This is a genomic window from Limnobaculum zhutongyuii (assembly GCF_004295645.1).
Classification (GTDB): domain Bacteria; phylum Pseudomonadota; class Gammaproteobacteria; order Enterobacterales; family Enterobacteriaceae; genus Limnobaculum; species Limnobaculum zhutongyuii.
Genome location: NZ_CP034752.1, coordinates 3,857,804 through 3,973,146, shown reverse-complemented (window position 1 = coordinate 3,973,146; position 115,343 = coordinate 3,857,804). Strand labels below are relative to the sequence as shown.

The window sequence follows — 115,343 nt, the reverse complement described above, 5'->3', positions numbered from 1 at the left end:
GGATGAACTGATTTTTGACGGCTGTTCCAAGGTTTTTGATGCAACAGGCAATATGACGCACAAGCTGGCGGCATTTAAAGAGCAGACTCAGTTAGTTAAGTTTAACAACTATCATATTGAATCCATGGTGTTGCCAGAGCAGCCATCAGAACTTTCACTCATTTATGATGCGTTGGTACTGGCAGTACGCGATTACGCCAACAAGAACGGTTTTAAAGGGGCTATTCTTGGTTTATCCGGCGGTATTGATTCAGCCTTAACGTTGGCGATTGCCGTTGATGCCTTGGGCAAAGAGAAAGTTCAGGCAGTGATGATGCCATTCCGCTATACCGCAGAAATCAGTATTGAAGATGCGCGGGAAGAGGCAGAAACGCTGGGCGTTGAGTTTGATGTTATCTCCATTGAGCCGATTTTTGATGCCTTTATGACTCAACTGGCACCAATGTTTGTTAACACCCGCCGTGATACTACCGAAGAAAACCTACAGGCCCGCTGCCGTGGAGTAATCTTAATGGGGCTATCAAATAAACGCGGTAGTCTGGTGTTAACCACCGGAAATAAAAGTGAGATCGCCGTAGGGTATTCGACGCTTTATGGTGATATGGCGGGTGGTTTTGATGTATTAAAAGATGTACCAAAAACACTGGTGTTTAAACTATCGGAATATCGTAATACTCGTTCACCGGTCATTCCTCAGCGAGTGATTGACCGTCCACCTTCTGCGGAGCTGGCTCCGGATCAGAAAGATGAAGATAGCCTGCCGCCTTATCCGGTACTGGATAAGATCCTTGATGGCTATGTGGAACGGGATATGTCGGTAGAGCAACTGGTAGGGGAAGGCTTCGATGAGGCGATTGTGCGTAAGGTTATCCGCCTGGTTGATATTAATGAGTATAAGCGCCGGCAGTCACCGGTAGGCCCAAGGATTACTGCACGTAACTTTGGCAAAGATCGGCGTTATCCGATCACTTCCGGCTTTGGCCGTAAAAATTGGTAAGGGTTTGACTTTTATGAAGAAGATTGACGCAATCATTAAGCCGTTTAAGTTAGACGATGTTCGAGAAGCGCTGGCGGAAGTGGGCATTACCGGCATGACGGTAACGGAAGTAAAAGGTTTTGGCCGCCAGAAAGGGCATACGGAACTGTATCGCGGCGCTGAGTATATGGTGGATTTTCTGCCAAAGGTGAAAATTGAAATTGTTGTGGCTGACGATATTGTTGATACCTGCGTCGAAACCATCATGAATACCGCGCAGACGGGTAAGATTGGTGACGGTAAGATTTTTGTCTTTGATGTGGCTCGCGTGGTGCGTATTCGTACCGGCGAACAAGACGAAGACGCAATCTGATTTCTCTTCCTCTGTAAGCCGTTACCTTGACTGGTAACGGCTTATTCATTCTTTTATAAGCAGTTGGCTTATAACACCTTATGTGGACCAAAACATTCGTAATGAAGCTGTTGTGGATTAACTCCCCAACTGATTAGCTGTTGAGCAACGAATTGCATAAATGGCACCGGTCCACAGAAGTAATAGTGCATATCAGCCTGATTAAGAGTGGACTTCAGTTTTGCGAGATCCATTAAACCTTGATAATGGTTGGATTCATTCAGGTCACTATTTTGAGGATGCTGATACCAAATATGCGCTTCCGTATTTGGCATGGTCTCAAGCAGTTGGCTTACTTCCTGACGGAAAGCATGAACACCAGAACGTTCAGTGGCGTGCAGCCAGTAAACCGGACCTTGGTGTGATTGTGCTTTTAACGTATTTAGCATACCCAACATTGGCGTCAGACCTACACCACCAGAGATTAATGCAACTGGGGTATTCGATTTAACATCCAGATGGAAATCACCATAAGGTGGTGCCAGCTTAAGAATATCTCCCTGTTGAGCAACATCATGAAGATAGTTTGAGGCTTTACCCTGCGGTTCGCGCTTAACGGCAATACGGTAATATTTACCGTTTGGTGCGTGAGTTAATGAGTACTGACGAATTTCCTGGTATTCCAGACTGTCACTTTGCAAATAGAGAGCGATATATTGGCCCGGTATAAAATCAGCTACGGGTTTGCCGTCGACCGGTTCCAGCTCAAAGCTGGTGATAATTTCACTTTCCTGCTGTTTTTTAACAATACGGAATGGACGTAAGCCTTCCCAGCCGCCCTGTTTTTCAGCGACCTGCTGATAAATTTCACGTTCCCGTTTGATAAACACATCAGCCAGTACCTGATAGGCTTTACCCCAGGCGTTAAGCACTTCTTCGCCGGGGCTCAGCATCTCATCCAATGTAGCAAGTAAGTGTTCGCCAACAATGGCATATTGCTCTGGCTTAATGTTAAAACTGGAGTGTTTCTGGGCAATACGTTCAACTGCCGGAAGGATCGCCGGTAAATTTTCAATATTGACCGCATAAGCGCATATGGCATTAAACAATGCTTCACGCTGGGCACCACTGAACTGATGGCTCAGGTTAAAAATATCTTTCAGTTCAGGATGATGTTGAAACATACGATCGTAAAAATGCGCGGTTAACGATGGACCAGTAGCGGTTAATACGGGTATGGTGGCTTTAATGGTAGCAATAGTTTGACTGTCGAGCATTCTCATATCCTTTTGATAGGGATTAATTAACATATATTTAAAATACATGTTTTAATTGATCTATGTCAATAGATATACCCATACAAAAATAGCAGTTAAATTGACAGTCAAATCAGTAAGATGATTCCATTAATAAGTGAAAAGCCGAGTATGTAGGCACTTTATGGTTACTTTTGTTCTTTATTGGACGAAAAGCAAACGTTTGCGTAAAAACCTTAATTTGGGTCTATTTAACAAGATGAAAACATATTACACTGGTTCGATGTTGTACTTAGTTGCACCTTTTACCAGTTAATTAGCTTACTCAGGAGATGCGGATGTTAAAGCGAGACATGAACATTGCCGATTATGATGCCGAATTATGGCAGGCCATACAAAAAGAGAATGTTCGCCAGGAAGAGCATATCGAGTTGATTGCTTCTGAAAACTATACCAGCCCACGCGTAATGCAGGCTCAGGGAACTCAATTAACCAATAAATATGCCGAAGGGTACCCGGGTAAGCGTTATTACGGTGGCTGTGAGTATGTTGATATTGTTGAACAATTGGCTATCGATCGTGCTAAAGAGCTGTTTGGTGCTGACTATGCTAACGTGCAACCGCATTCCGGTTCACAAGCTAACTCTGCGGTTTATATGGCGTTACTGAATCCGGGAGATACCGTACTGGGGATGAACCTGGCGCACGGTGGTCACCTGACCCACGGTTCACCGGTTAACTTCTCCGGTAAGTTATATAACATCGTACCTTATGGTATTGATGAAAGCGGTCAAATTGACTATGACGATCTGGCTCGTCAGGCTGAAATTCACAAACCAAAAATGATCATCGGTGGTTTCTCTGCCTATTCCGGTATCGTTGACTGGGCAAAAATGCGTGAAATTGCAGACAAAATTGGTGCTTACCTGTTTGTTGATATGGCCCACGTTGCTGGCCTGATTGCCGCTGATGTTTATCCAAACCCGGTTCCTCATGCGCACGTGGTTACCACCACCACGCATAAAACTCTGGCGGGCCCTCGCGGTGGTCTGATTTTAGCCAAGGGTGGTGATGAAGAGCTGTATAAAAAACTGAACTCAGCGGTATTCCCTGGTGGTCAGGGCGGTCCGTTAATGCACGTGATTGCAGCAAAAGCGGTAGCGTTAAAAGAGGCAATGGAGCCTGAGTTTAAAACTTACCAGCAGCAGGTTGCTAAAAACGCGAAAGCGATGGTGGAAGTATTTAAATCTCGCGGATATAAGATTGTTTCCGGTGGAACTCAAAACCATCTGATGCTGCTGGATCTGGTGGATAAAGATATCACCGGTAAAGATGCGGATGCTGCTTTAGGCAGAGCCAACATTACGGTTAACAAAAACAGCGTACCAAACGATCCAAGAAGCCCGTTTGTGACTTCAGGTGTACGTATTGGTACTCCTGCGGTAACCCGTCGTGGCTTTAAAGAAGCAGAAGTTCGTGAACTGGCCGGTTGGATCTGTGACGTGCTGGATAACATCAATGATGAAGCTGTTATTGCGGCCGTGAAAGCTAAGGTTCTGGATATTTGTAAACGTTATCCGGTTTACGCATAGTCGTTCCAACAGCAATCACGCTGATTTTCATATACAGTGATTATCAGTGCCCGAAACAGCTTTGCTAATAACAGGCGCTATATCGATAATATAGCGCCTGTTTTTTTACTGGAAATCGTCACTCTGGACACTGATAATCTAGAGTGTCTTTATGATAACCAAGGAGAAGTGTGTGAAAAAGCATAACCCAGGTTTTGAGCAGCTGTGTGAAGCCGCACGTAAAAATGTACATGAAGTCAGTATTCAGCAAGTAAAAGAGATGATGGACAAGGGAACCATTCCACTGGTTCTGGACGTTCGTGAAGAGAGTGAATTTCAGAAAGACCATATCCCCGGCGCAAAACATCTGGGACGTGGTGTTTTAGAACGTGATATTGAGACCATTGTTCCTGATAAAGCAACACCAATGGTGCTGTACTGTGGCGGCGGTTATCGTTCTGCATTGGCAGCAGAAAGCATCCAAAAGATGGGGTATACCAATGTGCTCTCTATGGATGGCGGATATCGCGGTTGGAATGAGGCTAGCTATCCGTTGGTCAAAGAGTAAATCATTAAGCAAATTCCCATGATGCTGATAACTCGAACCATAGTGTTTGCCATGATGTGCCTGCTGAGTCCATTAGCAGGCGCTCACCCCCATAGTTTTATTGATATTGATTCCAGCCTGGTTATTCAAAAACAGCAGCTGGTTGGTGTTCGTATGGTATGGGAGATGGATGAACTGACATCGGCCGCTTTACTGTTGGATGCCGCGATGGCAAAAGATTCACCATTGGTCTGGCAGAGCATGGCGGATGAGTTAATGGAAAATACCCGCAATCAGCTCTACTTTAGCTATATGAAACTCAACGATAAGCCGGTTCAACTTGCCGAGAAAGCGGATAATTATTCGTTATCTCGTCATGGCAATAAAGCGGTATTTACCTTTGTTTTGCCGCTAGTTAATCCAATTCCGTTGAAAAATAACACCATCACGCTGTCGACGTATGAACAGAGTTATTATGTGGATATGCGTTATCCTTCAGAAAAGTCGATTCATCTAACCGATGATATTGCTGCAATATGTAGCGTAAAGTTAACGACGCCAAAACCGGATGCGTCTCTGATGGCTTATGCCCGCTCATTAGATAAAAATGATTCTCCGGGAGAAGATATGATGTTGGGCAGCAAGTTTGCCCAAACCGTGACGTTGAAATGCCATTGATTGATAATAAACCCAACTATTCTTCTGGTCGTTTTTGGCCACTGTATCTTTGTCTGGCCGCCCTTGTCATGCTGGCGGTGCTGGTATGGTTAAAATGGCCGGACTTTCTATTACAAAGTTCCCTTTGGCAAAAACAGCTACATCAACAGCTGGTTTCGCTATTACAGCAAGTTAAGCAATATCCGCTGGAAACCGGTGGAATGCTGATGTTATTCAGCTTTATTTATGGTGTGCTCCATTCCGCCGGGCCGGGACATGGTAAGGTAATTATCACTGCTTATCTGGCGACCCATCCTTTAAAACTACGCGCCAGCCTGCTGCTAACCTTAGCCGCTTCGCTGGTGCAGGGCGTGGTGGCTATTTTGCTGGTTACCATAGTGCTTTCCGTTCTTCAACTCTCAACCCGAACCATCCACCAAAGTAATTTCTGGATGGAGAAGGGCAGCTATTTGTTGATTGCGCTGGTGGGAGGAATGCTCTGTTATCGTGCTCTCCGACAATTACGTCGTATGATGAAGCAAAAGCAGGTGCCACAAACCATTAAGATAAACTCTCTGACGCCGCTGGAGCCCGGGCATGTACACAGTGCTAACTGTGGATGTGGTCATCGTCATTTACCGACGGCTGATGAGTTGGACGTTTCTGGCGGCTGGAAAACCAATCTGGCGATTATTCTTTCTATCGGTATTCGGCCCTGCTCCGGCGCCATACTGGTCTTACTGTTTTCTAAAGTAATTGATGCCTATTCGTGGGGAATAGCCGCAGCGATGGTGATGGCGTTAGGAACGGCCACCACTATTTCACTGTTAGCGCTGTTGGTTCATTACGCACGTCGGTTAGCAGAAAAGATGACGGCAACCCGCCAGCGTTCAGAATGGGGTAAGGTCGCATTGATTTCCTTTTCACTATTTGGCGGTGTATTGCTGATATTGTTTGGTCTGGTTCTGTATCATGGTGTGTCACCAGCCGCTTCCGGCGGATTACGCTATTTTGGTTAATGATATTCGAGCTTATTCACGGGAGAAGTCATGAGAACTATTTTTGCTCATCGCGGCGTGTCGTCACTGGCACCAGAAAATACCCTATCGGCCATTAAGTTATGTACTGATTATCAGGTACGTTGGTTTGAGTGTGATATCGATATCCTTCAGGATGACACCATTGTACTGTCTCATGACTCAACGCTCGATCGCTGTACCAATCGCTCAGGTCCTCTGTTTGAATTAAATCGACAAGATCTGGATCAGATTGATGCCGGAAGCTGGTTTAGTGATGAATATTGCGGTGAACGTATTCCGACTCTGGACCAACTGATAGCACAGATGAATCAGTATCAGCTAAACGCCAATATTGAGATTAAATCCGGCGATGTCAGTGCCGAAGCCTGCCGTCGTTTACTGGCTGGGTTAGATCGGGCGTTAAATCAACTGAATGATGGGCGGGAATATATTATCTCCAGTTTTAATCCTATGCTGCTGGCAGAGTTTAAACGATTACGCCCTCAGGCGCCGGTGGCCTGCCTGTTTGAAAACCATACGTTAAACGATGACTGGCATGTGATTATGGAGTGGACTGGCGCTGAATATATTCATCCTCAAAATGAAGGGCTGACTCAACAGCAGGTACAGCTATTTAAAAGTAAGGGCTATCAGGTCAATGTCTGGACGGTTAACGCCAAAGATCGTGCCAATCAGCTGTTTAACTGGGGTGTGGATGGCATCTTCACCGATTTTCCTCAGAATTTCTCGTCAAAATACCGGGAAGATTAAGGTGTCGCATTATTTTTGACAGCTGAAGTTAAATAAACGTTTGGGATCTATTTGTTATCCCAACTGGTATTTAAGGCGGCTTTTGCGGAAATCTTTTAGCGCGAAGCTGCCGGTGCACAGGGCGTTATTGTCGTATTGCTCTGCGACCTGTTCGCTGACATAGCTAATCTGATGGTGCAAACCATAGTTTTTCACCCACATAACCAGATTTAGATTAGGTTGTGACATCTCCATACCATTAAATTCATATTGCTCTCTGCGGCAGAGAAAACAGGCGGTTTGCCCGGGAAGAATGCTTAATTCAACATCAGAACGGGGAAACTGAGTCCAGATTGTTCCATCATTAGTCACGCTGGAAATAGGGAACTGGTATGGGGCAAGAGAACGAATATTGTGGTACATCAGTTCAGTCGGTTCCCCGACATATTTATTCGACTTAATCCGGTTTTCGCTACGTACCCACTGGTTTTCAAAAAAATACTCGCCGGACAGGCTTAAAACGGCATTAGTATTGGGGGTAAACAGCGATTCCACCAACGAATGTTGTTTCGCGGCGACAGACAACATGGGTACATCATTGATGAATGGCAGATAGTTTGGGCTTGTATATTGACGAACTCCCTGCATAGGTCGGCTATCAACTAACTCAAAGAATCGATATTCCGTTGCTTTGGAAGGGCCGGTATAAAAGAATGCGTCTTCCGGCAAAGTGGTTCTGGTGATTCCTTTGCCATAGAAAGAGAACTCCCGAACAAAAAACGCTAAGAATAGGGTAGGGCGAGGGAGCTGAATAATATCCATAATCAACAACGAACCAATAATGGCCGGGCAATCTTGTACGGACTGCCCGGTATCCGATGATTAACGCTTTAATGCATCGCTTAATTCATCACGCACGGTTGACAGCAGTGCTTTAACCACACGTGGGTTACCCGCCACAACGTTGCCTGAAACATAAGAGTTATGTCCGCCAACGAAGTCAGTCACGATACCGCCTGATTCGCGAACCAGCAGTTCACCGGCAGCAAAATCCCACGGCTTCAGACCAATTTCAAAGAAACCATCAACGCGGGAAGAGGCAACATAAGCCAGGTCTAATGCGGCTGAACCGGTACGGCGGAAATCTGCGCACTGAGTGAACAGTTTGCCAACCATATTGATATAGGTAGCAGAGTGCTGTTTTGCTTTAAATGGAAAACCGGTAGCCAGAATGGTACCAGAAAGATCTTTTGCGTTTGAACCGCGTAAACGGTAACCGTTTAGCTGTGCACCCTGACCGCGAGCGGCGGTAAACAGTTCATTACGCATAGGATCGTAAACGACAGCGACTTCGGTGCGGCCTTTAACGCGCACAGCAATAGAGACGCTGAAGTGAGGGAGTCGTTTGATAAAGTTGGTGGTGCCATCCAGTGGATCAATAACCCATTGTACATCCTGGTCTTCTCCGGCCAGTTCACCGCGTTCTTCACTGATAATGGTATGTTGAGGATAAGCTTTACGAATAACATCGATAATCAGATGTTCTGCTTCGCGGTCAACGTTGGTTACAAAATCATTGTTACCTTTTTGGCTTGCTTCAACGGCGTCAGGTGTTTCATAAAACTTGGCGATCAGGTTACCAGCCTTACGTGCAGCACGTACGGCGATGTTCAGCATAGGATGCATGGGTATCTTCCACTAAATGTTAAAGAACAGAGAAATATAAAGCGGGCGAAGTATACCAGAGGATCGGCAAAATATACAGGCTGTGTTACTATTCATTCTCATAACTTTTAGCCCACAGAATTTTGTTTTTTATGTCAGAGCTTATCTCCGAGAAAATTGGACTGGATAATATTCGTATTGTGCTGGTCGAAACCTCCCATACCGGCAACATGGGTTCTACCGCCAGAGCCATGAAAACCATGGGTTTGACCAACTTATATCTGGTTAATCCACTGGTTAAACCTGACTCACAGGCCATCGCTTTAGCTGCCGGCGCCAGCGATATTATCGGCAATGCCACTATTGTGGATACGCTGGATCAGGCATTAGAAGGATGCCGTCTGGTGGTTGGAACCAGCGCTCGTTCCCGAACCCTACAGTGGCCAATGCTGGAACCACGGGAATGTGGAATAAAAATGTGTCAGGAGTCTGCTCAGGCACCGGTAGCGTTAGTGTTTGGTCGTGAGCGTGTTGGACTCACCAATGATGAACTGCAAAAATGCCACTACCATGTAGCAATTCCTGCTAATCCGGATTACAGCTCATTAAATCTGGCAATGGCAGTACAGATTCTGGCTTATGAAATTCGCGTTGCCTGGTTGGATCAGCAAGAAAGCGGCAAACCACAACCGGTGGTAGTGGAAGATGAGGTTTATCCACTGGCGGAAGATCTGGAGCGTTTCTATCAGCATCTGGAATCGACGCTGTTGAATATCGGTTTTATTCGTGCCGCTCACCCAGGGCAGGTCATGAATAAACTGCGTCGCTTAATTAATCGCGCTCGCCCTGAGAGTCAGGAATTAAACATTCTGCGCGGGATTTTAAGCGCTATAGAAAACCCCGATACAAGAAATAGGCAGAAATAATCCTGAATTAACACCTTTTCAATTGTTACAATACGGGCGACAATAGCGGACATATCTCGATTTGGTGACATTTTTCTGGCTCAATAATACTTGACTAAATTACTCAACTAAATAGTTGACTGAAATAGTTGGGAATGCCAAACTATCTGCATCTTCACAAACAGATGGGCATTAACAATGAGACTGACATCAAAAGGTCGCTATGCAGTAACAGCCATGTTGGACGTGGCTTTGCACTCACAAGAAGGACCGGTCCCTTTAGCTGATATTTCCGAACGTCAGGGGATTTCTTTGTCTTATCTTGAGCAATTGTTCTCCCGTTTGCGCAAGAATGGTTTAGTGACCAGCGTTCGTGGTCCTGGTGGCGGCTATTTACTGGGCAAAGATGCCGGTGATATCGCCGTTGGTTCAGTTATCAGTGCCGTTGATGAATCTGTCGATGCGACCCGTTGTATGGGAAGCGGTGGATGCCAGAGTGGTACACGTTGCCTGACCCATACACTGTGGCACGATCTCAGTGAACGCATCAGCAGCTTTCTTAATGAGATTACGCTGTCTGAATTGGTAAAGAATCAAGAAATTCTGGATGTAGCCGACCGTCAAAATAACGAAACTCAAGGTACGGTTACCAGCACTCATCGTGCATTTGATGAGGCAAAAAAGATCAATCTGCGCGCTTAATTGGCAGTGATGATTGCATTATTTAGAAGTCGTGTACGGAGCAAAGAATGAAATTACCTATCTATCTGGACTACTCAGCAACCACACCGGTCGATCCGCGCGTTGCCGAGAAGATGATGCAGTATTTGACCCTCGATGGCATTTTCGGTAACCCGGCCTCGCGTTCTCACCGTTTTGGCTGGCAGGCAGAAGAGGCGGTCGATATTGCCCGTAACCAGATTGCAGAACTGGTGGGTGCCGATCCTCGCGAGATTGTTTTTACCTCTGGTGCTACAGAAGCCGACAACCTGGCGATTAAAGGTGCAGCTAACTTTTACCAAAAGAAAGGTAAGCACATCATTACCAGTAAGACGGAGCATAAAGCCGTACTGGATACCTGCCGCCAACTGGAGCGCGAAGGTTACGAAGTGACTTATTTAGCGCCACAGGCTAACGGCATTATTGATTTAAGCGAGCTGGAAGCAGCCATGCGTGATGACACCTGTGTGGTTTCTATCATGCACGTAAACAACGAAATTGGCGTGGTTCAGGATATCGCCACCATTGGTGAAATGTGCCGTAGCCGCGGGATTATTTTCCATGTGGATGCCACCCAGAGCGTGGGTAAACTGCCGATTGACCTGTCCCAGCTTAAAGTTGACCTGATGTCTTTCACTGGCCATAAACTTTATGGGCCAAAAGGTATCGGTGCTTTATATGTTCGTCGTAAACCTCGGGTAAGAATTGAAGCTCAAATGCACGGTGGTGGTCATGAGCGCGGTATGCGTTCTGGTACTTTACCGGTGCACCAAATCGTTGGCATGGGTGAAGCTTACCGCATTGCTAAAGAAGAGATGAATACCGAAATTCCTCGCCTTCGTGCACTGCGCGATCGCCTGTGGAATGGTCTGAAAGATATCGAAGAAGTTCACCTGAACGGCTGTCTGGAACAGGGCGTAGCCAATATTCTTAACGTGAGTTTTAACTACGTTGAGGGTGAATCTCTGATGATGGCCCTGAAAGATTTAGCCGTTTCTTCCGGTTCAGCCTGTACTTCTGCAAGCCTGGAGCCGTCATATGTGTTGCGTGCTTTAGGTATGAGTGATGAATTGGCGCATAGCTCAATTCGCTTCTCTCTGGGACGTTTTACTACTGAAGAAGAGATCGATTACACCATTGATTTAGTCAAGAAGTCGATTGGCCGCCTGCGTGACCTGTCTCCACTGTGGGATATGTTCAAACAAGGCGTGGATATCAGTACCATTGAGTGGTCTCATCATTAATTGATTTGATATCGCGCTGCAGTAACGGGCGCGATAAGCAGCAGGAGTAATAAACATGGCTTACAGCGAAAAAGTTATTGAACACTACGAGAATCCTCGTAACGTTGGTTCATTTGATAATGAAGACCCTACCGTTGGTAGCGGTATGGTGGGTGCGCCAGCCTGTGGCGACGTAATGAAATTGCAGATTAAAGTTAACGATCAGGGTATTATTGAAGACGCCCGTTTTAAAACTTATGGCTGTGGTTCAGCGATTGCTTCCAGCTCTCTGATTACCGAGTGGGTTAAAGGTAAATCTTTAGATCAGGCTGAAGCAATTAAAAATACTGAAATTGCTGAAGAACTGGCGTTACCGCCGGTAAAAATCCACTGCTCGATTTTGGCAGAAGATGCTATCAAAGCAGCCATTGCGGATTATAAAAACAAACATAGTAGTAAATAAGCAATAAACGATTGAGGTTTGGTTATGGCGATTACCATGAGCGACAGCGCTGCACAACGTGTTCAGACATTTTTATCTAATCGTGGCAAAGGCGTCGGCCTGCGTCTGGGGGTAAGAACGTCGGGCTGTTCTGGAATGGCGTATGTTCTCGAATTTGTTGACGAATTACACGATGAAGATACGGTATTTGAAGACAAGGGCGTGAAGGTAATTGTAGATGCAAAAAGTCTGGTCTATCTGGACGGCACCGAGCTGGATTTTGTTAAAGAAGGCCTGAATGAAGGGTTTAAGTTTAATAACCCGAACATTTCAAGTGAATGTGGTTGTGGCGAAAGTTTTAACGTCTAGTCTGCTATCGTAACGTTTGTAGATTAAATACAGCATTCGAAAATGTCGACTTTGAAAAGTGCTCCCTTGCTGATCGCCGGTAAGGGAGTTTTCGCTTAACCTATATCATTAGATATCATCAGAGCACGTCATGGACTATTTCACACTATTTAACCTGCCGGTCCACTACGTAGTGGATACTTCATCGCTCTCATCCCGCTATCAGGAATTACAACGCCAATACCATCCCGATCGTTATGCGACGGCCTCTGAGAGTGAACGTCTCCAGTCAGTTCAGCAAGCGGCAACGATAAATGATGCTTATCAAACGTTGAAAGATCCGCTGCGTCGTGCAGAATACCTGCTGTCTCTTAACGGGATAGATGTAAGAAATGAACAGCAAACCATGCATGATACCGCGTTCCTGATGGAACAACTGGAGCTGCGTGAAGAGCTGGACGGTATTGAACACCGTAATACCAGTCAGAAAGAGATCGAATCAGCACTGTCTGCCTTTAGCCAACGAGTAGAAAAAATGACCCGGCAGCGCAGTGAACAACTAAAACAAGAATTGGATAGCCAGAACTGGAAGAGTGCGGCAGATACCGTGCGTAAACTGAGTTTTCTGGATAAGCTTCAACAGCAGGTCGAACAACTGGAAGAGAAGTTATTCGACGCCTGACGGAAACTGAACATGGCTTTATTACAAATTAGCGAACCGGGGATGACGGCAGCACCTCACCAGCGTCGGCTCGCAGCGGGTATCGACTTAGGTACCACTAACTCTCTGGTTGCCACTGTCCGCAGTGGGCAAGCCGAAACGTTACCCGACGATCAAGGTCGCCATTTACTGCCTTCCGTAGTGCATTATCAACATGAAGGAACGGATGTTGGCTGGAGCGCACGTGCTCAGGCTGCTGCCGATCCTTCCAATACCCTGAGTTCGGTGAAACGAATGATGGGGCGTTCACTGAACGATATCGTTCAACGCTACCCAAACCTGCCTTACCAACTGCAAGCCAGTGAGAATGGCTTACCGGTTATTGTTACCGCCGGTGGAATGGTTAATCCGGTTCAGGTTTCTGCGGAGATTCTGACTACGCTGGCGAAACGCGCTCAGGAGACATTAGGCGGCGATCTTGACGGTGTGGTGATTACCGTTCCTGCCTATTTTGATGACGCTCAGCGTCAGGGTACCAAAGATGCCGCTCGCCTGGCAGGATTGCATGTGCTGCGTCTGTTAAATGAACCAACTGCGGCAGCCATTGCTTATGGTCTGGATTCAGGACAGGAAGGCATTATCGCCGTTTACGATCTGGGTGGTGGTACCTTTGATATTTCTATTCTTCGCCTGAGTCGTGGGGTGTTTGAAGTGCTGGCAACCGGCGGTGATTCTGCGCTGGGTGGTGATGACTTTGACCATCTGCTGGCAGACTGGTTGCGTGAACAAGCTGGATTTGGTGCCCACAGCGACCATCAGCTTCAGCGTCAGCTACTGGATGCTGCGATAGCGGCCAAAATAGCCCTTAGCGATAGTCATAGTGCGGAAGTTAAAGTCGGTAGCTGGCAGGGTACGGTTACCCGTGAACAGTTTGACGATCTGATTGCTTCGCTGGTGAAAAAGACATTATTAGCCTGCCGTCGTGCACTGAAAGATGCCGGCGTCAGCGCAGATGAAGTACTGGAAGTCGTCATGGTTGGCGGTTCCACCCGTGTACCATTGGTACGTACTTTAGTGGGTGAGTTTTTTGGTCGAACCCCGTTAACCAGTATTGACCCTGACCGGGTTGTAGCGATTGGTGCTGCTATTCAGGCTGATGTGCTGGTTGGCAATAAGCCAGATTCCGATATTTTATTGTTAGATGTGATTCCGCTTTCTCTGGGTATTGAAACCATGGGCGGATTGGTAGAAAAGATTATTCCACGCAATACCACCATTCCGGTAGCCAGAGCGCAAGAGTTCACCACCTTTAAAGATGGTCAGACTGCGATGATGGTTCACGTACTGCAGGGCGAGCGTGAATTGGTTGATGACTGTCGTTCTCTGGCTCGCTTTACGTTACGTGGCCTACCGCCAATGCCTGCCGGTGGCGCGCATATTCGCGTAACCTATCAGGTGGATGCGGATGGTTTACTGAGCGTTACGGCGATGGAAAAATCCACCAACGTGCAGGCATCGATTCAAGTGAAACCCTCTTATGGCCTGAGCGATGATGAAATCGCCACCATGATTAAAGACTCGATGACCAACGCACAACAAGACGTTAGTGCACGTATGCTGGCAGAACAAAAGGTAGAGGCCGCCCGGGTGCTGGAAAGCCTGAATGCCGCTTTGAATAGCGACAGCGATCTGCTCACTGAAACTGAACGCGCTGCAATAGATAGCGCTATCAGCCAGCTACAAACTGCTATGCAGGGCAATGAGACTGCGATAATAGAAGCATCCATCAAGACACTGGATTCTGTAACTCAAGATTTTGCCGCCCGCCGTATGGATTCATCAATACGCCGCGCTTTGGCGGGTCATTCCGTAGATGAGGTTTAAGCATGCCTAAAATAGTATTCCTGCCCCATCAGGACTTATGTCCGGAAGGTGCGGTTGTTGAAGCAAAAGAGGGTGAAACCATATTAGATGCCGCATTACGTAACGGTATTGAAGTGGAACATGCCTGTGAAATGTCCTGTGCCTGTACCACCTGTCACTGTATTGTGCGTGAAGGATTTGATTCTCTGGCAGAAAGCAGCGAATTGGAAGACGATATGCTGGATAAAGCCTGGGGACTGGAGCCGGAGAGCCGTTTAAGCTGTCAGGCAAAAGTGACCGATGAAGATCTGGTGGTTGAGCTTCCTCGCTATACGGTTAACCATGCCCGCGAGCATTAATTAACAACGGGATATAAAAGATGAGTTTAACCTGGAAAGACAGTCGGGAAATTGGTGAAGCGCTGTACGATCAGTTTCCGGATACCGACCCGAAAACGGTACGCTTCACGGATTTACATCGTTGGGTGTGCGAGTTAGAAGATTTTGAAGATGATCCCAACGCCTCAAACGAAAAGATCCTTGAGGCGATTCTGTTAGTCTGGCTGGACGAAGCAGAATAGCAATCATTAACGGGGCCGCCTTTGGGGGCCCTTATTTTATTGGTTTAAGTAAATATAAAAATAGCGGGAGCCATAACAATGACAAATCAATTTATGCCTGTTTATCTTTCCCATGAACCTGCTGATGCGGTCTGGGGTGACAAAGCACTATTGAGCACCAACAGTGAAGGAATGACTATTCACCTCCATGGAAATGGCAAACTGGGCGCTATTCAGCGTGCGGCTCGTAAAATCGACGGCCAGGGCATCAAAAAAATCAAACTGGCGGGAGAAGGCTGGGATTTAGAACGTAGCTGGAGTTTCTGGCAGGGTTTCCGTGGTCCAAAAGGCGAAAGAAAAGTTGAGTGGGCGGCGCTGGAACAACAAGAACAGCAAGAGCTGGACCGCCGTTTACAGATTATTGACTGGGTTCGTGACACCATCAATATGCCAGCCGAAGAGCTGGGGCCTGAAGAATTGGTTAAACGTACGGTTGATCTGTTTTGCGATATTTCCTGTGATGCGGTGAGTTACCGTATTGTTAAAGGCGAATCACTGCGCGAGCAGAACTATATAGGGCTTTATACTGTAGGCCGTGGCTCCGAGCGTGAACCTGCTCTGCTGGCTCTGGACTACAACCCAACCGGTAATCCGGATGCGCCGGTATTTGCCAGTCTGGTAGGTAAAGGTATCACCTTTGACTCCGGTGGTTACAGCATGAAGCAAAGCGCCTTTATGGACTCTATGAAGTCCGATATGGGCGGCGCGGCAACTATCGCCGGTGCGCTGGCATTAGCGATTAGCCGTGGTTTGAAACAGCGTGTAAAACTGTTCCTGTGCTGTGCCGATAATCTGGTGAGCGGCAATGCTTTCAAACTGGGAGATATTATCCGTTATCGCAATGGTAAAACCGTTGAAGTGATGAATACCGATGCAGAAGGACGTCTGGTGTTAGCGGATGGCCTGATTGATGCGGAAGCACAAAATCCGCAGATGATTATTGATTGCGCCACCCTGACCGGTGCAGCAAAAATGGCGTTAGGAAATGACTATCATGCATTGTTTAGTTTCGATGATGCGCTGGCAAACGAGATGTTGAACAGTGCTAATAGCGAAAATGAACCGTTCTGGCGTTTACCGCTGGCCGAGTTCCACCGTAGCCAATTACCGTCAAACTTTGCGGAATTAAACAATATGGCAGGTGCGGCCTATACCGCTGGTGCCAGCACCGCAGCCGCTTTCCTGTCCCACTTTGTGAAAAATTATCAGCAGGGTTGGATTCATATCGACTGTTCGGCAACTTATCGTAAAGGTGCAGTGGATCAATGGTCGGCAGGAGCAACGGGGCTAGGTGTTCGGACAATTGCCAACTTGCTATTAAGCCAAAAGTCATAATGAAATAGGTTGATAACGCGGGTTGGGTACCCGCGTTATTGATGACTGATTGAATAATGGGCTGACTCTTCTATCAGAGACAGCCTATTTTTTTACATCGCGGTTATCTATTTGCCATCAGTATTTTTCTATAACTATCTTTTAATGTTATGAAAGTCACTGTGGATTATTAATGTGTGATGTAAATATTATTTAAGTGTATTTTTAATCAATGAAACTCTCTATCATCCTATATAATGCTTCACCAATCTTGAGTTTGTAAGGCTTAACAAGGAGGTTTCGGTTATGGACTACCCTATTCTTCATTCGTTACGTCAACTGAGAAATTCTGCTGACAATAGCAATTCTGAACAAAAATACCTGCAGTTTGCTCGTGAATTTCATGATCAACGGATATGGATATTGAATGAGAGTAGCCCAGCTCAGAAAGATCAAGGCCTGCTGAATGTTGGGCTTAATTATGTGGATGATGCGGAATTACCCTTCCTGTTTGCTTATCTGGGGAGTGAACCCGGCGTTCCACCTGAATCGTTACCCGAGATTCACGATCCTGAAACTGGGAGCTATATCGAAGTACGTGGTGTGACGCTGATGGGATTTTCACAGCAGCAGCGCATTGATGTTATTTTGATTAGTGATGCGGATAATTTTGAGCAGATTGATTATAAGCTTCTTGATTTTTTAACAATGAGTCTTCAACTGGAAGAGCAGGGTAATGAGCCATTACCAGCGGATTCCAGTCAGGGTATTCATATTAATGATATGCCGACCATATTTTCTAAAGCGTTATACCAATATTGTGCAGAACACCGTGACATCCAATATTGCCGATTGGGTTTTGCCTCATTAGGTTTTGGCCAACGTTGGTCGCTCTTGATGCTATTAGACAGTGGTAATGGCAAAGCCAGCGATGAACATTTGCATGATATTCAGGTATTGGCTACTCAATTGTTACCTGTTGGCATTGAGCTTACGCATTTATCTGCCAGTGATACTTCGACTCACAATATCGTGACAGGCATGGTTAACCAGCCGCCATTTTATAGTCATACTGATTCTCAAACGTGGTTTGCCAGATTAAAGCGACGATTTAATCCGCCATTACCATTAGCGATGAGATTTAGTGATTAATGAGTTTTAGGGTTATGCTTTACTAGTATAATATTTCTTCAGAATCATATTTATTTACGGCTAACTTACTTATCTACATTATCTCAGAGAGAATCGCTTATGCGTCAGGGAAATTCTGATTTTTGGAGGCTGAAGGGGCTACTTCTTGCCTCATGTCTTGGCTTCGCTTCTTTACCGCTTCATGCAGCACCGGAAACTCCACAAGCTACGCCAGCTGCAGAGCAGCAAGCGTCTCGCTATGCCGGTAAGTCGTTTACTATCCTTGATGCCTCTGAAGTCCAGCTGGACGGTGCCAGTGCGATGGTGGTGACTTTTTCAATCCCGCTTGCGGCGAATCAGAATTTTGCTTCTTTACTGAATCTGGTGGATGAGGCTAGCGGTAAAGTCGATGGCGCATGGGAAGTGTCGGACAATATGATGGAGTTACGCCTTCGTCATTTGGAACCTTCCCGTAAGTTGATTCTGACCGTTAATAAAAATCTGAGTGGCGTTAACGGAATGAAGCTGGACAAAGAGTTCCAGCAAAAGTTAACCACCCGTGATATTGAGCCTTCCATTGGCTTTGCCAGTCGCGGTTCCCTGTTACCAAGCAAAGTGATCACCGGGCTTCCGGTCATTGCCCTGAACGTGAATAAAGTTGACGTTAACTTTTTCCGCATTAAGCCGGAAATGCTTTCAGGCTTCCTGGCTGACTGGGAAGGAACCGGAGCAAAAAGTTACTGGGAATCTCAGGAATTTCTGAAAAAAGTCGATCTGGCTTATACCGGTCGTTTTGATTTAAGCCCGCAGCGCAATACGCGTGAGCAAGTGTTGCTGCCGCTAAACAGCATTAAAGAACTGCAACAGCCGGGTGTCTATCTGGCAATGATGCAGGAAGCGGGTGCTTATCAATACAGTAATCCGGTGACTATTTTCACCCTGAGCGATATTGGTATCTCTTTACACCGTTATCACGATCGTCTGGATGTGTTTACCCAGGCGCTGGAGGGCGGTGAAGGCGTATCCGGGGTTAAAGTTGAGCTGTTTGACGAAAAAGGCAACTCACTGGCACAGGCGAAAACCTCGTCTGATGGTCACGCTCAACTGATTAAAGATGATAAAGCAAAAATTATGCTGGCCACTAAAGATGGGCAAACCAGCTTAATCGATCTGAGTAAAGCGGCTCTGGATCTGTCGGAATTTGATATTGCCGGACCAGAAGGCTTCGCAACCCAATTTTTCGCCTTTGGTCCACGAGATTTATATCGCCCGGGCGAAACGCTGATTGTTAACGGTTTACTGCGCGATTCTGATGGTGCAGAGCTGCCTGACCAACCGGTAAAAGTGGATGTGCTTAAGCCAGATAATCAGGTTACACGCAGCTTTGTCTGGCAGCCGAAAAAGAACGGCTTCTATCAGTTTATGTATGACATTCCTAATAATGCTGCAACGGGCGAATGGTCATTACGCATCAACTTAGGGGACAAACAGCCCCGTTTCTATAAGTTTAAAGTAGAAGACTTCCTGCCTGAGCGCATGGCGCTGGAGCTGAAATCGGTTGAAGATGTCCCGGTTGCTCCTTCTCAGGAAATTACTTTTGATGTTACTGGCCGCTATTTATACGGTGCACCAGCTGCAGGCAACCGCCTGCAGGGGAAAATGTTCCTGCGTCCGGCCCGTGATGCGGTAGCGAAATTACCAGGCTATGAGTTTGGTTCGGTTCTGGACACCAATCTGAGTCGTTCACTCAATGAATTTGACCTGAAGTTAGATTCTGAAGGGCTAACCAGCGTAACAGTACCAAGCGACTGGGCTGAAAGTAAGTCGCCGATGAAGGTGATTATTCAGGCCAGCCTGATGGAATCCAGTGGTCGCCCTGTGACTCGTCGCGCCGAGCAGGCTATCTGGCCAGCCACTAACATGCCGGGTATCCGCCCGCTGTTTAACAAAAAAGAAGTTTACGATTACAAAACCAATAACTATAAACCTCAGTTTATGGTGGACTCTGACAGCTTAGCGGGTTTCGATATTGTTTATGCCAATGCGAAAGGTAACAAACTGTCGGCAGATGGTCTGAATGTGCGTTTGGTTCGTGAGCGTCGGGATTATTACTGGGAATGGTCCTCCAGCGATGGTTGGAGCTCCCGTTACGATCAAAAAGATTTAATTATTAATCAGGAAACGGTATCCATCGGTGCCGATCAGGTAGCTAAAGTGAGCTACCCGGTGGAGTGGGGTTCTTACCGACTGGAAGTTGAAGATCCTCATAGTGGAATGGTGACCAGCCTGCGTTTCTGGGCAGGCTATAGCTGGCAGGATAATACCGATGGTACCGGTGCGTTACGTCCGGATCAGGTCAAATTGAAACTGGATAAGCCTGCTTACCGTCCGGGTGAGAAGGTTAATCTGCACGTTGAAGCACCAACTGCCGGTAAAGGCTATCTGATGCTGGAATCCAGCGACGGGCCTTTATGGTGGCAAGAGATTGAAGTGCCGGTTGGCGGAGCTAACTTTAACGTACCAATTAATGAAGAGTGGAATCGCCACGATCTCTACCTGAGCGCGTTAGTGGTTCGTCCTGGTGATAAGAATATACAGGCTACGCCAAAGCGTGCTGTAGGGCTGTTACATCTGCCGTTGGTGGATGAAAACCGTAAGATTACTCTGGCGCTGGATGCACCAGAGCGTATGCGCCCTAACCAAACGCTGACGGTAAAAGTAAAAGCGTCTGTCAAAAATGGCGAGTTACCTAAATCAATCAACGTTCTGATGTCCGCAGTAGACAGCGGAGTATTGAACATTACCAATTACGTTACACCAGATCCTTACGAAGCTTTCTTTGGTCGTAAACGCTATAGCGTTGACCAGATGGATATTTACGGTCAGTTAATTGAAGGGAAAGGTAAAACTGCTAAGTTGAGCTTCGGTGGTGACGGTGAGGATGATGCTCTGGCTCGCGGTGGTAAAAAACCAGTTACGGTAGTGAAAATCGTCGCTCAACAGGCTATGCCAGTAGTGTTGAACGATAAGGGTGAAGGTGAAATTCAGATGCCTATCCCTGACTTTAACGGCGAGCTCAGACTAATGGCTCAGGCCTGGAGTGATGAAGAATTTGGCAGTGCAGAACGTAAAATGATCGTTGCTGCACCGCTAATTGCTGAACTGTCTATGCCTCGTTTCATTGCCGGTGGCGACCGCAGCATTCTGGCACTGGATCTCAGTAATCTGACCGATGGTGAACAGTCTCTTAATGTGACCGTTGAAACCAAAGGTCTGGTGAAACAAACCGGTGCTGCACAGCAAACGGTTAAACTGACTAAAGGTCAGCGTAAGACGTTGAGCATTCCGGTTGAAGCATTAAATGGCTTTGGTCAGGGTGATGTTACCGTTCGGGTAAATGGTCTGGTATTGCCGGGCGAGCCTTCAACGGCGTTTGAACGTCACTGGACGCTGGGCGTTCGTCCTGCAACCCCGGCGAAGACTAACAGCTATGCGATGACACTGCGTGCCGGTGAAAGCTGGGCATTGCCACAGGATGCACTGTTGGGGCTATCCACGCCAACTGTGGAAGGCCAGATGTCATTAACCGCGGTACCGCCGCTAAATGTGGCTCAGCATATTCGCGAACTGTTTGCCTATCCGTATGGCTGTCTGGAGCAAACTACCAGTGGATTGTATCCATCGCTGTATAGCAATCAGGCTCAACTGGCGGCATTAGGCATTAAGAGTGACAGTGATGATGTGCGTCGTCGCAATATTGACGTCGGTATTGAGCGCCTGTTAGGCATGCAGAAAGATAATGGTAGCTTCTCTCTGTGGGAACGTGAAGGCAGTGAAGAATATTGGTTAACCGCATACGTTACTGACTTCCTGGTTCGTGCCCGTGAGCAAGGTTATTCAGTACGAGAAGATGCGTTGAATAAAGCTAACCAGCGTTTGCTGCGTTATCTGCAGGATCGCAATCAAATCGAACCTCAATATATTTCGAACGCTTCAGCGACCAATGCCGCTAAGTTTAGCGTGCAGGCATATGCCGGACTGGTACTGGCTCGTCAGCAACAGGCACCATTAGGGGCATTACGACAGCTGTATGAACGTCGTAGCGAGGCAATGTCTGGTTTACCACTGGTTCAGTTAGGTGTTGCTCTGCAATTGATGGGCGATATGCCAAAAGCCACTCAATTGATCCAGCAGGGTACCGCAATGGGTGGCGCTAACCGTAACACCTGGTTAGGCGACTACGGTAGTGACCTGCGCGATAATGCCTTGATTCTGGCGCTGTTGAATGAGTATCACCTGTTACCTCAACAACAGGATAGTGCATTAATGTCGCTGTCAGATGCGTTGGTTTCCAACCGTTATCTGTCAACGCAAGAACGTAACGCGGTTTATCTGGCGGGGCGTGATCTGCCTAAACGTGAATCAGCAGAATGGGAAGTGGAAGTCTCAGGTGTTGAAAGTAAAGACTACGAAGAGACCAAGTCAATTTCTTCTCTGTATGATGCCACCCAGCTGGTGAAAGGTATCAATCTGACTAACAGCGGTAGCGTAACGGTATATCCACGTATTGATATTACCGGTTATCCGTTGAAACAGCCGGCTCCGGTAAGTAATCGCCTGCATATTGAACGTAACTTCCTCAATCTGGATGGCTCTAGCGCTTCACTGGATCATGTGAGCAGCGGTCAGCTGTTAGTGGTGCATTTGAATCTGTGGGCTGACAATCAGGTGAACGATGCGCTGGTAGTCGATCTGTTACCTGCAGGTTTTGAACTGGAAAACCAAAATCTGGGTAGCAGCAGCGCCAGCCTGAGTGAAAGCGCCGGAGAATTGATGGCGTTGCAAACCAAGATGCAAAGCGCTGAAATCAAGTATCAGGAATACCGTGATGACCGTTATGTTGCAGCCGTTAAGGTGGATGGCTCGAAGAGCAATCCGGTAACGCTGTTGTATCTGGTTCGTGCGGTAACACCGGGTACCTATAGTGTTCCTGCTCCACAGGTAGAATCCATGTATAAGCCAGAGTGGCATGCGATTGGGTCGACGCCGGCGAGGTTGGAGATTAAATAGTGGTGTAAGTGGGGCGAGGAGCATCGCCCCCTTATGCTTATTTAAATTGGCGTTAGAGAATATTCCGGCCGTAAGGACATAGTGCCTATATTATTTTATGTGTGCGGCCGGAAGACCATCTGTACTTTGCACTGGTGTGCGTCGGGCCTACCTTCCCTAGGGGCACTTCGTTGGCTTACGCCAAGTCGACCCCAACGGAAAGGTCTCCCTCCGTTTAACTCTGCTAATAATATTGGTTTGATATTGTTGTTGTTGTTGTTGTCGAGCTAATTTCCGCTTTGTATGAGTAACTGAATTGCGTAGTTTATTTTCCCGATTGTTCACATTTCGTTTTTGGCGCAGGCTAACTGCTGTCGTAGTGGTATTGATTGCTGTTACGGCATCGGGGCTATGGCTGGCGGATAAGATTTGGCCTTTACCTGCGCCGGATGTGCAAGTAGCCAAGGTAGTCGTGGCTGAAGATGGTTCGCCATTGTGGCGGTTTGCCGATGCGGATGGAGTATGGCGCTATTCGGTTTCGCTGAATGAAGTCTCTCCTTATTATCTGCAAGCCTTGCTGACCTATGAAGATCGCTGGTTTTATTCTCATCCGGGAATAAACCCGTTAGCCATTATGCGAGCTCTGTGGCAGAACCTGACTAACCAACGTATTGTCTCCGGCGGTAGTACGCTTTCAATGCAGGTGGCTCGCCTGATTGAACCTCATGATAAAACATTCGTTGGCAAACTGCGGCAAGTGTTCCGCACGTTGCAGCTGGAATGGCATTACACCAAAGATCAGATACTGACGATATATATCAATCGTGCACCTTACGGCGGCACATTACAGGGTATTGGCGCCGCAAGCTGGGCCTATCTGGATAAACCTCCATCAGAGCTCACTCGTTCAGAAGCGGCTCTGTTGGCAGTATTACCACAGGCTCCCAGTCGTTTACGCCCCGATCGTTATCCTGAGCGAGCGCAAGCTGCCAGAGATAAAGTGCTCGATCGTCTTGAAGAATATGGCGTTTGGGATAAGGCGCAGGTAGACGATATTAAGCAAGAGAGTGTCTGGCTGGCAGAGCGTCAGGCTCCGCAACTGGCTCCATTGCTTTCCCGACGTTTATTGGCAGAAAGCAGTACCGATGTGATTCATACCACTATTGATGCTTCATTACAGCGGCGTCTTGAAGATATGGTCATGGGGTGGAAGAGTCAGCTACCTCCCAGTACTTCTATGGGTATTTTGGTGGTTGATCATTCAACCATGTCAGTAAAAGCCTATATCGGATCGGCGGATCTCAACGACCGTAGTCGATTCGGGCATGTGGATATGATTAGCGCATGGCGTTCTCCCGGCTCAACGTTGAAGCCTTTTGCTTATGCGATGGCACTGGATGATGGGTTGATCCATGCAGAGTCACTGTTACAGGATGTACCCCGTCAGTTTGGTGATTATCGTCCTGGAAACTTTGATACCGGATTTAGCGGCCCGGTGAGCGCTTCCGATGCATTGGTTCGTTCACTCAATCTGCCTGCGGTTCAGGTTCTGGAAGCCTATGGGCCAAAACGCTTTACCGGCAATATGCGCAATGCGGGTATTGTCTTGCGTTTCCCGCTTAACAGCGATCCTAATCTGTCGTTGATTCTGGGGGGAACCGGTATGCGGATGGATCAGTTGGTTAGCGGTTATAGTGCCTTTGTGCGGCAGGGCAAAGTTGCGGCATTACGTTATCGGCCGGAAGATCCCCTGGTGGAGCGTCAGTTAGTTTCTCCCGGCGCGGCATGGATCGTTCGTCGGATTATGGCTGGGGAAGGCCGTCCGGTTCCCGATAGTCAGATTTCAGATATTACCCCGCTGGCATGGAAAACCGGTACCAGTTATGGCTATCGCGATGCGTGGACCATTGGTATGAACGGTGGCTATCTGATTGGTATTTGGGTAGGACGTCCGGATGGTACTCCGGTGGCAGGTCAGTTTGGATATGCGACTGCGGTGCCGATTCTGCATCAAATTAACCACTTGCTGATAAACCGTAATAGTCAGTTAGCGAAAAATTGGCCGAAGGATCCGCGTCCCTATTCTGTCAGTCGTGCAGTTATTTGCTGGCCTCAGGGGCAAACTCTGGACACTGGTGATACTAACTGCCGTCAGCGTCGTCAGGCATGGATTCTGGACGGTACGATCCCGCCGACGCTGTCTGCTATCGGGCAGGATACTGGCATTGGTGGTTGGTTAAACCTGTGGGTTAATGCCGAAGGGAAACGTGTCGCTCCGGACTGTAGTGGTGCCATATCACGTCGCATAGCTTTGTGGCCAATTGCATTAGAAACCTGGTTACCTTCGTCAGAACGTCGCGCCAGCCGCTTGCCGGAACGTGATACCCAGTGCCCACCTATCAGTTACGATGTCAGCCCTCCGCTGTTGATTTTGGGGTTAAAAGACGGAGCGATTCTTAAACTCATTCCGGGGACACAATCTCTCGATCTGCGTCTGGATACTCAGGGGGGCCGGGGTAAACGCTGGTGGTTTATTAACGGTGAATCTCTGATGGAAACCGAAGAAGACAAACCAATGATTCATACCCTGACGAATTCCGGTAAATATCAGATTAGCGTGTTGGATGAGAGTGGGCAGGTGAGTAGTGTGGGTTTTGTATTAGAGTAATATTTATGTTCTTGATCTTATGTTTTTGCTCTCTCTCAGAGCACTGGAATTCAGCCGACAACTGAATGAGGGTAGCACGCCGAACATGGATGTTCGGCGAGGCACAGCGACGTAGGGAGCGGCTCTGTGCCGGTGCGTAAGCCCGAATGAAGGCGGAGGGAAGTCGCGGAGGTGCAGGAGGCGTTCGCCTTAACGCCTCCTGCTCGGCCACTTGCACATTTGCTAATTTAGACTCTGTACTGTTAGTGGACGAAATTTCCTCGAGACTAAATTCATCGTATTTTGCTTTAAAATTGCACCTCAAGTCTCAATCTGTCGTTATTCTGCGCTAAAAATGCGGTATACATCCAAAAATGTGTACTAACTTCGGTTTATTTTAAAAAAATGTTACATCCGAGATAGGCAAGTCTGATATCTGCTCGTATAATCAGCCGCGAATTACGTCTGGCTACAATGATTTACCCTACAAATTAAAATATATATAGAACAGTTATCAGTAACCCCGAGGTGAATATGTCTATCGAACGTACTTTTTCCATCCTTAAACCCAATGCCGTTGCTAAAAATGCAATTGGCTCTATTTACTCGCGTTTTGAAAATGCAGGATTCACCATTGTTGCTGCAAAAATGCTACACCTGACTCGAGAGCAGGCGGCAGGTTTTTACGCGGAACATGATGGAAAACCGTTCTTCAATGGTCTGCTGGATTTTATGACCTCTGGCCCGGTAGTCGTGCAAGTACTGGAAAGTGAAAATGCGGTTCAGCGTTATCGCGATCTGATGGGGGCGACTAATCCCGCCAACGCATTAGCCGGAACATTACGTGCTGATTATGCGGATAGCATGACTGAAAATGCAGTTCATGGTTCTGATTCTACCGCTTCAGCTGCACGTGAAATTGCTTATTTCTTCAGTGATAATGAGGTTTGCCCGCGTACTCGTTAATCTGAACGATTTAATATAAAAGCCAGAGAGTTAATTTTCTGGCTTTTACTGATTTCAGGTTCATTTCAGCGGTAAATAAGTGTATCAGTTGGTGACAGAATTACAGGGGGAATGATAAAAGTCCTTTAATATCAAATGATATTTATGACCACTCCTGATTATGACTGGATATTCACTTTTAACTATACTGATGTGCATAGAAACGTTTCACTAAAAGCAGTACAATGCTGCCCGCATAACTCTCTGTAAATAAAATATCGCAGGGATAACTTTAATACCCTTTACATTCTCTAGATTTTCTAGCGCCATAAAGTGTAATAACGAGGCCTTCAATACCATGTCCGAGCAGATTTTAACGTCATCTGACGCTCCTGTTTTATCAGCCAATCCGTCAGAAAAAATTAACTTATTAGATCTTAACCGTCAGGCGATGCGTGAATTTTTTGCTTCTTTAGGCGAAAAACCATTCCGTGCCGATCAAATCATGAAGTGGATTTACCAGTTCGGTTATGACGATTTTGAGCAGATGACGGATATTAATAAAGTTCTGCGCGCACGTTTACAACAGGTCGCAGAAATTCGGGCACCTGAGATAGTAACAGAACAGCGTTCAGCGGACGGTACGATTAAATGGGCTCTGGCGGTTGGCGACCAACAGGTTGAAGCGGTATATATTCCGGAAGACGATCGGGCAACGTTGTGTGTGTCATCACAGGTTGGTTGCGCACTGGAATGTAAGTTCTGTTCAACCGGACAACAGGGTTTTAACCGCAATCTGCGGGTATCAGAAATTATTGGTCAGGTCTGGCGCGCAGCCAGAGTGATAGGGCCAGCCAGAGTTGCCGGTCAGCGTCCAATTACAAACGTAGTGATGATGGGCATGGGTGAACCTCTGCTGAATCTCTCCAATGTGGTACCGGCAATGGAAATTATGCTGGATGACTTTGGTTTTGGTCTGTCCAAACGCCGGGTAACTTTATCGACATCAGGTGTGGTGCCTGCTCTGGATAAGTTGGGTGAGATGATCGATGTGGCGTTAGCCATTTCACTGCACGCACCTAACGATGAGATCCGCGATGAAATCATGCCGATCAACCGCAAATATAATATTGAGAGCTTCCTGTCGGCGGTTCGCCGTTATCTGGATAAGTCTAATGCTAACCAAGGGCGAGTTACCGTTGAGTATGTGATGCTTGATCACATCAATGACGGAACAGAGCATGCTCATCAATTAGCTGAGTGTTTGAAAAACACTCCTTCGAAAATTAACTTAATTCCGTGGAACCCATTCCCCGGTGCCCCCTATGGCCGTAGCTCAAATAGTCGGGTAGACAGATTTTCTAAAGTACTGATGGAATACGGCTTTACTGTTATTGTGCGTAAAACCCGTGGAGACGATATTGATGCGGCTTGCGGCCAATTAGCGGGTGAAGTTATCGACAGAACCAAGCGTACTTTAAAAAAGAAAATGAATGGGGAACCTATTTCAATTAAAACACTCTAAAACATGATGTGTTACAACAATATATGAAAGTAGATTATTGTTGTAGTATAGAACGTTGTAGATACAGGGACTGTAAAATCAATGCAGAAGATATTGTTATCTATACCGTTACTGACTGGAATATTGATGGGTTGTAACAGTCAGAGAACAGAAGAACATGCCGCTGATATGGGGCAGGCTGCAGAGATTCGACTAACCTTAGGTATGGCCTATTTATCACAGGGTGATACGGTAGCGGCACGAAAAAATCTTGAACGGGCAGTGAATTATGCTCCACAAGACTACCGGACACAGCTAGGTATGGGGCTATATCTGCAGGGCATCGGGGAGAATGAACAAGCAGCTTCCCGCTATCATACGGCTTTGCAGTTAGCGCCAGAGAATGGCGATGTGTTAAATAATTACGGTGCGTTTCTCTGTAGTTTAGGGCAGTATGATGAGGCGCAACGTTATTTCGAGCTGGCAGCAGCCACTGAGCGTCTCGATGATGTTTCCAATAGCCTTGAGTATTCAGGTTATTGTTTATTGCAGGCCGGGCAACCAGATGAAGCAGATAAAAAATTAAGCCGGGCATTAAAACAAAATCCAGAAAAGGGTGTGCGGATATTAAATACTGCGGCTCGCTACTGGCAGCAGGGCAGACGTGAAGAGGCTCAGACATTGCTTAACCTCTATCAGCAAGAACTTCCTGTCAGTGCTGAAAGTTTATGGATACAGATTCAATTTGCGGCGTCAGATAATCGCGTAAACGATATAAAACGTTATGGTAAGCAACTGGCGCAAGGTTTTTCACAATCAAAACAATACCAATTATTCTTAGCTCATGAATACTGATACACCGAAAGAAAGAGAGACACCACTGGCTGAAATCGGTTACCGACTCAGCGAAGCCAGAAAAGCATTGAACCTCAGCCAACGTTCGGTGGCGGAGCAACTGCGTTTGAAGGTGAGTACTGTCAGAGAACTGGAGGATGGTTTAAATCCGTTGGATTTAGCGCCAACCTTTATCAAAGGTTATATCCGTTCTTATGCCAAGCTGGTTCAGGTGCCAGAGGATGAGTTAATTGCATTGCTGCCAAAAAGTAATGTAGAAAAGAATATTGTTGAAACTAATCGAATTAAAGGCTTTACGCTGGGTAAACCACGTAAAAAAATTGATCGTTGGTTAACCCTGTTTACCTGGTTGATTTTATTCGTAGTACTTGGTTTAACCGGAGCCTGGTGGTGGGAAAATCACAAAGCACAACAAAACGATCTGGCCCCGTCATCTGGTGAGCAAAACCAAATTTTGTTGTCCACTAACCAGCCTGATACCACGTCTTCTAATACCACCACGTCTCAGCCGTCTGTGAATCCGGATTCCACCAACAGTGCGCCTGCCGCTAATAATGCTGGTCAGGCTCCGGCCCAATCTGTTCAAAATGTTGCGCCAACGCTGGAAGAAGCGGTAGCAGCTCAGGTTGCCGAAGCAGAAGCTGCAACAGGTACGACAGCACAACCGGTACAGGATACCAATGATATCTATATGACCTTTACTCAGGATTGCTGGGTAGAAGTGATCGATGCCAGAGGTCAAAATCTGTACAGTGGTTTACAGAGAAAAGATGGTAAGTTGTCACTCTCCGGACAAGCCCCTTATCGGGTTAAACTGGGAGCGCCAGCTGGAGTAGAAATTAGTTACAAAGGCAAACCTGTCGATATGAGCCCGTATAAAAGTTCAAGTCGTACTGCTCGCCTGACGTTAGCGGCTGAATAACAAACAAAGTTAACCAGTCGTGGTAGTTTTCGGGGAGAGCTTATAATGCATAATGAAACGCCGATTGTTCGTCGTAAATCAAAACGTATTTATGTAGGTAACGTACCTATTGGCGATGGGGCTCCCATCGCCGTTCAGTCAATGACCAATACTCGCACTACTGATGTAGAGGCAACGGTAAAGCAAATTGAGTCACTACAGCGGGTTGGCGTGGATATCGTCAGAGTCTCTGTTCCAACCATGGAAGCCGCAGAAGCGTTTAAGTTGATTAAACAGCGAGTTTCAGTTCCTTTGGTGGCGGATATTCATTTTGATTACCGTATTGCTTTGCAGGTTGCCGAGTACGGTGTGGATTGCCTGCGTATTAACCCGGGTAATATCGGACGTGAAGATCGCATTCGTGCCGTTGTTGACTGTGCTCGTGACAAAAACATTCCTATCCGCATCGGTATCAACGGCGGTTCGTTAGAAAAAGACATTCAGGAAAAGTATGGTGAGCCAACGCCAGAAGCGCTGGTAGAGTCTGCTCTGCGTCACGTTGAAATTCTTGACCGTATGAACTTTGATGCTTTTAAAGTTAGCGTTAAAGCTTCGGACGTATTTTTGGCGGTGCAATCTTATCGCCTGTTAGCAAAACAAATTGAACAACCTTTGCATTTAGGTATCACTGAAGCTGGCGGTGCTCGTAGTGGCTCGGTGAAGTCGGCGATTGGTTTAGGCATGTTATTGGCTGAAGGCATTGGTGATACATTACGTATTTCACTGGCGGCAGATCCGGTAGAAGAAGTGAAAGTTGGTTTTGATATTCTGAAGGCGCTACGTATTCGCTCCAGAGGGATCAACTTTATTGCCTGCCCAACCTGTTCCCGTCAGGAATTTGATGTTATCGGTACGGTTAACGCACTGGAACAGCGTCTGGAAGATATTATCACGCCAATGGATGTTTCCATTATTGGCTGCGTGGTTAATGGGCCTGGTGAAGCACTGGTATCTGATATTGGTGTAACGGGCGGTCATAATAAGAGCGGTTACTATGAAAATGGTGAGCGCCAGAAAGAACGCTTTGATAACGATAATATGATCGACCAACTGGAAGCGAAGATCCGCGCCAGAGCCAGCATGCTGGATAAATCCAAGCGTATCGATATCAGTCAGGATTAATGAGAAATCGTGACAATATGAGTGACGATTGGTAAAAAGACAGATTAATCGGGCGGTGTTACTGTGTAATAACCGCCTGTTTGCATTGATGTGGAGAGGGAATACCTCCTATAATCAACAAAATTTTAAAGAATATAGAGAATTGACGTGTCAAAGAAAATTCAATCTGTACGTGGTATGAATGACTATTTACCAGAAGACACCGCAGTATGGCAGCGAGTTGAGGACATTATTAAGCGTGTTGTTGAGTCTTATGGATATAGTGAGATTCGCACGCCGGTTCTTGAACAAACCCCGTTGTTTAAGCGTGCTATTGGTGAAGTTACTGATGTAGTAGAAAAAGAGATGTACACCTTCAACGATCGCGAGCGCGATGGTGAAGAGGTGACATCGTTAACCATGCGTCCGGAAGGGACTGCCGGTTGCGTTCGCGCCGGTATTGAGCGTGGTCTTATCTACAATCAGGAACAGCGTCTGTGGTATTTAGGGCCGATGTTTCGTCATGAACGTCCTCAGAAAGGCCGTTACCGTCAATTCCATCAAATGGGTGCCGAAGTATTTGGTCTTGCCGGACCGGATGTCGATGCAGAACTGATTATGCTGACGGCTCGCTGGTGGCGTGAACTGGGTATTGCAGAACACGTTACTCTGGAGCTAAACACTATCGGTTCACTGGAAGCCCGGGCCAATTATAAAGAGGCATTAGTTGCGTTTTTAGAACAGCATAAAGATAAGCTGGATGAAGACTGCAAACGCCGTATGTATTCCAACCCGTTGCGGGTACTGGATTCAAAAAATGCCGGCGTTCAGGCGCTGTTAAACGGCGCTCCGACATTAATGGATTATCTGGACGAAGAGTCTAAACAACATTTTGCCGGTCTGTGCGCATTTTTGGATAATGTTGGTATCGGTTATACAATTAATCCACGTTTAGTTCGTGGTCTCGACTATTACAACCGCACGGTATTTGAATGGGTAACCACCAGTTTAGGTGCTCAGGGTACAGTATGTGCCGGTGGTCGTTATGATGGTCTGGTTGAACAATTAGGTGGACATGCAACACCGGGTGTTGGTTTTGCAATGGGGCTGGAACGTCTGGTACTGTTAGTGCAGGCGGTTAACCCGGAGTTTAAAGCCGCACGACCAGTGGATGTTTATCTGATATCTTCCGGCGAAGGTACGCAAATTGCGGCCATGAAGCTGGCTGAAACTATTCGTGATACTGCCCCTGAGCTGCGTCTGATGACCAACTACGGTGGTGGTAACTTTAAAAAACAGTTCGCCCGTGCCGATAAGTGGGGAGCGCAAGTGGCCCTGGTTCTGGGTGAAAATGAAGTAGCAGCCGGGCAGGTGGTAGTGAAAGATCTGCGCAATGGCGAACAACAAACTGTGACGCAGGCTGAAGCTGCGGCGCATTTAGCAACATTGATCGGTTAATCAAGAGGGACACCGTGGAAATCTATAACAATGAAGACGAGCAGTTAGATGCGGTGCGTAACTTTTTCCGTGAAAATGGAAAAGCTATCGTAGTGGGTGTCGTTTTAGGTATCGGTGGTCTGTTTGGCTGGCGTTACTGGCAGTCACATCAGCATACCAGCTTAACGACTGCTTCGGTCTCCTTTGATAATGCTATGTTGCAAAGCGAGAATACGGCGGGTTTAGAGGCATTTGTTCAGGCTAATGGCAACACCTATGGTGTTTTTGGTGCGCTGAAACTGGCTCAGGACCTGGTTGAGAAGGGTGATTTTGCCAAAGCTAAGCAACAACTGCAGTGGGCGCAAACTCATACCAAGGACGATAATCTATTGCCAGCCATCAATCTGCGTCTGGCGCGTATTCAACTGCAAGAGAAGCAGTTTGATGATGCGTTAAAAACGCTGGATGCAGTACAGAAAGGTGGTTGGTTTGCACAGGCTCAGGCAATTCGTGGTGATGTTTTAGTGGCCAAAGGTGATACAAAAGGTGCGCGTGATGCATATACGCAAGCATTTGAAGATAATCCATCGCCGGTACTGAAAGAGTTACTGCGTATTAAACTGAACAATCTGGCCGCCTAAGGGGATTTGAATGAAATTACGTAGAATTTTTTGCGTAGGATTGCTGTCTGTAACCATGTTGAGTGGTTGTTCGCTGTTTGGCGGCGATGATGATGCAGTAAAAATGTCACCACTGCCACAGGTGAGTAACCAATTCTCACCGAACAAGCACTGGAGTACTTCTGTCGGCAATGGTGTTGGTGAATACTATTCTCATCTGCGTCCATCCTGGCAGGACGGCCGTATTTATGCGGCAGCGCGTAATGGTCAGGTTAAAGCGATGGATGCCGATAGCGGCAAGCAAATCTGGAAAGCTGACGTGACTGAAAGTGCAGGTTTCTTCTCTTCTGCTAAATCACCGATGTTATCCGGTGGCGTAACCGCAGCGGGCGCACATGTTTATGTCGGTAGCGAAAATGCTGTCGTTTATGCCCTTAACAGTGCCGATGGCGCGCTGGCATGGAAAACGTTGGTTGCTGGTGAAGTATTATCTCGCCCTGTAGTGAGTAATGGCTTAGTGCTGGTTCATACCACTAACGGTATGCTACAGGCGTTAAGCGAAGCTGATGGTACCATTAAATGGACCGCTAACCTCGGTATGCCATTGCTTTCTCTGCGCGGTGAATCAGCGCCAGCAGTAGCACATGGTGCTGCCGTTGTTGGTGGTGATAACGGTCGTGTGAATGCCGTACTGTTAGATCAAGGCCAGTTAATTTGGCAACAGCGTATTTCTCAGCCAAGTGGTGCAACAGAAATTGACCGTTTAGCTGACGTAGATAGCACGCCGGTGATCGTTGATAACATAGTTTATGCTCAGGGTTATAACGGTAGCTTCACTGCCATGGACCTGCGTTCAGGCCAGATTATCTGGAAACGCGATATGGGTTCAGTTAATGATTTCTTTATCGACAGCGGTCGCGTTTTCCTGGTAGATCAGGATGATAAAGTGGTTGCTCTGACGCTAAATGGCGGAACCGTCATGTGGACACAAAACGATCTGTTACATCGCCAACTGACTGCACCAGTGCTGTTTAATGGCTATGTAGTGGTCGGTGATTCAGAAGGTTATCTGCACTGGATGGATAGCGCTACCGGTCAGTTTGTTGCACAAAATAAAGTGGATAGTGATGGATTCCTGTCTTCGCCAATCGTTGCAGGCGATCGACTGGTGATTCAGGCTCGTGGCGGTAGTGTTTACTCCTATAGCCGCTGAGTTAATGATTATCCAAAAGGCATGATGTAATTGAATTATGCCGGTTGAAAAACGGCTCCTGACACCAGGGGCCGTTTCGTCTTCTATAAAGCTGGTGATGTTTTTTAATTAACCATCTTAAAATCATATAGTTATAAAGAAAGAGGCTTTAATAATGATCCCTGTTATCGCGCTGGTCGGGCGTCCCAACGTGGGTAAGTCCACGCTATTTAACCGCTTAACGCGTACTCGTGATGCATTGGTTGCTGATTTCCCGGGATTAACCCGCGATCGGAAATACGGTAAGGCCGAATCTGCTGGCCACGAATTTATCGTTATCGATACCGGTGGTATTGATGGAACCGAAGACGGTGTTGAAACCCATATGGCAGGTCAGTCGCTATTGGCGATTGAAGAGGCTGATGTTGTTTTATTTATGGTGGATGCTCGTGCCGGGCTGATGCCAGCAGATCAGGGCATTGCTCAGCACCTGCGGATGCGCGAGAAGGCGACTTTCCTGGTAGCGAATAAGACCGATGGTCTGGATCCTGACAGTGCGGTAGGCGATTTTTATGCGCTGGGATTAGGGGAAGTTTATCCGATTGCAGCTTCTCACGGACGTGGTGTAACTTCTCTGATTGAGCAGGTGCTGGGCCCGGTAGTTGAAGAAGATGAGTCTGCTGAGTCAGAAAATCCGGATGATGAGTTTGCGGATATCGGTACCGATATCTGGGATGAAGAGTTCGATGAAAACGCACCAGAAGGTGAGGAAGAAGAAGACTCCTCTTATCTGGAAAATTTACCGATTAAACTGGCGATCGTTGGCCGCCCTAATGTGGGTAAGTCCACGCTAACTAACCGAATTCTGGGTGAAGAACGCGTGGTTGTTTATGATATGCCGGGAACCACCCGCGATAGTATCTATATTCCGATGACCCGTGATGAACGTGAATATATCCTGATTGATACTGCTGGCGTACGGAAACGTGCAAGAGTGACCGAAACGGTAGAAAAATTCTCCGTGATTAAAACTTTGCAGGCCATTGAAGACGCTAACGTAGTATTGCTGGTGATTGATGCACGTGAAGGCATTTCCGATCAGGACCTTTCTCTGTTGGGATTTATCATTAATAGTGGGCGCTCACTGGTTATTGCGGTAAACAAATGGGATGGTCTGTCTCAGGACATCAAAGAGCAGGTTAAAGAGGCATTGGATCTGCGTTTGGGCTTTGTTGATTTTGCTCGAGTTCATTTTATCTCAGCGTTGCATGGTAGCGGTGTAGGTAATCTGTTTGAGTCAGTGCAGGAAGCCTATCGCTGCGCAACTCGCAGAGTGAGCACCTCTTTACTGACACGTATTATGCAAATGGCGCAGGATGACCATCAACCACCATTAGTGAGCGGTCGCCGTGTGAAGCTGAAATATGCTCATGCGGGGGGATATAACCCGCCGATTGTGGTTATCCATGGTAATCAGGTGAAAGACCTGCCGGATTCCTATAAGCGTTATCTGATGAATTATTTCCGCCGTTCGCTGGAAGTGATGGGAACACCAATTCGTATTCAGTTTAAAGAAGGCGATAACCCGTTTGCGGGCCGTCGCAATAAGCTGACGCCAACCCAGCAGCGTAAGCGTCGTCGCCTGATGCAGCATATTAAGAGTCGTGGCAAGTAAGTCTTTAAGAAAGTAAAAGGGGTGCTATATGCGCCCCTTTTGTTTGTCAGAACTCTGATTCAACAGAGTTGCTGTGATAAATATCTCTTATCAACCAGCTTCTGATCGCTGATGTGGTTCCAGAGTCTTATCATCGTCATCGGATGGAAGTTCGAAATCAGTATCAGTAACGATAGGTTCATTTACCGTATTTGATTCAGCTTCAGCATCGTCATTTTCCGGTTCCTCTACCGTTGCCATCATCTCATCTTTACGCAGGGAATCAACCAGCTCGGAGACTTCTTCATCCGCCACACCCAGAACTTTCAGCGCTTCGGCACCAATGTGCAGACTGCTCTCCAGCGTTTCAATAACTACCCAGTTGGCACCGGCTTCCAGCAGTTGATCTTTTAGATCTTTATCCAGTACCCGGGCTAATATTTTCAGCATTGGATAAAGTGAGCGCAGGGTTGATACCGCTTTAAGCGCGCTGGCGTTATGGTCGATAGAGACAATTACCATTTGCGCCTGTTCTACGCCAATCACGTTAAGCAGTTTTGGATCGGTGATATCACCAAAATAGGCAGGGATACCTGCTTTTTGGGCTTTCTTCACCACTTCCGGATTCTTCTCTATCACAATATGAGGGATTGAGGAGTCCTGCAGCATTTGCGCCAGTACATGGCCGGTATCACCGTAACCTGCCACGACGACTCGTGCATTATTGGCGGTTTCATCTGGCGTCAATGTGTGGTCAATTTCAGACAGTACGCCTCTTCTGGTCAGGCGGCAGCCAAAGGCATACAGGCTTGGCGTAAACGCCATACTTACTGAGATGACGCCAATGCCCATGATAAAGGTGGTATCGTCAATCACCCCAAAGGCTTTCGCCACACCAAATAATACGAAACCGAACTCACCGCCCTGGCAAAGCAGGAAAGCCACTTTAGTGGCGGCTTCTTTTGACGTGCCAAACAGCAATGACAGTAAAAACAGAATAATAATTTTGATCAGCAGAATAACCGCAACGTTACTGACAAACAGCACCGGAGTTTGCGCCAGCGTCACGAAATCGATGGACATACCCACTGAAATAAAGAAGATGCTCATCAGCAGACTTTTGGCAGATTCAACGCTGGCGTGAATTTGGAAGCCATATTTAGAAGTAGACAGCATCATACCCATAATAAATGCGCCCAGCGCCATGGACAGACCGAAGTGTTCCATCACATAAGCGGCCAATACTACGGCAAACATAACAAACAGCGAGAAGCTTTCCCGGTAACCTTTACGCGCCATTCGATTCAGTAACCAAGGCACCACATAACGGCCAAAGATAATAACCAGCAGCAGTGCACCAATAACTGAAATGGTCTGCATCCACATCGGGGAATCATCTGGCAGCACCGCAATCTTATCAGAAAGCAATGGAACCAGTGCCAGTAACGGAACAATGGCTAAATCCTGCATCAGCAAAATAGCAAAACCAATGCGTCCGTGTTCGCTGGAGAACTCATTATGCTCCTGCAATATTTGAATCACGAATGCAGTAGAAGAGAGGGCCAGCGTTAAACCAATAATAATGGCCGCGTTGGCTGAATTGCCAAGCAAATAGAAGTAGGTACCAATAGCGGCACCAGAAAGTAAAATTTGCAGCGAACCCAGACCGAAAACTACTCGTCTCATGGACCACAGGCGTTTCGGTTGCATTTCCAGGCCAATGATGAACAGCAACAGGACAATACCAAATTCAGAAACATGCAGAATATTATCAACATGCTCTTTATGAATTACCTGACCCGGAGTATGAGGTCCGATAATCACACCGGTGATCAATAAGCCAAGGATCGAACCCAAGCCGATTTTTTTTGACAGCGTAACTGTGACTGCAGCAACAAACAGGATAATAGTAAGTAGTAACAAAGGCTCATTCATCAGGCATGCTTCCTGTAGTGATTGCCCGAAACAGTAGCGCTATTGGGAGTGTGGTTCTCCATAGAAAGATATTCCTTATCATCAGTTTTATCGTCAGGTTTCATATTTGAAGTGTTGTATCACGCAGGGGCTGAGGAGGAGGGTAAGCCCGTAAACGCTGACGTCCGAGCAATTATTATACTCAACAGTGACCATTTATCGCAGATGAATTTTGCGATCGGACAAACTTATTTTTTGTCCGGCAAATACTTTCAATTATTTATAGTTTCGTTTGGATAATATTATTTAAGCCTTTTATCTGAAAACTTAGTCAAATGTGTGGTGTTTACTTATTTATTTTGCAGGATAGAATGGTGAGACGGTGGTTTTAGCCTTACAAAATAATAATATTTTTATAAACGTCGGGCTTTGTTAGGTTGTTTAAAGGAATAAACAAAAATGATGTCATGGGAAACATGGAGCTTCGCTTTTAGCGTAACGGTTCCTACCTTATTAATGATGCTGCTGGGGGTTTTCTTGCGGCATCTTCGCCTGATTGACGATCAATTTTGCGATACCGCCAGCAGAGTGGTATTTAATATTGCTTTGCCTTGCCTGTTATTTTTCAGTATTGCAGGAAATCATGAAGACTTTCAAAGCCATTTGCCGATGATGATGCATGCCGCTATCGGAACTCTTGGTAGCTTTTTATTACTGGAGTTGGTGGCTCCTTATCTGGTTAAAGATCGCAGGGAAAGGGGGATCTTTGTTCAGGGTGGTTTTCGGGGAAATGCGGCAATATTAGGTGTTGCCTATGCGTCAATGGCATTTGGGAGCGAAGGTGTCTCTGTCGCATCATTCTATATCGTTGTCACGGTGATTCTGTATAACGTCTTATCGGTGATTACGCTTGCCCGCAGTCTTTCAACCGGTCCTAATGGCAGACCAAGTTTTGCCAGTATTATTCGTGGTGTCGTGACTAACCCGTTGATCATCGGTATTTTACTGGCATTGCCATTCTCTATTTTTTCTATCCATATTCCGGATGTATTCACTAAGACCGGCAATTATATCTCTGGTATCGCGCTACCGCTGGCACTGCTATGTACTGGTGCCAGTCTGGACTTTCGTGCCATGTTCCGTTCATCAAATGTTGCGATGCTCTCCTGTGTGGCCCGGGTTCTTGTGGTTCCACTACTGCTATTTTTAGGCGGATGGTTATACGGCTTCCGTGGTGCGCCATTAGGGGTTATATTTTTACTGTCAGCGACGCCGACGGCAGCAGCCAGCTATGTTATGGCGCGGGCGATGGGGGGAAACCCCACCTTAGCGGCTAACATTATTGCGCTGACGACTCTGGCGTCATTTTTCACCACTGCTCTTGGTTTGTTGTTATTAAGAGGGAGCGGACTGGTTTAGCGAGGAACCCTAATGGATGCACTCTGTCCCCACTGTCACCGCGCGATGCTCTGGAAACTGGGTAATACTTTCTATTGTGAAGGATGCCGTAAGGCCTATCAGCAAATTGCCCTTTGTCCTGATTGCAATAAACCACTGGAAAAGATGCAGGCCTGCGGCGCGGTAGATTACTTCTGCCAGCATGGTCATGGGTTAATATCGAAGAAGCGTATTACATTGCAATATGTTGAAGACAAGTTATCTTAATTTTGGTGGAGGCTCTGGTCGTAATAGCTAACAGCGAATACCATCAACGAGCACGATTGGGAAAGCTCAATATTTAATCTCAGAGATCTGACGGTATGATTTAATACTTAGTATTGGTTGAATAAATACCGCTGACCTGACTTTCAATCCAACCATCACTCAAACGGGTTTTCAGCGTATCGCCGGTTTTTACCTGTTTTGATTTTTTCAGCGTTTTTCCATCGGCTGCGGTGGTGACGCTATAACCTCGGGCCAGCGTTGCCAGTGGACTGACTGCTTCCAGCTGTGAATAGCCAACGCTAAAACGTTGACGGGCGCCATTGAGCTGACGTTCCAACGCTTGTTGTAACTGGTATTGATACTGTTGCAGTTGCTGCTGGCAACGATGAACTTTAACCTGCGGTTGGGTATGTAATAAACGCTGCTGTAAACGTTCTGTCTGGCGGTTTGCTAAACGCAGGCGGGTTTGCATTCCTTCTTCCAGTCGATTTTGCAGTTTCAATAACGCCGTTTGTTGGCGGGATAATCTTAACTGTGGGTGCTGCTGTTGCAGGCGGCTGTCCTGACGAGTAAGACGCTGACGCAAATGGGTCAGATAATAATCCATTGCCATTTCTAATCGCTGTTGTTGCGACTGTAAACGGCGGATTAATTCAGGCTGATTACGACTGATAAGCTCTGCCGCCGCCGATGGCGTAGGAGCGCGCAGGTCTGCAACAAAGTCAGCAATAGTCACATCGGTCTCATGACCCACGGCACTGACAACAGGAATCTGACTGTTAAAAATAGCACGGGCAACCAACTCTTCGTTAAAACACCAGAGGTCTTCCAGAGATCCGCCGCCGCGACCAACAATTAATACATCACATTCATTGCGCTGATTGGCCAGCTCAATGGTTCGGGCAATTTGTAATGTGGCTTCACTACCCTGCACCATAGTGGGGTAGATGATCACTGGCAGTGACGGATCGCGCCGCTGCAGGATCTGCAACATATCGTGCAGCGCTGCGCCAGAAGCCGAAGTAATAATACCAATGCAGGTTGCAGGAGATGGAAGAGGGCGTTTACGTGCAGGATTAAATAATCCTTCATCAGACAAACGCTGTTTAAGCTGTTCAAATCGCTGTTGTAATAAACCGTCACCGGCGGGCTGCATGCTTTCGGCAATTAGCTGATAATCACCGCGTGGTTCATACAGCGTTATCGATGCACGCACTAAAACCTGCTGGCCATTTTGTGGCTGGAAGGTGGTTTTGCGGTTAGCGGTGCGAAACATAGCGCAGCGCACCTGAGCTCTATCGTCTTTTAGGGTGAAATACCAGTGGCCAGATGAAGGCTGAGAGAAGTTAGAGATTTCTGCGGATAACCATATCTGACCCATCTCCATTTCCAATAGCTGACGAACCGTCTGATTTAAACGGCTAACGGTAAAGATTGGAGGAGATGAAGGTAGCGACATAATGTGACGGAGATCAAACTCGATAACGGCGACTTAATTAGTCGATACTACATAGCTATACGCGCTAATCAAGTTTTTTTTGAAAAAAGTGTGGTGTGGAGGTATATATCTCTGTATACTTCCTCGGCAATATTTTATCTGTTTCTAAACCCCTAACCCGGTGAGATATTGCCCATGCTACGTATTGCTAAAGAAGCCCTGACATTTGACGACGTTCTGCTCGTCCCTGCACACTCCACGGTATTACCTAATACTGCCGAATTATCAACGATGTTGACCTCAACAATTCGTTTAAACATCCCTATGCTGTCTGCCGCTATGGATACCGTTACTGAAGCCAGCCTGGCAATCGCTCTGGCACAGGAAGGCGGTATCGGTTTTATTCATAAAAATATGTCAATCGAACGCCAGGCGGAAGAAGTTCGCCGGGTGAAAAGACATGAAAGCGGTATTGTTAGCGATCCTATCACCGTAACGCCGGAAACGACGGTTCGTGAAGTGAAAGAACTGGCGTTGATTAATGGCTTTGCCGGTTACCCGGTAGTGGCTAAAAATAACGAACTGGTGGGTATTATCACCGGTCGTGACGTGCGTTTTGTTACCGATCTTAATCAACCGGTTAGCGCATGGATGACGCCAAAAGAGCGTCTGGTCACGGTGAATGAAACCGAAGCGACCGATCGTGAAACCGTATTCCAAAAAATGCATGAAAAGCGCGTAGAGAAAGCGCTGGTGGTTGACGATAAATTCCATCTGCACGGTATGATCACGGTTAAAGATTTCCAGAAAGCCGAACGTAAACCTAACGCCTGTAAAGACGAGCTGGGCCGTTTACGTGTAGGTGCTGCTGTTGGGGCCGGTGCCGGTAATGAAGAGCGTGTCGCCGCACTGGTTGAGGCTGGTGTTGATGTGCTGCTGATTGACTCCTCTCATGGTCATTCTGAAGGGGTATTGCAACGCATTCGTGAAACTCGCGCCGCTTATCCTGATTTACAGATTATTGGTGGCAACGTGGCAACTTCTGCGGGTGCTCTGGCGCTGGCTCAGGCTGGCGTTAACGCGGTGAAAGTAGGTATTGGCCCTGGCTCCATCTGTACTACCCGTATCGTTACCGGTGTGGGTGTACCACAAATTACGGCTATTGCTGATGCGGTAGAAGCGGTTGGTCACTTAGGTATTCCGGTCATTGCCGACGGCGGTATTCGCTTCTCTGGTGATATTGCTAAAGCCATTGCTGCCGGTGCTTCCAGTGTCATGGTCGGTTCGATGTTAGCCGGTACTGAAGAGTCTCCGGGTGAAATCGAACTGTATCAGGGCCGCTCTTTCAAATCTTATCGCGGTATGGGATCGCTGGGTGCGATGTCTAAAGGTTCTTCAGACCGTTACTTCCAGACCGACAATGCGGCAGACAAATTAGTACCGGAAGGCATTGAAGGCCGCGTGGCGTATAAAGGCCTGCTGAAAGTGATTATTCACCAACAAATGGGTGGATTACGTTCCTGTATGGGTCTGACTGGTTGTGGCACCATCGATGAACTGCGCACCAAGGCTGAGTTTGTACGCATCACTGGCGCAGGTATTCAGGAAAGCCACGTGCACGATGTGACCATCACTAAAGAGTCACCAAACTACCGTATGGGTTAATTCAGATTTCTTCTGAATGCCAATAAATTGAAGCGGGAGTGTGAGTTATCCATATTCACCTCTCGTATTCTTCTTGCCAACAACGCTATAATACCGGGCAATTTCTTCTTGTCCGGTCTGCTATCAGGCCTCACATTACCGTTTTTGGAAAGCGATACATGTCAAAAAACATTCATCAGCAACGCATTCTGATTCTGGATTTTGGTTCTCAGTACACCCAGTTAATTGCCCGCCGCGTCCGTGAAATCGGCGTTTATTGCGAACTCTGGGCATGGGACGTCAGCGAAGCGCAAATTCGTGAATTTAATCCAACCGGCATTATCCTGTCCGGCAGTCCGGAAAGCACCACCGAAGCCGGTAGCCCACGCGCACCGGAATATGTATTTAACGCCGGTATTCCTGTTCTGGGTATCTGTTATGGTATGCAAACCATGGCAATGCAACTGGGCGGCAAAGTTCAGGGCTCTGACGAGCGTGAATTTGGTTACGCTAAGGTTGATATCATTCATGACAGCGAATTTGTGCGCGATATCCGCGATTCTCTGTCGGTAGAAGGTAAACCACAGTTAGACGTGTGGATGAGCCATGGCGATAAAGTTACCGCCATCCCGGCTGGTTTTACCGCTGTTGCCAGCACTGATACCTGTCCGTTTGCCATTATGGCAAATGAAGAAAAACATTTTTACGGTCTGCAGTTCCATCCAGAGGTGACCCACACCAATCAGGGACTACGCCTGTTAAAACGTTTTGTGCTGGATATTTGTGGCTGTGAAGCACTGTGGACTCCGGCATCAATTATTGATGACGCTATCGAACGTATTCGCCAGCAAGTGGGTGAAGATGAAGTTATCCTCGGCCTGTCCGGCGGCGTTGATTCATCGGTAACCGCGATGCTGCTGCATCGTGCTATCGGTAAACGTTTAACCTGCGTATTTGTGGATAACGGTCTGCTGCGTCTGAATGAAGCAGAGCAGGTGATGGATATGTTTGGTGACCGCTTTGGCCTGAACATTGTTCACGTACCCGCGGAGCAGCGCTTCCTGAGCGCGCTGGCTGGTATTAACGATCCGGAAGCCAAGCGTAAAGTGATCGGTCGCGTGTTTGTGGAAGTGTTTGATGAAGAAGCATCGAAACAAACTAACGTGAAGTGGCTGGCACAAGGCACCATCTATCCTGACGTGATTGAATCTGCCGCTTCTGCGACAGGTAAAGCTCACGTGATTAAGTCTCACCACAATGTGGGCGGCTTGCCGGAAGAGATGAGGATGGGGCTGGTGGAGCCGCTGAAAGAGCTGTTTAAAGATGAAGTGCGTAAGATCGGTTTAGAGCTGGGCTTACCATATGACATGCTGTACCGCCATCCATTCCCGGGCCCAGGTTTAGGGGTTCGTGTGCTGGGTGAAGTGAAGAAAGAGTACTGCGATTTGCTGCGTCGTGCTGACGCCATCTTTATTGAAGAGCTGCATAAAGCAGATTTGTACAATAAAGTTAGTCAGGCATTCACCGTGTTCTTACCGGTTCGCTCGGTTGGCGTAATGGGTGATGGCCGTAAGTACGACTGGGTTGTTTCGCTGCGTGCCGTGGAAACCATCGACTTTATGACCGCTCACTGGGCGCATTTACCGTATGACTTCCTTGGCCGGGTTTCTAACCGGATTATCAATGAAGTGAATGGTATTTCTCGTGTGGTTTATGATATTTCGGGTAAACCACCGGCGACGATTGAGTGGGAATGATCCCGCGTTCGGCATAATTCAATGTCGATAGATATCAATACAAAAAAGCCCGCATAATTGCGGGTTTTTTTTGTATTGATATAAAATGATGCAATCAATAGTCACCAATAATGGTTATCGACTAATATATCAAGGATATTCAATGGACTGGAAAGCCTTCAAATCATCCCTTTTTGAATCAGCAAAGGTAAAGATAGAAGCATTATTGTCGGAGGGAGTCGCACCACTTTATGCAGCGGCGTTCTTTGCCAGCTATCGCGAGCAGGAGGGCATTATTAGCCTGCCGTCGCTGGCAGCTAATAACCTAGCGATGTTGAATGAAGAATACCCTAACCGAAAACAGAAAGATGAAGGATTCTATAGCATTAAGTGGAATCCTGCTGACTGGCATTGGAACTGGGAGCCAGAAGATTACGGCGAGGGGAGACTAACCAATTACGAGACTCAATTAGAGACTTATTCTAATCGAGGTAGTGTTGCCATGTGGAACAAAGCAGAAGAGAGATTTGTGACTACTGTCGTACAGGTCGCTGTGGCTTTAAATAAGCACTTTGCTAAAGATCCCGCGTACTTAAGGATTTTGTGGTGTTTTTTTATGATGAAGAAGGTGGTGCCGAACTGGCCCGGAAGTGTATGTCAGCACGCCAATTCTTGCATCACTTTCCCGAACAGGATGCTACAGAAAAAGAGCGTCGACGTGTAGCGACTCTGCCGCTGGCGGAACAGACGACCTACTATGTAGGGCGCCTTGGATATTATGAAGATATTAATTGTGAAGAAGCTGAACAATGGTTGATAGCATGCGGGGCCCCAGCGATACCGGCCTTGCTTGAATTATTTGCCGATGATGATCGAGCCTGGAAGATAGCGATGATTCTGGGGTTAATCGGTGAGCCAAATGTTGAGACGATCGCTAAACTTCGTGAGTTGCTACTATTAACCAGAAATAAAAGTACAGCAAATTGGTGTGCTTCTGCTTTAGGCTATCTGGGGGATTTTGATTGGTTGCTCGCACAATCTGAAATGTCCAAAGCTTTAGAGTTTATTGTCGTAGGATGTTGCGCTAATTTCCGTGCATTCCGCGATCGTGGTGCAAAATCATTGCATCTGGATTATTCACCGTTGGAGAAATTGTTTCAGCTCCATCCTGAGAGTATCACTTTGGCTGAAGACGTTCTGAAGCCTGGCAGTAGCTATTGCGAAATAGTTGCTGCAGAAATTCCAGAAGCGCTCAGAGGGCTATTATCACCTCACCCAGTCATTCGTCGTCACGCCGTCAGTGTGCTGGATAATCGTATGCTTGGAGAATCACTTGGAATTGATGTTATCAAACCGATTCAGGTCGAGGTTACTATTCTTGCAAAAAACGACAAAGACGAAACGGTACGCTATCTGGCTGAGTTAACATTAAAGTCGATGAAAAAATGGCGGTTATAAATGAGAACAATTCAAGGAAGTATTCTTTGAAATCACCAGTACCATTTTGGCGTACTATTCGTATATCTCTATCACAGATTGAGCGTATTTATGGTCACGGTAATTTCGATGATGCTGGTGATGATTTAGTATGCGCTCTGCGTGAAGTCAGTGGAGTAACTGATGTGGAACATCGCTGTCAGGTTGATATCGATAGCAGTCATGTTAATCCCTGGTTTCATGCATTTATTTTCAAGGTGGCGGATTTATCTGAGAAGGAATTTAACATGTTGATTGTCCGTATTCAGATGTTGGCATTATGGGATGATACATTTCAGATAGCTGTACCGAATAACTAATTGAATATAAACGAATAAGAATATAAATCATTATGGAAAATGAGTTAACCCCCTGGCCACGCCGGTATTATTCCCCTACGGATCAGGTTCCTTACTTGTTTTACGTTGTCTTTGGTGCTTCTGTCGGTGAGCAGTTCAGCCTTTCCCGTATCAGACATCGCTGTGATGGTATTCCTGAGGGAATAGGCATCTCTGCTTATGGGCCGGATAAACATCCTGATGTGATAACGTCATTTCAACAGGGCTATCTCTGGGAAGAGCTTCAGACAACAAATCCTGCTTTAGCGGATGAGATTAGCACTCAAACAGAATGTGTCATTATTCAGGGCCACTGTGCGGATGATAGCGATCTGAATTATTTCCGTAATGTTATAGGGTTAATTACTGCATTACTGGAGTCAGATGGGGTTGGCGTGTTTGATCCTCAAAGTTTTATGTGGTGGTCTGCCGCTGACTGGCGAACTTCAATTTTTGATACTCCCGAATTTCAACCTCATAAACATGTAACTATATTGGTTTCGGAAGAAGGTGATGACGCTGGCTGGTGGCATACCAGAGGAATGCGTAAATTTGGCCGACCTGATTTGAGTATTCATGGAGTGCATCCCGAAAATCATAGTGCGATAAAAGAATTATTCGATCGTTTTATTGAATATCTGGCACATGGTGGGGTTATTAATGAGAATCAGGAAATTAAAATGAAATCACTGCCCGCAGGGCTATTTTGCCGGCACGGTGGTAATTTAGACGATCCTGATTTTAATAATTTTCATGTTGAAATCAAAAACTACTCTGATGAGAAATAACTGACTTAAACATAAGGCGTCCCTATCATGGCCACCTTCAAACCAACCCAAAAGGCAAATCGCGCGTCAGATCATGGCTCTTGTTGGATCTCCTACACTGTTAAATAGATTTCAGTTGATTTGCTGATTTTGCGCAGCAATATTGGCTGCATAAGTATTATTTGGAATTCAATCGATGAATAAACCCCTTATCGTTATCTTCGCGGCAATCTGCCTTAATGCTGCGGGTATCGGTCTTATTTTTCCTATTTTGCCGCGCCTGCTTGAAGAGGTGACGCATACTCAGAATATTGCACCTTATATCGGCATAATGACTGCGCTTTACGCGGCAATGCAGTTTGTTTTTGCGCCGGTACTTGGCGCACTGAGTGACAACCTGGGCAGGCGGCCGGTGCTGCTGATTTCCCTGGCCGGAGCGGCAATTGACTATGTGATTATGGCATTTGCTCCCCATCTCTGGATGCTGTTGCTTGGTCGTGCTATTGCCGGGCTGAGCAGTGCGAATATTTCTGTCGCTATGGCTTATATCACCGACATTACGCCAGAGGATCAGCGTGCCGGTCGCTTTGGCTTGTTTAATGCCATGTTTGGCATCGGTTTTATTATCGGGCCGGTTCTGGGTGGATTGCTGGGTGATTACTGGATACGGCTTCCTTTCATCGCGGCGGCACTGCTAAACGCCTGTAACTTTATGCTGGCACTATTCGTCCTGCCGGAATCACGCACGCCAAACCGCCAAAAAATTAATCTGGCGGCACTTAATCCGCTACGTCCACTGCGCTGGGCATTTTCAATGAAAGGAATTCTGCCGATTGTGCTGGTGTTCTTCATCTTAAGCGCGACGGGCGAGGTTTATGGTACCTGCTGGGCACTGTGGGGATTTGATACTTTTCAGTGGAATGGCTTATGGATTGGTCTCTCTCTTGGTGCCTTCGGTATTTGCCAGACATTGGTGCAGGCGCTATTGCCCGGTCCCGCGACCCGATTATTTGGTGAACGGGGAGCGGTGCTGGTTGGTGTTGCCTGTTCTTGCGTGGCGCTGATCATTTTGGCGTTTATCAGTCAGGGCTGGATGGTTTTCGCCATTATGCCGCTGTTTGCGCTGGGGGGTATTGGTTCACCGGCGCTTCAGGCACTGGCTACCCGACAGGTTGACAAGGATAGTCAGGGGCAGTTTCAGGGAGTACTGGCATCGGCGGTTAGCCTGGCTTCTGTTGTTGGGCCACTGGCGTTCTCAACATTTTACTTTGTGGTTCAGAAAGACTGGCCGGGCGCTATCTGGCTTTCGGTGGTGGTGGTCTATTTCATCGCCATTCCATTGATTATTTTCAGTACTCGTAAACCTCGTCGGTAAATATATAGCGTGAAGCTCTTGAAGTATGGCGGAGTCTATTTAAACGTTGAAATGTTAAAAATCCACGGGCACATTAGATAGCTTAATAAAACGAAAAAGAAAACGAAGAAGGATCTGCGTGATGGCTAAAAAGAAAAAGACCTTACCTAAAAATATCAATGAACTGCTGGAAGCCGGAGATATTGAGGTATTAAAAGCACTTTACGATAGCTGTGAGCTGGATGCTCGTGGCGGGCTTGGTAAGAGAACGGCTTTAAGTCTTTATAAGATCCCTGATGAATTGACACGCTGGTTGGTGGAGCAGGGGGCTGATATTGAAGCGGCAGATAATTATCAGCGCACCGCACTGCATGAGCAGGCGGGTACCTGGTGCGGTAATATTGAATTACTTTTGGCATTGGGCGCAAACATTGAAGCGCAAGACTATCAGAATGCTACCCCGTTGCATAAAGCGGCTTGCGCTTACCATGTTCATCACGTTCAGACATTAATTGCTCATGGTGCCAATATTTACGCAGAAGACAGTATGGGTAGAACTGCTTTGGCGGCAGCACTCGATCGCTGTCGCAATGCTGATATTGAGCGGATGGCAAATATTGCAGAGCTGTTGCTGAATGCCGGAAATACGATTTCATCAGAAATGCGTGAGCGCATTACCAGTATCGGTGAGATGTTTGAGTTTCATCGTGCTGGCTTTTCTAAAGACCATATTGCTGAAGCCGATGCCGGTTTATTAAAGCTGTACCGTTTATTTGATGTGACGCCCGTAGCGACACGACAGATGTATGATGGTGTCTCCGATATTATTGTCAGTGCTCCACGCTGGCAGAAGGCGCATCAGGAATTGTGGGATCTGCTGGTTCCTTCCAGCGGTCATGCCGATACGCTTCAGGGAGAGGCGATTCGCATTACGGGTCGTTTATCTCATGAAATACTGGATAACGGTGGAATGAATTGGGATGCGGATTTCCGCAAAATGTTGAGTGCATTGCTGGTCTGTTTTGAATCAGGAAGGGCGCTTGGCACTGACAAACTGCAAGAAGCCAAAACTATAGCGGCCCAAATTAAAGGCGGTAATGGCGATAAGGATGAGCTTTACCGATTAACTGAATTTGCGGTTGATTGGGTGAGGTTGAATCCCCGGCCGATGGTGGTTGGGAAGGTGGAGTATCGACGGTAATAACACCAGATATTTTTCGAAAGATTAGCAGTATGTAAGAATTTAAAGTGAAGGAATACTTATGGGATTAGATGCTTTTGTTCCATGTAATTGCCTTAAAGAGGGCAAAACTACACCACCTCCCGTTGACAAGGAATGGATTATTCTGGATGAGGAAGGATATATTCATCTGAATTCAGAGTATTCCGTAGATTCTGATTTAGAAGCGAAGGTTGATGAATGGAGTTATGAATGTTGTCCTCATCAATTTATGCATATGTCTGAACACATCTGTAATTGGTCTGGCTTAAGGTCATTTCAGCAGGCTTTAATCAAGCTGGGCATAGAGCATTTCCCCATACTTGGAACACAGCTTCCTAATGTTAATGGCGGGAGCCTTGGCATCGAAAGTGTTGAAAAGGCCTTACTTGAACTGGAATTGTTTGAACAAAATATAAAAACGCAATCGAGTCTTTATCTGATAAATGCGGAAGATAGTCAGGCTATATATGAATACATTGAGGTATATGGAGGGAGATTTTTATTTTCCAAACCTCATTCTATGGGGTTCAATATGAATGGACTGTATATCATTGACTCAGAAGATAATATCTTATTTCAAAGTAAACGTGTTACTCAGAAAGTTTATCTGTATCCGAATTGGATTTGTAAGTTTGCCAGTATATTTAATATAAAGCTCAAACCCGTTCGTAAAGTTGTCTGGATCGATTTAGATACTGGAAAACAGTTTTATACCCGATGGGGATTATCGTTTAATGATGCGTATCCCAAAGAATTAGCGATAGAAAGCCGCTCTGTTATTTCAGATGATTATCAGTATATTATTCAGTCATTAAGAAAAATATTCCAAATCTCTGTTGATACCGGAAACTCATTATATTGGTGCTGATGTTATTTTAACGGGTTATTACCTGAAAATAATTGGGCCTTAAGATGAGATTAATATTATTGGGTTAGAGGGTATTTTATGTGGAATGAACTGGAGTTGACCGGCCGAACCCGATCGCATGTTATTCAGTTAAATAATCCGCGCTTTGCTGTAAATAAAGACGTTTATCAACCATTTTGTGAACTGCAAAATGCAGCCCAAAAAGATGGCTTCACGCTCTTTCCTTTTAGCGCATTCAGAGGGTTTGAGACTCAGCTTAAAATCTGGAATGGCAAATTCAATGGGCAAAAGCCGTTATATGATATTCACGGACAGCCAAGAGATTATTCACAGCTCAATAACGAAGATGAAATTATTGACTGTATTTTAAACTGGTCCGCTCTACCGGGTGCCAGCCGGCATCAGTGGGGAACCGAGATTGATGTGGTTGATTTAACCAAAGCACCAGAGAATTATCATGTTCAACTGCTACCGCAGGAAACGGTCAAGGGCGGCGTATTTTATGATTTGCACCAGTGGTTGAATGAGAATATTGAAAAGTATGGCTTCTTCAGACCGTATGGGATGTATCAGGGGGGAATGTACCCGGAACCCTGGCACTTAAGTTATTGGCCGGTGGCAAACAGAATGCTGCAAAGCCTGACGGTAGACATGCTAGCGGATGCGATTAAAAGTGCAGATATGTCAGGCAAACAGCGGGTATTAGAGCGGTTGCCGGAGTTGTTTAAACATCATGTTCAGAATATTTGTTTGCCGCTGACGGGGTTGAACGAAGTTAAAACTTGATGATAAATAAGGGGCTATCACTGCTAACTCAATGATATATGCAGTGATATGTTCCCACTACGCCATCTGACTAATCGTCCTCCTGAACCGCGCCAGCGAAGTTGCAAACAGCACACAGCCAATCACAAACAGCGCCAAAAACGACGTCCATACCACATCAATCCCGGCACCGCGGAACAGAATCCCCTGACCCAGTTCAACAAAGTGGGTGGTTGGCGCCAGTAACATAATATCCTGTACAAACTCCGGCATACTCTCCCGCGGCGTACTGCCGCCCGACAGCATTTGCAACGGTAGCAACACCAGAATCAGCAACATACCAAACTGCGGCATACTGCGCGCCAGCGTGGCTAAAAATATCCCCATGGCGGTGGTGGCAAACAGGTGTAACGCGGCACCGGTAATAAACAGAAAGATCGAACCCTCAATAGGAACATTTAACGCGCCGCGCACAATAAAAATCAGCGACAGGGTAGAGGCAACCATCACTACCAGCCCCATCGACCAGACCTTAGCCAGCATAATTTCCGTTGGGGTAACGGGCATCACTAACAGGTGTTCAATGGTGCCGTGCTCCCGTTCGCGAATCAGTGCTGCGCCGGTCAAAATAATCGACAGCATAGTAATGTCATTGATGATTTCGGTTAAGGCACCAAACCAGGACTGGGTCAGGTTTTGATTAAAACGTACCCGTAGCGCCAGATCTACCGGAGGAATCGCCGTGTCACGATAACGCTGCACAAAAGCGGTGGCTTCATCCATCACGATTTGCTGAATATAGGCGTTGCCGGTAAATGCCTGGCTCATACGGGTGGCGTCCACGTTGAGCTGAATGGCGGGCGATCGACCTGCCAAAACGTCACTCTGAAAGTTCGGCGGAATATTCAGTACGAAGGTGTAATCGCCGGAGTCCATCCCTGGATCCACCTGATTCAACTCAATTTTTTTCGGCGCCACAAACTGCGGCGGATAGAACGCCGAGCTAATGCGCAGAGAGAGCGGGGAATCATCTTCGTCAACAATGGCAATCGTCGCTTTATACAGCGATTCAGGAATAGCGCTGGCTGCCGTATAGATCGAAACGGTAAAGGTAAAAGCGATAAGCACCAGCATGGCGGGGTCTCTGATCAGACTCCAGAGCTCTTTGACACCTAAACGATAGATATTTGATAACTGTTGCATAGTTAAGTGTCCTGTTTTTTCAGTAGTAAAACGGTTAAAACAAGAATCACTGGTACGGTTATCAGCAGCATATACACCGCACTGTAGAGATCGGAGAAATCCAGCGCTTTACAAAATACACCCCGGAAAATAATCAACATATGAGTTGTCGGATAAATCTGGCCAATCACCTGACCACCCCCCTCCAACGAAGAGACCGGGTTAATCATGCCTGAAAACTGAATGGCAGGTAACAGGGTGGCTATCATGGTGGTGAACATGGCAGCTATCTGGCTGCGGGTAAAGGTGGAGGCCAGCAGCCCCATGCCGGTACAGATAATACAGTAGATAAAAGTCGCCACAGTCAGAAGGGTGAAACTGCCGGTAATAGGGATATCAAACAGAGTGACTGCCACCAACGCCATCAGGAAGTAGTTCACCATTGCCAGCAAAATGTAAGGAATTTGCTTACCAATCAGAAACTCAGTGCGGGTTACCGGTGTAACATACAGATTGATAATCGAGCCCAGCTCTTTTTCCCGCACGACCGCCAGTGCGGTTAACATCGCAGGCAGCATCAGCAATAAAATCGGGATCACTGCCGGAACAATCGCCGGCAGGCTTTTGACATCGGGGTTATAACGAAAGCGAGTTTCAATATCGATAACGCCTTTTGCCGGTGTTCCCAGCCGATAAGTGGCCTGATCCATCAGCCAGCCCTGATGCATACCCTGTACATAACCGCGAACCGTTTCTGCCCGTTGTGGCATGGCGCCATCAATCCATACGCCTATCTGAGCGGCGCTGCCTCGCTGTACGTCCCGGGCAAAGTTAGGCGGTATCTCTATTGCCAGCGAAATATCGCCGTTACGCATGCGGGTGTCCAGATCCTGATAATCACGAATTGGCGGTTGTTCAATAAAATAACGCGAGCCGGAAAGATTGAGGGCGTAGTTCTGGCTCAGACCGGTCTGGTCGCGATCCAGAATGGCATAATTCAGATCTTCCACGTCCATACTGATACCAAAACCGATAACAAACATCAGGATCAACGAGCCAAGCAGTTCCAGCGTCTCACGCCACATATAGCTCATGGTGCGCCCGATGCTAAACGCCTGGTGTTTTTTAGGCTCTGTAGTTTTGGTGGAAGAAGAGACTGCCGGTTCCGGCTGTCTGGCGGCAGAAGTGCCGGTGTCAGTACCGGATCCGGCATCGATCAAATAATCAATAAACGCCTGCTCCAGCGTAGCAGCACCACGTTTTTTCATTAATTCAGCAGGAGGATCGCTGGCCAGTACCTTGCCTGCATGCATCAGGGATATACGATCGCAGCGCTCCGCCTCATTCATAAAGTGGGTGGAGATAAAGATAGTAACCCGATCCCGCCGCGATAGCTCAATCAACAGTCGCCAGAAGTTATCTCTGGCAATCGGGTCTACCCCGGAAGTGGGTTCATCCAGAATCAACAGCTCCGGCTTATGTACCATTGCTACCGCCAGCGATAGCCGCTGGCGGATACCCAGCGGCAAATTGTCCGGTAGCCTGTCCATTACTCCGGTTAAGTCAAAGCGTTCCGCCATCTCCTCAATGTGCTGGTCCTGTTGCTCTTGTGGCACATGAAACAGGCGGGCGTGCAGCAGCAAGTTTTGCTGCACCGTTAGCTCGCTATACAGGGAAAATGCCTGTGACATATAGCCAACCCGCTTGCGGGTATTCATATCATTGGAATCGATCTTATGACCAAACAGCCAGGCTTGCCCCTCGCTGGCAGGTAGTAGACCGGTTAACATTTTCATGGTGGTGGATTTACCACAGCCGTTTGAGCCTAAAAAGCCAAATATTTCACCGCGCTGAATACGAAAGTTAACGTGGTCAACGGCAACGAAATCACCAAAGCGCATGGTGAGGTCCTGCGCTTCAATGGCAATCTCTGTTTTATCATCGGTTGATAGCGGAGTGATTTCTACCGGCACATGATTACGTCGTTTTTCTTCCGGTAACAGATAAATAAAGGCAGCTTCCAGTGAGTCGGTTTGAGTTTGTTCCAGAAGTTGAGCTGGAGTATCCGTTTTCAGAATTTTCCCGTCATCCATGGCAACCAGCCAGTCGAAACGCTGGGCTTCATCCATATAGGCGGTAGCGACGATAACGCTCATGCCCGGCTGCTCGCTTCTTACCCGATCGATAAGATCCCAGAACTGAGAACGAGCCAGCGGGTCTACGCCGGTAGTGGGTTCATCCAGAATCAACAGGTCAGGGTCGTGAATCAGGGAGCAGCAAAGGCCCAGTTTCTGTTTCATACCGCCGGAAAGTTTGCCCGCCGGTCGATTAAGGAAAGGGTAGAGACCGGTGCTGTAGGTGAGTTGGTCGATACGGCGGCGGCGTTCAGCGGCATTATGACCAAACAGACGGGCGAAGAATTGCAGATTCTCCTCCACTGAGAGCGTTGGATATAAGTTTTTGCCCAATCCTTGGGGCATATAGGCGATGCGCGGACAAACGGACTCGCGATGCTGTTTACTGCGCATGTCGCCATTCAGTACGTTGATCTCTCCATCCTGAATAGCACGGGCTCCGGACACCAGAGAGAGCAGGCTGGATTTACCCACGCCATCCGGTCCGATAAGGCCAACCATGCAGCCAGCCGGGATCTCCAGCGAGATATTATCCAGCGCCAGCGTTTTACCGTAATGTAAGCTGACTTGCGTCAGTCGTACTACCGGTTGTGGCTGTTTCATGGCGAGACATTTACCGTCAGATTTTCAGGCCATGGTTCACTGGCATCCAGTTTGACCCAGGCGATACCCGGCAAACCGGTTTTTACCAGTTCGATATATTTTTGCAGCAGTTGCTTATCGATTTGCGCTTTTACCCGGAACATCAATTTTTGTCGTTCGCTGGCGGTCTCAACGGTTTTAGGGGTGAACTGGGCGGTGCTGGCCACAAAGGATATTTTAGCCGGAATAACATAGCCGGGAGCGGCATCCAGAATCACCCGAACTTCACCACCAATAGAAACTTTTCCCACTGCGGTTTCCGGCAGGAAAAAGGTCATATATACATCGGACAGATCCACCATATTTAATACTTTGCCACCGGCCCCTAAAACTTCGCCTGGCTGTGCAATACGGTATTGCACTCGTCCGTCACGCGGGGCAATAAGCTGACTGTCGATGATATCGGCCTGAACCCGGTCAATGGTGGCCTGTGCCGCCTGCACGCTTGAAGCGGCACCAATCGCCTGCGCTTTAGCGGCTTCTACTGCCGCATCGGCTGAGGCTACCTGAGCTTTGCTGGCCATTAGTGCAGCCTGAGCACTTTTCATGCTGGCTCTGTCGTCATCGAGCTGTTGGAATGACAGGGCGCGGGATTTTGCCAGTACCTCTGAACGAGCCAGACGGCGTTGGGCTGCATCCAGTTCACTCTCCCTTTGAGCTACGGTGGCTTTGGCTGCCAGTACGTCACTTTCCTGCAGCTTTATTTGGGCCTGAGCGCTTTTTTCTGCATGAACCGCCTGATGATACTGCGCCGTTGCCTCGGCTCGTTGGGCTTCCAGCACCTGTATTTGCATATGGGCAAGAATTTGCCCGCTGCGCACAAAGTCACCTTCATTAACCAGAATGTCATCAATTCTCCCGGCCAGCTTGGATGATATATCAATCTCGGTAGCTTCCAGCCGGCCATTACCGCTGACAAAACCGTCTCCGGGGCCGTTATCCTGCAGGCGAGTCCAGGTGTAAGCCGAGATGGCAATCACGGCAAGCGCAAGCAGGGTGTAAATGACTTTTTTATTGGTGAAGGCAAGTTTCATGGTGTAGAACTCCCTCTAGAGTAGGCAAAGGCCGTTCAGCTGGCTTTAGTCCGATAGTACAATGATTGGCCGAGTGAATATTGAACATGTTTCAAATTATTTGAATTTGTTTATTGTTTTGCTGTTGATTAATTGACAGGGAATGAAATTCTATTAATGGAATTATTGTTTAAAGCGTTTGTAATAGGGTAGCGTTATTGGTTTGTCAGAATATTTATTCTGCATAAATGAGCGTGTTTTTAAAGATATTACTGATATTGAAAGTGTATTGGACGGTCAGGTGCATCTATCAGCGTAGCAAAAAATTAATTCCAGATTTAGTGTCGATAGACCGTTGTTGTTCTGTTGATATTTGATGTCGTCAGCGTTACGAGAGAATAATAGTGTTCCTCTGCCTTAAATTTATTTGCCATTAAGGCTGCTGCTGGCGTTTAATTATCATTATTCACCAAACTTATTCAGGAAAATTGCGAAATGCTCAGAAGTTGTTTAATGACAATCATGCTGATGTTTTCCGCGTCTGTACTGGCGGCGGAGCACTGGGTTGATGTACGAATAGCGGAACAGTATCAGGCTGAACATATTAAAGGTGCTATCAATGTCCCATTGAGACAGCTTAAAGAACAAATTACCAGTCAGATAAACAATAAGGATGACACGCTGCATCTGTATTGTAATTCAGGCCGCCAATCAGCAATGGCAAAACAGATCCTTCAGGAAATGGGCTATACACAGGTGCTGGATGAAGGGGGAATCAGCGGAATAGATCTTCCGAAAGAGAGCCAACACGGAAGTTGATCGCGTCAGAGAAATACCACGGTTTTGTTATCAGACGTCAGGATTATTATTTTGAAATGATGATTGAGCAGAAACCGGCGTAGGAGCTTTATAACATTTTAAAATAAGTATTACCCGCTTAACTCAATTAATTTAACAAGTTATATCAAAAACAACACAAGTAATATTAGCTGTAACTATATCATGATTAATAATTACGTTTGATTGTTTTAAATCACCTCATGCATATTCTGGTTATGTCAGTCACCAATGACGGCATAACCAGAATATGCATGAGGTTTTTGTTTATTGAAACCAGACAGAGGCTAAGGGCAGTTAAATATACCGCGAATACAGACAAGTAGCGCCTGTGACAGGAAAAATAGGGAAGAGTAAATGAGAGCGATGAAAATCTTTTTGATGTTGGGCGCACTATCATGCAGTGCTGGTGCAATGGCAACCTCTGTTGAACAAAGCTGTCTGGATTATGGTAAAAAGATGATGAAGAATAATCCGGATATGGTGGCTTTGTTAAAACAAGCAAAAATTGATTCATCGAGCGTTATTATTGAACGCTTTGAGGGTAAGGTGGGTAAACAGCCTGTCAGTACCGAGGTAACCGCTAAAATTAATAGCGCGCAAGAAAAATTGGGAGCCATTTTCTGTCTGGTGAATAATGATTCGCCATTGTATTTCCATTATTTTTCGGTTGAAGAATAAGCCGAATTTATTTACTTAAGAACTCGTGACTCGCTCAAACAGGCGTTGAGTGAGTCATATTTTTATCGATAGCTATTGGTAAAACGGTTACTTCTCAATTAACTGCTGCCAGTTGTTTTTCAGCTGTTCAGCGTTGGGTACGCTGTTACAACTGGCCGGGAATTCTTTATTGGTTTTAGCCAGATCGGCAATTTTTTCTGGCTGGCATAGTTCATCCTGACCTTTGGCAAAACCTTGTAAGTAAGAGGTGCGATTAATTTCCGCTTCGCCATACCATTCGGACAGCACCGTATTGTCTTTAACGTCATTACCTGTGATGGCTTCATAGTGACCGATTTCAAACCATTTTGACGGTGGCCCGCTGTTATCTGAGCTGCCCGGCATGCCATCTGGTGAGCTGGAACAGCCGCTAATAAACAGCAGAGTACAAAATATCGTTATCATAGGTTTCATCACATTGCCTTTGTCTTAAAGTTCCGGCGCATCATATCAGGATTAGGCATCATATTGAAAACCTTACCCAGAGCTATGACAGTCCCAGTTGTTCTTTTAGCGGTTTCAGGTAACGACGACTAACAGGAATATGTTTCCCGGAACGGGTGATAACTTCAGCGGAGCCATTTTCCAGTAACTGAATCTCTCCGACCTGATCGAGATTGATCAAATACTGACGGTGACAGCGTGTAAAAGAGGTCTTTTCTTCCAAAATTTTCAACGTAAGCTGAGTATAACCACTCTGCGTCATACCAACGACGTGAACACCACTCAATTCTGAGCTTAAATATTCCACCTCTTCCAGCCGAAGCAAAAAGATACGGTTATGTCCGTAACAAGGGATATGTTTTAAGGTGGTATCGGTAATTAGATGTAAATTATTATTTACGGTTTTGGCGGTTTTTAATCGAGAAATGGTCTTACAAAGACGCTGAAGGTCGACCGGTTTTAACAGGTAGTCAAAAGCGTGTTGCTCAAACGCTTTTATTGCATATTCATCATAGGCAGTGACAAAAACGATGTGGGGCATGTTGGCTGGGTCAAGCATTGCCGCCATCTCCAAACCGTTAATTTTGGGCATTTGAATATCAAGAAAAACCACATCCGGTTGTAAACGATGGATGGTCTGAATAGCCTCTAAAGCATTGCTGCACTCACCAATAACGGTGAGGTCGTCTACTTCTGAAAGTAGCTCAACCAGCTCTTCTCTGGCTGGCTGTTCATCGTCAACAATAATTGCTCTAAGCATAAAACCTCCATTGATTTGCTCTAGTTTACCATGATGAAGGTTATCTGCGAATTCTCGTCATTGAAGACAGTATTTGTCAGGGTGATTTTTCGATTTTTTTGACAAGAATTGTTAAGTTGAAAAATAGAGTAAAAATATGTTTACAAAAATGGATTTAAAAGTTTACACTCAATTTTGTGCTACTCTATTTTTATCACTATCTGGTGTTTTTGCCGCTAACAGGAGCGGTGATTTAAGGAATTATTATGATTATGCAGAAAGATGTACTTAATAACGTCAATATCAGTGCGGAGCAGGTTTTAATTACACCAGAAGAACTGAAGGCTCGATACCCACTGAGCGCCAGTGACGAAGCCAATATTTCTGCAGCCCGTCAGACGATTGCTAACATTTTGCATGGCCGTGACGATCGTTTGCTGGTGGTATGTGGGCCTTGTTCTATTCACGATCCGGATGCGGCGATCGACTACGCCCATCGCCTGAAAAAGCTGGCAGAAGAAACGCAGGATCGCCTGTACATCGTGATGCGAGTTTACTTCGAGAAGCCAAGAACTACTGTAGGCTGGAAAGGGTTAATTAACGATCCGCATATGGATGGTTCATTTGATATGGAGCATGGCTTACACCTTGCTCGTCAACTGCTGCTGAAGCTGGTCGAAATGGGCTTACCGCTGGCAACAGAGGCGCTGGATCCAAATAGTCCACAATACCTGGGCGACTTGTTCAGCTGGTCAGCCATTGGTGCCCGTACCACAGAATCACAAACCCACCGCGAAATGGCCTCTGGCCTGTCAATGCCGGTTGGTTTTAAAAACGGTACTGACGGTAGCCTGGGGACCGCGATTAACGCGATGAAAGCCGCCTCTATGCCGCACCGTTTTATGGGCATTAACCAGTCTGGTCAGGTATGCCTGCTACAGACTCAGGGTAACCCAAATGGCCATATCATCCTGCGCGGTGGTAAAACACCAAACTACGAAGCAGAACACGTATTGGCTTGTGAAGAGCAAATGCGCAAAGCAGGGCTTAATCCGGCAGTAATGATTGACTGTAGCCACGGTAATTCTAATAAAGATTTCCGCCGCCAGGCCGACGTTGTTTTCTCCATACTGGAGCAAATTAAGGCGGGGAACCGCTCTATCATTGGCATGATGCTGGAAAGTAACATCAATGAAGGCAACCAATCGTCGGAACAACCAAGAGCCAACATGTGCTACGGCGTTTCTGTCACTGACGCCTGCATTAACTGGGAAACTACCGACACCTTACTACGCAAAGTTCATCAGGAACTCAAAGCAAAAACCTTAGTTTGTCCGTGATTTGTTGTGATATTTGTTGATATATTAATCCGCTATATTACGTCGCCTTTGGGCGACGTAATTATTGTTTAATGGCGAAGTCTGATGATTTAGTTTTATGTTTTAAAATAGTTTATCGGAGGGAGGGGCTTCCGTGAAGGGCGACCTGGCATAAGCCAACGACAAACAGGCAAAAGCCTGTTTGAACAGCGCTAGCGCTGGCCCGCAAGGTGTTTCATAACTGCCCGTAGGAAGACCTGGCCAACGCACTCCGATGCTAAGTACAAATGGCTCCCCAGCCGGGCACCAGGATGATATGGGCACTATGTTATTACGGCCGGAGTATCCTCTGAAATTTATTAGTACTTCACTTCGTCGCCATAGGGCGACGAAGTGCTTATAAAAACAACACCACATCCTTACCCCAGGAGAACAACAAAAAATGGTGGCTGAACTAACAATACTGCGTGACCAAATCGACGAAGTCGATAAAGCGCTACTGAAACTACTGGCCAAACGCTTAGATTTGGTGGCAGAAGTCGGTGAAGTAAAAAGCCAGCATGGGTTACCTATTTACGTTCCTGAACGTGAAAGCAGTATGCTGGCTTCCCGCCGTAAAGAGGCTGCCGATTTAGGGGTTCCTCCCGACCTGATTGAGGATGTACTTCGCCGGATCATGCGCGAATCCTACTCCAGCGAAAACGATAAAGGCTTTAAAACCTTAAAGCCGGAGATGGGCCCAATTGTCATTGTGGGTGGTAACGGCAAAATGGGGCAGTTGTTCAGCAAACTGTTCCAACTTTCCGGTTATCAAATTCGAGTATTAGAACAGCAGGACTGGGAGAGAGCAGATACCATTCTGTCCGGTGCCGGCATGGTGATCGTCAGTGTTCCTATCCACATTACCGAACAAATTATCCAGCGTTTACCGAAACTGCCTGATGATTGCATTCTGGTGGATATCGCTTCAATAAAAAATCAACCGCTACAGGCAATGCTGGAAGTGCATCAGGGGCCCGTCTTAGGTTTGCACCCGATGTTTGGCCCGGATGTTGGCAGCCTGGCAAAACAGGTGATTGCTTACTGCGATGGCAGAGGGGCAGAAAGCTATCAGTGGCTGCTGGATCAATTACAGGTATGGGGAGCGAAGCTGCACGCCATTGATGCAGTGGAACATGATAAAAATATGGCCTTTATTCAGGCCTTGCGCCACTTTGCAACTTTCACCTATGGTTTGAACCTGTCTCAGGAGAAGGTCAATCTGGAACAGCTATTGTCACTCTCTTCGCCAATATACCGCCTGGAGCTGGCAATGATTGGCCGCTTGTTTGCTCAGGATGCTCAGCTGTATGCGGATATTATTATGTCATCCGAGGATAATCGGGCATTGATTAAGCGTTACTATCACTGTTTTGGCGAGGCGATTAAGCTGATTGAGACGGGCGATAAGGCCGAGTTTATTGAGAGTTTTAATCAGGTGAAGAGCTGGTTTGGTGACTATGCAACGCGCTTCTTAAACGAAAGTCGAACGCTGTTACGTCAGGCCAATGATAGTCGGCAGTAAATCAACATTTCCTTTCTGTACCACCACGCCCAAATGGGCGTGGTGCATATCTGGTTATACCATGACTTCCGGCATGTTTCTGCCGTAGTAAATCTCCTGCATCTCTTTACGCAGCAAACGAGTGATATGTTGACGCTCCTGCTGATCCAGGTCTTCCGGTCTGGCATTAAACAGATAATGGTCAAGATCAAACTCTTTTAGCATCATCTTGGTATGGAAGATATTTTCCTGATAAACATTTACATCCACCATATGGTAGAGGGACGTAATGTCATCAGTCATAAAGTTCTGAATCGAATTAATCTTGTGGTCGATATAGTGCTTTACCCCATTAACATCACGGGTAAAGCCGCGAACCCGATAGTCCAGCGTAACAATATCTGATTCCAGTTGGTGTATAAGGTAGTTCAATGCTTTAAGCGGAGAAATCACGCCGCAGGTTGAAACTTCGATATCCGCCCGGAAAGTGCACAGGCCGCCCTGAGGGTGGCTTTCAGGATAGGTATGTACGCAGATATGGCTTTTGTCTAAATGAGCCACTACCGAGTCTGGCAGGGGGCCAGGATGCTCCGACTGATCGACCAGACTCGGATCCATCGGTTCTTCACTGATCAGAATAGTCACACTGGCGCCCTGAGGGTCGTAATCCTGACGGGCAATATTCAGAATATTGGCGCCGATAATAGAACAGGTTTCCGTCAGAATCTCAGTCAGCCGATTTGCATTATATTGTTCGTCAATATATGCAATGTATTGCTCTCTGTCATAATCCGTCTTGGCATAACAGATATCGTAGATACAAAAACCCAGGCTTTTGGTTAAGTTATTGAAGCCGTGCAGTTTTAGCTTATGCAATTTGGTTCACCGCCTTATGTTTTATAGTTAGAGAAAGCTGTGTTATTTATTCAGTGCATCCAATAAATATTGGGGCAGGGCGAAGCTGCCAACGTGGATTGCCGGATTATAGTAGCGACAATGAATTCCCAGTGATTTAAAGCGTGATTCCAGCGTCGTTAAATCATGCTGACGTAATAGCGGATTCTGGCTGGCCCAGGCAAAGGTCATGATGCCACCATAATAGGTGGGAATAGCAGCCTGATAAAAACTGGCATCTTCAAAATAGGTAGAGAGTTTCTGGTGGCTGTTAATCGCCTCATCCTGTTGTAAAAAGCACACGCCGTTTTGAGCAACAAAGATGCCGTTTTCATTCAGACAGCGGGCGCAACCCTGATAAAACTCAGAGGTAAACAGACTTTCCCCCGGACCGATAGGATCTGTACAGTCAGAAATGATCACATCAAACTTTAAATCGGTTTGGTTAACGAAGTTTACGCCATCTTCAATCACCAGATTGAAGCGTGGGTCTTCATAAGCTCCCGCATTGTGGTTTGGCAGATATTCACGACAAAATTCCACCACGTTTTCATCAATTTCTACCATGGTGATGTGTTCAACGCTCTGGTGGCGGCACACTTCACGTAGCATTCCACCATCGCCACCACCGATAATCAGAATTCGCTTGGCTTTTCCATGGGCCAGAATCGGTACATGGGCCATCATTTCGTGATAGATAAACTCGTCGCGCTCGGTGGTTTGTATGACCCCATCCAGTGCCATCACTCTGCCCATCAGGTCATTTTCAAAAATGATCAGATCCTGATGCTCCGTTTTGCTGTGATATAAAGTTTTATTAATAGAAAAAAACTGGCCAAAGCCGCTATACAGGGTTTCAAACCAGGTTTCTTTATTTGACATCACCGCTAATCCTCCGGGCTGGATAAAAAGTTAACGCAATATAATAGCGAACCAGGGGGGATTATGCACGATTAATGGCTATTTAATTGTTTTATTGAGGGAATTAGCCTGAAGTTACCTAAAGGAAAGGTTTATCATCTTTGGCGTTGCAAAACAGCAGTCAAATGGGGGAAATGACTGGTGAATAGACTCAATAAGCTTAAATGCGTGGTTCTGTATTGATTAATTATTCATGATGCCAAACGAGTCTTTAGCCAACGCTGCACACTTCTTATCTTTATCGACGGGAATGCGGTTTAAGTCCTCATAACTTGACTGACTTAATTGCTCCATATTAATTTGGTTGTAGTTCGCCAGATCCCAATGATTTTGTTGAGCAAAATAGATTAAAGCTCGCTTTATTTCAGGGATAGGGAGATCTTTATATCCGCACTCTTTTTTCAGATAGAAGAATACCGCCGTCAGATCGGCGAGCTCTTCTGCTTCTGACTCTGTTAATGCCTGACAGGTAGACGAAAACCCAATTAGCGACAGTAATAATAACGGTAAATTAAAAACAGATTTGTTGTTCATTGGCTAGATAATCAATTCATTAAGTTAATGACGGTATCATACAGTTAGGCGATGACAAATCTTTTTATACCGTTGTGATACAGCGAGTTCTATATCTTCATTCTGATAGGGTATCTGCGGTTTTGTCCAGTTTTGGCACAATTTTAATTGTTACGATCGGCTTTATGGCATTTTCATTTTTTGACAAAAAGTACTGTCTGAAAATATTCAGACAGTACTTTTTAGCTGTGGTAGCGATAGTCAGAAGGGGTAGTAGAGAACATCTTCTTAAATGCCCGGGTAAAACTTTGCTGTGAGTCAAACTGATATTGATAAGCGATTTCCGCAATACTTCTTTTGCTCTGCTTTAACTCTGAAGCGGCACTTTGCAAACGTTTTTTGCGGATATAATAAGCCAGTGAGTCACCGGTAATATCTTTAAATAACCGCTGCAAATGCCATTGAGAGTAGCCAGATTTTGAGGCTACGCGCTTAACATTCAGCGGCTCTTCCAGATGGCCTTCAATCCAGAAAACCAAGTCTTGAATAATGTTGGTTTGAATCATGATCTATTTCCGTCCATTTTCATATTTGGGGATATTGCATCCTGATTTATTTCATAAGCGCGTCGAAAAGTGTCGAGAGCATTAGATGCCTGACGCTGAACCTCTTCTTCGCTTACATTTGAAATCGCTCCACGCAGTTGTTTATCAATGAGCCCTGACTCAAGTAACCCCTTAAACTGCATTGCGGTAGTAAATGGGTCTGCATGACGTAAAATACCGCGCTCCATAAGCGACTCAAGATGAGTTGATATTTTCATCCAACCCTTTTGCGGGCCTCGTTGATACATTAATTCACCGATGCCGGTGTGTTCACATTCGGCAATAATCATGCGAGTAATTTTCATCATCACCGGTGATAAATGCAGATTCAGATAGCTGACGCCAAAATTGTGTAATGATTGCCAACAATCGATCTTTCGGTTTTGTAGCTGGGCGGTGGTATTAATAATGACCTGAGTATAGGTATGAACCGCATGGTCAATTACATTGATAAACAACTCTTGTTTAGAGCTGAAGTACTTGTAGAGAGTGGCTTTAGAACAACCGATACACTCATTAACTTCGTCCATAGATGTGCGCTCATAGCCATGATTTAGAAAGATATCAGTGGCTTTCTGAAGAATGTGTGTTCTGCGATCCTCTTTACTTAATCCCATTTCTCTCTCCGTATTCGTACTGTACGGTACAGTATTTTATTAAAAAGAAAGAATCAACTTTGATAGCACTAAAAATCAAAAGGGGTTAAGTGTGTGAATTTACTGAAATGTGTTGGTTTTGTTGAATGATAATTGTGCAAATGTTAAAAAAAATAAGCATTAAAAGCTAATCCAGATCACATTTTTGACTTTATTATTCACTCAAGCTTTGAATTAAATTGACTTAGATTTTTCGTTATTAGCCATTTTAATCAATGTGTTAAATTTTGTTTTGATTTTTAGTTTAATTATTTTGAAAATCATATTCAAAAAATTTGAAAATTTAAGAAGGTATATATCATGAAAGTATCAACCACTTTAGCAGCTCTGTTATTAACATTTAGCGTTGGTTCTGCTTATGCAGCGACTGAAGTCAGCAGCCAACAGGCCGCCAGCTTACAAAGCATGGGTACTATTTCAGGTTCAGTTCGCGTAGCTGATATGGATCAGGCAGTTAGCGCTATCGCTAAAAAAGCGGAAAGCCAACATGCTTCTTACTATCGTGTCATTGCTGCTAACTCTAATGATGACTCAAATAACTGGCGTGTTGCCGCAGAGATTTATCGTTAATTTCTGATTGCTAAACCTCGCTATGGATAACCTGCCGTCAGGCAGGTATCCGGCTCCACGATAGCTTCTCCCTCCTGAAAATCCAGCGTATGATAAGCAGAATGTAAAATCCTGAAGGATGAAAGCCATGAAGGTATCTTCGATACTGACTGCTGCATTTCTCGCCTTAAGTGTTAATTCGGCCTATGCCATCACTGAAATTATTAATACCCAACAGGCTGAAAAGATGAATCTGACCAGTCTTGGCGTAATAAGCGATACGGTAAGAGTCGAGACATTAGATCAGGCGGTACAGGCGATAGGGGAGAAAGCGGAGAAAGCGGGAGCGATCTATTTTCGCGTTATTGGCGCCCGCTCTTTTGATACATCACCTTACTGGCGGGTTTCTGCGGAGATTTATAAATAGCTAAGACTGCTGACCAACGATTGGCTATCTTAAGACATTAAACTGAGCTATCAGATTTTGTCATCAACTTATGCCCGCCAGTTCAATACCGGCGGGCTTTTTCGTCGTTATCGAGTGATATTCTTAAACTGGCGCGTAGTATCCGTCAGTGCGACTTCCGTTGGCAGACGCTCCATCGAGCTGGCTCCGTAGAAACCATCACAATCCGGGCAGTTAGCCAGAATGTAATGCGCATCTTCCGGAGAGGAGATAGGGCCGCCGTGGCACAGTACAATAATGTCTTTGCGTACGCTTTTAGCCGCTTTAGCCCAGGCGTTGATCATTGGAACACAATCTTCCAGTTTCATTGCCGTTTCTGCACCAATGTTACCGCCAGTAGTTAGGCCCATATGAGGAACGATGATATCTGCACCGGCTTCCGTCATGGCGATGGCATCAGCTTCACTGAAGACGTATGGCGTAGTCAGCAGGCCTTTTTGATGAGCCTTACGGATCATCTCAACTTCCAGTCCATATCCCATACCGGTTTCTTCAAGATTGGCCCTGAAGTTACCATCGATCAAACCAACAGTAGGGAAGTTTTGTACTCCGGAAAAGCCAACCCGAGCCACATCGTCTAAAAATACATCAAGGTTAACGAAAGGATCGGTACCGTTAACACCGGCTAAAACCGGCGTATTTTTTACTACCGGTAAAACTTCTTTAGCCATTTCCATAACGATATCGTTAGCATTGCCATAGGCCAGCAAACCAGCCAGAGATCCACGACCCGCCATGCGATAGCGTCCTGAGTTATAGCTAACAATCAGGTCGATACCACCCGCTTCTTCACACTTAGCTGACAGCCCAGTACCGGCACCACCGCCGATAATTGGTTCTTTACGTGCAATCATGGCGCGAAATTTTTGCAATAGTTCTTCACGGGTAAAACGTGACATAGGGACTCCTCATTTTTTGTTCCAGATTTGATGAAATTGGTTAACAGCCTCATCGGCAAAACGCGGATCGTTAATGTTGTAAGGAACGCGGATCAGACGACGGCGTTCGGTTTGGATCACGGTTTTTTCCAGGGCTTCAAACAGAGCGGCATCATTTTCTGGTGACCAGAATAGCTGGCCTGGCGCATCCAGAGCAGAAACACCGCCTTCAGGTATCAGAAAACGTACTTCTCCATGACAGGCATTCAGTTTGCGACCGATCCATTCACCCATTTGTTGGTTTTCTTCTTTGGTGGTACGCATTAACGTTACCTGAGCATTGTGAGGGTAGAACAGACGATCTTTATAGTGGGCCGGTATGGTATTAGGGTTGCCGAAATTGACCATGTCCAGCGCGCCACAGGAGCCAACGTAAGGAAGTTCGGTTTGCGCCACGACATCTAAACGGTCAGGGCCACAGGCCAGTACTCCACCAAACAGCAGGTCGCAGATTTCAGTCGTAGTAATATCCAGCAGTCCGTCCAGCAAGTGGCTGGCCGCCAGTTTTTCCATTGCGGTGCCACCGGTGCCAGTTGCGTGGAAAGTCAGACAGTCAAACTTATCGGTTAGCTGGGCTGAAATGGCCTGCATACAGGGTGTTGTCACACCAAACATTGTCAGACCTAAAGCGGGTTTTTCATTTTTAACTTCAGGAATAACGAACTTCACTGCGCCAGCAATGCTATGAGCAGCATTAGCCAGTACCTGGCGAGAAATACGGTTCAGGCCGGCAATATCAGTCACGGAATAGAGCATGGCGATGTCGCTGGCACCAATGTAGTTTGATACATCACCGGAAGCCATGGTGGACACCATCAGCTTAGGCAAACCAATTGGTAGCGCTTGCATTGCCGGGGTAATCAGTGATGTACCTCCTGAACCGCCAAGGCCGATAATTCCTGCTACGTCATCCCGGGATAGCATAAATTTTTCAAAAGCTTGAGCCATCGCGACCATCGATTTTCCACGATCGCCGCAAAACACGCTTGCGCTTCCTTGTGGGTGATGAGCGGCGATATCTTGTGCAGAAAAGGTCGTGTTAAATTGGCTATCTGGAGATTTGGTCGATAAATCAACGGTGGTGACTAAAAGGTCAGTTGCATTAATCAGGTCTCGAATGTAAAAAGCCTCTTCACTTTTGGTATCAAAAGTTGTTGCAACATAAACAGTTTTTCTTTTCATCGTAACACTTCCTTGGCTCTGAATTTATTTAGACGAGGTAATAGTTAGTAAACGTCACATACTGTACCCCATGTATGTAAAATAGCCATAATGAGACTAGAGTATCATATTAAAAATGAGAAATGACTTACAAAATGAAAAAAAAGTCGCTTCAAATGAAGGGCAACCAATGTTAACTCGTGCTCGGGCCCGTACGTTAAATAAGCTAATTTCTACCGCAATGGAAATGCTTGAGAAGGGATGGTTTCCTTCCATTACTGAGCTGGCGAATGAAGCCGGGGTTTCTCGTGCGACGGCTTATCGCTATTTTCCTACTCAAAGTGCTTTGGTTTCGACGATTGTCGATGAAAGTTTAGGGCCAATACAAGAGTGGCGACCTCAGCAGGATACGGTAGGTGAGAGAATTTCTGCTTTATTGTCATTTGCTTATCCTCAGATGGAAAAACATGAAGGTGCGCTGAGAGCGGCTTTACGTGTCTCTTTACAGCAGTGGGCTGATTTGCGCGCTCAGCGGCTGGATGAAGAAACAGATAAAGAAAAACTGTTTGTCCGGGGTAACCGTAAGCGCTTAGTTGAAATGGCTGCAGAGCCGTTAAGAAATCGAGTTGCTGAAGCAGATTTGAACCGTATGAAACATGCCTTCTCATTAATTTATGGTTCAGAAGTTTTTCTGGTATTTAAGGACATCTGGAACCTGGATTCAGATCAAATTCAGGATATCGTTCAGTGGATGGGCAAAGCCATTGTGCGTCAGGTTGAAGAAGACGCCGGGTTAAAAAATTAATTATCTGGCCGGTTAATTATTTAGTTAACCGGCTATTTTTTATACATAAATAAACTATTTCAACAACACTGGCGACCAAAGCGTGCATCGCACCAGCGAAAGAGTTGTGGTAAACTCTCGTGCTTTCTTTCAGCCAAAGGATCTACGTTCAGGTAAACTGATCGGATTTTTCTATGAAACACATTGTTGAAGTTATGATTTCCGAGCAAGACGTAAAAACACGTATTGCTGAACTCGCCACCCAAATTAATCAACACTATCGCGACAGCGGTAAAGAGCTGGTCCTGGTTGGGCTACTGCGCGGTTCTTTCATTTTTATGGCTGACTTATGCCGTATGATCACGGTAAATCACGAAGTCGATTTTATGACTGCTTCCAGCTACGGCAGCAGTATGAGCAGCAATCGTGACGTTAAGATTCTGAAAGATCTAGATGAAGATATTCGTGGTAAAGATGTGCTGATCGTTGAGGACATTATTGATACTGGTTATACCCTGACTAAAGTGCGTGAAATTTTGCAGTTGCGTGAGCCTAACTCTATTGCACTGTGCACGCTGTTGGATAAGCCATCGCGCCGTGAAGTCCCGGTGCCAATCGATTATATTGGCTTCTCGATTGAAGATGAATTTGTGGTTGGTTATGGCATCGATTACGCACAGCGTTATCGCCATCTGCCTTATGTTGGTAAGGTTGTACTGCTGGACGAATAATTAACAGCAAAATAAAAGCGGAATGACCGTTCTTCGATGATTCCGCTTTTATTGTATTACTGCTGGGGTTTACTTACTGTCCGTCAGCAGCAAATTAGATATCGCTTTGCGATACAATAATTCAAGGGATTCACGGCTATTAGCACTGACTTCCAGATCGCGTAATCTGCCATCCTGCATACCGTACACCCATCCATGAATCAGAACTTTTTGCCCGCGTTTCCAGGCAGACTGAACAATGGTGGAGTGGCCAAGGTTATATACTTGTTCAACGACGTTGATTTCGCTTAGCAGGTCGGCACGTTTCTCTGGCGGTAGTTCACCAATCAGTGAGCTGTGTTTATACCAGAGGTCGCGAATGTGTAGCAGCCAGTTATTAATCAGGCCCAGCTCCGGGTTATTTATTGCCGCCGTTACGCCGCCACAGTCGTAGTGACCACAAATAATAATGTGTTCCACTTCGAGTACTTCAACGGCGTACTGAACGACGGATAAACAGTTAAGGTCGGTATGGATGACCAGGTTAGCAACATTACGGTGTACAAACAGTTCGCCAGGTTCCAGACCGGTTAACCGTTCTGCCGGAACACGACTGTCCGAGCAACCAATCCATAAAAAGCGCGGCCGTTGTGCAAGTGCCAAACGCTCAAAAAATTCGGGGTCGTCCTTGCTGATACTGGCTGACCAGACCTCATTATTATGCATTAGTCGTTCTATTTCTTTCATACAGTTTAATAGCTCGTAGTTTTTAATGGCGTTAATATAAGGTAATGGTGATACTTTTCAAAACAGAACCACGGATTGACTATCGTTTATGGTGTTGCAGGTTATTCATACCGATGGAGCGGGCGTCTATGAACATGAGTGAAAATAGCATGCTCGACCCTTGGGTAGAGGGATAACAGCAAGAAGATTATGTTATACCCGATTGATATGTTTCAAAAGTGTTAATTTTTAATTTGTTAACTTTTGATGTAACGATTAAGCTAGCATCATAAAGAACGGCCGTATTTTACGGGCCGTTTCTATTTTTTTGCATCAATACAAGGTAATCCCTAATTTATGACATACGCGTTAGAGTTATCGCAATTAAGTAAAGTTTACGCCGGTGGCGTGAAAGCGTTGCGAGGCATAAATCTGAACGTGGAAGCCGGCGATTTTTATGCGCTGCTTGGCCCTAATGGAGCCGGTAAATCCACAACAATTGGCATTATCAGCTCTCTGGTGAATAAAAGCGCGGGTCATGTACGCGTGTTTGGCTATGATATTGATAATGATTTAGTGAATGCCAAACGTCAGTTGGGTCTGGTTCCTCAGGAATTTAACTTTAACCCATTCGAAACGGTTATGCAGATTGTGATAACCCAGGCGGGATATTATGGCGTTCCTCGTCAGGAAGCGTTGTCTCGCGCTAAAACCTATCTGCAACGTTTAGAGCTATGGGAAAAGCGCAATGAGAAAGCGATGCGCCTTTCCGGTGGTATGAAACGCCGCCTGATGATTGCCCGTGCGTTAATGCATCAGCCAAAGTTATTAATTCTTGATGAACCGACTGCCGGTGTTGATATTGAGCTGCGCCGTTCAATGTGGCAGTTCCTGAAGGAACTGAATCAACAGGGAATTACCATTATTCTTACCACTCACTATCTGGAAGAGGCAGAAATGCTGTGCCGCAATATCGGTATTATTCGTCAGGGTGAACTGGTGGAAAATACCTCGATGCGGGAGCTGCTGGCGAAACTGAAATCAGAAACCTTTATTCTCGATTTAGCACCAAAAAGCCCAATTCCTCATCTGGATGGTTATATCAGTCGGTTACTGGACACCTCGACATTAGAAGTGGAAGTAGAAAGAGAACAGGGGCTAAATAGCGTATTTGCTCAGCTTAGTGCACAGGGTGTTTCAGTGTTGAGTATGCGTAATAAGGCTAACCGACTCGAAGAGTTATTTGTTCATTTGGTTAATGATTATAAGGAAGAGGCAGAATGATGAATCTCTACTGGATAGCATTAAAAAGTATCTGGATAAAAGAGGTCACTCGTTTCGGCCGTATCTGGGTGCAGACACTGGTTCCACCGGTGATCACCATGACGCTCTATTTTATTATCTTTGGTAACCTGATAGGTTCGCGTATTGGTGAGATGCAGGGCGTAGATTACATGCAGTTTATCGTGCCTGGTTTAATCATGATGTCAGTGATCACCAACTCCTATTCCAACGTAGCCTCATCATTCTTTGGTGCCAAATATCAGCACAGTATTGAAGAGCTATTGGTGGCACCGGTACCAACGCACATTATCATTCTGGGTTTTGTGGGTGGCGGTGTGGCCCGTGGTATTTGCGTAGGCGTGCTGGTTACGCTGGTGTCACTGTTTTTCGTCTCGCTGGAAATTCACTCCTGGTGGGTGATTGCCGTAACGCTGCTGCTGACCTCAGTGCTGTTTTCGTTAGGCGGATTGGTGAACGCTATTTTTGCTGAAACCTTTGATGATATCAGCATCGTACCAACTTTCGTATTAACACCATTGACCTATCTGGGTGGGGTGTTTTATTCCCTGACGTTACTGCCTCCGGTTTGGCAGATGGTGTCAAAAGTAAACCCTATCGTTTATATGATCAGCGGTTTCCGTTACGGTTTCCTTGGTATTTCAGACGTCACATTAACCCTGACTTTTGGAGTGTTAATTGCGTTTACCGTGGCATTTTATCTGCTAAGCTGGTGGTTAATTTCTCGCGGACGTGGTTTACGTAGTTAGTGATAACCACGCGGTGCGAAGCCCGAATTTAAATGCGATTTTAATCAAATCACATTTATCTTTGGGCTTTTCTGTTAAGGCTGTAAGAAAAGGATTCAGGGATGAAGATTTTCAGTACGGTTGTAGCACTTTTGCTGATGTCTGGTGCGGCTATTTTTTTCAGCACCTCTCTTCAGTCAGACAGTCAGACACCGCTTTCCCCTGCGGCATCTACTGTTGCAACAACGGTGAAACAACAGACTAATCAGGCATTGGCACTCAGCGCTGAAGAGCAAATAGGAAAAACGCGTTATTACGATCCGGCTTATGTTTCTTTGCCATACCCCGGTGGTGATGTTGATATAGAACGGGGTGTTTGTTCTGATGTGGTGATTCGGGCCTTGCGTCAGCAAGGGGCGGATTTACAGCAATTGGTGCATCAGGACATGAAAGGTAATTTTTCTTCTTATCCCCGAATTTGGGGATTGAAGAGACCCGATACAAATATTGACCATCGACGAGTGCCGAATCTTGAAACTTATTTTAAACGGCATAAAATGGAACAGCCAGTCTCACTCAATGCAAGGGATTACTTACCCGGTGACATTGTTTCCTGGCGTTTGGATAATGGACTACCCCATATAGGTATTGTGACCGATCGTTATACCCGCGAAGGCAGGCCGTTGGTTGTGCACAATATAGGTTCCGGAGCTCGGGCTGAAGACATTCTGTTTTTATGGAAGATTAATGGGCATTACCGCTATTTTAATAAATAGAGGCTTGCCAGATGTGTCGATCCAGTAATCAGGCACTTTATTACATAATTGCATAAGAACAATTTTAATATTCAGTTCTACTCTTTCCGGTGTTTTGTATTCCTATAAGAAAAATATAACTTATGCGTCTTAAGTCTCTCCTCATTACGCTGATTACATTACCTTTGTTTATATTTTCGGCCTGCGCTGCGGCGGAAGGCGAATTACAAAGTGATGATATAAAACCAGTCCAGGTACGCATTATTCGTGACAGCCAGATCATGGCTCAAGTTGGCAATGACATTATTAACGTGGGTAGTCTGGATAAAGATCAGGAGATTATGGTCTATCCCCTGAGCCCAAACTACTACGAGTTTACTTTTGGTAATGCTCATGGGTTAATTCCGAAAGATGCAGTATTACCGCTGAGTAAATCGAAAAAAGCCTTAGGATTGGCATTAGCCGATTTGCAAAAGCTTAATCAAAACCTGATTACCGTACGCCCAACGACGATTTACGATCGGCCAAAAGATACCAGCAAAGTTTTTGGGGTGCTGAACGAAAATCTACGTTATCCCATTCTTGGTCGTTTAAGAGGCGAAGATGGTTCTCTTTGGTATGAAATCAATATCGGTGATGATGCTAAATACATTCAGGCGGACGAGTGCGAACTGGATAACGGCGTTCCGGTACTGACGTATCACCATATTTTGCAGGACAGCGAGAATAAATATTTTCGGCATACCTCAACCACCACCTCTGTGACGGCATTTGATAATCAAATGGCCTATCTCAAGCAGGCGAATTATCAAACTATCAGCCTGTATCAATTAGAGGGCTATTTGAATAATACCCTTAATATTCCGGCGAAGGCGGTGGTGTTAACCTTTGATGATGGATTGAAATCGGTGCATCGCTATGCTTACCCGATTTTGAAAAAGTATGAGCTTCAGGCGACGGCTTTTATTATTTCATCGCGGATTAAGCATAATCCTCAAACCTGGGATCCGAACTCTTTGCAGTTTATGAGTATCAGTGAGCTTAAACAGATTCAGGACGTGTTTGATATTCAATCGCATACCCATTTTCTTCATCGTTACTCGGATGATAAACGCCCGGTATTACTGAGCCGCGATGAACATAATATTGAGTTAGACTTCGAACGTTCCCGTCGGGCATTAACCCAATTTAATCCACGGGTACAATATATTTCTTACCCGTTTGGCGGTTATAACGACAATGCGATTCAGGCCGCGAAACTGGCGGGATATCGTCTGGCGGTGACTACCGTCAGAGGAAAGGTTAAACCAGGAGATAATCCTTTTACCCTTAAACGGTTGTATATCTTAAGTTCAGACAGCATTCAGGCAATGGCGGAACGTATTGCGAATACCCGTTCGGATATTAAACCGATGGTACCAAAGCAATAAATTAGCCGTTGGCGATGAGCGCTAAAGAAATATCATCGGACATATAGCTGATTTGATTTCTACCGTTTGATTTGGCCTGGTATAACGCCAGATCAGCACGCTGAAACAGTGATAATGGCTCATTATCGTATTGCTGTTCGCTGCTACTAATACCAATTGAAATAGTGATATTAATCTGTTGATTATCGGGTAATTCGAAGAGATTAGATTCTATTTTTTTACGGATCTCTTCTGCTATTTTCTTTGCCAGTGGAACGGGGCAATCTGTCAGAATAGAAGCGAACTCTTCTCCTCCAATACGAAAGATTTTTCGCCCATAAGCGGTATAGGAATCCAAAATATGGGCGATATCCTTTAGTACCTTATCACCGGCATCATGACCGTAATTATCATTGACGCGTTTAAAGTGATCCACATCCATCAACATCAGAACCGTATGCTTTTTTGACAGGTCGATGCTTTGCATAACCTGATCGAACATCCTGCGATTGAGTAAACTGGTGAGAGAGTCCCGCTGTGCCTGACCTTGATAAGTTAATACTTTCATCTTTTGTTGCCTGATATCTTTTAGCAGCATAAAAGAGAACTGCATACCAATAACCGATGAAAAGGTCATGATAAGGCAGAATTTGACGATCTTAGCGATATCTTGCGTCACTATAAAAGAGCCCAAACAGATAAATATCAGGCTAATCATGCTGAATAATATGGCCCGATAAAATAAAGAACGTTGAACGTAATGTGAACAAAGCGCCAAAGTCATTCCCAATAAACCATAAAGAACCGAAATGAGAATGGCGGTATCGTTAAAGCTGATGGTAAGACGAGACGCTGAAATAATGAATGCCGTGATAAGCGTTGGGATTGGGCCAACATAACAGGCAGCAATAATCAGCGGAATATGTCTGAGGTCGATAAAAGTGTAGTGAATAGTAGGAATAGCAAACTTCATTAAAACAAAGCATAACAAACCATTACACAGGCCAACTTGTACCTTTTTGCTCAGAGAAAGCTCAGCATCTAAAGGTGATGTGGTAAGTTTTGAAATGAAATAAAACCCAGTCAGCATAATGCTGATATTAATAATGATACCGTCAAAAAGCATAAAAGAGTTCCAAATACCAAAGAGTAGTTTGTATTTATATTTAATAATTCAAATTGATATTATAAGCATAGATAGTTAATGTCTTTTTGGCAAAAACCATAGCAAAAATATGGGTAATGTTGAGGAGTTATATAAGAAACAAACAGGTAAGGTTTTCGGTCGGTATAAAGTCAGTATAAACACGTCCGATCTCACGATCGAAATATCCATTGATTCCAATTTATTTTGGTTGGTCAGCAGCTCAGGCAATTACTTCAATTAGCCACCAGAGACGTATTTATAACTAATCATGTGATTGTGTTAGCGACGGTATTATTCAGGAAACCAACGTTCTAGTCCATCAGCCGATACCTGAGACAGCAGCGAAGCCAGCGTGCTGCCATCAGGAAAGATCAGCTCCGGAGCGATATCAGCCAGTGGATACAACATGAATCCCCGGTTATGCATATCATAATGAGGTACCGTCAGACGCGGGGTGTTAATAGTCTGGTTGCCAAACAGTAAAATATCCAGATCCAGCGTACGGGGTCCCCAACGATGTTCTTTTCTTTCCCGACCCTGATTGAGTTCAATAGCCTGAGTGGCATCAAGCAGACTCTCAGCAGCAAGCTGAGTATCCAACTCTACTACCGCATTCAGATAATCAGGCTGGTCTTGTGGACCTAACGGTTTGGTGCGATAGAACGGCGAGCAGGCGACCAGACGAGTCTGAGGGATCAGCTTTATAGCGTTCAGTGCCGCTTCAACCTGCGCCAGCGGCTGGTTAAGATTACTGCCTAATGCGATAAATACCTGAGTCATCATCTCTGTCCGGTATGTTATTAAGCCTCCGTCAGGAGGCTTAAGTCAGATAGTTATTGCGGCTTTGGCGTATTCTTGCGTGGCCGCCGCGAGCGGCGATGGCGTGATGGTTCATCACCCAGCGCGTTAAGCATGGTCTTCTGGCGTTGCATATCCGCCTGTTGGAATTCATCCCACCAGTGGCTAAGTTTTTGCACTTCACCTTTTTCAATCTCGGCTCTGAGCAGCAATAAGTCAAACGAAGCACGGAATTTAGGATGTTCCATCAGCTTATAGGCTTTCTTACCCTGACGACGCGGCAAGCGTAGCTGTAATTGCCAGATATCACGCACTAATGAAGTAATACGTTTAGGAATCGCCAGCGTCATACACTGTTCATCCAGAATATCATTCATGGCAAGAGCAAAGGCGTCGTAATAGGCCAGACCGCTTTCCTGAGTGAGTTTTTGAGCGTGTTCAACCAGCGGATACCACAACATCGCTGCAAACAGGAACGCCGGATTAACGCGCTTTCCATTTTGCAGACGTTGGTCAGTATTTTTCAGCACCTGACTGAGGATCTTCTCCATGTTGCTGTCGCCCTGAGGCGTAAAGCTCTTATCAATGAGTGGGAATAACGCCTTAAACAGGTTATGTTCACGCAGTAATTGATAAGTAGGATAACCGTATCCGGCTTGCAACAGCTTTAAGGCTTCTTCAAACAACCGAGCCGGGGGAATCTCACGCAACAAATGGGCTAAGCGGGTAATTGGCTCTGCCGTTGCTGTCTCAATGCGCATATCAAGCTTGGCGGCAAAACGAATCGCTCTGAGCATTCTTACCGGATCTTCACGATAGCGGGTTTCCGGATCGCCAATCAGGCGAATAATGCCCTGTTGTAAATCTTGCAGCCCTCCGGTGAAATCACGCAGGGTGAAATCATCGGCGCTGTAGTACAGGCTGTTAACGGTAAAATCGCGACGATGAGCATCTTCAGTAATGGAACCATAGACGTTATCGCGCAGCAGCATACCGTTATTAGCCTGCTGAGATTCATTTTTGTCATTGTTATCGCTGTGCACACCACGGAAGGTAGCAACTTCGATAATTTCCGGGCCAAACATAATGTGGGCTAGGCGAAAGCGGCGACCAATCAGGCGGCAGTTGCGAAACAGTTTACGCACCTGTTCCGGTGTCGCATTGGTAGTGATGTCAAAGTCTTTTGGTTTTTTATTCAGCAGCAGGTCTCTGACACCGCCGCCAACCAGATAGGCCTCATATCCCGATTTATTTAATCGGTACAGGACTTTCAGGGCATTATCGCTAATGTCCTTACGAGAAATGGTGTGCTGCGCACGGGGAATGATCACCACATCATCAGTGTTGTGGCTCTGTTCCTGTATGTCTGAATCAGACTCTCGGGTGAGTACCTTGCGGCAAAAATTAGCTACGCGGGTAAAAATAGGGCACCTCGGTCATAGTGTATCTGTCAGCGATGAGCGGCGCCGTTCAGGAGACTCATCAAATAATCAAATAGTAGTCAGTAAACCACGTATGGTAAACGGCGGCCTATAATAGCTCACACTGAATCATTTGAGAATGGAAAGTGTGTGGTTAGCTCCGGCGTTACGGGTACGCGGTTGTGGTTCCAATGGTTAACACCCCACGCCAGTAATGCTTCGATGGAAGCATCCTGCCAGTCATCAGGCAGTGATTGTCCTAAAAACTGCATGGCTTCAGCCAGTATTGGCAGAGGGTGGTCAAGGGATAACGGTGGGGCATGGTTCTGTTTTGACAGTTTATGCCCCTGATTATTTAACGCCAGTGGCAGGTGGAAATAGTCAGGCTCTTTCCAACCTAGCTGATGGTACAGGGCGATTTGTCGTACGGTTGGCTGAATTAAATCTGCACCCCGTACAATTTCTGTTACTCCCTGAAAGTGATCGTCCACCACCACGGCGAGATTATAGGCAAACAATCCATCTTTACGATGGATAATAAAATCTTCACTGGCAAAGGCGGGTTCGGCCACCAGTGTTCCCAGATGCTTATCGTGAAACTGATAAACCGGTTGTGTTACATGCAATCGCAAAGATGCATCCTGAGAGGGAAGCGATAAATTGCGACAGTGCCCATCATAAATACCGCCCGACTGCTGAATTCTGGCGCGGGTGCAGTGGCAATAGTAACAACGTTTTTGCTGATAAAGCTGATGTAAAACCTGACGATAGGCGTCGCTGCGTTGAGACTGGTAGAGTACTTCACCATCCCAGTGCAGTCCATAATGCTCCAGAGTGGCCAGAATACGGGAGGCTGCGCCGATTACTTCTCGGGGAGGGTCAATATCTTCGATACGAACTAACCAATCCCCATGATTTGACCGCGCCTGCAAAAAACTGCCCAGCGCGGCAATCAGGGAACCAAAATGCAAATCTCCGGAAGGAGAGGGGGCAAAACGCCCCACATAACGGTTAGTCATTAACGTGGTTAAACAGCCTGAATCCGTTATCACTGTTTCCCAGTTCTGCCATCAAAAGGTGGCAGAACCAATAAGGGATTCAGATATAACGGACAGATTAGCCTGCCATTTGTTTTTCGCGAATCTCAGCCAGCGTTTTACAGTCGATACACAGATCGGCAGTAGGACGAGCTTCAAGGCGGCGAATACCGATTTCAACGCCGCAGGATTCACAGTAACCAAAATCGTCTTCTGCGATTTTTTGCAGAGTTTTATCGATTTTTTTGATCAGCTTACGCTCACGGTCACGGTTCCGTAGTTCCAGACTAAACTCTTCTTCCTGCGTCGCACGGTCGGCAGGGTCGGGGAAGTTAGCCGCTTCGTCTTGCATATGGCTGACAGTACGATCGACTTCGTCTCTCAATTGGCCACGCCATGCTTCAAGAATCAGCTTGAAATGTTTAAGCTGGGCTTCGTTCATATATTCTTCTCCCGGCTTCTCTTTATAAGGCTCTAAGCCTGCGATAGCCAGGATACTTAAGGACGATGTTTTACGCTTTTGCCCTTCTTGCATTTTGCTTCTCCTACAAAATACGCGTTGTAGTTTTACACTAGAGAAAAAATCAGGCCGCTATAAATAACAGATGAAGATGAAGTTAGCAATTTTTCCTGTCTTAAGTATGACAATGCTGTGAAGAAAAGCATGTTCATGCTGGTGTAACTGCTGGTTATTTGACCAAAACTATCTTCTTTTATTACTTTTTACCTGAAAATTTAACCTGTGACGGATACCGGACTTTGTAGTATCACCTCTGTTGGCGATAGTCTGGCTTTATAACAGACGACTTCGACACCGTGTTTCTTAACTTGTTCAAAAAGCTTTGCGTAAACTGGGTCAATATGTTGTGCCACTTTAACGCTGTCAATTCCACTGTGTAGCACGGCAAAGAAAAGCATAGCGCGATGTCCATTTTCTGCCATTATTTGTAACTCACGCAGATGTTTTTGGCCCCGAGTTGTGACCGCGTCGGGAAAATAGCCGCAGCCCTGCTGTAACAGAGTGACGGATTTTACTTCAACATAGCATTTCGGTCGCCCGGGATGCTCTAACAGAAAATCGATACGGCTGTTTTCATCACCATAGCGAACTTCGCTGCGCAGCGAACTGTAGCCGCTTAGTTCTTTAATCCACTGATTTTCCAGCGCCTCTTTCACCAGTGCGTTGGCTTGTAATGTATTAACACAAATCATATCGCCGGCTTGAGTTTGGGTCAGTTCCCATGAGTGGGGATATTTTCGCTTAGGGTTATCTGAGGTGGAGTACCAGACGGTATCGCCGGGCTCAGCGCAGCCGGTCATGGCTCCGGTATTGGCGCAGTGTAGCGTGAGTTCTTCCCCCTGCGCAGTGATGACATCGGCAAGGAAACGCTTGTAGCGTTTGATTAGCGTGGCGGATTGCAGTGGGGGGTGAAGTTCATGGGAGATCCTATTGGTTTTTAAAGGTCGCTTTGAAACTCCGGTCAATGGTTGCGATCTTGGTTGTGTTAGCTTTCGTGGAGGTTCCGGCCGTAAAAGCAATTTGCTTATGTTTACGTTGTGCTCGGACGGAAGACCATTTGTACTTGGAAACGGAGCGCGTTGGGCCTAGTCCGCCTAGGGGCGCTTCGGCAGCTAAAGCTGCTACGACCCCAACGGCGGCCTCTCCCAACGATTAGCATTGCTAACAGATAAAGAGCTTTGTCGGTTGATGTCAGGTCGATTTTAACGCGGCCTATTATTCACCATGTGTCCAGTTTGGTAAATCAATGAAAGTTATCCTGTCGGTTGTTTTGGCGGCTGGTACACTATGGGCCGATTGAATTTATTTTGATACCTAAGTTATCTGATTGAGGTTATGCGTGTCTTTGCCGGTAAGTGAAGTTCTTCAGCCATTGCTTGATGCTTTGCAGCATTCGCCCTGTGTATTGTTGCAGGCGCCGCCCGGTGCAGGGAAATCGACCTGGTTGCCGTTGAAGTTGCTTGAGCAGTCATTCTGGCTGTCGGGGCGGATTATTATGTTGGAACCGCGTCGTCTGGCTGCCCGTAGTGTGGCGCAGCGGCTGGCTCAGCAATTGAATCAACCAGTGGGTGAGTGTATTGGCTATCGGATGCGTTCTGAAAGCCTGACCGGGCCTGATACGCGTCTGGAAGTGGTGACGGAAGGGGTATTGATCCGTATGCTGCAACAGGATCCGATGCTGGAAGATGTTTCGCTGGTGATTCTGGATGAATTTCATGAGCGTAGCTTACAGGCGGATTTAGCCCTTAGCTTATTACTGGATGTTCAGAATGGCCTGCGGGATGATTTGAAGCTGCTGATTATGTCGGCAACGCTGGATAATCAGCGCTTGCAACAGTTTTTGCCGAATGTGCCGGTTATTTCTGCTGAAGGGCGTAGCTTTCCTGTTGAACGACACTACCTGTCGCTGCCAGCCAGTGGGTATTTTGAAGAGAAGGTCGCGCAAGCGGTCAGGCAGATAGTGAATCAGCACTCAGGTTCGATGCTGTTGTTTTTGCCCGGCGTCGCCGAAATTCGTCGGGTGTATGATTTGCTATTCGGTAGCCTGACGGATGATATCGATCTTTGCCCTTTGTATGCTGCGTTGTCTCTGGCAGAACAGCAAAAGGCCATTTCCCCTTCGCCTTCAGGGCGGAGAAAAATTGTGTTAGCCACCAATATTGCGGAAACCAGTTTGACCATTGATGGCATTAATCTGGTGGTCGATAGCGGACTTGAGCGGGTGGCGCGTTTCGACCCGCGAACCGGATTGACGCGCTTAATAACTCAACGTATTTCCAAAGCCTCCATGACCCAGCGTGCCGGTCGCGCTGGTCGTTTATCTGCCGGTGCATGTTGGCACTTGTTTTCCCGCGAGCAGGCGGAGCGTGCTGCAGAGCAGGGCGAAGCCGAAATTATGCAGAGTGATTTATCCGGTCTGACCATGGAATTACTGCAATGGGGTTGCCGCGATATTCAGCAAATGCGCTGGTTGGATCTACCGCCTTCCACTTCTCTGGCTGCCGCCCGACGGCTGTTGATTCAGCTTGAAGCTGTCGACGAACAGGGAAACTTAACTCAAATTGGTCGTCAGATGGCAGAAACGGGTTGTGAACCCCGACTGGCGGCGATGTTGGTTTATGCTGCGAAACAGAAACCAGACTCTTTAGCTACCGCTTTATTATTGACCGCTATTGTAGAAGAGCCTCCAAGAAGCGGCACCAAAGATATCAGCTATTGGCTGTTGCATCCTCAAACAGCATGGATAAAACGTGCCCGGCAGTTGGGGCAACGTTTAAAGTTTCGCAATGGCACTCCGGATAGTGACGAAATTCCCTTGTTACTGGCGGCGGGTTTTGCCGATCGCATTGCTCAAAAACGAGGGGAAGAGGGGCGTTACCTGTTGGCTAACGGTATGGGAGCCCAAATTGATACCGATGACGGTCTGTGTCGTTCCGAGTGGCTGATTGCCGCTTCATTATTGCAAGGGGCTAACAGCCCTGATGCGCGTATGTTGCTGGCAGCTAAAATCGAGCCGGAAGTGTTAGTACAGCGTATGCCGCGGTTGGTTACGCAACAGAGCGCTATTGAGTGGGATGAAGAGAAGGGAACCTTGCGAGCCTGGCAGCGTCAACAGATTGATCGTCTGGTGCTAAAAGCTCAGCCGTTAATGAAGCCTTCTGAAGAGCAACTACATGCCGCGTTGCTGGAGTGGGTAAGAACGCAGGGTATTTCTGCTTTAGTCTGGGATGAAGAGGCAGTACAACTGCGTACCCGTCTTCAGCGAGCTCAGGAGTGGCTGCCTCAGTATCCGTGGCCATCAGTAGATGATGATGAACTGTTGGCAACTCTGGAAACATGGTTATTACCTTCACTGAAAGGCGTCAGGGATATTAAAGGGCTTAAACAGGTCAATCTTTCTGAGGCGCTAAATCGTAAGCTGGACTGGCAGCAGCGTCAGCGTCTGGATAATGAATTACCCGTCAGTTATTGCGTGCCAACCGGTTCACGTTTGCCAATACGTTATGACAGTGATCGACCGCCAGTGCTGGCGGTTCGTTTACAGGAAATGTTTGGCGAGAAGCAAACACCGGTGATTGCCGATGGTCGGGTTTCTTTGGTGGTTGAGCTGTTATCTCCGGCGCATCGACCATTACAAATTACTCAGGATTTAGCGGCTTTTTGGCAGGGTGCTTATAAAGAGGTGCAAAAGGAGATGAAGGGTCGCTATCCAAAGCATGTGTGGCCTGACGACCCGGCGAATGCACTACCCACCCGTAAAACTAAACGTTTTCATAATGGGTGAGAGATATTTATCGGCGGGCAAAAACCAATGGTCTACCCTGTCGGCTAATTAGGGTACAATACGCCCGCAATTTATTACCTGTAGTGAAGCTAAATGATGATGACTGAATTCAAGAGGAAAAGCGCAATGATATCGGGAGCTATTCATGCCGCCTAAAGTTAAAAAATCCCGTAAGCCGAGTTGGCTACGCCGCACCTTTGGCCTCTGTATTAAGCTGGCGATCGTGGCTATTGCCCTGTTGGCATTTTATGGTGTCTATCTTGACTCACAAATCCGTAGCCGCATTGACGGTAAGGTTTGGAATTTACCTGCAGCAGTGTATGGCCGCATGGTTAACCTCGAACCGGGTATGTCCTACAGCAAGAAAGAGATGGTGGATTTGCTTAATGGCATGCAGTATCGCTATGTCACTAAAATCACCCGTCCTGGCGAATATACCGTTCAGAATAATAATATTGAGATGTTACGCCGTCCGTTTGATTTTCCGGATGTCAAAGAAGAGCAGATTCGTGCCCGTCTGGAGTTTAATAACGCCGGATTGTCACGCATTGTGAATCTGGATACCGGACGTGAGTTCGGCTTCTTCCGTCTCGATCCTAAGCTAATCACTATGTTGCAGGCCCCTAATGGCGAACAGCGTCTGTTTGTGGCCGGTAAAAGTTTCCCTTATCCCATGGCAGATATGCTGATTGCCACAGAAGACCGTAACTTCTATAGCCATGACGGTATCAGCCTGTTCTCTATTGGTCGTGCGGTATTAGCTAACCTCTCTGCGGGTCGCACCGTTCAGGGGGGAAGTACCTTAACGCAACAGTTGGTGAAGAACCTGTTCTTAACCAATGAGCGTTCTCTGACGCGTAAATTACGCGAGGCCTATATGGCCATTATTCTGGATGCCCGATACAGCAAAGAGCGTATTCTTGAACTGTATATGAACGAAGTTTATCTGGGGCAGAGCGGAGCCGATCAAATTAGAGGCTTCCCGTTAGCTAGTCTCTATTTCTTTGGTCGTCCGATTAATGAGTTGAGTGTCGATCAGCAGGCGATGCTGGTGGGTATGGTAAAAGGCGCCTCGCTGTATAACCCGTGGAAGAATCAGGATATCGTTCTGGAGCGGCGTAATCTGGTATTGCGTTTAGCCCAGCAGCAAAATGTCATCGATCAGGAATTGTATGGCGTATTGAGTGCTCGTCCGCTGGGTGTTCAGCCGCGCGGTGGGGTGATTACACCTCAGCCTGCGTTTATGCAGCTGGTGCATAATGAACTGCAGGAAAAGCTGGGGGATAAAGTTAACGATCTGTCCGGCGTGAAGATCTTTACCACGCTGGATCCGGTGTCACAGAATGCGGCGGAAAAAGCGGTGGAAGAGGGTATTCCTGCTCTGCGAGCTGCGCGTAATGTAAAAGATTTAGAGGCGGCAATGGTGGTGGTTGACCGCTTTAGTGGGGAAGTTCGAGCGGTAGTTGGTGGCTCCCAACCGCAGTATGCTGGTTTTAACCGTGCGGTTCAGGCTCGTCGCTCGATTGGTTCTTTAGCTAAACCACCAACCTACCTGACAGCGTTGAGTGAACCCGGCAACTATCGTTTAAATACCTGGCTGAAAGATGAACCGCTGTCGGTCAATATTCCCGGCAGTAAGACGTGGCAGCCGCAAAACTATGATCGCCAGTTCCGAGGCAGAGTGATGCTGGTTGATGCGCTGGCCAACTCGCTGAACATCCCTACGGTTAATCTTGGTCTGGATTTAGGTCTGGATAAAGTAAAAGATATGCTTCAGCGTCTGGGTGTGCCGGACAGCTCCATTCAAACCGTTCCGGCGATGTTATTGGGTTCAACCAGCCTGACGCCAATGGAAGCCGCACAGATGTATCAAACTATCGGTAGTGGTGGTCAGCGGGCGAAACTTTCGGTTCTGCGTTCTGTACTCTCTGAAGATAACACCGTGTTATTCCAAAGCCTGCCGCAGGCTCAGCGCGTAGTGGAACCTCAGGCAGCTTATCTGACCCTCTATGCGATGCAGCAAGGTGTTGCTCGCGGAACCTCTCGTTCACTGGCGGGTAAGTTTGGTAACTATAACCTGGCGGCAAAAACCGGTACCACCAACGACCTGCGCGATAGCTGGTTTGTGGGAATTGACGGTAAAGAGGTGTCTATTGCCTGGGTTGGCCGTGATAATAACGGCCCGGCGAAGCTGACGGGTGCTAACGGTGCATTAACCCTGTACCGTCGCTATCTGGAAAACCAAACTCCGTTGGTACTGACCTTAACGCCCCCGGAACACATCAGTATGATGGGCACCGATAGTAATGGAAACTTTGTCTGTAACGGCGGTGACCGCCGGTTACCGGTCTGGACAGATAGCCCTGAAAGCCTATGTGTGGCACCGCAACAGCCGGTTGAACAGCAGCAACAGCAACCACAACAGCAGAGTGAAAGCAGCGTTCCTGATTGGGTAAGGGATATGTTTGGTGGGTAGCCAAAGTTATTGCTGTTTGTCATTAAAGTAATGGTATTACTCTAATGATTTTAAATAGTAAGGCCGCTATATAGCGGCCTTAGATTAATGACAAAGTCTGATGGTGTAGTTTTATGTTTTAGCATAGGCAATTGGAGGGAGAGATTGCCGTTGGGGTCGACTTGGCGCAAGCGCTGGCCCGTCAGGGTGAAACACCGCAAGGTGTTTCATAACCGCCCCTAGGGAATCTAGGCCCGACACGCTCTGTAGCTGAGTATATGGTCCTTCCGGCCGCACACCGAAGGTGATATAGGCACATTACCATTACGGCCGGAATATCTAATAAAGTCGATTTACTCATACTCAAATCAACTAATTTACTTTTACCGGCACCACTGTCTCACTCGGATAGCACCCTAATACCTTCACTGAACGCGTAATTGGTACATTACCATTACAGCCGAAATACCCAATAAAGCCGATTTACTCATACTCAAATCAACTAATTGACTTTAACCGGCACCACTGTCTCACTCGGATAACATCCCAATACCTTCACCGAACGCGTAATCGGCGTTAAGTCTTCCAGCGCTTTCTGCATGGATTCCGATTCCAGATTTACCTGCATATCAATGTAGAACATCTCTTCCCACGGATTACCGTTAATAGGACGGGATTCCAGCTTAGTCATCACCACATCGTGTTTACGCAGGACTAACAGGGCTTCTACCAGTGCACCAGACTGCTGACCCGTGGCCATGATAATGGTGGTTTTCGCCGGTATTTGTGGCGCAACTTCAACCGGTTTACGTGCCACCACAATAAAGCGGGTAATGTTATCTTTTTGGTTAGCCAGACTGTGTTCCAGCACTTGAAGGTTATACAGTGCGCCACCCGGTTCGCTGCCCAGCGCCACTGCTTTAGGTGATTTCAGGCTGGCAACTTTTTCCATTGCCGCTGAGGTACTTTCGCAATATTCGATTTTCCAGTCCGGGAAGCCATTTAGATACTGACTACACTGCTGGAAAGGTTGTGGATGGCTGTATACCACTTCAATCTGGCTCAGGTCAGTATCTACCGACGATAGCAGACAGTGATTAATCGGATTGGTTAATTCACCCACGATAAACAGATTGGTAGACTGCAGCAGATCGTAGACTTCGTTAATGGAGCCCGAGCTGGTGTTCTCAATAGGGAGAATACCGTAGTCTGCCTGACCGATTTCTACCTGCCGGAAAATGTCGTCAAACTTATTGCAGCCGCATTCAACCAAGGTATCAAAATGACGCGCCGCATATTGACGCGCAGCCAGATGGGAGTAGGTACCTTTTGGTCCAAGGAATGCGATACGCGCTGAGCTAAGTTTGTCCTGATTAACATACTGCTGTAGCAGAGCCTGCTGGGTCAACACTGAATCTTCAATGATGATTTGGAATAAACGGGTAATATAGTGACCATCAAGCCGATGATTTTTCCCTTCTTCCACCAGGCGTTTTAACAGATCGCGTTCGCGTTCTTTATCACGAATAGGCAGATGGGTTGACTGTTTGGTTCGGGCTACGTCCAGCGCTAAATCACGGCGCTCGGCCAATAGCTCCAGTAATTTAAGATCGAGTGCAGTGATACGTTCTCTCAGCCCTGATAATGGGTTATCGCTCATGATGTCGTCTTACCTTATTTTTATCTTATCCAATAAAAAAGCCCCCCGGTGGGAGGCTTTAATGTTCGTCTTCGCTTTCTCTCTGCTCGTTTCCAAGCCACGGACGAATTGCCTCCCAGTCAGGGGACGCTAAAAAAGAAAGCGAAGAAAAACGGTATACGGTACATAAATAATAAAACTCCAATAAATGATGCCTCTAACTTAACCGCGAGGTTTTAGTTCTGTCAACCGCTATTATTGCTTCATGAGTTATGGTTGACCGTGAAAGACGAATATTAGGGATAAAAAAACGCGCCCGGAGGGCGCGTTGAGAAAACAAATAAAATGATTAATCTTCTTCAAGCTGTTGCAAATTGGCCTCTTTCACGCTGCCCTCAGTACGCCGGGCTTCACTCTTGTGCTGTACTTTATTCAGTTGCCGCTCGAGCTTCAGAAGGAGCTCATTGATAGCGGCATACATATCTTCATGTTTAGCACTTGCCACCAGAGGGCCATTTGGCGTAGTGATTGTTGCGTCGGCCACGAAACCTTTAGGTTCTTTCGATAACACAATATGCGGATTAATTAACTGAGCCTGCCATTTATCTAGCTTTTTAAGACGGTCCTCGACGTGTGAACGGATTGCCGGTGTAATGTCCATTTGTTTGCTAGTAATATTTAATGTCATATAACCTACCTCTTTGTCAGTCAATTGCCGTCAGATATGATTTTAGAATACCGATGTAGCCAGACAATTATGTGATCTGGATCAATTTTTGTGGCACCCTAAAACAAAGATGACAGAAGTGTGATAGCCATAAAGATTTATCACTCTCCACTTGTATATTGAGTATAGCTCAAGCAGTATTAGTGATTGTGTATTTTGCCTGAATCTGTACAAAAGTTCGTCACTCTCCTTTTTTGATCAATTACTTCCATCTTTCATTTGGTTATATACCATTTATTTTGTTATCACTTTATCCATAATCTATCCGGCTTTTTTTAAGTGACATGAAATTTATTTACCTGATTTATTATATGGATATTTTTTGATACTAACGTCTATTTGTTAACGTGTGTTTTTATATTTTCACTTAATTTATTGCCTTTGCTTTACATTATTTGTTAATTCATTGATTTGTTTTTATCTTGTTGTTTTTATTTGATTGTTACTGTCATCTCTTTATTTTGGTATTTCAAATTATTTCATGAATTAATTGATTGAAATAATTTTCTGTATTTATTTTGCCAAAATGAGAATCATTGCTTATATATCTATAAATAAAATAATGAAAACTCATTATTGCATATTTTCTTTTATGGATATTTTTTCCCCTCGGACTGAGATTCATTCTCTGATAACCAAAGAGTTATCGGAGAGCACTTACTGATGTCGTTTTTTACGGCACATTTACCCAACGTATATAACAAGGGGTTAGCAATGGCTCAGGAAAATAGCGTCTTAGGAACTGTTGAAGTTGTCGCCCGTAATAATGGTGCTCAACTGGCACACTATACTCAGGGAAGTCAGGTAGTTACATTAACTCAATCCAGTGTAGTGCGAATTCATGGTACTCCTGCGCTAGTTTCCAGCTATGAGCGACAGGGAAACGATCTGATTGTTCATATGAAAGATGGCAGTACCGTGCGCTATCAAGGGTTCTTTACCCTTGATGAAAAAGGTGAACACAGTGAACTGGTATTTGATGATGGCAAAGAGGTCAACCATGCCGTCTTTCCACTGGCGGATCTACCCGGGCCAGCGACAGCGGAAGCCATTTCACCCACTTATACAACTATTGGTGCCGATAGTCTGATTGACGATGGATTATCGGCAACAGCGATTGCCGGTATTCTTGGTGCTCTGGCGGTTGGAGCCGGCATTGCTATTGCTGCGGGCGGTTCCGGGGGCGGAGGGCACCACAGCAGCGACCAGGATAACGGTGGTAATCTCGGAAACGGTGATGGTGGCAACAATAGTGGAAATAACGGTAATAATAATGGTAGTGGTGGTGATAATGGCGGAAACAGTAGTGCTACGGCGCCAACCATCACGGTCAATCCTTTCGCAACGGATGATGTACTTAACGCCGTTGAAGCAAAATCTGTTCAAACGGTAAGTGGTTCTACAACTCATGTAGAAGCCGGACAAACGGTCACCATCACCTTAGGTGGTAAAACCTATACAACACAGGTTGCAGCCGATGGAAGCTGGCAAATCAGCGTTCCCGTGGCAGATCTACAATTGCTCGCCGATGGAAAAACTTCACTTCAGGTTAGCGTGAGTAATCAGGCTGGATTAACCGCGCAGGATAGTCATGACTTTACGGTAGACATCACGGCTCCGATTCTGACAATTTCCACTTTTGCCGGTGATAATACGCTGGATGCAAATGAATCAACGGCGAATCAAACCGTTAGCGGAACAGCGATAGGGGCCGAAGGTCAGATAGTCACTATTACGCTCGGACAAAATAGTTATACCGCCACGGTAGATGCGCAAGGAAACTGGCAAACGGTGATTTCCAGCTCTGACTTACAGGCGCTGGCAGACGGCAATTACACATTGAATGCTACCGCCAGTGATGCCGCGGGTAACAGTGCCAACGGGTCGCTGGATATTGTCAAAATTACGGTACCAGCCATTAGCATCAATACCTTTGGTGGCGATGATAAGATTGATAGTGCGGAATCGAAGACCGATCAAGTTCTGAGCGGTATGACACAGAATGCCCAACCTGGCAGCTCGGTGGTGGTCAATATTTCTGATGGCAGTGCACTGGCACGTTCTTTATCGAGTGGAGGACAAACCTATCTGGCTACGGTTGATGCTGACGGTAGTTGGCATCTGACAATACCTGCCGGCGCAATGGAACAATTCTCTTCCGGTACTTACACCATTGTGGCAACGGTGACCAATCTTGATGGGCAAACGGCTACCAATACCCATACTTTTGTTGTCGATCTTGATCAGCCCGGGATTTCCATTGCGATTGTATCGAATGATGATTACCTGAGCGCGGTGGAAGCCACGCAGAGCTTATCCATCAACGGGGTAACCACCGGTGTGGATGCGGGTTCTGTTGTTATTGTGACTTTAAATGGTAAAAGCTATCAGGCGATTGTCGATGGTTCTGGCCACTGGAGTGCGCTGGTACCATCAAGCGATCTGAAATTGTTAAGTGATGGCGCAACAACGATCACCGCAGCGGTAACGGCACCTGCCGGTACCTTTAGTGCGGAACATATTTTAAACGTTCTGATTAATCAGTTACCGCAACCAACGCTGAATACGCCATTTGGTGATGGGATTATCAATGCTGCTGAAGAGTTATTAAGCCAAACCCTGCAGGGAAAATCGGGCCTGACGGGCGCAGGACAATCGGTAGTGGTTTCCCTGAACGGAAAAAGCTATGTGGCAACCGTTGATGTGCAAGGAAACTGGAGCGTAAATATTCCAAACGGGGACTTACAACTGCTGTCTGACGGTAGCTTCCCGCTGGTGGTCAAAGCGACCGATATTGCCGGTAATATCGGTTCGATAACCCGTAATATCGTGGTGGATACCACTCCACCAACGTTGGCGATAAAAGCCTTTGCTACTGACAATATTCTGACCAGTTCTGAAATGGCAACAACCCAGACAATATCTGGTTCAGCCTCGATTTCTGAACAGGGACAGACGGTCATTATCACGTTAAATGGTAAATCTTATCAGGCATTGGTTGGTGCGAATGGGCAGTGGAGTACATCTGTACCATCAGCGGATCTGCAACTGCTGAGCAGTGGTAATTACACTATTACGGTTTCACTGCAAGATTTAGCCGGCAATAGCACTCAAATTTCACAGGTTATTGGTGTTAAAACGGCATTGCCTGGCGTCACTATCCAGCCGTTTACTGGTGATGATGTACTGGATGGGTCAGAGGTAAAAACCGCTCAAGTGTTGAGTGGCTCTACCACCAATGCAGAAACCGGCAGCCTGATTACCGTAGTGCTTAACAGCCAAACTTATACTACCAGAGTATTGGCCGACGGTTCCTGGAGCATCATGGTTCCTGCTGAGGATCTGGCTAAGCTGGCTAACGGCACCTTTAATATTCTGGTTAGTGTTACCGATCTTGCCGGCCAAACTGCTGAAGCAAATCACAGTTTTACCGTTGATAATAGTTAGGGTGGAATCACCATTGCGATTGTAGCGACGGATGATTATCTGAATTTACAAGAATCTACTCAGACATTGGTAATTAATGGTACTACCAGCCATGTTGACCCCAATCAAGTGGTTATGGTCGTTCTGAATGGTAAAACCTATACCGGTATTGTTCAGCAGGATGGCTCCTGGCAGGTTTCTGTCAGCAGCGCTGATTTGCAACTGTTACAGGATGGCAAAGCAACCATTACCGCCTCAGTGGTGGATAGTGACGGTAACACAGTGACCACCAGCCATGATTTCACCGTTATCATTCATGGGTTGCCGGAATTAACCCTTAATACCCCATTTGGTGATGGTTACCTGAATGCAGAAGAAAGTCAAAGTAGCCAAATCTTAAGCGGTAGTATGGGAGTAAATGGTTCGGGGCAGGTCGTCAATGTGACGATAGATGGCCATACTTATCAGGCCAGTGTTGGTATGGATGGGCTATGGAGTGTCACTTTACCGACAGAGGCATTACAACAGCTTTCGGAAGGCAGTGTTTCAATAAGCGTTTCGTTTAATGATGCTGCCGGTAATACCAGTACGTTACTGACAACGGCGACCGTTGACAGATTACCGCCACTGCTAACGGTAAATAGCTTTACCGGCGACGATCGCCTCAATATTGCTGAGGCATTAGTTGATCAAGCCCTGTCAGGTACCGTATCAGGAGCGGAAAACGGTCAGGTCATCACCGTGACCCTGAATGGTAAAACCTATACCACCACGGTAAATGGCAGCAACTGGAGCGTTAATATTCCAGCCGCCGATCTGGCTGCACTACAGGATGGACAACAAAATATTCAGGTCAGCGTATCTGATGTTGCCGGAAATACCGCACTGGTTCAGCATCCGGTAGAAATTAATGCTAATCCATTTAGTGCACCGCTAATCAGTGTTTATCCTTTTGCCGGTAATGACATACTCAGCGCTGCTGAACAGCAATCCGATCAGTTAGTCACCGGTAAAGTTCTTAACGTTGAAGAAGGGCAAACCGTTACCGTGGTGTTGAATGGTCAGTCTTATTATGGCGTAGTCACTGCCGGGGGAAATTGGGCCGTTTCAATACCATCTTCCGTTTTAGCTGCGTTAACTAATGGTGATTACAATCTTCAGGTTAGCGTCAGCGATCTCAGTGGTAATAGTGCATCGACAACCCATGAATTTACCGTCGATACGCTGGCCAGTTCAATATCGATTGCCCCGGTTACCGGGGATGACTACCTCAATCTGGCCGAAGCAAGCCATGGCTTCTTTATCACTGGTTCATCAGTCGGTGTGTTGTCTGGCACGACGTTAACGTTGACCCTGAACGGAAAATCTTACGTTACAGGCGTTCTGCCTAATGGATCGTGGTTTGTAGCCATTGCCATGGAGGATGCACTGGCGTTAGCCGATGGTACCGCCAGTATAGCGGTTTCAACCGTCGATAACTCAGGAAGTGTGATATCCGGTAGCCATAACTTTACGGTCATCACCACGGTTCTTCCTGATGCCAGCATCAATCTTCCTTTTGGCGATGGCTATCTGAATTTGCAGGAATCAACTCAGAATCAAACCCTGAGTGGTTCAACCGGAGTTACCGGCAGTGGGCAAAATGTCACGGTCACCATCAAAGGCATTGATTATGCTGCAACCGTTGACAGTAACGGTAACTGGCAAGTGACGATCCCCAGCGCTGATTTAGCTGCATTAAGCGATGGTCAGCAGCCAATTACTGTGGTTGCAACAGATGTAGCGGGTAACAGCTCAACCCTGAACAGTGTAGCGATTATCGATCGGACACCACCGGTGTTATCAATGAATGTTGTCTCTGGCGATAATATTGTTAATGCATCAGACGTTCAGTCCGCTATTCCGATTAGTGGTCTTGCTTCTCCGGATGATGCAGGGCAACTGGTGCTACTAACCCTATCTTCTACTGGCGTCACCTATTCAGGTATCGTTCAGTCTGATGGTAGCTGGACGATTATGTTGCCCGTCGGGGAACTGGCGGGTATTGCCGATGGTACGGTGAATGTCAATGTTAGCCTGACCGATGTGGCCGGTAATACCACGACATCCCCGGAGTCCTTTACGCTTGATACGTCTGCGGTAGTGCATATCAATGCAATCTCCGGCGATAACTATATCAATGCGCGGGAGTCGGCAGATCCTCTGGTGATTTCGGGTACATCGGCTTATATCGAAGTGAGCCAGACCGTAACTATTACTCTGAATGGTAAGACTTACACCACCACCATTCAGCCTGATGGTAGCTGGAGTTACACGATACCCGCTGCTGATGTACAACAATTACCTGATGGAACATTAAATGCCACGGTAAGCGTCACCGATATTGCGGGCAATACTGCACAAGACAGCCATGCCGTTAGCGTTATTGCCAATAGTGCTAATCTGCCGAAACTTCATCTTAATATCATTGCGGGCAATGACGTTATCGATAGGTCGGAAGCGCAAAACGATGTGGTAATTAGTGGATTTACTCAAAACGTGACACAAGGGCAAATTGTCACTGTAACGCTCAACAATGTGAAGTACACCGCCGTTGTTGATGCCGACGGTAACTGGTCTCTGACTCTTCCGGCTCAGGTCGTTCAGGGATTACCACAAGGTTTACAAACGGTGACGGTTGAAGTGAGCGATCTGGCAGGCAACCCTGCCACTGTTACCCATACGATTCAGGTCGATACCGTTCCACCATTGTTAACTATCGATATTTTTGCCGGAAATAATATTCTGAATTTTGACGAGGCTTCGCTGGGTCAGCTATTAAGTGGTACCACAGAAGCGGGTCTGAAAGTGAATATCACGCTGAATGGTGTGACCACTCAGGTTACTGCTGATAGCGGCGGGCACTGGGAATTAGCGATATCAGCCAGCGAGCTGTTAGCGTTAACATCCGGCAAAGTCTCAGTGATAACGGTATCGGTAGCCGATGACGCCGGTAATATCAGTTCGGGCTCACTTAATCTGACGGTAGCCACTGCACTGCCGGTAGTGACGCTGGATAAGCCTTTTACCGATGGTTTACTCAATATTATTGAGGCAACCGCAGGCGGAGTGATTACGGGTACCACTACAGCACTGGGTGCCACGGGAACCATCACTATCTCCATTGGTGGCCAAAACTATCCGGTGGTGGTTACCGGTGATGGCAACTGGAGCGCAACCATACCTCCTGGCGCACTGTTGTCTTTAGTTGATGGCACGGTTCCTATTGTTATTACTGCAGTAGATTCCGTAGGTAATACCACCTCGGTGTTAAGCTCACTGGATGCACTGGTACATACCTTACCCACCTCCGAGCTTAAAACACCTCTGTTTGGTGATGACATCCTGAATTTATCTGAAGCCACTGCCGGGCAGATCCTAACCGGTAAGTCAGGTCTGACGGGGCTGGGGCAAACGGTTGAAGTCACTCTTGATGGCACTAAATATTCCGGTTCGGTTGATATCAATGGCAACTGGACGGTTCTGCTCCCACCAAATGTACTGTTGGCTTTAGCGGACGGCTCTCACGACATCAGCGTGACGTTATCTGATCGGGTTGGTAATAGTACAACCAGCAGTGAATTAACCTTCAGTGCGGTGACCCATAATTTACCGGCACCAACCCTTGATTTGCCGTTTGTTGATGGAATATTGAATGCAACTGAAGCGGCAGCGGGCGGAACGCTTACCGGTTCAACTCATGTGAGCGGAGCGGGCCAAAGCGTAACGGTGAGTGTCAACGGTCAATCCTATTCTGCTACCGTGGATAATGACGGTAACTGGAGCCTGACCTTGACTTCCGGCGATCTGACGGCGCTGCCGGATGGTACCTGGCCTGTCACTATTATTGCCACGGATAGCGCCGGCAATACGGTGAACGGCAATGCATCGGTAGAGGTACTGACCCATACACTTCCTAATGCCAAAATTAATCTGCCTTTTGGTGATGGCTTACTGAATATTGCGGAGGCTAATGCTTTAACCGGACAGGTTATTAGCGGCACCACCGGGATAACCGGTGCCGGTCAAACGGTGACGGTAACGATTGATGGTAAACCGCAAACCGTTACGGTATCCGCCACAGGTCAATGGAGTGTCAGTTTAGACAGTACGGCGCTAAATGCGTTAGGAACCGGTGAACATGATATTCAGGTGAAAGTAACGGATAAAGCGGGGAATACCTCTCAACAGGATCTCAGCTTTGATGCGCTATTAACGCTGCCAACCCTGACCATCACGCCGCCGTTTGGTGACGGCATTCTTAACCTGAGTGAGGCGGTAAATAGTTCGGTAATTTCCGGGACCACCAACGCCAATATTTCCGGACTGGGTGCAACGTTAACTTTAACCATTAACGGCATTTCTTATCCAACAACGATTGATTCCAACGGTCACTGGTCAGCCAATATTCCGGCTAATGCACTGTCAACGCTAACCAATGGTGGTACCTATCCGATTAGTCTGACGGTCACTGACGCAGCGGGTAACAGCACCTCTATCAGCCAGAATTTCTCGACCCAGTTCTCATTGCCGCAGCCAACGTTAGCAACGCCGTTTGGTGATAGTTATCTTAATATCAGTGAGTCCGGTGTTAATCAGACGCTAACCGGCCAACTGAATGTCGTCGGGGATCCGAGTAAAGCCAAAGTCAGCGTTTCTATTGGCGGTATCGATCATGATGCAATAGTGAACGCCAACGGCACCTAGTCTTTGACCCTGACATCGAGTGAGTTAACAGGGTTAGGTAACGGCGATAAAGCGATTGTGGTTACCGTAACGGATGAAGCGCTGAATACCAATAGCGTAAGCGGATTGGCGCATTTCGCTCTGACACCACCAACAATCGCTATCAATGCTTTTGCCGGTAACAACATTCTGGACTATGCGGAAAGTCATCAGACTCAAATATTAAGCGGTACTACCAGCAATGTAGAAGTAGGGCAAACGGTGCAAATTACTATTGGTGGCCTGAGTCGAAGTGCACAGGTCACTACCGATGGCAGTTGGTCAATTGCATTAACACCAACTGAGCTGGCGCAGCTGGCTTCAGGGCAAATTACCGCGACCGTGGCGGATAAAGCGGGTAACAGTGCGAATGCACCGGCGATAACATTAACGGTAGATACCTCGGTACCAACACCGTTCCTGACCCTCGATCCGGTAGCAGGCGACAATGCGATTAATCTGACCGAATCCGGCGGCGTGCTGACCATCAGCGGAACCGCCGATCCATCGATGGTTGGACAAATTATTAACCTGAGCCTTGGTAGTTTATTGATTCCTGCCGCCACTATTGATTCAGACGGTAAGTGGAGTGTCACTATTCCTTCCATCGCGCTGTTGCCGGATGGTAATTATGTTCTGTCTGCATCAACCGTTGGTGGGGTAACTGCATCAGCCAATATTCTGGTTGACAGAATTCCTCCTCAACTTACGGTAGGTGTGTTTGCCGGAAACGATGTGCTTAACGCCTCTGAAGCCGGAAGCGTACAGATTCTTCGCGGCACCGGCAGTGAAATTGGCACCAATGTGTCAATCAAGATACATGGCGTAACCCATTATGCTCAGGTGCAAAGTGATGGTAGCTGGAGCCTGTCACTAAGTTCTGCGGAACTGAAAACGTTACCGCAAGGGCCTCAGGATATCGTGGTAGAACTGGCGGATAAGGCGGGTAACCTCACCAGCGTGACTCATCCGATTACGGTAGACACCATTACGCCATTCCTGACGGTGGATGCGCTCGGTGTGGGCAGCGTATTGACGGCGGCGGAAATTCTGCTGGGCTTGCCATTAGGTGGGAAAGGCGATCCGGGTGATACCGTAACGGTAACGCTGGGGCCATTGCAACTGTCCGCCATTGTTGATGAGAACGGCAACTGAAATGTCAATTTCCCAACCGTAAGATTAGAAACACTGACGGATGGACCACAGGTTATTAATGTCAGCGTAGGGGATAGCGCCGGTAATGTTACTTCGGTGAATGTTGGCTTAAACGTCGCGTTAAACAGCTCACTGGGTGCCGGAATCAGTACTATCTTTGGCCCGGATGGAATTTTGAATCTGGCAGAGTCATTGCTGACGCAAACCCTGACGGGCACCGCAACCGGTGACTATAACGGAGCGAAGGTTAGCGTAACCATTCTGGGGCAAACCTTCACGGCTAATGTAGGTAATAACGGTAAGTGGAGTATCGATCTTACCCCTGACTTATGGCTGGGTCTGACGGCAAAAACGCTTGATGTTAATGTCAGTATTACTGATGCCAATGAAAATACGGTTGATAAGCTGATTCATGTTGGATTAGCGTTGACTGATTTGCCGATCATCAACAATATCATTGCGTTTGGGGATAACTTCCTGAATAAAGCCGAAACCGCGCTGGATCAATTGATTAGCGGTACCATTGGCAATATGGCGGCGGGAACCACGGTTAGCGTAACGCTGGGTACCAATACTTATAGTGCGGGCGTTGATGCCAACGGTAACTGGTCGGTATCGATTCCTAAAGCGGATTTAGCCTCGCTGCTGGACGGTATTACCAAAGTGGGTGTGACGGTCACGGATGCTGCCGGCAACGTGGTTAAACAATCTATCGATCTGGATGTTATTACCCATAACCTGCCAACCATTAAGTTTAATCCATTGTTTGGTGATGGTGTATTGAGCCTGAGCGATCTGCTGGGATTAGTATCAATCGGTGGTACTGCGACAGGGCTGGCGGGGCGAACCATTACCCTAAGCATTGGCGGTGCCTCAACGCTCACTGCCGTCGTCGGAGCAGACGGCAGTTGGAACGCCGAGCTAACGCCATCAATTATTAATATTCTGAAAGGTATCGGTAGCGGAGACATTACCGTTTCAGCCAGCGCTACCGATATTGCTGATAACCCGGTAAATGTGAGTGCAGGTGTGCATCTGTCACTGTTGGCACCGCTGCTGCAAACCGTATCCGTATTTGGTGATGGTTTGTTAAATGCAGTAGATGCCAGCACATCACAGCTAATCAGTGGAACCATCGGCAATGCACCGGAAGGAACCAAAGTTAGCGTTGTGCTGGGCGGAAAAACCTTCGCGGGCGTTACGCTGGCAAATGGTTCGTTCTCTATCGCTCTGTTGCCATCCGATTTGTCTCAGTTGCCGGATGGTCCTCTTACGGCGGCAATTACCATAACCACTCCGGATGGAAATACCAATACCGGTAGTGCCAGCGTAGTGGTTGGGTTGAAAAACCTGCCGCAAATTACTCTTGATCCTCTGTTTAACGGTGATGGCTTCCTTAACCATCTGGAGGCAGGCGTTGCCCAGCTAATCAGCGGAACCGTGACCAATCTTACCAGTGGTAGTGTCACTATTAAGGTTGGTGGGAACACCTTAACGGCGACGATTAATCCAAATGGTACCTGGAGCACAACGATCCCCACCAATGTTCTGAACTTATTACCTGATGGGCCATTAGCCGTCAGCGTATCGGTCAGTGATGGAGTAGGTAATACCGCCAGCGCGGGAGTTTCACTGAATACGATTATTCACAGTCTGCCAACCATCTCCATTGGTTCGATTTTTGGTGATGGCATTCTTAGCTTGGTGGATTTATTGACATCGCAGGTAATTAGCGGCACCAGTACCAATCTGGCGGTTGGTACGGAGATCAGCGTGAAGCTGGGTAGTCTGGCATATACCGTTAAAGTGGGTGTTGGTGGTGCATGGTCATTATCAATACCCCCTCTGGATCTGAAAGCATTATTAGACGGTAACTTTAACGTTGACGTATCGGTTAAAGATGTAGCGGGGAACGAAGCTACCGCCAGTGGGCTGTTGAATGTTATTTCCCATGTGCTGCCAACCTTATCGCTGGATAGTATCTTTAATAATGGCAACCTGAACGCTCAGGATCTTCTCAACGTTCAGGTGATTAGCGGTAGTTCTACCAATGCACAAGGTTCCATCGTTAATATCACTCTGGGTCAGAACCACTACACCGCTACGGTTGATGCCAATGGTAAATGGACGCTGAGCGTACCAAATATTGATTTGTCGGCTCTGGCGGACGGTAACTTCAACGTAGCGGCAACCCTGACCAACGCCGCCGGAGAAGTGGCCAATGCGGTTGGTAAGCTGGATGTTATCACTCACAACTTACCGAGTGTTTCGCTGGATAATCTGTTTGGTAATGACGGCATTCTGAATATCCTCGATGCGGGACAAACGCAAATCCTGAGCGGGACGCTGGGTAATTTAGTCGGTGGTAGCGTAGTAGTGACGTTGGGTAGTACTAACTACACCGCGACGGTGGGTTCAAACGGTACCTGGTCGTTGAACTTACCACCCAGCGTGCTGAACTTATTGAAAGATGGTTCACTGCACGTAGGCGTGACGGTAACCGACAAAGTGGGCAACACCAAAACTGCAAGTGAGGATGTTTACGTTAAGCTGAGTCCACCATTGCTCTCTTACAACCCATTAGCCACATTGGATATCGCAACTCTATTATCTAAAGGACTGACCATTGGCGGTAGCTCACGCAACCTGAAAGTGGGGGCCGATGTAAACATTACACTGCTGGGTCTGGCTTCGCTTACTGCTCAGGTTAAAGCCGATGGAAGCTGGAGTGCTAATGTTCATCTGACATTGGCTCAGTTACTGACGTTGAATCTACTGTCGCCGATTCTTCATCTGTCTGCACAGGATGAGGCACAAAATGGTTTTAGCGTAGATTTAGGATTGGGTACCGTGCTGAATCTGCCTCCGTTGGCGGTTGCCGCACAGGCAGAACCATTGATGCATGAAGTGGATGCTGCTGCTAATTCTGATGCTTTACATACTACGCAATCTCTCTCCACAGAAAGCACTACGGAAGAGCGACTGACCTCTTCGCTGACCTCAGAAAAGCACGATGTTTCATCTGGTACAGAGCAGAGTGCGGTCGTCGCTTCGGGAACCTTCACTATTGGCGGGGTAACCATCGATTTAGCTGATGGAACCCACAATAGCGGAACCAGCGTTCAGGGCAGCAGTGGAAACGATGTGATTCATCTGAGTACCCTTGGCTTTGGCTTTATTGATGGCGGCGCGGGTGTCGATACTCTGGTACTGGATGGCGCTAATCTCCATCTGGATCTTACCCAACTGGGCGAGAAGATTGTCAATATCGACATCTTCGACCTGGGGCTGTCCGGTAGCAACAGTATCACTCTGAATCTGAACGAGGCGCTTAACGTTAAAGATCCAACTCAGGAGCAGCTACTGATTAAGGGTTCTGAGGGCGATAAGGTCAATCTGGTTCATGGTCAGGGAGATATCTGGAACTTAAATGGACAGAGCACCATTGGTGGGGTGATTTACGATGTTTATCACAACTCATCTCAGGGAAATAACACATTAGGAGATGTTCTGGTTCAGCAGGGCTTGCACGTTAATCTGGTTTAAGCAGTAAACACCGGTGCGGTCGTTGGCCGCACCGGTCAGAGATAGGGATCGACTCTGGTATAGCTTTATTTATAACAACCATCATCTAATAGAATGTGGGAAAAATGAAATACACCAAACGTTGCCCTGGTGCCGGACTTCGATCCGCTGTTCGGCCCTCCAGTTATCTCATCGGTTTATGTTGTGGCATAAGCAGCCTGTTTCTGACTTTTTTGCCCGCAAGTTATGCAGCGGAAGAGTATCAGTGGCAGGTTGCCCCCAGTGAACAAAACCAATCCAGTTTATCCATACATGAAGCCATTTTGCGGGCATTTGCCCGTAACCCGCAAATTGCTCAGGCAGCGGCACAAATTCGCGTTGGGCAAGCCAATCTGAACGTAGCAAAAAGCGGTTGGTTTCCTCAGGTATCATTACAGGGCGGTGTTGGTCGCTCTCATCAAACCGACTCTTCGGGCTCACTGGATAATAATGGTTCCGTTGGTCTTAATTTAAAACAGTTGCTGTATGACTTTGGTAAAACCGGAGGCAGTATTGATGAGCAACATGATTTATCCGATGCCTACAATTATCAGCTTTACAGCACCCTGAATGGTGTGGGTCAACAAACGCTACAGAGTTATCTTCAGGTTAAACGCTATCAGGAGTTGGCACAGGCAGCGCAACGTAATCTGGCTTCCCTTGAAAGCGTCAGGCAAATGGCAACGCTGCGGGCAGAGGCCGGACTAAGTTCTCAATCCGATGTATTACAGGCTGAAACGCGCATTGCCGGAATGAAAGCCACTTATCAACAGTATCAGGCACAGGTGATGTCAGCACAGGCTTCGCTATCAGCCTTGACCGGTGTTGTTGCCACGGAGTATCCGGATTTACCCAAAGATTTGCTGGGGCAAAAGATCTCCGTTAAATCATTACCCTATCAGCAAAATAATGCAGTACGTAGCACTCAGGCTAAACAACTGGCCGCCGAAAAGCGCATTCAACAGGCGAAAGCTCAACACTGGCCTACCATTTCAGTACAGGCCGGGCGCACCCGATATGCGGATGGCGACGGCTCGTACTGGGACGATCAGGTACAGCTGGTGGTGGATGCACCTATTTATCAGGGGGGCGCTACCTCGGCCCGGGTCGATGCCGCGGAAGGGGAACGTCAGAATGCTCAGGCGGAAGTTGAAGCCAGCAAGCTGGATGTCGATCAAAAAGCCTCAACTGCCTATGCGGACCTGCTGGGGGCACAACAGCGTCAGCAGGCTGGAGAAGCACAGCAAGCCAGTGCAGAGCAAACGCGCAGCGTCTATCAGGATGAATACCGCCTGAATAAACGTAGCCTGAATGATTTACTCAGCGTTGAACAAGATGTTTTACAGGCAGATAACGCCGCCATTATGGCCCGCTATGATGCCTGGGATGCCGCAGTGCGTTATGCGGGTGCAGTGGATAATTTATTAGATATGTTGGGGATCGAGCGTCAGAAAGTGACCGGCGATGACCTCCCTACACTTGGAGGATCGTCATAATGGCCAATTTACCCAATTCAGATAGCTGGATAATGGCAATGTCCCGGGCTGCCGGGCGTTTTGGCATCTCCACGGATATTAATGCGCTGCGTCAGCAAATGCGCTGGTATGAGAGCTTACCGTTGCCCCGCCGGTTAGAGCGCTTGAGTAGCCTGATGGGTATGCAGGTAAAAATTCAGACGGCAACCAGCGTGCGCTGGCGTAATGAAATACTGCCGGTGATGGCTCAGTTGCAGGATGGTTCACTGATTGTTTTAGAGTCGCTGGATGAAGAGCAACGGATGGTTTACTGGCTGGGCGACGGGGGAGATTTACTGCGGGAGGAGCCGCTGCCTGAACTGCTTGCCCGTATCCAGCCAGATGTTGTGCTACTGGGCATTGCCGCTCGTGGGCAGGATTCGCGAATTGATGAGTTTGTACAACCCTATCGTGAACACTGGTTCTGGCGCCATTTTCGCCATACCGGACGGCAACTGGCAGAAATTTCACTGGCTTCGATTATCAGTAACGTACTGGCGCTGGCAGGGATCCTGTTTTCTATGCAGGTGTATGATCGGGTTATTCCATCGCAGTCTTACCCTACGCTGTGGGTACTGTTTGTTGGGGTATTGTTGGCAGCCCTAATGGAGTTTTTTATCCGCCTGTCGCGTACCCACATTTCAGATTTGATGGGTAAGCATATCGATTTAAAAGTCTCCTCCATGTTTTTTACCCGTGCGCTGGCAATTAAAAATGATGCGCGGCCTAAGTCGACGGGGTCTTTTATTTCTCAACTGAGAGAAATCGATCAGGTGCGTGAGTTGCTCACCTCGACCACCGTTGGTGCCGCGATGGATATGCCGTTTGTCCTGCTGTTTTTGGCTATTATGGCGGCAGTGGGCGGTGAACTGGTGTTAATTCCACTGCTGGCTATTCCTCTGATAGTGATTCCCGGCCTGCTGGTTCAGTGGCCGATGGCTAAATTAGCCAAAGAGGGAATGCGTGAAAGTGCACTGCGTAATGCGGTCTTGGTGGAGTCCATCGAAGGCGTTGAAGATATTAAAGCGTTACAGGCGGAACCCTATTTTCAACGTCAGTGGGAGCAAACGCATAAAGTCAGCGCCACGATTGGTATGAAACAACGGGTGTGGGGTGCCCGATTAAGCGGTTGGGCATCGTCGGTTCAGCAAATTACCTACGCCGGAATGCTGGTGTTTGGCGCTTATCTGGTGCTGGAAGGCACCATTACTACCGGTACCATGGTGGCCTGTAGCCTGTTGTCCTCCCGTACTATCGCCCCCCTGATGCAGCTCACCATGGTGTTCTCTCGCTGGCAACATGCCAAAAGCGCCATGACCGGACTTAACGATCTGCTTAAAAAGCCATTGGACCGCAATACGGAGAAACCGATGGCGCGCTGTCCGGTTCTGGCGGGTCATTACCAATTAAAAGATGTGCAATACAGTTATGACGAAGAAAAAAGTGATTTAGCACTACAGATATCCAGTCTGGATATTAAGCCGGGAGAGCGGGTTGCGATTCTTGGCAAAGTAGGTATGGGGAAATCTACCCTGCTGCGTCTGTTATCCGGACAGGCATTGGCCACCAGAGGAAAGGTAATTATCGATGGTGTCGATATGGCGCAAGTCGATCCGGCAGATATTCGACGTCAGGTAGGTTATCTGTCACAGGACTCGCGCCTGTTTTTTGGCACGCTGCGTCAGAATTTGATGCTGGGCCATCCTCATGCCACCGATCAGGAGCTGATACAGGCTTTACGTATCAGTGGTGCATTAACGCTGGTACAGCAGGATGCCTCCAGTCTTGATCGCCTGATAAACGAAGGTGGGAGAGGATTATCCGGAGGGCAGCGGCAGATGGTGTTACTGAGCCGACTGATCGTACGCAATCCACAGGTAGTATTACTGGATGAACCCACGGCATCCATGGATGAACAGTTGGAAAGCTATGTTATTCGTCAGCTGCAAAGCTGGCTGGTTGGGCGTTCATTGATTCTGGTAACGCATCGTCCGGCGCTATTAGCGCTGGTGGATCGGATTGTGGTGGTCGATGGGGGGAAAATTGTCGCAGATGGTGCTCGCGATGAGATCCTGAATCAGGCTCGCCATAACACCAATGTTGCATCTATTGTCGCCTGAGGATTGCGTAATGACTGAACTATCAATGCAGGAAGATATGGCTCAGCAAGGACGCCGTCATTCGTCAGTGGTTTGGCTGACATTATTAGGTGGAATTTTGCTTTTTATCTGGGCAAGTTTTGCTTCATTAGATGAAGTGACCGTGGGTACGGGAAAGGTAACACCTTCAACGCGCGCTCAGGTCATAGAGAGTCTGGATGGCGGCATCGTTTCTGTTATGCCGGTACATGAAGGTGACATTGTTAATAAAGGGCAGGTGCTGGCACAGCTCGATCCTAAACGCTTTCAGTCTAACTATGGTGAGGCGGCATCGAGGGTAAGAACGCTGCGCGCTTCTGCGGAGCGTTTACGCTCTGAACTGACCGGCGCTCCACTGGAGTTCAGCGCCGATACATTACAGGAGCCGGAGCTGGTAGCGCGCGAACGTCAGCTGTATGAATCAAGACGGCGCAATCTGGATGAAACGGTTTCCAACTTACAACGTTCGTACAATCTGGTTAATTCTGAGCTGAAAATGACTCAGCCACTCATTGAAAAGGGGGCTGCCAGCCGGGTTGAGGTTATTCGTTTGCAGCGTCAGGCAACGGAGTTACAGGGGAAAATCGATGAAGCGCGTAACCAGTATGCGGTACGAGCACGCGAAGAACAGGTAAAAAATAATGCCGAGCTGGATGCCCAGATGGAAGTGATGGCGGGTAAAGCTGACCAACTGGATCGGGCTACGCTCTATTCCCCGGTCCATGGCGTGGTAAAAGATATTCAGGTAACTACCGTCGGTGGCGTTTTGCCTCCGGGCGGTAAGTTAATGGAGATTGTACCGCTGGAAGACCATCTGCTGATTGAAACTCGTATTAACCCACGGGATATCGCTTATATTCGGCCCGAACTTCCTGCAACGGTCAAACTGACCGCTTACGACTCCTCTATTTATGGCAATCTGGAGGGTACCGTGGTCGTGGTTTCACCGGATACCTTACAGGACGAGGTACGACGCGATCAGTACTATTATCGGGTTTATGTGCGAACTAAAAATGCAGAGCTGCATAATAAAAACGGTAAGCGTTTTCCGATTATGCCGGGCATGGTAGCTAACGTAGAGATTAAAACCGGACAGAAGACGGTGCTGGAGTATTTGATTAAGCCGCTGAATAAGGTGGAGGAAGCGTTACGGGAGCGTTAATGATATCCCGACAATGCATTAAGGCCGGGAACGGGTGCTATACCCATTCCCGATCACAATGTCTGGTTATCAGTAAATGTAGCCATATCTAAATGTGTAACCAGCCATTAACTAGCGTGCAAATCTGTCCACCAATCCATGGCTCATCATGAATAAAACGAACGCTAACCAAACCTTTTCGATGTAGTTGGGTACCTTGTTGAACCTGATACCCCAGTGACGTCGATCCGCCGTCGGGAAAGTTATTGGTCTTCAGCAAACGGGCTAAGCACGCATTAGCGCTGCCGGTTACTGGATCCTCAACCAATTTATCTAATTCAACCAGAAACGCTCGCATTTCATAATCAGCAGGAACACCAGATGAATAGGCACCATAAACCACCACACCATCAACATGGCAAGCAACTTGCAGCTTTTTAATCATGGCTTGATCTGGCGTCATTGTCAGGCAGGCTTGAGCGTTTGGCATACGTACCATAAGCCAACGAATGCCCATGTCGGCAATCACCGGTATGGTATTTGTTTCAATAACTGCAGGTTGAAAATGGGTTATTAACAGTTCCCTTTCCTCAACAGTCAATGTTTGAAACGTTACCGTAGGTGCGACGAACGCTAGTGTTCTTTCAGGTAAGATATTAACAGCAACCAGACCAACGCCACATTCTTGCATAACAATCCCCGGCTGTTTGGTCACCAACCCGGACTCCAATAATGCATGGGCCGTACCCAATGTAGGATGTCCGGCAAAGGGCAACTCTTTTTCAGGGGTAAAAATGCGCACCAAATAATCTGCAGCTGGATTAGTCGGTTTGAAAACAAATGTCGTTTCCGAAAGATTAGTCCAGCGAGCGAGTGAAAGCATCTGCATTTCAGTTAACCCCTCCGCCTCCAGGATCACCGCCAAGGGATTGCCCTGCAATGGCGAGGTGGTAAATACATCTACCTGTTTGTAGGCGCGTGGCGTCACATTATCTCTTCTTAGCATTTTCCATAATCCGCTATATATCAGGCTTGATGATAGCTCTGTTAAATGACCTACATCAACTTATCAATCTGTATATATTTCCTCCCCTATTTAGCGTGGTTTATGAATCCACGTGATATCGCTTATATTCGGCCCGAACCTCCTGCAATGATTAAACTGATCGCTTACGTCCCCTCTATTTACGGCCATCTGGATGGAACAGTAGTGGTGGTTTCACCGGGCAGAAGACGGTGCTGGAGTATTTGATTAAGCCGCTGAATAAGGTGGAGGAAGCGTTACGGGAGCGTTAATGATATCCCGACAAATCCTTGATCCTTTTGTCCAATCGTCTAATATGTAACTTCGACTCGGGGTGCCCTGTGCAACATGTACAGCGGCTGAGATATCACCCGTATTACCTGATCTGGATTATGCCAGCGTAGGGAAGTCACGGTATCCCACCGGTACTGCCTTCTTTAACGCCGGTTGGGAGCTTTATGAATTCATCTCACAACCTTCAACCCTTTCCCGGTTCCGCTGCGGCCCACTGGCTGACGCAACTGCGAACCACTTCCCCTTTAGTTCATTGCCTGACAAATCAGGTGGTACAAAATTTTACCGCCAATGTTCTGCTGGCTTTAGGAACCTCACCGGCAATGGTGGTGGCCCGACAGGAGGCCGGAGATTTTAGTGCTATTGCCAGCGGGCTTTTGATCAATGTGGGCACCCTGAACGAAACTCAGGCAGAAGCGATGTTGCTGGCGGTGGAATCAGCTAATCGCGCCAATGTTCCCTGGGTTTTGGATCCGGTAGCGGTCGGAGGATTGAGCTATCGTACTGACTTCGCCCATCAATTATTGACCATGAAACCTGCGGCTATTCGCGGTAATGCTTCTGAAATTATGGCGCTGGCCGGTTTGAGTTCAGCGGGTCGCGGCGTTGACAGTACCGACGATTCTTTAGCTGCGTTACCGGCTGCGATTGAGTTAGCCAACGGTAGCGGTGCTATCGTTGCGGTGACCGGCGCTATTGACTATGTAACCGATGGTCAAACCTGTTATGCCTTGCCTTTTGGCGATCCGTTAATGACCCGAGTGGTTGGAACAGGTTGTGCATTGTCCGCCGTGGTGGCTGCATTTTTATCGCTGGATAAAGAGAAGACTCTTGAGCTGGTTGCCAGCGCCTGCATGGTAATGGCCCTTTGCGGTGGCGTTGCCGCCAGTGAATCTGCCGGGCCGGGGAGTTTTGTTCCCCGTTTTCTTGATCTGCTTTATCAACTGCAACCAGAACATCTGATGGGTAAAACACTATGAGAATTAATGCATTAACTATTGCCGGTACCGATCCAAGTGGCGGTGCAGGTATTCAGGCTGACTTAAAAACCTTCTCTGCGTTAGAAGCTTATGGTACCAGCGTAATGACCGCGCTGGTGGCGCAAAATACGCTGGGTGTACAGTCGGTTTATCGCATTGAGCCTGATTTTGTGGCTGCCCAGCTTAGTTCAGTACTGGATGATGTGCGTATCGACACCGCCAAAATTGGCATGCTGGCTGAATCAGATATTGTGCAGGTGGTGGCTGAGTCACTAAAGCGCTATCCCATTCCTTACGTGGTATTGGATACGGTAATGGTGGCAAAAAGTGGCGATCCGTTACTGGCTCCGGATGCAGTAGAGGCGATTCGTCGTCAATTGCTGCCGATTGTTTCTTTGATTACACCTAATCTGCCGGAAGCTGCCGCTCTGCTTGATTGCTCTATTGCCACCACTGAAGCTGAAATGTTGGAGCAGGGAAAAGCGCTGTTAGGAATGGGCTGCCCGGCGGTGTTAATGAAAGGAGGGCATTTAAGTGAAGCGGAAAGCCCCGACTGGTTGATTACCCCACAGCAAACGCTGCGCTTTAGTGCCCAAAGAATTGCTACTAAACATACTCATGGGACCGGATGTACGCTTTCTGCCGCGCTGGCTGCGTTGCGCCCTCGCTGCGATAGCTGGGAGCAGACAGTACAGTGGGCTAAAGATTATTTACAGCAGGCACTGATAATGGCAGACAGTCTGGAAGTGGGGCACGGTATCGGCCCGGTACACCATTTTCATCGCTGGTGGTGAAAATAAAACCTGCTGGTAATTAATCGGTAGTTCAGTCCACTAACAAACCTAATAATTTAGCCTTGATGGATATTCCGGTCGTAAAATCTGAAGTGCTTATATTGATTTTGTACTCGACCGGAAGACCATCTGTACTTGGCTTCGACGTGCGTCGGGCCTAGGCTGCCTACGGGCACTTCGTTGGCTTACGCCAAGTCGACCCCCACGGCACCCTCTCCCTCCGATGAGCTATATTAAGATACAAAACGTGTTACCTACTTTATCCGCAGAGCAATTACGGATGGGTAAAAAATACACCAAGAGCGTGCTACAGGGTTTGTTCTGTGATCTTTTTAACGAAGCTTTCTTCCGATTGCTGCTCACTGGCAACCATCGCCAACGTGGTATCCAGCATGCGGTTGGCAAAGCCCCATTCGTTATCACACCATACCAACATTTTTACCAGATGCTGACCGCTGACCCGGGTTTGTGTGCCATCCACAATGGCGCTGTGCGGATCATGATTAAAATCGGTAGAAACCAGCGGTAACTCGGTATAATCCACAATGCCCTGAAAGTTGCTATTAGCCGCATGTTCTAACAGCTGATTAATGTCTTGCACACTTACCGGGACTTCCAGCGTAACGCTCAGATCGATAGCCGTTACGTTGATGGTGGGTACACGCACCGAAATCGCTTCAAATCGATCGCAAAACTTAGGGAAGATACGCGTGATCCCCGCTGCCAGTTTAGTGTCGACCGGAATGATTGACTGATTTGCCGCTCGGGTGCGGCGTAAGTCTTTGTGGTAAGCATCAATCACTGGCTGATCGTTCATCGCAGCGTGAATGGTGGTCACCGTGCCTGAGCGAATCTCAAAGGCATCATCCAGCAGTTTGATTACCGGAATAATGCAGTTAGTGGTACAGGATGCATTGGAAACGATACGGTCTCCGGCCTTTAATTCATGGTGGTTTACGCCATAAACAATGGTTGCATCTAAGTCGTTACCCCCCGGGTGGGAGAACAGAACCTTTTTGGCACCGGCAGCGATATGCGCTTCGCCATCAGCTCGGCTCCCGTAAACGCCGCTGCAATCCAGCACGATATCAACGTTTAATGATTTCCACGGCAGATTGGTAATTTCTTTTTGATGGAATAACTGTATTGCATCATCATCCACCCATAACATTCTTCCTTCCTGACGAATGCGACGGGCAAAGCGCCCGTGGGTTGAATCGTATTTTAATAAGTGTGCCATACCGTTAGGGTCGGCCAGCTCATTAATTGCCACCACACTGATTTTTTTGTGATGTTCTGACTCGTACAAAGCGCGTAAAACGCTGCGGCCAATACGGCCAAAGCCATTAATAGCTACTCGGATGGTCATGTTATACCTTTATTGTTCGTTATCATGCCGGCTGGTTAGCATAATGTAATGCAAGAAAATGTGAGTGTTGTGAGATCACAATATCAATAGTCAATCCGAAGATAATCATGCTAATGATGTTGGATGATTATCAACAAAATGACAGAGTTCAGGCATCTGTGTAAAGCGCTAATATCATTCTTGTATAATTGCATAAATTATAATTAACTATGCTGATTATGTCGTAGTGATGATGTTGGGGTTTTTATGAATAGAATATCGCTAATTTCTTGTATTGCCTTGTTTTTAGTGGGATGCACTTCGGAGTCTTATACCGAACCTTGCCCGCGGGGCTCAGGTTGTGTGGTTAACGATCGGGAACGACCCATTTATGACTATGACCCAGGTTCCGATAGCATGAAGCGGGATCGCCGCATGGAGCGGGTCCGGGATCAAGGCGCAGCCGATAAATCTACCGATCAGGGCACCATATTTGGTTGGTAATCGCTATTCAGGATTAAATTACTGGCAGCAGTCTGGCGTCAGAATGGTGTAATAAATCCCGCTTTGATTAAAGGCGATAACCCGATTTCCACGCATGTTATAAACACATTGCTTCAGCGATTTGCCGCCAGAATCAGTAAATACCAGTTTTGCGGTCTCCTTTAATGAGGATGCATTGAATTTAAACACGTGAAAATTATCATTCTGTCCATAGCCTCCGACCATGATTAAGTAGGGGTGACTTAGCGCAAAGGCATGGCTGCCCTGAACAGGAACCCGATAAGACGTGGCTTGCAGCTTGTTTAAATGCACTAACTGGAAATCAGAATAGTAGTAAAACCAAAATGAGTGCTCACTTTCAGCATTCACCGCATAACAGTCACAAATATCAAACTGCTCGGCCTGCCAGAGAACATTGCCTTCCGCATTAAATTTTACCAAACCATATTGTCCGAGAGGTTGCCCCCAGCCGTAATTACCGAATACTCCCTCATCGAAATAGCTAACCCAGATAGCGCCGTCTGTGGTGACATTAATATCTTCAATACCATCCCCCAGGGTGAAACGACGCACTCGTTGCCCATCCAGATTGTAAACTTCAGCATTCTTTTCCGGGTCGCCATGATTGTAGTGGCAGCGAGCACCCACCAACAAAATATGCTGCTCATCCAGTATCTGCACATAGTGAAAGTTGGTTTTTGATTCAATAGAAGGGACGGATAATATCAGTTCACCATGTTGATAGATTGAGACAAACCAGCTTCGCTTATCGGTTTGACTGGCTACAAACTGGCCATTAATGCGTTCCGGAATGGACTCTGCTTCCAGTACCATCAGGCGATCGGCAGTGCTCCATGAGCAGGCAACCAGCTCACCGCGGGATTGGTGTTCAATAGGGGTAAGGGCAACTTTAATCATGATTATCTTTATTTTATTATCAGGGATGATAGCCGTTAAGGAAGCAGTCTACCGCCGACTGCACATGCTGTCTGATCACCGCTTTAGGCGGTACTTTTACACCAAACAGCACTTCATGCTGGATATAACCTTTCAGTAAACTAAGCAGATGATTGCAGGCGACTGAGGGATCACCATTCTTCAGATGCCCTTGTTCCATATGGGAGAGCAAAAACTGTCTTAAATAGTTGGTTATGCGATAAGGACCATGATTTAGATAAAAATCAGCCAGTTCCTGATCGTGCTGAGATTCGGTCAGTAAAATGCGAAAAGTGTTCAGTAAGGTGGGGGATAAAATGGTATCCAGATAGTTGGTACCAAACTGAATCAATTGTTGTTCCAGATTTTTATTGTCGTCATTTTTAAAGTTGAATATCGCTTCAACCTCTTCAATGCAGCGGCCAATCACCGCAGTCAGCAGGCCCCGTTTATCACCAAAATAGCTGTAAATAGTCTGCTTGGAGCCACCGCATTGTTCAATAATCTGATCCAGATTGGTTTGATGATACCCCTGCTCAAGAAACAGTTGGGTTGCTACCTCAATAATTTTTTGTTGTTTTAGTTTTGTTGATGGGCGCATAGTCGAACCTCTCTGATCTCCTGCTATAAGAATACCGTTATTTTTCAGTCAGTTTATCTTATTTTATTGGTTAAAGAATAAATCTGTTACGTCGTACTAAATATTCTGATGAATCGCATCAGATATTATTTTTATTTTGGACACATTATAAATAAGAATAGCCGGAAAGGGGGATTATCTTAATCAAGCAGGAAAGGGATCGCGGTGGATAAATAGCCAGGAGAGCATCGAATGGATAGCTCTCCTTTAATCATTCTATTTTACGGTTTTAATCGGGCTAAATATTGGGGCTGAAAAATACACATACGAATGGTGTCGCGATATTCTCCATTAATAAAGAATTCGTGCTTAAGAATACCCTCGGTTTCAAATCCCAGCTTGGTATAAATATGAATGGCTTTCTCATTTTCTCTATCAACAATTAAATAGAGCTTATACAGGTTAAGCACCGAGAAACCATATTCCATGGCGGACTGTGCTGCGGCACTGGCATAGCCATGCCCTTGCCAGGCCGGATCGATAATGATCTGAAATTCTGCCCGGCGGTGTATATGGTTTATTTCTACCAGTTCAACCAGCCCTACGCGATTATTATCTGCTTCAATAATAAAGCGTCGTTCGCTCTGGTCATGGATATGTTTATCGTACAGGTCCGACAGCTCAACAAAGGCTTCGTAGGGTTCTTCAAACCAATAGCGCATAACGCTGGCGTTATTATCGAGTTGGTGGACAAATCTGAGGTCTTCACGTTCAAGCGGACGTAGCTTGACGCTGGGTTTACCCGACATGGGAACTCCTGATAGCTATCTGTTTATAAATAATTCGTTGTAGCAGGGCTACAACTTACTAGCTTAGTCAGGTTAATGTGTTGTGGGCAAGTACTATTTCAGACCAGAGGCGGGAGAGATAAGGCTACGACACCGGTAATGGGTATCGTAGCCATAATGCGGTATATCAGGCTTCGGTGTAACCCTGAGGGGGTAAAGGTTGGTTATCCATCCAGGCTTTGCCATCACGCATTGCCAGACGACCATCCATAAACCAGCTAACAACCAGCGGATAGATGCGATGCTCTTCAACCTGTACCCGTTTAATCAACCCGGCTTCGCTATCCTGTGGTAATACCGGTACTGCCGCTTGCAGAATAATCGGGCCGCCATCCAGCTCTTCGGTAACAAAGTGAATAGTTGCACCATGTTGCTTGTCGCCGTTACTCAGCGCCTGACTGTGAGTGTGCAGGCCCGGATATTTAGGCAACAGGGAAGGGTGAATATTCAGCAGCTTACCCGCATAGCGATTAACAAATACAGGGCTCAAAATTCGCATATAGCCCGCTAAAACAATCAGGTCAGGCTTATAGCGATCGATGGTATCTGCCAGTGCCAGGTCATAATCAGTACGACTGCTAAAATACTTAGGCTCAACCACTTCAGTAACAATGCCGGACTGTTGTGCCCGCACTAATCCATAAGCCTCAGGAACATTGCTGAACACCGCACTGATAGTCCCGTTGATTTGCTCACTATCGCAGGCATCAATGATAGCCTGAAGATTAGAGCCGCTGCCGGAAATGAGTACAACAATACTTTTCATTAGCCGATAACCACCTGCTCATCAGAAGTGGAAGCCTTGATAGTGCCAATTTTCCACGCGATTTCACCGGTAGATTGTAATTGGGCAATGGCTGCACTGGCTTGCGCTTCTGGTAGGGCGATAACCATACCCACGCCGCAGTTAAAGGTCCGATACATTTCGTGGCGGTTGACGTTACCGGCTTGCTGCAACCAGTTAAACACTTCCGGCCACTGCCAGCTTGATTCGTCGATCACCGCCTGAGTGCCCTGAGGCAATACGCGGGGAATATTTTCCCAGAAGCCGCCACCGGTAATATGGGCGATAGCATGCACCTCAATCTGTTCCAGCATTTGCAGAATAGACTTCACATAAATTTTAGTTGGTGCCAGCAGGTGGTCTGCCAGTGATTTACCTGCCAGCATAGTGGCTTGTGGATCGGTTTTGCTGACTTCAAGAATTTTACGTACCAGCGAGTAGCCGTTAGAGTGTGGGCCACTGGAGGCCAGAGCGATCAGCGTGTCACCTTCGGAAACTTTGCTGCCGTCAATGATTTCAGATTTCTCTACTACGCCAACGCAGAAACCGGCTACGTCATAATCTTCACCATGGTACATGCCGGGCATTTCGGCCGTTTCTCCACCAACCAGCGCACAGCCAGACTGTTTACAGCCTTCGCCAATGCCGGTCACTACGCGGGCTGCGGTATCCACATCCAGCTTGCCGGTGGCGTAATAATCAAGGAAAAACAGTGGCTCAGCACCCTGAACAATCAGGTCGTTAACGCACATGGCAACCAGATCGATACCAATGGTATCGTGGCGCTTTAAATCCATGGCTAACCGAAGTTTGGTACCGACACCATCGGTACCTGAAACCAGAATCGGTTCACGGTATTTTTGCGGCAGTGCGCAAAGTGCTCCAAACCCTCCGAGTCCACCCATAACTTCAGGACGACGGGTTTGTTTTACTACACCTTTGATTCTATCGACTAAAGCGTTACCAGCATCAATGTCAACACCAGCGTCTTTGTAGCTTAGAGAAGTTTTATCGGTCACTGCGGGGTTCCCCATGGAGATAGGTGATATTTAACAGAAACGGCATAATTCTATCAGTTATAGCAAACGTTTGCCTATGGTTTTTATCTCTGATGTATAAACTCACTGGCTTATCACCGCGCATTTAGCGCTAATCCAGA

General features: G+C 46.9%; 98 protein-coding genes, 2 pseudogenes, 1 riboswitch and 1 other annotated feature (2 of these 102 running past the window's edge). Of the genes and pseudogenes, 66 read left to right on the top strand and 34 right to left on the bottom strand.

All coding sequences use genetic code 11. The features are described 5' to 3' along the window. Both EKN56_RS17735 and glnB read left to right on the top strand, forming a co-directional pair. On the top strand, nt 1–997 hold the 3' portion of the coding sequence (locus EKN56_RS17735; RefSeq protein WP_130593024.1) for an NAD+ synthase. Its footprint begins 623 nt before the window's first position; only the last 997 of its 1,620 coding nucleotides appear in the window; its start codon lies off the left edge, out of view; it ends in the stop codon at nt 995–997. Between the two features lie 13 nt (nt 998–1,010). Next, nucleotides 1,011–1,349 carry a nitrogen regulatory protein P-II gene (glnB, locus tag EKN56_RS17730; RefSeq protein ID WP_108901578.1) on the top strand — a complete coding sequence of 113 codons (339 nt, stop codon included), beginning with the start codon at nt 1,011–1,013 and terminating at the stop codon, nt 1,347–1,349. Nucleotides 1,350–1,417: 68 nt separating this feature from the next. Here glnB and hmpA read toward each other — a convergent pair whose 3' ends face one another. Continuing rightward, nucleotides 1,418–2,605 carry an NO-inducible flavohemoprotein gene (gene hmpA, locus EKN56_RS17725; protein WP_221931553.1) on the bottom strand — a complete coding sequence of 396 codons (1,188 nt, stop codon included), beginning with the start codon at nt 2,603–2,605 and terminating at the stop codon, nt 1,418–1,420. Between the two features lie 317 nt (nt 2,606–2,922). On the opposite strand from hmpA, the gene glyA reads away from it, so the two are divergent. From glyA to EKN56_RS17700, 5 genes are all read left to right on the top strand, one after another. Continuing rightward, complete coding sequence (gene glyA / locus EKN56_RS17720; protein ID WP_130593022.1) at nt 2,923–4,176, top strand: serine hydroxymethyltransferase; 1,254 nt, start codon at nt 2,923–2,925, stop codon at nt 4,174–4,176. Between the two features lie 172 nt (nt 4,177–4,348). Beyond that, nucleotides 4,349–4,723 carry a rhodanese-like domain-containing protein gene (locus tag EKN56_RS17715; protein ID WP_210405311.1) on the top strand — a complete coding sequence of 125 codons (375 nt, stop codon included), beginning with the start codon at nt 4,349–4,351 and terminating at the stop codon, nt 4,721–4,723. Between the two features lie 18 nt (nt 4,724–4,741). Beyond that, nucleotides 4,742–5,380 (top strand): DUF1007 family protein, encoded by a 639-nt coding sequence (locus EKN56_RS17710; protein WP_246019881.1) that lies wholly within the window; start codon nt 4,742–4,744, stop codon nt 5,378–5,380. Next, nucleotides 5,371–6,378 (top strand): nickel/cobalt transporter, encoded by a 1,008-nt coding sequence (locus EKN56_RS17705; RefSeq protein WP_130593020.1) that lies wholly within the window; start codon nt 5,371–5,373, stop codon nt 6,376–6,378. Before EKN56_RS17710 ends, EKN56_RS17705 begins: the two co-directional genes overlap by 10 nt. A 30-nt stretch (nt 6,379–6,408) precedes the next feature. Continuing rightward, the gene (locus tag EKN56_RS17700) at nt 6,409–7,149 is read left to right on the top strand and encodes a glycerophosphoryl diester phosphodiesterase (protein ID WP_130593019.1); all 741 of its coding nucleotides are present in this window, start codon (nt 6,409–6,411) and stop codon (nt 7,147–7,149) included. A gap of 54 nt (nt 7,150–7,203) precedes the next feature. Here EKN56_RS17700 and EKN56_RS17695 read toward each other — a convergent pair whose 3' ends face one another. Together EKN56_RS17695 and suhB are read right to left on the bottom strand one after the other, a co-directional pair. Beyond that, nucleotides 7,204–7,950 carry a hypothetical protein gene (locus tag EKN56_RS17695; RefSeq protein ID WP_130593018.1) on the bottom strand — a complete coding sequence of 249 codons (747 nt, stop codon included), beginning with the start codon at nt 7,948–7,950 and terminating at the stop codon, nt 7,204–7,206. Nucleotides 7,951–8,010: 60 nt separating this feature from the next. Then, the gene (suhB, locus tag EKN56_RS17690; protein ID WP_130593017.1) at nt 8,011–8,814 is read right to left on the bottom strand and encodes an inositol-1-monophosphatase; all 804 of its coding nucleotides are present in this window, start codon (nt 8,812–8,814) and stop codon (nt 8,011–8,013) included. Nucleotides 8,815–8,945: 131 nt separating this feature from the next. Between suhB and trmJ the strand changes: the two genes are divergently transcribed. The 22 genes from trmJ (at nt 8,946) to der (ending at nt 36,005) form a co-directional block, all read left to right on the top strand. After that, a complete protein-coding gene (gene trmJ / locus EKN56_RS17685; protein WP_130593016.1) occupies nt 8,946–9,719 on the top strand; it encodes a tRNA (cytosine(32)/uridine(32)-2'-O)-methyltransferase TrmJ in 774 nt (257 codons plus the stop codon). Between the two features lie 177 nt (nt 9,720–9,896). Then, complete coding sequence (gene iscR / locus EKN56_RS17680; RefSeq protein ID WP_130593015.1) at nt 9,897–10,400, top strand: Fe-S cluster assembly transcriptional regulator IscR; 504 nt, start codon at nt 9,897–9,899, stop codon at nt 10,398–10,400. Nucleotides 10,401–10,447: 47 nt separating this feature from the next. Then, nucleotides 10,448–11,662 (top strand): IscS subfamily cysteine desulfurase, encoded by a 1,215-nt coding sequence (locus EKN56_RS17675; RefSeq protein ID WP_130593014.1) that lies wholly within the window; start codon nt 10,448–10,450, stop codon nt 11,660–11,662. A 55-nt stretch (nt 11,663–11,717) separates the two neighbouring features. Then, complete coding sequence (gene iscU / locus EKN56_RS17670; protein WP_130593013.1) at nt 11,718–12,104, top strand: Fe-S cluster assembly scaffold IscU; 387 nt, start codon at nt 11,718–11,720, stop codon at nt 12,102–12,104. A gap of 24 nt (nt 12,105–12,128) precedes the next feature. Then, nucleotides 12,129–12,452, top strand: a complete 324-nt coding sequence (iscA, locus tag EKN56_RS17665) for an iron-sulfur cluster assembly protein IscA (RefSeq protein ID WP_130593012.1) — start codon at nt 12,129–12,131, stop codon at nt 12,450–12,452. Nucleotides 12,453–12,582: 130 nt separating this feature from the next. Next, on the top strand, nt 12,583–13,113 hold the full coding sequence (hscB, locus tag EKN56_RS17660; protein WP_130593011.1) for a co-chaperone HscB: 531 nt from the start codon (nt 12,583–12,585) through the stop codon (nt 13,111–13,113). A 12-nt stretch (nt 13,114–13,125) separates the two neighbouring features. Then, nucleotides 13,126–14,976, top strand: a complete 1,851-nt coding sequence (gene hscA / locus EKN56_RS17655) for a Fe-S protein assembly chaperone HscA (protein ID WP_130593010.1) — start codon at nt 13,126–13,128, stop codon at nt 14,974–14,976. A 2-nt stretch (nt 14,977–14,978) separates the two neighbouring features. After that, nucleotides 14,979–15,314, top strand: a complete 336-nt coding sequence (fdx, locus tag EKN56_RS17650) for an ISC system 2Fe-2S type ferredoxin (RefSeq protein WP_130593009.1) — start codon at nt 14,979–14,981, stop codon at nt 15,312–15,314. Between the two features lie 20 nt (nt 15,315–15,334). Beyond that, nucleotides 15,335–15,535, top strand: coding sequence for a Fe-S cluster assembly protein IscX (iscX, locus tag EKN56_RS17645; protein WP_108901592.1), 201 nt, complete (start codon nt 15,335–15,337; stop codon nt 15,533–15,535). Nucleotides 15,536–15,613: 78 nt separating this feature from the next. Beyond that, entirely contained in the window at nt 15,614–16,909 is a 1,296-nt protein-coding gene (gene pepB / locus EKN56_RS17640) for an aminopeptidase PepB (protein WP_168189682.1), read from the top strand. Between the two features lie 285 nt (nt 16,910–17,194). Next, entirely contained in the window at nt 17,195–18,040 is an 846-nt protein-coding gene (locus tag EKN56_RS17635; protein ID WP_130593008.1) for a hypothetical protein, read from the top strand. A 99-nt stretch (nt 18,041–18,139) separates the two neighbouring features. After that, nucleotides 18,140–23,089: an alpha-2-macroglobulin family protein gene (locus EKN56_RS17630; protein ID WP_130593007.1), complete on the top strand. Its 4,950-nt coding sequence runs from the start codon at nt 18,140–18,142 to the stop codon at nt 23,087–23,089. A 295-nt stretch (nt 23,090–23,384) separates the two neighbouring features. Next, nucleotides 23,385–25,736, top strand: a complete 2,352-nt coding sequence (gene pbpC / locus EKN56_RS17625) for a peptidoglycan glycosyltransferase PbpC (protein WP_246019879.1) — start codon at nt 23,385–23,387, stop codon at nt 25,734–25,736. A 513-nt stretch (nt 25,737–26,249) separates the two neighbouring features. Continuing rightward, the gene (ndk, locus tag EKN56_RS17620; protein ID WP_130593006.1) at nt 26,250–26,681 is read left to right on the top strand and encodes a nucleoside-diphosphate kinase; all 432 of its coding nucleotides are present in this window, start codon (nt 26,250–26,252) and stop codon (nt 26,679–26,681) included. Between the two features lie 337 nt (nt 26,682–27,018). Further along, nucleotides 27,019–28,185, top strand: coding sequence for a bifunctional tRNA (adenosine(37)-C2)-methyltransferase TrmG/ribosomal RNA large subunit methyltransferase RlmN (locus tag EKN56_RS17615; protein WP_130593005.1), 1,167 nt, complete (start codon nt 27,019–27,021; stop codon nt 28,183–28,185). A gap of 81 nt (nt 28,186–28,266) precedes the next feature. Further along, entirely contained in the window at nt 28,267–29,019 is a 753-nt protein-coding gene (gene pilW / locus EKN56_RS17610) for a type IV pilus biogenesis/stability protein PilW (protein ID WP_130593004.1), read from the top strand. Further along, a complete protein-coding gene (gene rodZ / locus EKN56_RS17605; RefSeq protein WP_130593003.1) occupies nt 29,009–29,941 on the top strand; it encodes a cytoskeleton protein RodZ in 933 nt (310 codons plus the stop codon). The genes pilW and rodZ overlap by 11 nt, the downstream gene beginning before the upstream one ends. 45 nt (nt 29,942–29,986) lie before the next feature. After that, a complete protein-coding gene (ispG, locus tag EKN56_RS17600) occupies nt 29,987–31,102 on the top strand; it encodes a flavodoxin-dependent (E)-4-hydroxy-3-methylbut-2-enyl-diphosphate synthase (protein WP_130593002.1) in 1,116 nt (371 codons plus the stop codon). Nucleotides 31,103–31,249: 147 nt separating this feature from the next. Continuing rightward, on the top strand, nt 31,250–32,539 hold the full coding sequence (gene hisS / locus EKN56_RS17595; protein ID WP_130593001.1) for a histidine--tRNA ligase: 1,290 nt from the start codon (nt 31,250–31,252) through the stop codon (nt 32,537–32,539). A gap of 14 nt (nt 32,540–32,553) precedes the next feature. Further along, nucleotides 32,554–33,159, top strand: coding sequence for a YfgM family protein (locus tag EKN56_RS17590; protein WP_130593000.1), 606 nt, complete (start codon nt 32,554–32,556; stop codon nt 33,157–33,159). A gap of 10 nt (nt 33,160–33,169) precedes the next feature. After that, nucleotides 33,170–34,351 carry an outer membrane protein assembly factor BamB gene (gene bamB, locus EKN56_RS17585; RefSeq protein WP_130592999.1) on the top strand — a complete coding sequence of 394 codons (1,182 nt, stop codon included), beginning with the start codon at nt 33,170–33,172 and terminating at the stop codon, nt 34,349–34,351. Nucleotides 34,352–34,505: 154 nt separating this feature from the next. Next, a complete protein-coding gene (der, locus tag EKN56_RS17580; RefSeq protein WP_130592998.1) occupies nt 34,506–36,005 on the top strand; it encodes a ribosome biogenesis GTPase Der in 1,500 nt (499 codons plus the stop codon). Nucleotides 36,006–36,095: 90 nt separating this feature from the next. On the opposite strand, the gene EKN56_RS17575 is transcribed toward der, so the two are convergent. After that, nucleotides 36,096–37,919: a monovalent cation:proton antiporter-2 (CPA2) family protein gene (locus EKN56_RS17575; RefSeq protein WP_130592997.1), complete on the bottom strand. Its 1,824-nt coding sequence runs from the start codon at nt 37,917–37,919 to the stop codon at nt 36,096–36,098. Between the two features lie 441 nt (nt 37,920–38,360). On the opposite strand from EKN56_RS17575, the gene EKN56_RS17570 reads away from it, so the two are divergent. Then, a complete protein-coding gene (locus EKN56_RS17570) occupies nt 38,361–39,317 on the top strand; it encodes an AEC family transporter (RefSeq protein ID WP_130593766.1) in 957 nt (318 codons plus the stop codon). A 12-nt stretch (nt 39,318–39,329) separates the two neighbouring features. Further along, nucleotides 39,330–39,563 (top strand): zinc ribbon domain-containing protein, encoded by a 234-nt coding sequence (locus EKN56_RS17565; protein ID WP_130592996.1) that lies wholly within the window; start codon nt 39,330–39,332, stop codon nt 39,561–39,563. Nucleotides 39,564–39,663: 100 nt separating this feature from the next. Here EKN56_RS17565 and xseA read toward each other — a convergent pair whose 3' ends face one another. After that, nucleotides 39,664–41,022 (bottom strand): exodeoxyribonuclease VII large subunit, encoded by a 1,359-nt coding sequence (gene xseA, locus EKN56_RS17560; RefSeq protein ID WP_130592995.1) that lies wholly within the window; start codon nt 41,020–41,022, stop codon nt 39,664–39,666. Nucleotides 41,023–41,196: 174 nt separating this feature from the next. On the opposite strand from xseA, the gene guaB reads away from it, so the two are divergent. The 10 genes from guaB (at nt 41,197) to EKN56_RS17510 (ending at nt 51,192) form a co-directional block, all read left to right on the top strand. Continuing rightward, complete coding sequence (gene guaB, locus EKN56_RS17555) at nt 41,197–42,666, top strand: IMP dehydrogenase (RefSeq protein ID WP_130592994.1); 1,470 nt, start codon at nt 41,197–41,199, stop codon at nt 42,664–42,666. A gap of 158 nt (nt 42,667–42,824) precedes the next feature. Continuing rightward, nucleotides 42,825–44,402 (top strand): glutamine-hydrolyzing GMP synthase, encoded by a 1,578-nt coding sequence (guaA, locus tag EKN56_RS17550; protein WP_130592993.1) that lies wholly within the window; start codon nt 42,825–42,827, stop codon nt 44,400–44,402. A 142-nt stretch (nt 44,403–44,544) separates the two neighbouring features. Further along, nucleotides 44,545–45,105, top strand: a complete 561-nt coding sequence (locus EKN56_RS17545; RefSeq protein ID WP_168189681.1) for a DUF4303 domain-containing protein — start codon at nt 44,545–44,547, stop codon at nt 45,103–45,105. Then, on the top strand, nt 45,036–45,839 hold the full coding sequence (locus EKN56_RS17540; RefSeq protein ID WP_130592991.1) for a hypothetical protein: 804 nt from the start codon (nt 45,036–45,038) through the stop codon (nt 45,837–45,839). The genes EKN56_RS17545 and EKN56_RS17540 overlap by 70 nt, the downstream gene beginning before the upstream one ends. 26 nt (nt 45,840–45,865) lie before the next feature. Beyond that, nucleotides 45,866–46,177 carry a hypothetical protein gene (locus tag EKN56_RS17535; protein WP_130592990.1) on the top strand — a complete coding sequence of 104 codons (312 nt, stop codon included), beginning with the start codon at nt 45,866–45,868 and terminating at the stop codon, nt 46,175–46,177. A gap of 32 nt (nt 46,178–46,209) precedes the next feature. Continuing rightward, entirely contained in the window at nt 46,210–46,983 is a 774-nt protein-coding gene (locus EKN56_RS17530; RefSeq protein WP_130592989.1) for a hypothetical protein, read from the top strand. A gap of 175 nt (nt 46,984–47,158) precedes the next feature. After that, nucleotides 47,159–48,337, top strand: a complete 1,179-nt coding sequence (locus EKN56_RS17525) for a TCR/Tet family MFS transporter (protein ID WP_130592988.1) — start codon at nt 47,159–47,161, stop codon at nt 48,335–48,337. 121 nt (nt 48,338–48,458) lie between these two features. Beyond that, nucleotides 48,459–49,517: an ankyrin repeat domain-containing protein gene (locus EKN56_RS17520; RefSeq protein WP_130592987.1), complete on the top strand. Its 1,059-nt coding sequence runs from the start codon at nt 48,459–48,461 to the stop codon at nt 49,515–49,517. Nucleotides 49,518–49,578: 61 nt separating this feature from the next. Continuing rightward, nucleotides 49,579–50,406: a hypothetical protein gene (locus EKN56_RS17515; protein ID WP_130592986.1), complete on the top strand. Its 828-nt coding sequence runs from the start codon at nt 49,579–49,581 to the stop codon at nt 50,404–50,406. A gap of 78 nt (nt 50,407–50,484) precedes the next feature. Then, entirely contained in the window at nt 50,485–51,192 is a 708-nt protein-coding gene (locus EKN56_RS17510) for a M15 family metallopeptidase (protein WP_130592985.1), read from the top strand. 57 nt (nt 51,193–51,249) lie between these two features. Here EKN56_RS17510 and EKN56_RS17505 read toward each other — a convergent pair whose 3' ends face one another. Genes EKN56_RS17505 through EKN56_RS17495 form a run of 3 tightly spaced genes read right to left on the bottom strand, consistent with a single transcriptional unit; the run spans nt 51,250 to nt 56,164 of the window. Beyond that, nucleotides 51,250–52,374 (bottom strand): ABC transporter permease, encoded by a 1,125-nt coding sequence (locus EKN56_RS17505; RefSeq protein ID WP_130592984.1) that lies wholly within the window; start codon nt 52,372–52,374, stop codon nt 51,250–51,252. 2 nt (nt 52,375–52,376) lie between these two features. Further along, nucleotides 52,377–55,091: a ribosome-associated ATPase/putative transporter RbbA gene (rbbA, locus tag EKN56_RS17500; protein WP_130592983.1), complete on the bottom strand. Its 2,715-nt coding sequence runs from the start codon at nt 55,089–55,091 to the stop codon at nt 52,377–52,379. Next, complete coding sequence (locus EKN56_RS17495; protein ID WP_130592982.1) at nt 55,088–56,164, bottom strand: HlyD family secretion protein; 1,077 nt, start codon at nt 56,162–56,164, stop codon at nt 55,088–55,090. Before EKN56_RS17495 ends, rbbA begins: the two co-directional genes overlap by 4 nt. Nucleotides 56,165–56,638: 474 nt before the next feature. Between EKN56_RS17495 and pspE the strand changes: the two genes are divergently transcribed. Then, nucleotides 56,639–56,962, top strand: a complete 324-nt coding sequence (gene pspE, locus EKN56_RS17490) for a thiosulfate sulfurtransferase PspE (protein WP_130592981.1) — start codon at nt 56,639–56,641, stop codon at nt 56,960–56,962. 375 nt (nt 56,963–57,337) lie between these two features. Next, entirely contained in the window at nt 57,338–57,661 is a 324-nt protein-coding gene (locus EKN56_RS17485; RefSeq protein ID WP_130592980.1) for a hypothetical protein, read from the top strand. A gap of 87 nt (nt 57,662–57,748) precedes the next feature. Here EKN56_RS17485 and EKN56_RS17480 read toward each other — a convergent pair whose 3' ends face one another. Together EKN56_RS17480 and btsR are read right to left on the bottom strand one after the other, a co-directional pair. After that, complete coding sequence (locus EKN56_RS17480) at nt 57,749–58,114, bottom strand: DUF2799 domain-containing protein (RefSeq protein WP_130592979.1); 366 nt, start codon at nt 58,112–58,114, stop codon at nt 57,749–57,751. A gap of 73 nt (nt 58,115–58,187) precedes the next feature. Then, nucleotides 58,188–58,904 carry a two-component system response regulator BtsR gene (btsR, locus tag EKN56_RS17475; RefSeq protein WP_130592978.1) on the bottom strand — a complete coding sequence of 239 codons (717 nt, stop codon included), beginning with the start codon at nt 58,902–58,904 and terminating at the stop codon, nt 58,188–58,190. Nucleotides 58,905–59,155: 251 nt separating this feature from the next. Here btsR and EKN56_RS17470 point away from each other — a divergent pair, with 251 nt between their 5' ends. Both EKN56_RS17470 and tyrA read left to right on the top strand, forming a co-directional pair. Continuing rightward, nucleotides 59,156–60,223: a 3-deoxy-7-phosphoheptulonate synthase gene (locus EKN56_RS17470; RefSeq protein ID WP_130593765.1), complete on the top strand. Its 1,068-nt coding sequence runs from the start codon at nt 59,156–59,158 to the stop codon at nt 60,221–60,223. Between the two features lie 421 nt (nt 60,224–60,644). Beyond that, the gene (gene tyrA / locus EKN56_RS17465) at nt 60,645–61,766 is read left to right on the top strand and encodes a bifunctional chorismate mutase/prephenate dehydrogenase (RefSeq protein WP_130592977.1); all 1,122 of its coding nucleotides are present in this window, start codon (nt 60,645–60,647) and stop codon (nt 61,764–61,766) included. A gap of 54 nt (nt 61,767–61,820) precedes the next feature. Here the strand turns inward: tyrA and speD are convergent, their stop codons facing one another. The 5 genes from speD to EKN56_RS17440 all read right to left on the bottom strand — a co-directional run bounded on the left by speD (nt 61,821) and on the right by EKN56_RS17440 (nt 65,295). Continuing rightward, entirely contained in the window at nt 61,821–62,621 is an 801-nt protein-coding gene (gene speD, locus EKN56_RS17460) for an adenosylmethionine decarboxylase (protein ID WP_130592976.1), read from the bottom strand. A 42-nt stretch (nt 62,622–62,663) separates the two neighbouring features. Further along, the gene (gene speE / locus EKN56_RS17455) at nt 62,664–63,521 is read right to left on the bottom strand and encodes a polyamine aminopropyltransferase (protein WP_130592975.1); all 858 of its coding nucleotides are present in this window, start codon (nt 63,519–63,521) and stop codon (nt 62,664–62,666) included. Nucleotides 63,522–63,743: 222 nt separating this feature from the next. Further along, complete coding sequence (locus EKN56_RS17450) at nt 63,744–64,094, bottom strand: YacC family pilotin-like protein (protein WP_130592974.1); 351 nt, start codon at nt 64,092–64,094, stop codon at nt 63,744–63,746. A 221-nt stretch (nt 64,095–64,315) separates the two neighbouring features. Further along, on the bottom strand, nt 64,316–64,639 hold the full coding sequence (locus EKN56_RS17445) for a helix-turn-helix domain-containing protein (protein WP_130592973.1): 324 nt from the start codon (nt 64,637–64,639) through the stop codon (nt 64,316–64,318). Further along, the gene (locus EKN56_RS17440) at nt 64,636–65,295 is read right to left on the bottom strand and encodes a TetR/AcrR family transcriptional regulator (RefSeq protein ID WP_130592972.1); all 660 of its coding nucleotides are present in this window, start codon (nt 65,293–65,295) and stop codon (nt 64,636–64,638) included. Before EKN56_RS17440 ends, EKN56_RS17445 begins: the two co-directional genes overlap by 4 nt. Nucleotides 65,296–65,634: 339 nt before the next feature. On the opposite strand from EKN56_RS17440, the gene EKN56_RS17435 reads away from it, so the two are divergent. Both EKN56_RS17435 and EKN56_RS17430 read left to right on the top strand, forming a co-directional pair. Further along, entirely contained in the window at nt 65,635–65,904 is a 270-nt protein-coding gene (locus tag EKN56_RS17435; RefSeq protein WP_130592971.1) for a YdgH/BhsA/McbA-like domain containing protein, read from the top strand. Nucleotides 65,905–66,031: 127 nt separating this feature from the next. Continuing rightward, nucleotides 66,032–66,310 carry a YdgH/BhsA/McbA family protein gene (locus EKN56_RS17430; protein WP_168189680.1) on the top strand — a complete coding sequence of 93 codons (279 nt, stop codon included), beginning with the start codon at nt 66,032–66,034 and terminating at the stop codon, nt 66,308–66,310. A gap of 107 nt (nt 66,311–66,417) precedes the next feature. Here EKN56_RS17430 and EKN56_RS17425 read toward each other — a convergent pair whose 3' ends face one another. Both EKN56_RS17425 and EKN56_RS17420 read right to left on the bottom strand, forming a co-directional pair. Continuing rightward, on the bottom strand, nt 66,418–67,248 hold the full coding sequence (locus EKN56_RS17425; RefSeq protein ID WP_130592969.1) for a phosphoenolpyruvate hydrolase family protein: 831 nt from the start codon (nt 67,246–67,248) through the stop codon (nt 66,418–66,420). A 9-nt stretch (nt 67,249–67,257) separates the two neighbouring features. Continuing rightward, nucleotides 67,258–68,469 (bottom strand): Tm-1-like ATP-binding domain-containing protein, encoded by a 1,212-nt coding sequence (locus EKN56_RS17420; protein WP_130592968.1) that lies wholly within the window; start codon nt 68,467–68,469, stop codon nt 67,258–67,260. A 115-nt stretch (nt 68,470–68,584) separates the two neighbouring features. On the opposite strand from EKN56_RS17420, the gene EKN56_RS17415 reads away from it, so the two are divergent. Then, nucleotides 68,585–69,253 carry a TetR/AcrR family transcriptional regulator gene (locus EKN56_RS17415; protein WP_130592967.1) on the top strand — a complete coding sequence of 223 codons (669 nt, stop codon included), beginning with the start codon at nt 68,585–68,587 and terminating at the stop codon, nt 69,251–69,253. 173 nt (nt 69,254–69,426) lie between these two features. Continuing rightward, the gene (hpt, locus tag EKN56_RS17410; protein WP_130592966.1) at nt 69,427–69,963 is read left to right on the top strand and encodes a hypoxanthine phosphoribosyltransferase; all 537 of its coding nucleotides are present in this window, start codon (nt 69,427–69,429) and stop codon (nt 69,961–69,963) included. A gap of 69 nt (nt 69,964–70,032) precedes the next feature. Here the strand turns inward: hpt and can are convergent, their stop codons facing one another. Next, nucleotides 70,033–70,689, bottom strand: a complete 657-nt coding sequence (can, locus tag EKN56_RS17405; RefSeq protein WP_130592965.1) for a carbonate dehydratase — start codon at nt 70,687–70,689, stop codon at nt 70,033–70,035. 336 nt (nt 70,690–71,025) lie between these two features. On the opposite strand from can, the gene EKN56_RS17400 reads away from it, so the two are divergent. The 4 genes from EKN56_RS17400 (at nt 71,026) to EKN56_RS17385 (ending at nt 74,883) form a co-directional block, all read left to right on the top strand. Continuing rightward, nucleotides 71,026–71,952: an ABC transporter ATP-binding protein gene (locus EKN56_RS17400; RefSeq protein ID WP_130592964.1), complete on the top strand. Its 927-nt coding sequence runs from the start codon at nt 71,026–71,028 to the stop codon at nt 71,950–71,952. Next, nucleotides 71,949–72,719, top strand: a complete 771-nt coding sequence (locus tag EKN56_RS17395) for an ABC transporter permease (protein ID WP_130592963.1) — start codon at nt 71,949–71,951, stop codon at nt 72,717–72,719. The genes EKN56_RS17400 and EKN56_RS17395 overlap by 4 nt, the downstream gene beginning before the upstream one ends. 101 nt (nt 72,720–72,820) lie before the next feature. Continuing rightward, the gene (locus EKN56_RS17390) at nt 72,821–73,474 is read left to right on the top strand and encodes a DUF1287 domain-containing protein (protein WP_130592962.1); all 654 of its coding nucleotides are present in this window, start codon (nt 72,821–72,823) and stop codon (nt 73,472–73,474) included. A 122-nt stretch (nt 73,475–73,596) separates the two neighbouring features. Next, a complete protein-coding gene (locus EKN56_RS17385) occupies nt 73,597–74,883 on the top strand; it encodes a polysaccharide deacetylase family protein (protein ID WP_130592961.1) in 1,287 nt (428 codons plus the stop codon). Between the two features lies 1 nt (nt 74,884). On the opposite strand, the gene EKN56_RS17380 is transcribed toward EKN56_RS17385, so the two are convergent. From EKN56_RS17380 to sfsA, 6 genes are all read right to left on the bottom strand, one after another. Next, a complete protein-coding gene (locus tag EKN56_RS17380) occupies nt 74,885–75,988 on the bottom strand; it encodes a GGDEF domain-containing protein (protein ID WP_130592960.1) in 1,104 nt (367 codons plus the stop codon). A gap of 312 nt (nt 75,989–76,300) precedes the next feature. Beyond that, entirely contained in the window at nt 76,301–76,789 is a 489-nt protein-coding gene (gene folK / locus EKN56_RS17375; RefSeq protein ID WP_130593764.1) for a 2-amino-4-hydroxy-6-hydroxymethyldihydropteridine diphosphokinase, read from the bottom strand. Between the two features lie 53 nt (nt 76,790–76,842). Next, entirely contained in the window at nt 76,843–78,231 is a 1,389-nt protein-coding gene (gene pcnB / locus EKN56_RS17370; RefSeq protein WP_130592959.1) for a polynucleotide adenylyltransferase PcnB, read from the bottom strand. A 116-nt stretch (nt 78,232–78,347) separates the two neighbouring features. Continuing rightward, a complete protein-coding gene (gene gluQRS / locus EKN56_RS17365; RefSeq protein WP_130593763.1) occupies nt 78,348–79,247 on the bottom strand; it encodes a tRNA glutamyl-Q(34) synthetase GluQRS in 900 nt (299 codons plus the stop codon). A gap of 97 nt (nt 79,248–79,344) precedes the next feature. Beyond that, nucleotides 79,345–79,800, bottom strand: a complete 456-nt coding sequence (gene dksA, locus EKN56_RS17360; protein ID WP_108901630.1) for an RNA polymerase-binding protein DksA — start codon at nt 79,798–79,800, stop codon at nt 79,345–79,347. A 200-nt stretch (nt 79,801–80,000) separates the two neighbouring features. Beyond that, nucleotides 80,001–80,750: a DNA/RNA nuclease SfsA gene (gene sfsA / locus EKN56_RS17355; protein ID WP_246019877.1), complete on the bottom strand. Its 750-nt coding sequence runs from the start codon at nt 80,748–80,750 to the stop codon at nt 80,001–80,003. 374 nt (nt 80,751–81,124) lie between these two features. On the opposite strand from sfsA, the gene hrpB reads away from it, so the two are divergent. Beyond that, a complete protein-coding gene (gene hrpB / locus EKN56_RS17350; RefSeq protein ID WP_246019875.1) occupies nt 81,125–83,569 on the top strand; it encodes an ATP-dependent helicase HrpB in 2,445 nt (814 codons plus the stop codon). 145 nt (nt 83,570–83,714) lie between these two features. After that, nucleotides 83,715–86,045: pseudogene (mrcB, locus tag EKN56_RS17345) on the top strand (bifunctional glycosyl transferase/transpeptidase); the annotation flags it as partial. Between the two features lie 481 nt (nt 86,046–86,526). On the opposite strand, the gene pheA reads toward mrcB, so the two are convergent. Together pheA and raiA are read right to left on the bottom strand one after the other, a co-directional pair. Next, the gene (pheA, locus tag EKN56_RS17340; protein WP_130592957.1) at nt 86,527–87,684 is read right to left on the bottom strand and encodes a bifunctional chorismate mutase/prephenate dehydratase; all 1,158 of its coding nucleotides are present in this window, start codon (nt 87,682–87,684) and stop codon (nt 86,527–86,529) included. Between the two features lie 31 nt (nt 87,685–87,715). Next, nucleotides 87,716–87,852, bottom strand: a sequence feature (Phe leader region). Between the two features lie 160 nt (nt 87,853–88,012). Beyond that, entirely contained in the window at nt 88,013–88,351 is a 339-nt protein-coding gene (raiA, locus tag EKN56_RS17335; protein ID WP_130592956.1) for a ribosome-associated translation inhibitor RaiA, read from the bottom strand. 753 nt (nt 88,352–89,104) lie between these two features. Between raiA and EKN56_RS21370 the strand changes: the two genes are divergently transcribed. The 7 genes from EKN56_RS21370 to EKN56_RS17315 all read left to right on the top strand — a co-directional run bounded on the left by EKN56_RS21370 (nt 89,105) and on the right by EKN56_RS17315 (nt 106,113). Then, nucleotides 89,105–91,837, top strand: a complete 2,733-nt coding sequence (locus EKN56_RS21370; RefSeq protein WP_246019874.1) for an Ig-like domain-containing protein — start codon at nt 89,105–89,107, stop codon at nt 91,835–91,837. A 6-nt stretch (nt 91,838–91,843) separates the two neighbouring features. Then, the gene (locus tag EKN56_RS21365) at nt 91,844–96,562 is read left to right on the top strand and encodes an Ig-like domain-containing protein (RefSeq protein ID WP_322091104.1); all 4,719 of its coding nucleotides are present in this window, start codon (nt 91,844–91,846) and stop codon (nt 96,560–96,562) included. Nucleotides 96,563–96,565: 3 nt separating this feature from the next. Then, the gene (locus EKN56_RS21360; RefSeq protein ID WP_246019870.1) at nt 96,566–97,735 is read left to right on the top strand and encodes an Ig-like domain-containing protein; all 1,170 of its coding nucleotides are present in this window, start codon (nt 96,566–96,568) and stop codon (nt 97,733–97,735) included. Between the two features lie 96 nt (nt 97,736–97,831). Then, nucleotides 97,832–101,281, top strand: a complete 3,450-nt coding sequence (locus EKN56_RS21355) for an Ig-like domain-containing protein (RefSeq protein ID WP_246019868.1) — start codon at nt 97,832–97,834, stop codon at nt 101,279–101,281. Nucleotides 101,282–101,385: 104 nt separating this feature from the next. Next, the gene (locus EKN56_RS17325; protein ID WP_130592955.1) at nt 101,386–102,795 is read left to right on the top strand and encodes a TolC family outer membrane protein; all 1,410 of its coding nucleotides are present in this window, start codon (nt 101,386–101,388) and stop codon (nt 102,793–102,795) included. After that, the gene (locus EKN56_RS17320) at nt 102,795–104,933 is read left to right on the top strand and encodes a type I secretion system permease/ATPase (protein ID WP_130592954.1); all 2,139 of its coding nucleotides are present in this window, start codon (nt 102,795–102,797) and stop codon (nt 104,931–104,933) included. The genes EKN56_RS17325 and EKN56_RS17320 overlap by 1 nt, the downstream gene beginning before the upstream one ends. Nucleotides 104,934–104,943: 10 nt before the next feature. Continuing rightward, a complete protein-coding gene (locus EKN56_RS17315) occupies nt 104,944–106,113 on the top strand; it encodes an HlyD family efflux transporter periplasmic adaptor subunit (RefSeq protein WP_130592953.1) in 1,170 nt (389 codons plus the stop codon). A gap of 88 nt (nt 106,114–106,201) precedes the next feature. Here the strand turns inward: EKN56_RS17315 and EKN56_RS17310 are convergent, their stop codons facing one another. After that, nucleotides 106,202–107,098, bottom strand: a complete 897-nt coding sequence (locus tag EKN56_RS17310; RefSeq protein WP_130592952.1) for a PhzF family phenazine biosynthesis protein — start codon at nt 107,096–107,098, stop codon at nt 106,202–106,204. Between the two features lie 102 nt (nt 107,099–107,200). Between EKN56_RS17310 and EKN56_RS21350 the strand changes: the two are divergent. From EKN56_RS21350 to thiD, 3 genes and pseudogenes are all read left to right on the top strand, one after another. Then, nucleotides 107,201–107,388: pseudogene (locus tag EKN56_RS21350) on the top strand (secretion protein HlyD); the annotation flags it as partial. Between the two features lie 48 nt (nt 107,389–107,436). Then, a riboswitch (TPP riboswitch) is annotated at nt 107,437–107,540 on the top strand. 34 nt (nt 107,541–107,574) lie between these two features. Then, nucleotides 107,575–108,390 (top strand): hydroxyethylthiazole kinase, encoded by an 816-nt coding sequence (gene thiM / locus EKN56_RS17300; RefSeq protein ID WP_130592951.1) that lies wholly within the window; start codon nt 107,575–107,577, stop codon nt 108,388–108,390. Continuing rightward, entirely contained in the window at nt 108,387–109,184 is a 798-nt protein-coding gene (gene thiD, locus EKN56_RS17295; RefSeq protein ID WP_130592950.1) for a bifunctional hydroxymethylpyrimidine kinase/phosphomethylpyrimidine kinase, read from the top strand. The genes thiM and thiD overlap by 4 nt, the downstream gene beginning before the upstream one ends. A 307-nt stretch (nt 109,185–109,491) precedes the next feature. Here thiD and epd read toward each other — a convergent pair whose 3' ends face one another. Then, entirely contained in the window at nt 109,492–110,553 is a 1,062-nt protein-coding gene (gene epd, locus EKN56_RS17290; RefSeq protein WP_130592949.1) for an erythrose-4-phosphate dehydrogenase, read from the bottom strand. 246 nt (nt 110,554–110,799) lie between these two features. Here epd and EKN56_RS17285 point away from each other — a divergent pair, with 246 nt between their 5' ends. Next, nucleotides 110,800–111,036, top strand: coding sequence for a hypothetical protein (locus EKN56_RS17285; protein WP_130592948.1), 237 nt, complete (start codon nt 110,800–110,802; stop codon nt 111,034–111,036). Nucleotides 111,037–111,054: 18 nt separating this feature from the next. Here the strand turns inward: EKN56_RS17285 and EKN56_RS17280 are convergent, their stop codons facing one another. From EKN56_RS17280 to EKN56_RS17255, 6 genes are all read right to left on the bottom strand, one after another. Beyond that, the gene (locus tag EKN56_RS17280) at nt 111,055–111,954 is read right to left on the bottom strand and encodes a hypothetical protein (protein ID WP_130592947.1); all 900 of its coding nucleotides are present in this window, start codon (nt 111,952–111,954) and stop codon (nt 111,055–111,057) included. A gap of 19 nt (nt 111,955–111,973) precedes the next feature. Beyond that, a complete protein-coding gene (locus tag EKN56_RS17275) occupies nt 111,974–112,573 on the bottom strand; it encodes a TetR/AcrR family transcriptional regulator (RefSeq protein ID WP_130592946.1) in 600 nt (199 codons plus the stop codon). A gap of 260 nt (nt 112,574–112,833) precedes the next feature. Beyond that, entirely contained in the window at nt 112,834–113,361 is a 528-nt protein-coding gene (gene speG / locus EKN56_RS17270) for a spermidine N1-acetyltransferase (RefSeq protein ID WP_130592945.1), read from the bottom strand. A gap of 166 nt (nt 113,362–113,527) precedes the next feature. After that, complete coding sequence (purN, locus tag EKN56_RS17265; RefSeq protein ID WP_130592944.1) at nt 113,528–114,166, bottom strand: phosphoribosylglycinamide formyltransferase; 639 nt, start codon at nt 114,164–114,166, stop codon at nt 113,528–113,530. Then, nucleotides 114,166–115,203, bottom strand: a complete 1,038-nt coding sequence (gene purM / locus EKN56_RS17260; RefSeq protein ID WP_130592943.1) for a phosphoribosylformylglycinamidine cyclo-ligase — start codon at nt 115,201–115,203, stop codon at nt 114,166–114,168. Before purM ends, purN begins: the two co-directional genes overlap by 1 nt. A gap of 130 nt (nt 115,204–115,333) precedes the next feature. Next, nucleotides 115,334–115,343, bottom strand: the final stretch of a protein-coding gene (locus tag EKN56_RS17255) for a M28 family peptidase (RefSeq protein WP_130592942.1). 977 nt of this gene lie beyond the right edge of the window; only the last 10 of its 987 coding nucleotides appear in the window; the start codon falls outside the window, past its right edge; its stop codon occupies nt 115,334–115,336.

Excerpts from the sequence above, each read along its gene's own strand:
- glnB (WP_108901578.1), top strand. The coding sequence starts at position 1,011 with ATGAAGAAGATTGACGCAATCATTAAGCCGTTTAAGTTAGACGATGTT.
- hmpA (WP_221931553.1), bottom strand. The coding sequence starts at position 2,605 with ATGCTCGACAGTCAAACTATTGCTACCATTAAAGCCACCATACCCGTA.
- glyA (WP_130593022.1), top strand. The coding sequence starts at position 2,923 with ATGTTAAAGCGAGACATGAACATTGCCGATTATGATGCCGAATTATGG.
- EKN56_RS17710 (WP_246019881.1), top strand. The coding sequence starts at position 4,742 with ATGATGCTGATAACTCGAACCATAGTGTTTGCCATGATGTGCCTGCTG.
- EKN56_RS17705 (WP_130593020.1), top strand. The coding sequence starts at position 5,371 with ATGCCATTGATTGATAATAAACCCAACTATTCTTCTGGTCGTTTTTGG.
- EKN56_RS17700 (WP_130593019.1), top strand. The coding sequence starts at position 6,409 with ATGAGAACTATTTTTGCTCATCGCGGCGTGTCGTCACTGGCACCAGAA.
- EKN56_RS17695 (WP_130593018.1), bottom strand. The coding sequence starts at position 7,950 with ATGGATATTATTCAGCTCCCTCGCCCTACCCTATTCTTAGCGTTTTTT.
- suhB (WP_130593017.1), bottom strand. The coding sequence starts at position 8,814 with ATGCATCCTATGCTGAACATCGCCGTACGTGCTGCACGTAAGGCTGGT.
- trmJ (WP_130593016.1), top strand. The coding sequence starts at position 8,946 with ATGTCAGAGCTTATCTCCGAGAAAATTGGACTGGATAATATTCGTATT.
- iscR (WP_130593015.1), top strand. The coding sequence starts at position 9,897 with ATGAGACTGACATCAAAAGGTCGCTATGCAGTAACAGCCATGTTGGAC.
- EKN56_RS17675 (WP_130593014.1), top strand. The coding sequence starts at position 10,448 with ATGAAATTACCTATCTATCTGGACTACTCAGCAACCACACCGGTCGAT.
- iscU (WP_130593013.1), top strand. The coding sequence starts at position 11,718 with ATGGCTTACAGCGAAAAAGTTATTGAACACTACGAGAATCCTCGTAAC.
- iscA (WP_130593012.1), top strand. The coding sequence starts at position 12,129 with ATGGCGATTACCATGAGCGACAGCGCTGCACAACGTGTTCAGACATTT.
- hscB (WP_130593011.1), top strand. The coding sequence starts at position 12,583 with ATGGACTATTTCACACTATTTAACCTGCCGGTCCACTACGTAGTGGAT.
- hscA (WP_130593010.1), top strand. The coding sequence starts at position 13,126 with ATGGCTTTATTACAAATTAGCGAACCGGGGATGACGGCAGCACCTCAC.
- fdx (WP_130593009.1), top strand. The coding sequence starts at position 14,979 with ATGCCTAAAATAGTATTCCTGCCCCATCAGGACTTATGTCCGGAAGGT.
- iscX (WP_108901592.1), top strand. The coding sequence starts at position 15,335 with ATGAGTTTAACCTGGAAAGACAGTCGGGAAATTGGTGAAGCGCTGTAC.
- pepB (WP_168189682.1), top strand. The coding sequence starts at position 15,614 with ATGACAAATCAATTTATGCCTGTTTATCTTTCCCATGAACCTGCTGAT.
- EKN56_RS17635 (WP_130593008.1), top strand. The coding sequence starts at position 17,195 with ATGGACTACCCTATTCTTCATTCGTTACGTCAACTGAGAAATTCTGCT.
- EKN56_RS17630 (WP_130593007.1), top strand. The coding sequence starts at position 18,140 with ATGCGTCAGGGAAATTCTGATTTTTGGAGGCTGAAGGGGCTACTTCTT.
- ndk (WP_130593006.1), top strand. The coding sequence starts at position 26,250 with ATGTCTATCGAACGTACTTTTTCCATCCTTAAACCCAATGCCGTTGCT.
- EKN56_RS17615 (WP_130593005.1), top strand. The coding sequence starts at position 27,019 with ATGTCCGAGCAGATTTTAACGTCATCTGACGCTCCTGTTTTATCAGCC.
- pilW (WP_130593004.1), top strand. The coding sequence starts at position 28,267 with ATGCAGAAGATATTGTTATCTATACCGTTACTGACTGGAATATTGATG.
- rodZ (WP_130593003.1), top strand. The coding sequence starts at position 29,009 with ATGAATACTGATACACCGAAAGAAAGAGAGACACCACTGGCTGAAATC.
- ispG (WP_130593002.1), top strand. The coding sequence starts at position 29,987 with ATGCATAATGAAACGCCGATTGTTCGTCGTAAATCAAAACGTATTTAT.
- bamB (WP_130592999.1), top strand. The coding sequence starts at position 33,170 with ATGAAATTACGTAGAATTTTTTGCGTAGGATTGCTGTCTGTAACCATG.
- der (WP_130592998.1), top strand. The coding sequence starts at position 34,506 with ATGATCCCTGTTATCGCGCTGGTCGGGCGTCCCAACGTGGGTAAGTCC.
- EKN56_RS17575 (WP_130592997.1), bottom strand. The coding sequence starts at position 37,919 with ATGAATGAGCCTTTGTTACTACTTACTATTATCCTGTTTGTTGCTGCA.
- EKN56_RS17570 (WP_130593766.1), top strand. The coding sequence starts at position 38,361 with ATGTCATGGGAAACATGGAGCTTCGCTTTTAGCGTAACGGTTCCTACC.
- EKN56_RS17565 (WP_130592996.1), top strand. The coding sequence starts at position 39,330 with ATGGATGCACTCTGTCCCCACTGTCACCGCGCGATGCTCTGGAAACTG.
- xseA (WP_130592995.1), bottom strand. The coding sequence starts at position 41,022 with ATGTCGCTACCTTCATCTCCTCCAATCTTTACCGTTAGCCGTTTAAAT.
- guaB (WP_130592994.1), top strand. The coding sequence starts at position 41,197 with ATGCTACGTATTGCTAAAGAAGCCCTGACATTTGACGACGTTCTGCTC.
- guaA (WP_130592993.1), top strand. The coding sequence starts at position 42,825 with ATGTCAAAAAACATTCATCAGCAACGCATTCTGATTCTGGATTTTGGT.
- EKN56_RS17545 (WP_168189681.1), top strand. The coding sequence starts at position 44,545 with ATGGACTGGAAAGCCTTCAAATCATCCCTTTTTGAATCAGCAAAGGTA.
- EKN56_RS17540 (WP_130592991.1), top strand. The coding sequence starts at position 45,036 with ATGTCAGCACGCCAATTCTTGCATCACTTTCCCGAACAGGATGCTACA.
- EKN56_RS17530 (WP_130592989.1), top strand. The coding sequence starts at position 46,210 with ATGGAAAATGAGTTAACCCCCTGGCCACGCCGGTATTATTCCCCTACG.
- EKN56_RS17525 (WP_130592988.1), top strand. The coding sequence starts at position 47,159 with ATGAATAAACCCCTTATCGTTATCTTCGCGGCAATCTGCCTTAATGCT.
- EKN56_RS17520 (WP_130592987.1), top strand. The coding sequence starts at position 48,459 with ATGGCTAAAAAGAAAAAGACCTTACCTAAAAATATCAATGAACTGCTG.
- EKN56_RS17515 (WP_130592986.1), top strand. The coding sequence starts at position 49,579 with ATGGGATTAGATGCTTTTGTTCCATGTAATTGCCTTAAAGAGGGCAAA.
- EKN56_RS17510 (WP_130592985.1), top strand. The coding sequence starts at position 50,485 with ATGTGGAATGAACTGGAGTTGACCGGCCGAACCCGATCGCATGTTATT.
- EKN56_RS17505 (WP_130592984.1), bottom strand. The coding sequence starts at position 52,374 with ATGCAACAGTTATCAAATATCTATCGTTTAGGTGTCAAAGAGCTCTGG.
- rbbA (WP_130592983.1), bottom strand. The coding sequence starts at position 55,091 with ATGAAACAGCCACAACCGGTAGTACGACTGACGCAAGTCAGCTTACAT.
- EKN56_RS17495 (WP_130592982.1), bottom strand. The coding sequence starts at position 56,164 with ATGAAACTTGCCTTCACCAATAAAAAAGTCATTTACACCCTGCTTGCG.
- pspE (WP_130592981.1), top strand. The coding sequence starts at position 56,639 with ATGCTCAGAAGTTGTTTAATGACAATCATGCTGATGTTTTCCGCGTCT.
- EKN56_RS17485 (WP_130592980.1), top strand. The coding sequence starts at position 57,338 with ATGAGAGCGATGAAAATCTTTTTGATGTTGGGCGCACTATCATGCAGT.
- EKN56_RS17480 (WP_130592979.1), bottom strand. The coding sequence starts at position 58,114 with ATGAAACCTATGATAACGATATTTTGTACTCTGCTGTTTATTAGCGGC.
- btsR (WP_130592978.1), bottom strand. The coding sequence starts at position 58,904 with ATGCTTAGAGCAATTATTGTTGACGATGAACAGCCAGCCAGAGAAGAG.
- EKN56_RS17470 (WP_130593765.1), top strand. The coding sequence starts at position 59,156 with ATGCAGAAAGATGTACTTAATAACGTCAATATCAGTGCGGAGCAGGTT.
- tyrA (WP_130592977.1), top strand. The coding sequence starts at position 60,645 with ATGGTGGCTGAACTAACAATACTGCGTGACCAAATCGACGAAGTCGAT.
- speE (WP_130592975.1), bottom strand. The coding sequence starts at position 63,521 with ATGTCAAATAAAGAAACCTGGTTTGAAACCCTGTATAGCGGCTTTGGC.
- EKN56_RS17450 (WP_130592974.1), bottom strand. The coding sequence starts at position 64,094 with ATGAACAACAAATCTGTTTTTAATTTACCGTTATTATTACTGTCGCTA.
- EKN56_RS17445 (WP_130592973.1), bottom strand. The coding sequence starts at position 64,639 with ATGATTCAAACCAACATTATTCAAGACTTGGTTTTCTGGATTGAAGGC.
- EKN56_RS17440 (WP_130592972.1), bottom strand. The coding sequence starts at position 65,295 with ATGGGATTAAGTAAAGAGGATCGCAGAACACACATTCTTCAGAAAGCC.
- EKN56_RS17435 (WP_130592971.1), top strand. The coding sequence starts at position 65,635 with ATGAAAGTATCAACCACTTTAGCAGCTCTGTTATTAACATTTAGCGTT.
- EKN56_RS17430 (WP_168189680.1), top strand. The coding sequence starts at position 66,032 with ATGAAGGTATCTTCGATACTGACTGCTGCATTTCTCGCCTTAAGTGTT.
- EKN56_RS17425 (WP_130592969.1), bottom strand. The coding sequence starts at position 67,248 with ATGTCACGTTTTACCCGTGAAGAACTATTGCAAAAATTTCGCGCCATG.
- EKN56_RS17420 (WP_130592968.1), bottom strand. The coding sequence starts at position 68,469 with ATGAAAAGAAAAACTGTTTATGTTGCAACAACTTTTGATACCAAAAGT.
- EKN56_RS17415 (WP_130592967.1), top strand. The coding sequence starts at position 68,585 with ATGAGAAATGACTTACAAAATGAAAAAAAAGTCGCTTCAAATGAAGGG.
- hpt (WP_130592966.1), top strand. The coding sequence starts at position 69,427 with ATGAAACACATTGTTGAAGTTATGATTTCCGAGCAAGACGTAAAAACA.
- can (WP_130592965.1), bottom strand. The coding sequence starts at position 70,689 with ATGAAAGAAATAGAACGACTAATGCATAATAATGAGGTCTGGTCAGCC.
- EKN56_RS17400 (WP_130592964.1), top strand. The coding sequence starts at position 71,026 with ATGACATACGCGTTAGAGTTATCGCAATTAAGTAAAGTTTACGCCGGT.
- EKN56_RS17395 (WP_130592963.1), top strand. The coding sequence starts at position 71,949 with ATGATGAATCTCTACTGGATAGCATTAAAAAGTATCTGGATAAAAGAG.
- EKN56_RS17390 (WP_130592962.1), top strand. The coding sequence starts at position 72,821 with ATGAAGATTTTCAGTACGGTTGTAGCACTTTTGCTGATGTCTGGTGCG.
- EKN56_RS17385 (WP_130592961.1), top strand. The coding sequence starts at position 73,597 with ATGCGTCTTAAGTCTCTCCTCATTACGCTGATTACATTACCTTTGTTT.
- EKN56_RS17380 (WP_130592960.1), bottom strand. The coding sequence starts at position 75,988 with ATGCTTTTTGACGGTATCATTATTAATATCAGCATTATGCTGACTGGG.
- folK (WP_130593764.1), bottom strand. The coding sequence starts at position 76,789 with ATGACTCAGGTATTTATCGCATTAGGCAGTAATCTTAACCAGCCGCTG.
- gluQRS (WP_130593763.1), bottom strand. The coding sequence starts at position 79,247 with ATGACTAACCGTTATGTGGGGCGTTTTGCCCCCTCTCCTTCCGGAGAT.
- dksA (WP_108901630.1), bottom strand. The coding sequence starts at position 79,800 with ATGCAAGAAGGGCAAAAGCGTAAAACATCGTCCTTAAGTATCCTGGCT.
- pheA (WP_130592957.1), bottom strand. The coding sequence starts at position 87,684 with ATGAGCGATAACCCATTATCAGGGCTGAGAGAACGTATCACTGCACTC.
- raiA (WP_130592956.1), bottom strand. The coding sequence starts at position 88,351 with ATGACATTAAATATTACTAGCAAACAAATGGACATTACACCGGCAATC.
- EKN56_RS21370 (WP_246019874.1), top strand. The coding sequence starts at position 89,105 with ATGGCTCAGGAAAATAGCGTCTTAGGAACTGTTGAAGTTGTCGCCCGT.
- EKN56_RS17325 (WP_130592955.1), top strand. The coding sequence starts at position 101,386 with ATGAAATACACCAAACGTTGCCCTGGTGCCGGACTTCGATCCGCTGTT.
- EKN56_RS17320 (WP_130592954.1), top strand. The coding sequence starts at position 102,795 with ATGGCCAATTTACCCAATTCAGATAGCTGGATAATGGCAATGTCCCGG.
- EKN56_RS17315 (WP_130592953.1), top strand. The coding sequence starts at position 104,944 with ATGACTGAACTATCAATGCAGGAAGATATGGCTCAGCAAGGACGCCGT.
- EKN56_RS17310 (WP_130592952.1), bottom strand. The coding sequence starts at position 107,098 with ATGCTAAGAAGAGATAATGTGACGCCACGCGCCTACAAACAGGTAGAT.
- thiM (WP_130592951.1), top strand. The coding sequence starts at position 107,575 with ATGAATTCATCTCACAACCTTCAACCCTTTCCCGGTTCCGCTGCGGCC.
- thiD (WP_130592950.1), top strand. The coding sequence starts at position 108,387 with ATGAGAATTAATGCATTAACTATTGCCGGTACCGATCCAAGTGGCGGT.
- epd (WP_130592949.1), bottom strand. The coding sequence starts at position 110,553 with ATGACCATCCGAGTAGCTATTAATGGCTTTGGCCGTATTGGCCGCAGC.
- EKN56_RS17285 (WP_130592948.1), top strand. The coding sequence starts at position 110,800 with ATGAATAGAATATCGCTAATTTCTTGTATTGCCTTGTTTTTAGTGGGA.
- EKN56_RS17280 (WP_130592947.1), bottom strand. The coding sequence starts at position 111,954 with ATGATTAAAGTTGCCCTTACCCCTATTGAACACCAATCCCGCGGTGAG.
- EKN56_RS17275 (WP_130592946.1), bottom strand. The coding sequence starts at position 112,573 with ATGCGCCCATCAACAAAACTAAAACAACAAAAAATTATTGAGGTAGCA.
- speG (WP_130592945.1), bottom strand. The coding sequence starts at position 113,361 with ATGTCGGGTAAACCCAGCGTCAAGCTACGTCCGCTTGAACGTGAAGAC.
- purN (WP_130592944.1), bottom strand. The coding sequence starts at position 114,166 with ATGAAAAGTATTGTTGTACTCATTTCCGGCAGCGGCTCTAATCTTCAG.